Below are 113,500 nucleotides of genomic sequence, written 5' to 3'. Positions count from 1 at the left end.
CAGCGATCCGGTATGTTCATAGATGCTGCCATCGGCCAGGCGCAGCGTGACGGTGCGGTCCACCTCGGGCGGCAGCGCGGCCTCGGGGCCCAGGCGCCGCCAGCGCACGATCTCGGCCGCCGACTGGGTCACGTCCACATGCACCGGATCGATGCTGCGGATCACCGCCAGCGGATTGGCCTGGCTGGCCGTGACCAGCGTCCCCGCAGAGCTTTGCGCCAGGCCGATCATGCCGCCGATCGGGGCGCGGATGGTGGTCCGGTCCAGGTCGATGCGCGCCGTCAGCAATTGCGCCTCGGCCGCCTTCACCGCCGCCTCGGCGGCATCGCGCGCCGCGACGGCCGTGTCCTGCGTCTGCTCGGACGCGACCCGGCGGTCGCGCAGCGCCCCCACGCGGTCGGCCTCGCGCCGGGCGGCATCGGCCTGGGCCTCGGCCTGGGCCAGCGCCGCCTCGGCCTGCGCGACGGCGGCCTCGTAGCTGCGCGGGTCGATGTGATAGAGCGGGTCGTCCGCCGCGACCAGGCTGCCTTCCTCGAACAGCCGCTCGATCACGATGCCATTGACCTGCGGGCGCAGCTCGGCCTCGGCCGAGGCCAGGACCCGGCCCGGCAGGCTGGTCGTCAGGGTCACGTCCTCGGCCGCCAGCGTGACCACCGTCACGGCGGGCGGCGGCATCTCGGCGCCCGCGGGGTCCTGCGCCCCTGCCGAAAGCGGAAAGGCGACGGCGGTCACGGTTCCGACGAACAACAAAAATCGAGTCAGCATCGATATGCCCTCGGCCAGCAAGTCATTGATTTATATAAGCGCAGTGCCGCGCACTGCGATCGCTGCGCGTTTTCCGCCTGAACGCTAGACCGGGCTTGCAGCGGACACAACCACCGACAGCAAAAAAATGGCGGGTTCCCGCAACAGGACCGCCGGGAATGCTGCCTGTCTAGAAAGGCGGATGCAAGCCCAGGATGACCGCGCTGAGGATCAGCCCCGCCCCGCCGACCAGCAGATCGTGCAACCCGTCCCAGACGCGATGGCGCAGCGCCAGCGAAACGATGCCCAGATGCATGACCCAGCTCGCCGCGGCCTGGCCGATGATCGCCCCCGGCAGTCCGGCCAGTTCCACCCCGGCCAGGAAGCCCGCGATCTGCACCACCGCGCGCAGCACGGTCAGGATCGAGGGGCCGCGCGAATCCCCGGCGGCCAGCGCGGCCGCGGGATAGGTCATCCCCAAGACCATCGGGATCTGCGCGCAGGCGATCAGGCTGATGATCTGCCCGGCCTCGGCATAGCGCGCGTCGTAAAGCAGCGCCACCAGCATCGGCCCGGCAAGCCCCATCAGCCCGATCATCCCCATGACCAGCACCGAAAGCCCCAGCCGCATCCGCCGCACGGTGGCGAAATTCGCGGCCGAGACATGAGGCGGCGTGTCGCGATAGACCGGGATCATGGTCGAGCCGCAGATCTGCTGCGCCAGCGCCATCGGGAAACTGGCCAGGAAGAAGGCGATGTTGTAGATGCCCAGCATCTCCAGGCTGAGATACTTGCCGAGGACCACCTTGTCGCCCTGGGCCAGCACGAAGCCGCTGGCCGAGGACAGCAGGATCCACTTGCCGAAGCCGACCAGCTCATGCACCGCCGAGGGGTCCCAGCGCGGCCGCATCGCCGGGCCGGGCAGGATCGCGCGGCTGATCGCCACCTTGACGATCGCGGCCACCACCTGCCCCCAGGCCAGCGCCCAGATCGAGGGCGAGATCCACGCATAGGCGATCATGAAGACCAGCGCCACGAACTGGCTGCCGATCTCGATCGCGACGCTGGGGCCGACGCGGATATGGCGCATCGCATGTTCGACATTGGGCGCGACCAGCCCGGCGACCAGCACGCCCAACGCCACCACCGGGATCAGCTGCGCCAGTTCCGGCGCCTGGTAGAAACGCGCGACCGGCACGGCCAGCAGGCAGAGCATCGCGAAATAGATCGCGTGCAGGATCAGCTTCACCGACCAGGCGGTTTCCAGGAATTTCGGGTCGTCGCCGCGCTTGCTCTGCATGATCGAGGGGACCAGGCCCAAGTCGCTCATCATGAAGACGGCGATCACCACCATCGTCACCAGCGCCATCACCCCGAAGGCGTCGGGATAGAGCAGCCGCGTCAGGATCAGGTTGCTGGCCAGGCGCAGGCCCTGCCCGCCGACATAGCCGATGCCCGAGACGGCCGAGCCGCGCAGCACGCGGGCGGTGATGGTCGAGCCCGACAGATAGTCCTTCCAGCGTCTCATCCGTCGATCGCCCCCTGGAACAGCGCCGCCAGCTTCGCGGCCTCGCGGTCGATGTCATGACGCGCCAGCACTCGCGCCCGGCCCGCCGCGCCCATCGCCTGCAACCGGTCCGCCGGGGTCGCCGCGGCCGCGGCCATCGCCCCGGCAAGCGCCGCGGCATCGCCCGCCGGCACCAGCCAGCCGGTTTCGCCGGGCAGGACCAGTTCGGGATTGCCCGCGATCCAGGTCGCGATCACCGCCCGGCCCGCGGCCATCGCCTCCATCACCACCATCGGCAGCCCCTCGGCGAAGCTGGGCAGGACCAGCGCATGGGCATCGGCCAGCACCGCGCGCACCCCGGCCTCGTCCAGCCAGCCGGTCAGCGTGACCAGGTCGCCCACGCCATGCGCGCGGATCGCGGCCTCGATCGCCGGGCGCATCGGGCCGTCGCCGACCAGCGTCAGCCGCAGATCGGCGCCCTGCGCGCGGGCCAGCGCCACCGCCTCGGGCAGCAGGAGCTGGCCCTTCTGTTCGGCGAAACGGCCGATATTGACCAGGTGCAGCGGCCCCGGCGGCATCGGCGCGGGATCCGGGAAGCGCGCCGGCTCGATGCCGCAATGGACCACCTCGATCCGCGGCCAGTCGCCATGACCGGCCCAACGCGACAGCTGGCTGCGCCCATGCGAGGAGATCGCGACCGTGAAGGCCGCGCCGGCGATCTTCTCGCCCAGGCTCAGCGCCTCAGGCTGGTCGAATTCCTCGGGGCCATGGACGGTGAAGCTGTAGCCCGGCCCGCCAAGCGCGCGGACCAGCGCGGCCACGGCGGCGGAATTGGTGCCGAAATGGGCGTGGAGATGCTGCAGCCCAAGCGCCCTGGCCCGCCGGGCGACATGGGCCGCCTCGACCAGGTAGATCAGGTGGCGCAGCCGCCCCTGGCGCGACCGCCCGCCCATCCGCAGCGCCATCCGCAGGGCCTTGCCGAAAGCCGCGGGCCGCGACAGCGCCATGCGCGCCAGATCGCCCAGCAGCCGCCCCGCCCCGGCCTTCAGCACCAGTTCGGTCCGGTCGTATTCCGCCAGGTCCCCGGCATCGACCAGCACCGCCCGGTCGCTGCGCATGGCGAAGCGATGGACCGGCAGGCCCAGCCGCTCCAGCGCGTGGATCTCGCGCCGGATGAAGGTCACGCTGGGTTGCGGATAGGTGTTCAGAAGATAGCCGATACGCACGGGAATTCCTCAGTTTGCGGCAGGGCGCAGGGTGCGGGTGGAAGGGTCGGATGCCGCGCTCATCTGCCGCGAGTCCAGCCCGCGTCGCGTCCCCGGCCCAGCCGCACCGCGACCGAGACCGCCGCATAGACCGCAAAGCCCACCGGATCGCGCAGCGCCAGCCGCGCCGTGCCGCCGGCGCCCAGCGGCGCCTTGCCCTCATTCGCGATCAGCGCGGGCCAGCGCGCGGCGATCTCGGCCACGCCCGCATCCTGCCGCCGCCGCACCCGGACCAGCCGCGACCAGCCCTCGACCATCGGCCAGTCGTAATCGGCATCGACCCCGATCCGCTCATGGGGGGCGAATTGCAGCCGCACATAGGTATCGTCGGAAATGATCCGCGGAAACGCGCCCCAGCGCGCCCGGCCTGCCGCATTCACCGCGAAAAGCCCATAGCCGGGCGCCGCGCTGCGGGCGAAGGGAAGGCGCTGCCACAGCCGGGCATAGGCCCGCGTGACGGCACTGCGCGGGCGCGGGATGCGGGCATTGCCGCTGGCATAGGCGGGCCCCGGCGCGCCGGACAGCGCGCGCGCCAGCTGCGCCATCAGGGGCGGGCTGACCGTCACATCCGCATCCAGATAGGCGCGGATTGTGCCCGAGGCCGCCGCGTCGCCCGCGTTCAGCGCGCCGATCTTGTCGCCCTCGTCAAGCTCGATCACCTGCCAGCCCCAGCCGGCCGCCGCCGCGCGATCCGCGAAGCCGCGCGCGATCCGGGCCGTCCGGTCGCGGCAGCCATTGGCGACGACGATCGCCTCGGCCCCGCCCGGCACCGGCTCTGATCCCAGCAGCGCGGCCAGGCAATCGCCCAGCCAGGCCTCTTCATTGCTGGCCGGAATGATGACACTCAGCATGGCTTTCCCCTAGTCCCGGCCCTGCGCGACGGCCCGCCAGCGCGGATTGTCGTCATCCAGCCAGCGCAGCGTGCCCCAGCTGCCATAGCGGCTGGGCCGTTCGATGGCGTTGAAATCGTTGAAGGGATTGTCGCTGACCCGGCGCCATCCCGCGATCAGCTCGTCATAGAGCGCCTCGATCCCCGGCGCATAGTTCAGCGCCATCAGGAATTCGGTCAGTTCCTCGTCCTGCATCGAGGCGCCCAGCCCGACGACATGGGTGCCGCCCTCATACATGACCAGCTCCAGCCCGTAGCGGTCGGCAACGGCCTTGTGATAGGGGAAAAGCTCCTCGACCACCGCCCGGACCGAGCCCTCGGGCCTGCCGCTGACCGAACCGTCATGCAATTCGGCCAGCGCCGGGGCGAAGGCGCGATCAAAACGGTGGTCGCGGATATGCTGCGCGGCGGCCGGACCGCTGAGCCCCCGCGCGGCGGCCTCCTCGCTGGCGGCGATCAGGCTTTCCGCCATCCAGCCCTTGTACATCGCCACGCGTTCCGGATCGTCCATGCCGGGGCCGAAATAGCCGGTGATCGCATAGGCATCGAAGGATTCATGCGGCGCGCGCCAGCCCTGGGGATCGGCCCGGCGCCAGGCGGGGGCGTTCAGGATGTCCTCCTCCAGCCCCTGCCAGCCGGGATGGGTGCCGATCACGCGGACCAGGCGATCCCTGGCCTCGGTGCCGAACTCCTCGGTCCAGATATCGGCGATGCGGGCAGCGCGATGGGCGCCGTATTGCACCCAGGCATCGCGCGCGCCCCAGACCGCACGCGCCTGTTCGTCGGCCCAGGCGGATTGCGGGAACGAGAAATTCCACACCTCGTTGGAAAATTCGACGATGGCGCGGCGCTCGGCGGCCAGCCCGTTGCGCACGATCCGCGCATAGTCGCGCGCCAGTTCGTCGCTGGCCAGATGCGGAATGGTGAACCAGGGATCGGCGCTGGTCTGATTGGCCAGCGCCACCATCACCTCGACCGGCACGCCATGGGGGCCGGCCCAGGTCGCGTCGGTGACAAGCGGGCGGTCACGGGGATCGGAAAGCGTGGTGGTGTTCGCGTTCATCCAGGGCATGAAGCGCAATTCCTGGGCGCCCCGCAGCCGGGCCAGGAAATCCGGGTTGAAGATTTCCCCCTGCCGGGCCAGGGCCACGCGATCCTCGCGGATGACCGAGATGTCGCGGATCGGATCCTCGGGATCGGTCTGCAGGATGTTGATCTGCACCGCGCCCTCGCCGGGGGTGAAGCTGAACCAGATCACGCCGGGTTCGTGATGGACCCGCCGCGCCCGCCCCTCCAGCTCGATCCGGCCGCTGCCTTGGTAGCGCAGCTCGTAGCGCCCGGCGGCCGAGGCGGCCTGCGGCGGCAGGTCGGTCAGGATCAGCGTGGACAGGGCGGTGACGCTCTGGGGGACGGCCCTGGGCCAGCCATGGTCGTCCAGCCAGCCCTCGCCCCGCAGCTGGTCGGCCTCGAAACCGCCCCATTGGCCGGGCAGATGGCCGATCCAGGGGCGCGCGGTCTTGAACAGGTCCAGGAAGGGAAGCTCGGTCGACCAGTCGCTGATGGCGGTCAGGTTGAAGGCGATGCCCTGGCGGGTGACGCCGGCCAGCTCCGAGACCGCCTGCACCGGCGCCGCTTCGGCATCAACGGCATCAGCGGCGGGCGCCGCCTCCGGCACCACCGGCTGGGGATCGGGCGCGCGCAGGCCGCGCCAGGCCAGCCGCTGCAGCGCCACGGCCATGTCCGGCGTGAAGCCCTCCGCCTGCCCGGCGCCGCCCTGCTGCGGCCCCAGCCAGGCCGGCAGCCCGGTCGGATCGGTCCCGTTCAGGACGCCGTGCAGGACCATCGCCGCGAAGAACCGCCCGCGCCCGTTCAGCCCGCCCTCGCCGTCCAGCAGATCCGCCAGCGCCGGGATCCCCGGCACCGCGCCCGTGCCGATTTCCCGCGACAGCAGCGCGAAGGCCTGCGCCATCGGGACGGGTTCCATCCCGGCGGCCTCCGCCTCGGGCCCGCCCGCGGCGGCCTCTTGCAGCGCCGCCTGCCAGCCCTCGGGATCGCCGGCATCCGGCGCGGGCAAGGGATCGATCACATAGAGCCGGAACGCCGGATCCGCCTCCAGCGCCACCGCGCCGATCCGCGCGATCTCATCGGCCGCGCCCTCCCCTGGCGGCAGTTCCAGGACGGCGCGGTCGAAGCGCCCGCTGGCCAGCAGCCGGTCAAGCGCCGCCGGATCGCCATCCGCCGCGACCAGCTGCACCCGGATGTTCTCGCCGCTCATGACGCTGGCGGTTTCCAGCCATTTCGGCATGTCGTCCGCGAACAGCCCCGAGCCGATCAGCAGGATGTCGGCGATCAGCGCGAAGGGATTCATGCCCCGACCCCCCTCATGCACCGACCCCGGTGAAGGGATCGTGGCGCACCACCTCCCAGACGATGCGCTGGATGGTGCGGGCGGCCTCGTCCGAAAAGGCCTCGGCCGGCGAGCCGTCGGCGCGCTGCAGCCGGTGCGGCAGTCCTTCGGGGCTTCGGTGATAGAGGACCGCGTAATGGGTCAGGGCGATCACATAGCTGCCCAGGTCGTTGACATGGATCATGTCCTGGCTGCCATCCTCGGCTCGCGCGAACAGCGCCTCGCGTGTCTCCAGCCCGGCGATCTCGCCGGCCTCGGCGGCGCGCACCACCGCGGCCAGGGCCGGGCCGCCGGGAATGCGATAGATGGTGCCGACCGCCGGGTCGCTCATGGCGCGGCGCAGCAGCTCGTCGCGCCACAGCGCCCCGGCGTCACTGTCGATCCGCTCCAGCCAGCCGGCGGGATCGTCCAGCCGATGCCAGGTCTCGTAGAGATAGAGCCGCTGGTCGGGCCGCCCCTGCCGGGCAAGCCGCGCCCATTCGGCCAGGTAATGGCTGCTGGAATGCCACTTGATCGCATCTTTCAGCTCGACCATCTCGGTCAGCACCACCGCATCGTGATCGCCCCCGCCGATCGCCTGTTTCGCATCGGCGAAGGCGGGATGGGCGTTCTCGGTGTCATAGCCGGGGATCTCGTCCCGGCCCAGCCAGTGCTGGCGCAGCGAGGCCCCCCAGCCCAGTTGGCTGGCATGGCGATGCCCGGCGACCAGCTGCGCCAGCATGGCGGGCATCTCCCGCCCGACCAGGCTGTGGCCCAGGTGATAGACGTTCAGCGGCCCCTCGGGCGGCGACAGGGGCGGGAAGGCGGCGGCGAAATCGGCCTCGGCCATCTGCGGCAGGGGCGGCGGGCCGCCGCCCGACCGGCGCCGCCGGATCAGCAGCCCGGCCCCGACCCCCGCCAGCCCCAGCGCGGCGATCCCGGAAAACATGGTCAGCCTGCGGTTCACCTCGGGTCCTCCCTGCCTCGACACAAACAAATGCGGCACATGAAATATACTGTCTTTTCAAATTCCCGGCGCAAGAGGCGGCGGGCGGTTCAGCCCGTCGGCGCGGCGGGCAGCATGAAACCGGCGATCATCTGACCCTCGGCGAAGGCGAAGCGGCCCGGCAATTCGGCCCCGTTCTCGAAAGGGGGGACGGCGCGGCGAAAGCGGGCGGTCAGGGTGCCGCTGCCGGGATCGACGCGGACGGTCATCGCCTCGAAGCCGAACAGCGTCCTGCTGGCGGGATACTGGCATTTATAGGCCGCCTCCTTCGCGACGAAGATCAGCCGCGCCCAACGCAGCGGCTGGACCTGACCGGCGATCCAGGCGCATTCGTCGCTGTCGCAGATCTCGTCCAGCACGTCATGGGGCAGCGGCTGGTCGGGTTCGACATCCAGCCCCAGGCCGCGGAAGCGCGCGGCCGGGGCGGCCACGGCCAGCGCATAGTCGCGGCTATGGGTGATGCTGCCGGTGGCGCCTTCGGGCCAGATCGGCGCGCGATCCTGGCCCATCGGGATGGCGGCGCGGGGCAGGCCCGCCGCCGCAAGGGCGGCACGCGCGGCCGCGCGCCCGGCCGCGAATTCCGCCACGCGGCGCGGAATGGCGCGGGCGACGGCCGGCGCTTCGGCCGGCAGGGGCGCGGGGGCGGTGCCGATGGCCACCGCCGCATGGCCCACCTCGCCGGGAAACAGGCCCGAGATCACCCGCCCCAATCCGCTCATCCGCTCAGCCCTGGCCGCGACCGGCCCGCAGGGCGCGGCGGCGCGACATGGCGTCCGAGCGCGCGGCGGCCCGCTCGGCGGCGCCGGCCGCCTCGGCCTCGGCCGATTGCGGCTCGGCGGCCGAATTCGCCGCATCCGCCCCGTCCAGATGGCCGGCCAGCGCCTCCAGCGTGGGGAACTGGAAGATGTCGGTGATCGACAGCTTCACGCCCCCGCCAAGCGCCTGCCGGATCTCGCGATGCGCCTGCACCGCCAGCAGCGAATGGCCGCCGAGGGCGAAGAAATTGTCGCGCGCGCCGATCTGCTCGCGGTTGAGGATGCGCGACCAGACCTGCGCGATGGTCGCCTGCACGCCAATCTTCGGCGCCACGAATACATCGCTGCGCGCGGCACTCGCCTCGACCGGGGCGGGCAGCGCCTTGCGGTTCACCTTGCGGTTCGGCGTCAGCGGGAATTCCGGCAGCTTGACCACATGCGCGGGCACCATATGCGGCGGCAGCACCGTCGCCAGATGATCGGTCAGCGCGCCCGTCGCCAGCCAGCTGTCGCCGGTGACATAGGCCACCAGCCGCATGTCGCCGGGCCGGTCCTCGCGCGCCACGACCACGGCCTGGCGCACCCCGGCGAAACCCTCGGCCACGGCCTCGATCTCGCCCAGCTCGATCCGGTAGCCGCGCATCTTCACCTGATGGTCGGCGCGGCCCAGGAATTCCAGCCGCCCATCCGCCTTCCAGCGGACCAGGTCGCCGGTCCGGTACATCCGGCCCGGATGGAACGGGTTCGGCTTGAAACGCTCCTCGGTCAGGTCGTCGCGCTGCCAATAGCCGCGCGCGACGCCCGCCCCGCCGATCCACAATTCGCCCGGCGCGCCGACCGGCAGCGGCCGCATCTGCTCATCCAGCACATAGACCTGGGTATTGGCGATGGGCGTGCCGATGCTGGCCACGGGTTCCGAGGCATCCGCCGTCGCGGTGGTGGACCAGATGGTCGTCTCGGTCGGGCCATACATGTTCTCGATCCCGGCCGGGCTGGCCCTGTTCAGGTCGGCCACCAGCGAACCCGACAGCGCCTCGCCGCCGATCATCAGGTGCCGGACCTTGGCCAGGGCCGCCCGCGCGTCGTCGTTCATCGCGATCATCCGCGCCATCGAGGGCGTGCATTGCAGATGCGTCACGTCATGGCGGCGGATCTGCGCCGCGATCGAGAAATCGTCATGCGCCGGGGCCGTGCCGGCATTGGCGCGGGCCAGGAGTTCGGCCAGGGGACGCAGCCCCTCCAGAACCTGCTCGCGCGGGATGCCGTAATCGATCAGCGCGGCGATTTCGGTCACGCCGATTTCCTTCAGATGCTCGACCCTTGGCAGCATTTCCTCGACGGTGCCGAAGAGGCCGGAATCCTCGAAATAGCGGTGGAAGGCGAATTCCAGGATCGCCTCGTTCTCCTCCTCGGACAGGCTGCCCAGGTCGATCTCCATCGGGTTGGAGACGCCCTGCGGCTTCTTGAAGGCCGGGAAGGCCCAGGCATATTGCTTCACCAGCGCCGCGGCCGAGGCCAGGTAGGACTTCATCGGCCCGCGCGCCACCTCCCGCGCGGTTTCCCGGTCATCGGCCAGATAGCTGTGCAGCATCAGCGTGACGCGGTATTTCGCCGGGTCGCGGCCGCTGTCGCGCAGCGCCTGGTGATAGATGCGGATCTTCTCGCCGACCTCGTCGATGGACTGGCCCAGAAGATGGGTCAGCACATGGGCGCCCATCTCGCCGGCCTCGCGCCAGGTCGCCGGGTTGCCGGCGGTCGTCACCCAGATGTTCAGCTCCTCCGAGACCGGGCGCGGCTGGGTCAGCACATCGACCATCTTGCCGCCGGCCATCGGGAAGGCCACCTTCTCGCCCCGCCACAAGCGGCGCAGGATGTCGATGTCCTTGTACATCGCCGGCTTGTTCGCGGGGGGCGAGTTCTCGGGGCGCAGCACGAAATCCTCGGGATGCCAGCCCGAGGCGATGGCAAGCCCGGTGCGGCCGTTGGTCAGGTTGTCGATCACCGCCCATTCCTCGGCGATGCGGATCGGGTGGTGCAGCGGCGCGACGCAGGACCCTGCCCGCACCTCCAGGTTCTTCGTGACCGCCGCCACCGCCGCGCCGGTGACCGAGGGGTTCGGGTAAGGACCGCCGAAGGCGTGGAAATGCCGCTCGGGCGTCCAGACGGCGCAGAAGCCGTGTTCGTCGGCGAATTTCGCCCCCTCCAGCAGCAGCTGGTATTTCTCGCGCCCGACGCCGTCGTCATTGCCCCAGTAGAACAGGCTGAAATCCATCGGCTTGTCGCTGACCGCCGCCCCGCCCGAGACCAGCGCCCGTTCCGCATCGCCCATCAGCACCAGCCGGAAGCCGCGCGCGAGCGTCCAGAACAGCTCCAGCACCGAGATGTCGAAGGAAAGCGAGGTCACCGCCAGCCAGACCCCGGCCGGATCGTGCTGGATGCGGTCGTCCATGCCGGTGAAGAAATTGGCGACGTTGCGGTGTTCCAGCATCACGCCCTTGGGCCGCCCGGTCGAGCCCGAAGTATAGATCAGGTAAGCCAGGTCCGCGGTGGTCACGCCGCTGTCGGGATTGCCCTCGGGCGCGTCCGCCAGCCGCGCGTCCTGGTCCAGCACCAGCAGCTGCGCGCCATGCGTGGGCAGGCCCTGCGACAGCGCGCTTTCGGTGACGATCACCGGGCAGGCGCTGTCCTCGATATAGAGCGCGATGCGGTCGGCCGGATAGGCCGGGTCCAGCGGCACATAGGCGCCGCCCGCCTTCATGATCGCCAGGGTGCCGATCAGCAGATGCTCGCTGCGGCCGGTATGGATGCCGACCAGCGTGCCCGGCCCCACCCCCATCGCGCGCAGCACATGGGCGGCGCGGTTCGCCCGCGCGTTCAGGTCAGTATAGGTCAGGTGGCGATCCTCGACCGTCAGGGCGACGGCGCCGGGGGTGCGGGCGACCTGGGCTTCGAAGGCCTGATGGATGCAGATGTCGGGGAAATCGGTCTCGCTGCGGTTCCAGCCGTTGACCACCAGGTCGCGCTCGGCCTCCGGCATCGGCGGGATGTCGGCGATCGGCCCGCCCTTGGCGATGGCCGCCGCCAGATGCGCCAGCCGCGCCGCCAGCAGCCCGGCCGAGCCCGCATCCAGCCGCGAGGCGTCGTAATGCAGCCGTCCGCTTTCCGGGGCCAGGGTGACGATGCTGCCCGCGACCGGGGCGTCGCCCGCCGCCGCGACGGCGATCTGCGGCAGCGCGGGGCGGTCGATGGCCGGGTCGCGCAGGGGCAGGTCCAGCGCGAAGGCGGGATGCTTGCGGGCGCGCTCCAGCCGTTCGGCCATCTGGCGGCGCAGGTCCGCGGCATCGGCCTGCGGGTCGATCCGGGCGTCAAGTGGCACCCAGTCGGACAGATAGCCCGGCGCACGCGGCGCGGCGGGATCATGCAGCGCCAGATCGACGGCCTCGCCGCCCGCCAGCGTGCTGGCCAGCAGGGCGGTCGCGGCCAGAAGATCGCCGGCCTCGCCCGGCACCGGCAGGGCTTGCCAGTCGCCCTTGCCCTCGGCATGGTTGGCCAGGGGTAGGCTGGCGGCTGCAAATGATTTCAGCGCCTTGCGCCAGTAACCTTCACCGGGCGCCACGGATGCGACGGCCTGGGTCAGCGCCTGCGCCGCCGCCGCATCGGGCGAGGCGAGCAGCTTGCCCTGAAGCGCGGCCGGGTCGAATTCGCCGCCGTCCAGCGGCTCCAGCCCGGTCAGGCGCAGCGCGCCGTCGGCGAACATCACGGTCGCGCCCTGGCGGCAAGCGGCCAGCACCGTGCCCGGCGCGCCGTAGCCCTCGGCCGGCTCGACGCCGCGCAGGGCGATCACCCGGCCCTCGACCTCGAATTTCGCCAGGGCCAGCGGGTTCGGATAGCTGCCGTGATCCAGCCCGCGGATCAGCCGCGAAGCAACCTCGCGCGAGCCGGTGAAGTCCAGCCGCGCCGCTGCGGCGGGACGGTCGGCGCGGGCATGATAGCCGCGCAGCGACAGGTCCTGCGGCTTGCGCTGCAAGCCCGTCTCGACCTGCCCGATCACCGCGGCAAAGCTGTCGATGGCGGCCTCGAAACAGCGGGTGTTCAGGGTCAGCGTCGTCTCGTCCGTGGCCAGGTCGAACAGGCGCTGTTCCAGGATGTCGCCCTCGTCCACCCCGCCTTCCATCAGGTGCCAGGTGATCCCGTGCCGCCCGTCGCCCTGAAGGATCGCCCAGGCCGGGGTGTTCAGCCCTGCCCGGCGCGGCAGCGGGCCGTCATGGAAGTTGATCGCGCCCTTCGCGGCGCGGCTCAGCAGCGCCTCGGGGACCAGCGACAGGTTGGCGACGCTGAACAGCCAGTCATAGGCCAGATCGCCCGGATCGCGGGTCTGGGGCTGCGGCAGGACGGCGATGCCCTGCCCTTCGGCCCAGGCCGTGATGTCGGGATCGCGGGTCAGGATCGCGGCGATGGCGTGGCCTCGGTCGCGCCATTGCCCCGCACATTGGATCAGCAGGGATTCATTGCCGATGAACAGGGCGGAAAGGGTCATGTCGTCCTCTCGGTGACGGGTTTTGCAAGGCGCGCCGGCGCCGGGTCGATGCCCCGGACCAGCGCGCGGATGTCATGGGCCAGCAGGTCACGCATGTGCCTGCGCGGCCCGTTGCGGGGCGCGTTCCCGATGGCGGCACGAAGCCGGTTGATCGACAGCCCGATGGTCTGCGCCACCGTTGCCGCGATCGCGGAGGCCAATCCGTGATTCTTGCGGAAATACCGCCAGCGGCTGTCGAACCAGTAAGAGGGCGTCCGCCCCCATCCCTTCATCCCCGTCGAGACCGAGCCGATATGGGCCACGCGGCTTTCGGGGACGTAAAGCACCTGCCAGCCCGCGCGCGCGGCGCGCAGGCAGAGATCGGTTTCCTCGAAATAGAGGAAATAACCCTCGTCGAACAAGCCGATGCGGTCCAGCATGTCCTGCCGCATCATCAGGCTGGCGCCGGCGACCCAGTCCATGCGCGCAGGCGCGGCCGGGATCGGCTGCGGGACGACATGGCCGCGCAAGGCCCGCGTGATCGGTCCCAGCTGGGCGCTGCCCTCCAGTTCCGAGGCGACCGAGGGGAAGCGGAAGCAGGTCACATGCGGATCGCCCGCCTCGCCATGGATGAAGCTGCCGGCCATGCCCAGGCGCGGATCGGCCTGCAGATGGCCCAGCAGGATGCGGATCGCATCGGGGGCGGGAAAGGCGTCCGAATTCAGCAGATAGACGAAATCCGGCCGGGCGCCGCCGGGCAGGCCGGCGCGGATGCCGGCATTGTTGCCCGCCCCGAAGCCGCCATTATGGCCCGACTGGATCACCCGCACCCGGTCCCAGCCTCGATCGGCCACCGCCGCACGCAGCTTCTCCTCGGAGCCGTCGCCGCTGTCATTGTCGACGATGGTGATCGCGCCCTCGATGCCCTCCATCGCCGCGACCGCCGCCTCGGCCGAGCGCAGCGTCATGTCGGGCGTGCGCCAGTTGAGGATGACCGTCAGAACCGTCGCCATCGCCCTACTCCGCCGCCTGCGCCAGGGGCCTGTCCAGCCCGGTTTCGGCCTCGGTGATCACCTCGCGCATCCGGGCGGCCATCACCCGGACATTGGGCTCCAGCACCATGCTGTCGTGATCCCCCGGCACCTCGATCACCTGCAGCGCGGGGGCGAAGCGGGTCAGGTCGTTGTCGGGATAGACATATTCCTTCGCCGCGCTGACCCAGCGCCCGCCCGAGACCTTCCAGTGCAGGTCCAGCGGCGGCCGGAACAGCACCACGCGGCCGTCGCGTTTCTGCATGTCATAGCCCGGCAGGGCGGCGCGGAAGGCGGCCTCGATGGCGGTGTTGTGGAACTGGCCGGCGGATTCCGGCGCGGCGCCGGCGCGTTCGCGCTGCTGGCGCTTCCAGTCGGCCCGCGCCTGCATCCATTCGCGCAGATAGCCGGGACCCTTGCGGCGCAGTTCGGCCAGCTTGATCAGCGCCTTGTCCTGTCTGGTCAGCGCCGGACGCATCGGCAGCGGCGTGTCCAGCAGCACGGTCAGCGCCACCTCCTCGCCCTCGGCCTCCAGCTGGCGGGCCATTTCCCAGGCGATCAGCCCGCCGCCCGAGAAACCACCCAGCAGATAGGGACCATGCGGCTGAACCTGCTTCAACTCGGCGATGTAATCCTTTGCCGCATCGACGAAATTGTCATGCGGCTGGTCCTCGCCGAACAGCCCGCGCGCCTGCATCCCGTAAAAGGGCCTGTCGCCACCCAGAAGCTGCGCCAGGTGGCGCAGGTTCAGCACGTTGCCGAACATGCCGGCGACCAGGAAGAAGGGCCGGCGCGGCCCGCCCTCGCCCTGGTGCATCGGCACCAGATGGGTGAAGCGGCGCGCCGGGGCCCTGGGCTTCGGCGCCTCGGCGCCCTCGCCCTCCTGCGGGCCGATGCGGTCCTCGATCAGCGCGGCGCAGGCGGCGATGGTCGGCGCCTCGAACAGGACCGAGATCGGGAAATCCACCGAATAGGTCTTGCGGATCATCGCGAACAGCCGCACGGCGATCAGCGAATGGCCGCCCAGGTCGAAGAAGCTGTCCTCGACCCCGACCTGCCCGACGCCCAGCAATTCCTGCCAGAATCCGACCAGCGTGCGCTCGATCCCGTTCCGCGGCTCGACATAGTCGCTGTCCAGCTGCGGGCGCTCGAAGCCCTGGCGTTCCTCGACCTCCTCGCTGCCCTGCCCGGCCTGCTCGATCAGCTTCGGCAGCGGCATGGAACTGACCGCGACCTGCGAACTGCCCGTGGCCAGCGCGCGCAGGAAACCCTCGGCGCCCTCCTCGGGGCGGATGCCCTGCGACAGGTTGTGCTGCAGCCGCTCCTCGGCCGGGGACAGCTTGCGGTTCTCGGGCTTCGCATCGGGGAAGATCACATCGCGCCTGCCCGAGGCGGCGGCAAAATCCAAAGCGCCATCAAGGCGATGGATGGTAAAGCCGGAAATCTCGATCAGCACGCGGCCGTCGGGATCACTCAGCGTCACGTCGAAGCGCGCGAAGGGATTGTCGGCGCGGTTGTCGCCCGCATTGCGCACCCAGCTGCGGATCTCGCCCGCCAGCGGCGCATGGACCCGGACCGAGCCATAGCTGACCGGCACCCAGAGATGATCGGGCGCATAGCCCTCGATCAGCCCCATCGCCCAGCCCGTCGCCAGGTCCATCAGCGCCGGATGGATCGGCCAGCCCTGCGCCGGTTCCGCGCGGAAGGCGTCGGGCAGCGCCAGTTCCGCCAGCCCCTCGCCCCTGCCATAGGCGCGGCGGCGCAGCACCCGCCAGCGGGGGCCGAAATTCAGATGCTGTTCCTGCGGGCTCCGCAGCCCACCCGGATCGGTTTCGACATTATCACCGCAACGGTCTGAAATAGCTGCAAGGTCGATCGCATCCGCCGCGGGAACGTCGAAGCCGATCTGGGCCTGCGCGTTCAGCTCGTATCCCTTGCGGCCATCCGCGACCGCGTCGCTGCGGATCTGGACGCCGTAACCCTCGTCATTGCGGGCCAGCGACAGGCGCATCTCGCGCGCGGCATCGTCATCGACGGCCAGCGGGCGGAAGAAGAACAGGTCGCGGATCTCGAAGGGGCCGGTCTCGCCATGGGCGCGCAGGGCCTGCGCGATCACGTCCAGATAGCCGGTGCCGGGGATCAGCGCCTGCCCGTCCTTGGTGCGGTGCCCGTCCAGGATCCAGCGCCGCGTGGTCAGGCCGGTGGTGAAGACCCGGTTGCCCTCGGCATCGAATGTCGCCTTGTCCAGCAGGGGAGCGTCGACATCGGTGACGGGGGCGGGGGCGGGCGTGGCGAAGGCCTCGGCGGCCATGCCGACCTCGGCCCAGATGCCCCAGTTCACCGCCGTGACCTGCGTCTTGCCGCCCGCGCGCGACCGGGCCCAGGCGTTCAGGAATTCATTGGCCGCGACATAGTCGATCTGCCCGGCGGGCGCGATCGCGGTCGAGGTCGAGCTGAACACCACGATCCGCCCGACCGAGCCGTCGGGGAAGACCTCGTCCAGCACTTCGGTGCCGTGGACCTTGGGGGCGAAGACGTTTTCCACGCTGGCCGGGGTCTTGGCCAGGATCGGCGCGTCATCGACCACGCCGGCCGCATGGATCACCGCGTCGATGCGGCCGAAACGCGCGATCGCCCGGTCGCGGGCGGCGCTCATGTCCTGCAGGTTGCAGACATCGGCGGTCAGGCACAGCACCTCGGCCCCCGCCGCCTCCAGCCGCCGCACGCCGCGGATCCGCGCGGCAGTCGCGTCATTCGGGGCGGCATTGCGCAGCAGGGCGTCCCATTGCGACGGATCCGGCAAGGCGCGACGGCCGACCAGTACCAGCTTCGCGCCCAGATCGCGGGCCAGGCGTTCGCCCACGGTCAACCCGATGCCGCCGAAACCGCCGGTCAGCAGGCAGACCGCCCCCTGCGGCAGCGCCGGTTCCGCGGTTTCCAGCGGCAATTGCCGCCAGCCCAGCTCATAGCGGCGATCCCCGCGCAGCGCGGCCGAGAGATTGGCGGGATGGGCCAGCATTTCCTCGATCACGCGGTCGGCCAGCGCCTCCCAGGCGGCATCAACGCGGCGGCCTTCGGGCAGGGTCAGGTCCAGGCTGGCGCAGGTCACGCCGGGCAATTCGCGCGGCATCACCCGCAGCGGGCCGGCCACGGTGGCCTTCTCGGGATAGGGCAGCGCCTCGTCGCGGGTCTGCGCGGCGCCGTTGGTCAGGGCCAGCAGATGGATCGGGCGCGGCAGGTTTTCCTCGGCCATGGCCTGGGCCAGGAACATCAGGCTGTAGAAGCCCTGCTCCTGGTTGCGGTGGAAGAAGCTGGAGCCGGGGCGGAAGGTCTCGCCCGCCGTGACCAGCCAGAAATGCGCGATCCGCTGCGGGGCCAGCCCGCTTGCCACCAGCTCATGAATCAGCCGGTCGTAATCCTCGCGCCCGCGCTCGGGCGAGATGGTGAAGCTGTCCTCGCCGGTCTTCGCGAAGATGTCGCCCGCCCGCACCTCGATCACGCGATGGCCGGCGCCGCGCAGCCGGGCGATGGCGCGGGCGGCCAGCCCGGCCTCGTCGGCGAAGACCAGCCATGTGCGCGGCTCGGCCCGGTCCAGTTCGTCGGCCTCGACCTCAGCATCCGCGGCGCGGGGGCGCCAATGCGGCTGCCAGCCCCAGTTCTCGACGCCCTCGACGCGCTCGATCAGCTGTTCCTCGGGCTGCGCGACGGCACGGCCCGGCTCGATGAAATAGCTCTGGCGCTGGAAGGGATAGGTCGGCAGCGGCACGCGGTTGCGCCGCGCCTCGCCCCAGATCGGGGTCCAGTCCACGTCGGCGCCAAGCGCCCAGAGCCGCCCCAGCGTGGCGATGAACCATTCGTCGTCGGGCACGTCATGGTCGGGATGGCGCAAACTTGCCAGCACCTGGTTGGCCGGAACCCCGTTCGCCTGCGCCAGCGAGGCCAGCGCCCGGCCCGGCCCGACTTCCAGATAGACCCGGCATTTATGCTGCGCCAGATGGGCGATGCCGTCGGCGAACATGACCGAATTGCGCAGATGCGCGACCCAGTAATCGGGGCTGGTCGCCTGATCGGTGGTCAGCGGCTGGCCGGTCCGGTTCGAGATCACCGGCAGGCGCGGCGCATTCAGCGTGATGCCGCGCAGATAGTCGCCGAAACGCGACAGGATCGGCTCCAGCATCCGGCTATGGGCGGCGATGTCGATCTGGATGCGCTGCGCCTCGATCTCATCGGCAGCCAGCCGGGCCTGCAGCGCGTCCAGCGCCGATTGCGGACCGGACACCACGCAGAGATCGGGCGCATTGACCGAGGCCATGTCCAGGTCGTCGGCCCAATAGGCCTGCAGCGCCTCCGCCGAGAGCGGCACCGACAGCATCCCCCCCGGCGCGATGGTGTCCATCAACTGGCCGCGCAGATGCACCAGCCCGATGCAATCCTCGAAGCCGATCACCCCGGCCAGGCAGGCGGCGGTATTCTCGCCCATCGAATGGCCGATCAGCGCGGCGGGCTGCGCGCCCCAGCTGATCCACAGCTGCGCCAGCGCATATTCGGTGATCATGATCAGCGGCAATTGCACCGAGGGGCGCTTCAACCGCTCGGCCGCCTCGCCCTCGGCCCCCGCTTCGGGCAGCCACAGCGCGCGCAGGTCATAGTCCAGCCTGGGCGCCAGGTGGTCCAGCCCCTTGTCCATCCATTCGCGGAAGACCGGCTCGGTCTCGTAGAGATCGCGGGCCATGCCGGCATATTGCGCGCCGCCACCGGGGAACATGAAGACCAGTTCCGGGCGCTCGGGCAGGGCCTGATGGGTGAAGATGCTGAAACGGTCGCCCGCCTCCAGCTTGGCGGCGGCGTCCTCGTGGCTGGTCGCGACCAGCACGCGGCGATGCTCGAAGGCGCGGCGGCCCTGTTTCAGCGTCCAGGCCACGTCGGCCAGCGGCTGTTCGGGATGGGCGCGCAGATGGGCGGCCAGGTTGCGGCTGGCCTCGTCCAGCGCCGGTTTGTTGCGCGCCGACAGGACCAGAAGCTGGAACGGCCAGTCGCTTTCCTGCGACGCGGCGCGCTCGGGCGCTTCCTCGACCACGGCATGGGCATTGGTGCCGCCGACGCCCAGGCTGTTGACCCCGGCCCGGCGCGGCGCGCCCTTCAGGCGGGGGAAATCGCTCAGCCGGTCGTTGACGCGGAAGGGCGAGCCGTCGAAATCGATGGCCGGGTTCGGCGCCTCATATCCCAGCGAGGGCGGGATCTGGCCGTGATGCAGCGCCATGCTGACCTTGATCAGGCTGGCCACGCCCGCCGCCGTGTCGGTATGGCCGATATTGGTCTTGACGCTGCCGATGCCGCAGAAGCCGGTCTCTTGCGTGGTCTCGTTGAAGGCCTGGGTCAGCGCCGCGACCTCGATCGGGTCGCCCAGATAGGTGCCGGTGCCGTGGCATTCGACATAGCCGATGGTGTCGGCGGAAACGCCCGCGACGCCATGCGCCTCGGCCACCGCCTTCGCCTGCCCCTCGACGGAAGGCGCCAGATAGCCCGCCTTGGCCGCGCCGTCATTGTTGACCGCCGTGCCGCGCAGCACCGCCCAGACATGATCGCCGTCCGCGATCGCATCCTCCAGCCGGCGCAGCACCACGCAGCCCGCGCCCGAGCCGAAGACCGTGCCCTGCGCGCGGTGATCGAAGGCGTGGCAATGACCGTCGGGCGACAGGATCTCGCCCTCCTCGAACAGATAGCCGCGGGCATGGGGCAGCTCGATGGTCACGCCCCCGGCCAGCGCCATGTCGCATTCGCCGTTCAGAAGCGACTGGCTGGCCTGATGCACGGCGACCAGCGAGGTCGAACAGGCCGTCTGGATCGACAGGCTGGGGCCTTTCAGATCGAAGATATGGCTGACGCGGGTGGACAGGAAATCCTTGTCGTTGCCGGTATGGCGCAGCAGGAACATGCCGGTATTGCGCACCAGGTCGGGATTCGAGCAGATGTTGAAATAGAAATAGCTGCCCATGCCGCAGCCGGCGAAAACCCCGATGGGGCCGCCGAAGTTTTCCGGCACATGACCGGCATCCTCCAGCGCCTCCCAGGCGCATTCCAGGAATTGCCGGTGCTGGGGGTCCATGATCGCGGCCTCTTTCAGCGAGAGGCCGAAGAATTCGGGATCGAAACGCTCGAACCCCTCCAGCACCGAGGCGGCGGGGACGTAGTTCGGCTGGCGGATCCGCGCCGGGCTTTCGCCATTGGCCAGCAATTCCTCGACCGACAGCTTGCGGATCGATTCGATCCCGTCGCGCAGGTTGGTCCAGTAGGTGGCCACGTCCGGCGCGCCGGGCAAATGGGCCGCCATGCCGGTGATCGCAATCGCGCCTTCGGGGATCGCCACGGAATTCTTGTCGACAGTCATTAACCTACCAGCCCCTCGATGCGATTTTCGGTGCGAATTTCGGTCTTCACGGAATGCGCGGATCGAATCGGTATCATCGTTCCGGGATGATCCGGCAACGCGGCGCGAAACGCACCCCGCTGATTAGGCAGAATTTTCTCGAAATACTGCAGATTCTCGTTAACCGGCCGGTTCATATTGGCTACTGCACACATCAAAACAAATCGCAGACATAACGGGTAATTCGCATCCCGCGACAATGGAACCTGACGCTTTGGACAGGTCGGTCCCGAAAAGCCATGTCCCTGCCGCGATCATAACGGTTAACGACGGGCAAGAGAAGCCGAAGCCGGGGCTGCGGCGGGGGCTGTGACAAGCCGTCGCCGCATTGCCCGCATCAGCGGCAATCCCTGGTGGAAAGGGGCAGAACGGGGGCGCCTGATCGCCCCCGCGGAACGGCATCCTGCCCGGTTCGGACCGGCGGACTCGGTCACGCCACGAGGGAGGCGCCCCTCGTGTTGCCGCGGCGATCTGCCGCGCGGGCCGGATGCGAAAGCAGCAGGCGGCGCGCGGCAAGAGCCTGGGCTCAGTTCATTCCCAGGGCTTCCTTGTAGACCTCGAGGATGGCCTCCTGCTCGGCCACCTCGTCCTTGTCCTTCTTGCGAAGGCCGATGATGGTCTTCAGCGCCTTCTGGTCATAGCCGCGCGCCTTGCTTTCGGCATAGACTTCGCGGATCTGCTCGGCGATGTCCTTCTTCTCGGCCTCCAGCTGCTCGATCTGTTCGATGAACTGGCGAAGCTCTGCGGCGGTGACGTTGTACCTGTCTTGTTCGGCAGCCTGATCCATGATGCACCTTACCTCGGGTTTGTTTCTTTCATTCGGCGGCAGCTTGGGCCGTGTCAATCCCGCCGCCTTCACATCGGCGGGCAGCGACGGGCCGGGCATAGGCGCTCTTGTCCCAAGGATCAATCGCCGCTAGGGCAAGGCGCCACCCGCACCAACCACAGGAGCCAGCCATGAGTGTTTTCGAGATCCTGATCTGGGCCGGGGCGGCGATCACCCTGGCGGGGCTGGCGGCGCTGGTCTGGTGCATCGTCACCGTCGCGCGCGCCCGCCGGGCGGGGCTGGACGACGAGGCGCTGCGCCTGAAGATGCGCGGCGTGCTGGCGGTGAACATGGGCGCGCTGGCGGCCTCGATGCTGGGGCTGATGGCGGTGGTCGTGGGGATCCTGCTGGGCCGCTGACATATTCCGCCACTTGAATGTTGACGCATTCATCATTTCGAATATAACTCCTGCCGAACGGACAGGAGGTCACAGATGCAGCCCGAATGGATCGCCAGATTTGCCGGCGGGGTGATGATCGGCGGCGCGGCGGCGCTGTTTCTGCTGCTGAACGGCCGGGTCATGGGCGCCAGCGGCATCCTGGGCGGGCTGATCGACGGCAGCGGGCGCGCGAATGCGGCCGAGCGGCTGGCCTTCCTGGCCGGGCTGGCGGGCCTGCCGGCGCTGCTGGTCTGGACCGGGCTGGGCCGGGCCGCGGCGCCGGTCGCGGGGCCCTGGGTGCTGGTGCTGGCGGGGCTGCTGGTCGGCTTCGGCACGCGGCTGGGCAGCGGCTGCACCTCGGGGCACGGGGTCTGCGGCATCTCGCGCCTGTCGGTGCGCGGGATCGTGGCGACGCTGGTCTATCTGCTGACCGGCGGGCTGGCCGTAATGGCCGCGCGAATGCTGGGCTGGTCCGCATGAGGGGGCTGATCTTCGCCGCGCTGGCAGGCGCCCTGTTCGGGGTCGGGCTGCTGGTCTCGGGGATGACCGACCCGGCGCGGGTGCGCGGCTGGCTGGATGTCTTCGGCGCCTGGGACCCGACACTCGGCTTCGTGCTGACCGGCGCGATCCTCCCCATGGCCGCCGCCTGGCGCATCGCCGCCCGCCGGACGCGCGCCCACACCGGCAGGCCGATGCCAGCGCCCCCCGCCGCGATCATCGACGCAAGGCTTCTGGGCGGCGCGGCGATCTTCGGGCTGGGCTGGGGCCTGTCGGGCCTGTGCCCCGGCCCGGCCATGGCCTCGATCGGCTTCGGGGGCGTGCCGGTGCTGATCTTCCTGGCGGCCATGGTTGCGGGGATGGGGCTGTTCGGGCTAATCCCCCGCAGATGAGAGCATTGATCCAGCGCGTGTCCGAGGCCTCGGTCCTCGTGGAAGGCGAAACCGTCGGCAGCTGCGGGCCGGGGCTGCTGATCCTGGTCTGCGCCATGCGCGGCGACGACGAGGCGGCGGCGGAAAGACTGGCCGCCCGAACCGCCAGGCTGCGGATCTTCCGCGACGACCAGGGGCGGATGAACCGCTCGCTTCTGGATATCGGCGGGGCGGCGCTGGTGGTCAGCCAGTTCACCCTGGCCGCCGATACGCGCAGCGGCAACCGGCCCGGCTTCTCGGCCGCCGCGGCGCCCGAGGAGGGCGAGCGCCTGTATCGGCACTTCGCCGAGGCCCTGCGCGGGCAGGGCGTCACGGTGGGCCTGGGGCGCTTCGGCGCCGAGATGAAGGTGTCGCTGATCAATGACGGTCCGGTGACGATCTGGCTGGACACGGCCGAGCGCGCTTGACTTTGCGCGCCGGATGCCCCATCTGGCGCAGGTCGACGCCCGCTGCCGCGTGAGCAGCCGCGATTTTTCGCCAGAGGCCCGGCACCCTATTTCCAGTTTCCCAATCACGCGGGGAGGCAGCGGGCATCCTGTATCGCACGCCCGCACCCCTGCCACATGCCGCGCTGGCCGCGGCCCCTGCCCTGCTTTCCGATACGGGGAAGGCGGGGGATGAAAGACGCAATGGACAATAACAAACGCCCCCGCCACGCCCGTGGTGGAAAAGCCCGCCCCGCCCCCGCCGCCCTGGCCCCGAATGCCGGCCGCCGGGCGCCCGCGCGCGAACCCCTAGCCACCGGCCCCTTCGCGGATATGGGGATCGACCACCGCATCAACGCCAATATCGCCGCGATGGGCCTGACCCGGCCGACGCCGATCCAGGAACAGGGCATCCCCGCCGTGGTCCAGGGCCGCGACGTGCTGGGCCTGGCGCAGACCGGGACCGGCAAGACCGCCGCCTTCGGCCTGCCGATGCTGACCCGGCTGATCAGATACGGCAAGAAGCCCGAGCCCAGGACCTGCCGCGCGCTGATCCTGGCACCGACGCGGGAACTGGCCACCCAGATCGCCGCCAATATCGACGCCTATGCCGAGGGCACGCCGATCCGCAGCTTCCGCGTCGTCGGCGGCGCCTCGATCAACGTCCAGACCGAGCGGCTGTCGCGCGGCGTCGACGTGCTGATCGCCACGCCCGGCCGGCTGATCGACCTGATCGAGCGCCGCGCCGTGGACCTGCGCGAGACCACCTATCTGGTGCTGGACGAGGCCGACCAGATGCTGGACATCGGCTTCATCCACGCGCTACGCCGCATCGCGAAGATGCTGCCCAGGGAACGCCAGACGCTGCTCTTCTCGGCCACCATGCCGAAGCTGATGTCGGAACTGGCCGATACCTACCTGACCGATCCGGTCCGCGTCGCCGTCAACCCTCCGGGCCAGGCCGCGAAGAAGATCGAGCAGGGCGTGCATTTCGTCACCCAGGGCGACAAGGCGACGCTACTGGCGGAATACCTGGCCAGGCATCCGGGCGAACTGGCGATGGTCTTCGGCCGCACCAAGCACGGCTCGGACAAGCTGGCGCGGCTGCTGGAGAAATGGGGCTTCGCCGTCGCCGCGATCCACGGCAACAAGAGCCAGGGCCAGCGCGAGCGCGCGCTGGAGGCCTTCCGCCGGGGCGACACGCAGGTTCTGGTCGCCACCGACGTGGCGGCGCGCGGGCTGGACATCCCCGAGGTGGCGCATGTCTATAACTACGACCTGCCGAACGTGCCGGAAAACTATGTCCACCGCATCGGCCGCACCGCCCGCGCCGGCCGCGACGGCCGCGCCGTGGCCTTCTGCGCCCCGGCCGAGCTGGGCGAGCTGCGCGCCATCGAGAAGGCGATGAAGGCGCCGATCCCGGTCATCGGCGGCGAGGTGCCCGTAGCGCCGGTCGCGCCGGGCCGGGGGCAGTCCGGGCGCGGCTCGATGGGCGGCAAGCCGATGGACGGCATGGCGAACAAGCGCCCGGCGCGGCGCGCCTCTCGCCGGCCCAAGAGCCAGCGGGGCTGATCCGGGGGGCCGCGTCGGCTTTCTTGGGTATTTGGGCAACGAAGAAGCCGCAGGGATTTTCCTTGCGGCTTCTTTTGTCTTTCAGGCCGCGCGCAGGCGCAGGCGGGGCAGCGACAGGGCGGCGGCCAGCCAGGCCAGCGCGGCGCAGAGCGCGATGGCGGGGACCATGGTGGCGGCGCTGTTGTCGATGAACGGGCTGGTCACGCCGATCATCGCCGCGCCGGTCAGCATCTGGATCGTGCCCCCCAGCGAGGAGGCGAGCCCGGCGATGTCGGGATGCGGGTCCAGCGACATCACCATCGCCGTGGGCATGACCAGCCCGAGGCAGGCATTGGCCAGCAACAGCCCGACGACCACCACCGGCAGCGCGTCGATCCCCAGCGCCACCAGCCCCGACAGCAGCAGCGTCATGGCCAGGAAGCCGGTGATCGCCAGCGAGATCACCCGCTCCATCCCCAGGCGCAGCCCCAGCCTGCCGGCGAATTGCGAGGCCGAGAAGAAGCCCACCGCGTTGATCGCGAAGGCCAGCGAGAAGCCCGTCGGGCTGAGCCCGTATTGCCGCGTATAGACGAAGCTGGCCGTCGCCAGGAACACCAAGAAGCTGGACATGCCGAAGCCGCCGATCATGGTCAGCCCCATGAAGCGCCGGTCGCCCAGCAGCCGGCGCGCGCCGGCCAGCATCGGCGCCAGCCGCACCGGCTGGCGGCGGTCGGGCGGCAGCGTCTCGGGCAGCACGAACAGGATCAGCCCGAGGCTGACCAGCGAGGCCGCGCCCAAGACCGCGAAGATCTCGCGCCAGCCGCCCCAGGCCATGACCAGCGAGCCGGTCAGCGGCGCCAGCATCGGCGAGACCGAGATGACGATCATGATCGCCGCCATCATCCTGGCCGCCGCCGGGCCGGTCGCCATGTCGCGGATCACCGCGCGCGGCACCACCATCAGCGTGGCCGCGCCGAAGCCCTGCACCGCGCGGGCCGCGATCAGCGCGCCGATATTGGGCGCCAGGCTGGCCGCGACGGTCGCCGCCAGGAAGATCGACACGCCCAGCAGCAGCGGCCATTTGCGGCCGATGGCATCCGACATCGGCCCGTAGATCATCTGCGCCAGCCCGAAGGCGATGAAATAGGAGGTCAGGGTCAGCGCCGCATTGGCCTCGGTCGTGGCCAGATCGGCCGCCACTTCGGGCAGCGCGGGAAGATACATGTCGATCGCGAAGGGACCGACGGCGGAAAGAAGGCCCAGAATCAGGGCCATGCGGAACAATGGATCTCGCATCGGAATGCCTGTCAGAAGATGTGGGAAATGGCCGCGCGGAATCGCGCAGAAGGGGATGTCGCCGCCGCCAGGGCCGCGCTTCTGCCACGAAAGCATTCCTGCGGCAAGCCGTCGCAGCGGGGCACGGGCGGAAATCCGCCCTTCGCGCGATCTTGCGACGGACGCGGGGCGCGGCTATCCCGCGCGCATGGCCAAGCTCTACTTCCATTACTCGACGATGAACGCGGGCAAGAGCACCTTGCTGCTGCAGGCGTCCTACAACTATCGCGAACGCGGGATGCGCACGCTGCTGCTGACCGCCGCGCTGGACGACCGCGCGGGCATGGGCCGCATCGCCAGCCGCATCGGCATCGCCGACGAGGCGCTGACCTTCGGGGAGGGCGACGACCTTCTGGCGCTGGTCGGCGCGCAGGGCGCGGGCTGCGCCTGCATCTTCGTCGACGAGGCGCAGTTCCTGACCCGCGACCAGGTCTGGCAGCTGGCCCGCGTGGCCGACGACCTGGCCATCCCGGTCATGTGCTACGGGCTGCGCGTCGATTTCCGCGGCGAGCTGTTTCCCGGTTCGGCGGCGCTTCTGGCGCTGGCCGACGACCTGCGCGAGGTGCGCACCATCTGCCATTGCGGGCGCAAGGCGACGATGGTCATCCGCCGGGACCAGGACGGAGCGGCGATCACCGAGGGCGCGCAGGTGCAGGTGGGCGGCAACGAGACCTATGTCTCGCTCTGCCGCCGCCACTGGCGCGAGGCGGTGGGGCGACAAGCCCGCGCGTCAACCTTTCGTTGACAAATTCGCGTTAGCCTTGTGCGGCGGCCGGGCTATGCGTTGCGGCAGGACGGGCCATGCTGTAACCATCGGTGGCAAACGGGCAAGGGAACAGAAATGCGCGCCATCCTGCTTCGGCTTCTTGCGGTCCTCTGTCTGGCCGCGCCGGCACAAGCCTTCGAAACCACTGCCACCTCGGCCTGGGTCTATGATGTCGAGACCGGGACGGTGCTGATGGAAAAGAACGCCGACCAGCCGATTCCGCCCGCCTCGATGTCGAAGCTGATGACGCTCTACATGCTGTTCGAGGCGCTGGAGAACGGGCGGCTGTCGCTGGACGACACGCTGCCGGTCTCGACCAAGGCCTGGCGGATGGGCGGCTCGAAGATGTTCCTGGAGCCGCGCGACACGCCGACCGTGGACGAGCTGATCAAGGGCATCATCGTGCTGTCGGGCAACGATGCCTGCGTCGTGGTGGCCGAGCATCTGGCCGGGACCGAAGAAGCCTTCGCCCGCCAGATGACCGAGCGCGGCCGCCAGATCGGGCTGACCCATTCGGTCTTCAAGAACTCGACCGGCTGGCCCGACCCCGAACACCGCATGTCGGCCGAGGACATGGGCCTGGTCGCGCTGCGCCTGATCGAGGATTTCCCCCAGTATTACGGCGATTTCGCGTTGACCGAATTCCGTTACGGCGACCGCGTGCCCTCGAACCGCTTCAACCGCAACCCGATCCTGCGGCAGGGAATCGGCGCCGACGGGCTGAAGACCGGCCATACGCAGGAAGCCGGCTACGGGCTGGTGGGGTCCGCCGTCCAGGACGGGCGGCGGGTGATCTTCGTCATCACCGGCCTGGCCACCGAGACCGCGCGGGCCGAGGAATCCGAGCGGATCGTGAACTGGGCCTTTCGCCAGTTCACCATGAAGACGCTGGTGCCCGCCGGCGAGACCGTGGTCGAGGCGCCGGTCTGGCTGGGCACGCAGTCGCGCGTCGGGCTGACCACGGAAAACGGCGTGCGCGTGCTGGTCCCGGCGGGGGCCGAGGACCAGGTCACGGTCGAGGCGGTCTATGACAGCCCCCTGCCCGCCCCCATCGCCCAGGGCGAGGCGCTTGGCCGGCTGGTCGTCACCATCCCCGGCACGCGCGAGGCGGTCACGCCGCTGGTCGCCAATGCCTCGGTGGCGGAATCGAACTTCCTGGGCCGGATCAAGGGCGCGGTGATGCGGCTTGGCCAGAAGGCCATGCTGGCCTCCGGCATCTGATGTTCATCAGCTTCGAGGGCATCGACGGCTGCGGCAAGTCCACCCAGGCCCGACTGCTGGCCGAGAGCCTGCGCACTGACGGCCGCGACGTGCTGCTGACGCGCGAGCCCGGCGGCAGCCCCGGCGCCGAGGAGATCCGCCGCCTGCTGGTCGAGGGCGCGGGCGAGCGCTGGTCGCCCGAGACCGAATGCCTGCTGTTCACCGCCGCGCGGCGCGACCACCTGGAACGCGCGATCCGCCCGGCGCTGGCCGAGGGCCGGGTGGTCGTCACCGACCGCTTCGCCGATTCGACCCGCGTCTATCAGGGCGCGGCGCGCGGCGATCTGCGCGGGCTGGTGGACGATCTGCACCGGCTGATGATCGCGGTCGAGCCCGACCGCACCTTCGTCATCGACATCGACCCCGCCACCGCTTTGGCCCGTGGCGCCGCGCGCGGCGGCTCCGAGGATCGTTTCGAAAGCCTGGGCCTGGGCTTCCAGCAGCGGCTGGCCGACGGCTTCCGGGCGCTGGCCGGCGAATATCCCGGCCGGGTGCGGCTGATCGACGGCAGCGGCACGCCCGATGAGGTCGCGCTGCGGGTGCGCGCCGCGCTATGACCGATCCCGAGGATATTCCCGAACCCGACCGCGTGCCCGGCGCGCCCCATCCGCGCCACAGCCCGCGCGTCATCGGCCAGGACGGCGCCATCGCCGAATTCGTGGATGCCGCGCGCGGCGGGCGGCTGCATCACGGCTGGCTGCTGACCGGCCCGCGCGGCACCGGCAAGGCGACGCTGGCCTGGGCCATCGCGCGCTGGCTGCTGTCGGGCATGGCGGGCGACGACCTCTCGGTCCCCGAGGACGCGCCCGAAGCCCGCCGCGTCAGCGCGCTGTCCGAGCCGCGCCTGCAGCTGATCCGCCGCCCCTGGGACGACAAGGCCGGCCGCCTGCGCGCCGAGATCACCGTGGACGAGATCCGCAGGCTGCTGTCCTTCTTCCACCTGTCGTCGGCCGAGGGCGGCCACCGCATCGCCATCATCGACGCCGCCGACGAGTTGAACACCGCCGCCGCCAATGCCCTGCTGAAGGTGCTGGAGGAACCGCCGAAGGACGCGCTGATCCTGCTGGTCGCGCATCAGCCCGCCCGGCTGCTGCCGACGATCCGCTCGCGCTGCCGGACGCTGCGGCTGGCGCCCCTGGCCCCCGCGCAGATGACCCGGGTGCTGGCCGGCATGGGCATCGACGAGGATGCCGAGGCGCTGGCGGCGCTGTCCGACGGCTCGGTCGGCGAGGCGCTGCGGCTGGCCGGGCAGGACGGGCTGGCGCGCTATCAGCAGATCGTGGACGTCTTCGCCACCCTGCCCCGGCTGGACCGGCTGGCGGCGGCGAAACTGGCCGAGGGCGCGGCGGGCCGGGCGGGCGCCGACGGCGATCCCTTCGACCTGACCATCACGCTGCTGGACCGCTTCCTGACCCGCACCGCGCGGGCCGGGCTGATGGGCGCGCCGCTGCCCCAGGCGGCGCGCGGCGAGGGCGCGCTGATGGCGCGGATCTCGCCCGACGACCTGGCGGCGCGGGAATGGGCCGGCGCGCAGGCCCGGCTGTCGGCGCGGGCGCGCGCGGGCCGGGCGGTCAACCTTGACCCTTCCGCGCTGGTGATGGATATGCTGGTCGAGCTGGCGCATCTGCCGCCCGCCCGATCCGCCCCACCTGCCAGAAACTGATCCCCAGAAGAGCCAATCCATGACCGAAGCGGCCGCCCTTCCGCCGATTGTCGACAGCCATTGCCATCTGGATTTCCCGGATTTCGACGGCGAACATGCCGATCTGATCGCCCGCGCCCGCACCGCCGGGGTGACGCGCATGGTCACGATCTGCACCCGGCTGCGGCAGGAACCGCAGGTCCGCGCCCTGGCCGAACGCTTCGAGGGCCTGTTCTACGCCGCCGGCACCCATCCGATGAGCGTCGCCGAGGAACCCATGGCCGGCGTCGAGGAACTTGTGGCCCTCTCCGCCCATCCGAAATTCGTCGGCATCGGCGAGACCGGGCTGGACTATCACTACACCGCCGACAGCGCGGCGGCGCAGCAGGAAAGCCTGCGCATCCATATCGAGGCCGCGCGCCGCACCCGCCTGCCGCTGATCATCCATGCCCGCGACGCCGACCGCGACATGGCGCGCATCCTCTCTGATGAACATCGCGCCGGCGCCTATCCCTGCGTGCTGCATTGCTTCACCTCGGGCGCGGAACTGGCGCGGGTGGCGCTGGAGCTGGGCTTCTACCTGTCGATGTCGGGGATCGCCGCCTTCCCGCGCTCGACCGAGCTGCGCGATATCTTCGCCGCCGCCCCCGCCGACCGCATCCTAGTCGAGACCGACAGCCCCTATCTGGCCCCGCCCCCCCATCGCGGCCGCCGCAACGAGCCCGCCTATGTCGCGAAGACCGCCGAGGTCGGCGCCGGGCTGTTCGGCATGGATTACGCCGCCTTCGCACGCCAGACCTCCGAGAATTTCGACCGCCTGTTCTGGAAGGCCGCCGCGCCGCAGGGGGGGCCGGCATGATCCGCGCCACCATCCTCGGCTGCGGGTCCTCGGGGGGCGTGCCGAGGCTGGGCAACCGCTGGGGCGCCTGCGACCCGTCCAATCCGAAGAACCGCCGCCGCCGCTGCTCGCTTCTGGTCGAGCGCGCGGGTCCGCAGGGCGTCACCCAGGTGCTGATCGACAGCGGCCCCGACCTGGTGCCGCAACTGCTGGACGCCAATGTCGCGACGCTGGACGCAGTGGTCTATACCCATCCCCATGCCGATCATGTCCATGGCATCGACGACCTGCGACAGCTGGTCTTCAACGCCAGTCGCAAGATGCCGCTCTGGGCCGACCGGCAGACCGCCGACGCCCTGCTCCAGCGCTTCCGCTATGTCTTCGAGGCGCCCGAGGGCTCTCCCTATCCACCGATCTGCGATTTGCAGCTGATCGAGGGGCCGGTCACCGTGGACGGGCCCGGCGGCGCCATCACCTTCCAGCCGTTCCGCGTCCAGCATGGCGACATCACCGCGCTCGGCTTCCGCATCGGCGGGCTGGTCTACCTGCCCGACGTCTCGCAGATCCCCGAGGAGGCCTGGCCGCTGATCGAGGGCGCGCACAGCTTCATCTGCGACGCGCTGCGACCCGAACCCCATCCCAGCCATGCCCATCTGGCGCTGGCGCTGGACTGGATCGCGCGCTCGGGCTGCCAGCGGGCGATCATCACGAACATGCATATCGACATGGATTACGACCAGGTCATGGCCGCGACGCCGCCCCATGTCATCCCCGCCCATGACGGCCTGGTGCTCACGGTGCCCCTGCCGGTTTCCGCCCCCGACCCCGCCCGGACATGAGCGCGCTTTTCGACATCATCCTGCCGGTCTTCCTGGTCGTCGGCTTCGGCTATCTGGTCAGCTGGCGCGGCTGGCTGTCGGACTCCGCGGTGGACGGGCTGATGCGCTTCGCCCAGAACTTCGCGGTGCCGACGCTGCTCTTCGCCTCGATGGCCCGGCTGGACCTGGGCAGCGAGTTCCGCGCGGCGCTGCTGATCCCCTTCTATACCGGCGCCTTCGCCGCCTTCGCCGCCGGCTGGGCGGGCGCGCGCTGGCTGTTCCGGCGCAGCCTGACCGACAGCGTGGCGATCGGCTTCGCCTGCCTGTTCTCGAACTCGCTGCTGCTGGGCATCCCGATCACCGAACGCGCCTTCGGGACCGAGGCGCTGGCCGGCAACTGGGCGATCATCGCCATCCATTCGCCGCTGCTCTACACCTTCGGCATCACCGCGATGGAATTCGCGCGTGCGCATGGCAACGGCCAGGCCATCGGCCATGTCGCGCTGCGGGCGCTGACCGGGGTGCTGCGCACGCCGCTGGTGATCGGCATCCTGGCCGGGCTGGCCATGAACCTGCTGACCCATGCCGGGCTGGTCATGCCCGCGGCCTTCTGGGACGCCGCCGACATGATCGCGCGATCCGCCCTGCCCGCGGCGCTCTTTGGCCTGGGCGGCGTGCTGCTCCGCTATCGCCCGGAAGGCGACATGGCCACCATCGCCATGTGCTGCGCCATCTCGCTGGTGCTGCACCCGGCCATCGCCTTCGGGCTGGGCCACCTGTTCGGACTGGACGCCGCCGGGCTGCGCTCGGCGGTCATCACGGCGGCGATGGCGCCGGGGGTCAATGCCTATCTCTTCGCCAATATCTACGGCGCCGCCCGCCGCGTCGCCGCCTCGACGGTGCTGATCGGCACCGCCGCCTCGGTCGTCTCGATCTGGATCTGGCTGGCCATCCTGCCCTGACGAGCACCCCCAGGATCCCGCCCCCCTCCCTCGCACTCCTTCCAAATACCTTCGGGGGGTCCGGGGGGCGAAGCGCCCCCGGCGCTCGCGGGACGCAAGATCGCCGCCGCCCACAAGAAAAAGGCCCGCATCGCTGCGGGCCCTTCATAACGGATCAGGCAATCGCCCTAATGCGGCGTGATCCCCCGCAGCCTTTCCGAGCGGCGGCGCAGCAGTTCCACCGTGGTCAGCAGCGCGATCGAGAACAGCACCAGGATCGTCGCCACCGCCAGGATGGCGGGCGAGATCTGCTCGCGGATGCCGTTCCACATCTGCCGCGGGATGGTCTGCTGCTCGGGGCCGGCGATGAACAGCACCGCCACCACCTCGTCGAAGCTGGTGACGAAGGCAAACAGCGCGCCCGAGATCACGCCGGGCAGGATCAGCGGCATGGTCACCCGGAAGAAGGTCCTGCGCGGGCTGGCCCCCAGGCTTGCCGCCGCCCGGTTCAGCGACTGGTCGAAGCCGACCAGCGTGGCGGTCACGGTGATGATCACGAAAGGGATCCCCAGCGTCGCATGGGCCAGGATCACCCCCGCATAGGTGCCCGCCAGCCGCCCGCAATTCGTCGGCAGCCCGAAGATGCCCAAAAGCTCGCAGGGGTTCGAGTAGAAGAAGAACATCCCCGTCGCGGTGATGATCAGCGGCACGATCATGGGCGAGATCAGCACCGCCATGATCGCCCGGCGGAACGGCATCTCGGGGCGCGACAGGCCAAGCGCCGCCAGGGTCCCCAGCACCGTCGCCAGGATCGTCGAGAACACGCCGATGATGATCGAGTTCTTCGCCGCCTTCACCCAGTTGGCGTTGTTCCAGGCGTCCAGCCACCAGGCCATGCCATCGGCACCGGGGTTCTGCATGCCGAAGGTCAGCAGGCTGCGATACCAGCGCAGGCTGTAGCCGTCGGGATCGAAGCTGCGCATCCGCTGGGTGAAGGTGAAATAGGGCTCGGCGTTGAAGGAAAGCGGGATGATCACCACGATCGGCGCGATCAGGAAGAAGAAGATCAGCCCGCAGATCACCAGATAGGCATAGTGCCAGATCTTCTCCAGCGGGCTGGCATAGGTCGGAAGCGCCATGGCGGTTACCCCAGTTTCAGATTGTCGATGCCGACCATGCGGTCATAGACCCAGTAGAGGATCAGCACCGCCGCCAGCAGCAGCGCGGCCAGCGCCGCGGCCATCGACCAGTTCAGCGTGTCGGTCATGTGCATCGCGATCATGTTGGAAATCAGCTGCCCCGAGGACCCGCCGACCAGCGCCGGCGTGATGTAATAGCCGACGGCCAGGATGAAGACCAGCAGCGCGCCGGCCCCCAGCCCCGGCAGGGTCTGCGGGAAATAGACCCGCCGGAACGCCGTCCAGCTGGTCGCGCCCAGGCTGCGCGCGGCGCGCACATAGGACGGGTTGATGGTGCGCATCACCGAATAGAGCGGCAGGATCATGAAGGGCAGCAGGATATGGGTCATGGCGATGATCGTGCCGGTCTGGTTGTAGATCATCTGCAGCCGCTGGCTGCCACCGATCACGCCCATCCAGACCAGGATGTCGTTGATGACGCCCTGCTGCTGCAGCAGCACCATCCAGCTTGTGGTCCTGACCAGCAGCGATGTCCAGAAGGGCAAGAGCACCAGGATCATCAGAAGGTTCGACTTGCGCATCGGCAGCGTGGCCAGCAGATGCGCGATCGGAAAGCCCAGCAGGAAGGTCAGCCCGGTGATCAGCAGCGACAGCCAGAAGGTGCGCATGAACAGCATGCCATAGACCTGCTGCTGCGGCGGCACCTTCTGGATGCTGCCATCCTCGGCCCGCGTGCGGTCCATCGAGGCAAGGTAGAAATTCACCGTATAGGGGCTGGAGGCGACGCGCATGGCGTTCCACAGCCGCGGGCTGGACCAGGCCTCGTTGATCTCCAGCAGCGCCTCGCGGAAGGGCGGCTCGATCCCGCCGCGGACCTGGCGGCCGGTGGCGGTGAACAGCGACCGGGTGCCCGGCACGTCGTAATTGATCCGCGTGCCGACCACGCCGATGGTGCGCGCCTCGGCCGCGGCGGTCAGGTCCGCGGCCAGCGCCGCCCAGGCGGCCTCGTCGGGATCGGTGCCGCGCGGGTTCTCGGCGAACCAGGCCGAGATCTGCGGCATGTTCCGGGAAAACCCGTCATTGTGGAAGGACCGCTGCAACATCTGCCCGATCGGCACCACGAAGGTGATCAGGATGAAGGCCAGAAGCGGCAGCACCAGAAGGAAGGCGCGCCGCCGCGCCCGCATCTGGCTGCGCGCCAGCGCCCGCGACAGCGGCCGGCCATCGGCGGTGGTCAGCCGTCCGGTCGCCACCCCCCCGGCGGTGGTGGCAACGGCAGCGTGCGGATCGAGTGCGTCAGACATCAAGCCCCCCGGAAAGTCAGTCCCGCCGCCCGAAACCGGAACGGGCGGCGGAAGCGGTTCAGTTCGCCGCCAGCCAGCTGTTGAAGCGCTCGGTCAGCTCGGCATCGTGATCGGCCCAGAATTCCGGATCGTCCATGACCGCGGTGGTCAGGTAATCGGGATTGGTGGGCATGTGCGGCGCCATCTCGGTCTCGCCGTCCTGGTACAGCCCGACCAGCGCGGCCGAGGACTTGCGCGCCGGGCCATAGGCGATGTAGCGCGCCTGGTCGGCCAGCCGCTGCGTGTCGGTGGCGAATTTCAGATATTCGATCGCCGCCTCGGGATTGGGCGAATCCTTCGGGATGACGAACATGTCCAGGTCCATGTATTGCCCGTCCCAGATGATCTCGAAGGGCTTGCCCTCGCCCACGATCGCATCGAAGAAGCGGCCGTTATAGCCGGTGGCCATCACCACCTCGCCATCGGCCAGCAGCTGCACCGGCTGGGCGCCGGCTTCCCACCAGACGACGTCGCGCTTGATGGTGTCCAGCTTGGCGAAGGCCTGCGCCACCCCTTCCTCGGAGCCCAGCTTGTCATAGATCTCGTCGGCGGGCACCCCGTCGGCGATCAGCGCCAGATAGAGCGTGCGCTTGGGGTTCTTGGGCAGGCCGCGCTTGCCGGGGAATTTCTCCAGGTCGAAGAAATCCGCCGCCGTCGAGGGCGCCTCGCCCTCGAACTTGGTGGTGTCATAGGCGATGACGGTGCCCCAGAAGATGTTGGCCACCGCGCAATCCATCAGCGCGCCGTCGATGAAATCCTCGACCGCCGGGGTGCCGTCGGGGGCCGGCGGCAGGATCGCCGGGTCGATCTCGACCAGCGCGCCCTCGTCGCAGAGCCGGATGGCGTCGGAGACCTCGACGTCGAAGACGTCGCCGGTGACATTGCGCGCCTCGACCTGCGCCTTCAGCGGCGTGGCCGGGTTGTCGGCGGCGATCATGTTCACGCGGATGCCGGTCGCCTCGGTGAAGGGCTTGTTATAGGCCTCGACCTGGCTGATCTCGTAGGCGCCGCCCCACGACACGACATTCACCTCCTGCGCGGCGGCGGCGGTTCCCAGAACCCCCAGCGCCGTGGACAGGACCATTGTCTGCTTCACGAATTTCACGTCGATTCTCCCGTTGTCATGTTCGGCGCGATGGCCGTTCTTGTTGCTTGGTCCCGCCTGCTGCGGGACGGTGGCGGGCGGGGTCGCCCCCGCCCGCCGGCCGGCTCAGTTGGCAAGCCAGCTGTTGAAACGCTCGTTCAGCTCGGCATCGTGATCGACCCAGAAGTCGAGGTTCGAGGCCAGGGCGTTGGTCATGTTCTCTTCATAGGTCGGCAGGCTGGGACCCATGGGCACGTCGCTGCCCTCGATATTGCCCACCATCGCCGCGGCCGAGCGGCGCGGCGGGCCGTAGCTGATGAATTCGGCCGCGCGCGCCTGCGGCGCGGCCGAGGTGGTGTAGGTGATGAATTGCAGCGCATCGTCGACATTCGGCGCGCCCTTCGGGATCACCCAGCCTTCCATCTCGTAGATCTGGCCGTCCCAGACGATGTTGAACGGCTTGTTCTCGCCATGGGCGGCGTTGAAGATCCGGCCGTTGAAGGCATAGGCCATGGTCACTTCGCCATCGGCCAGAAGCTGCGGCGGCTGCGCGCCGGCCTCCCACCAGATCACGTTGTTCTTGATGGTGTCCAGCTTGGCGAAGGCGCGGTCGACGCCCTCGGGGGTGGACAGCGCGTCATAGACCTCTTCGGCGGGCACGCCATCGGCCATCAGCGCGAATTCCAGGTTGAACTTGGCGCCCTTGCGCATCGTGCGCTTGCCGGGGAAGCCTTCGGTGTCGAAGAAATCCGCGGGGGTCGAGGGCTTGGCATCGTCGGGGAACTTGCTGTCGTCATAGGCCAGGATCATCGAATAGACGTCGGTGCCGACGAAACATTCGGTGATGGCGCCGTCGATGAAATCCTCCTCGGCGGGGGTGCCGTCGGGGGCGTCGGCCAGGATCGAGGCGTCGATCTCCTCCAGCAGCCCTTCGTCGCAAAGCCGCACGGCATCGGCATATTCGACCGAGGCCACGTCGACCGAGACGTTGCCCGCCTCGACCATCGCCTTGATCGGCGTGGCCGGGTTGTCCGCATCGGCCATCGTCACCTTGATGCCGGTCTCGGCCTCGAAGGGTTTGGCATAGGCTTCCAGATGGCTGTTGCCATAGGCGCCACCCCAGGACAGCAGGTTCACATCGGCAAGCACCGGCGAGGCCAGAAGGCCGAGCGCGGTCGAGAGGGCGAGTGTCTTCTTCATTGAATGCTCCAACTGCAAGATCACGCGGCGTTTCGCCGTCATTCTTGGCCCGGCCGGTTCCGGCGCGGGCGCGGCCGGGACGGCGTCACCGCCCGGCCGGACGACCACCATGCCGCCCGGACGGCGCGACGGTGGCCGGGCGCGCGGACAGGGCCGGCGCGAAGATCATCATGAACGCAAGGCGGCGCGATTTCCATGCCCGTCCGCAAGGCCGGCACCCCGGCGCCGCGCCCCGCGCGCGATCCCGCGACGGGGCCGCCGGAATGGCACAGGGAACGGTCCTGGGTCTCAACGCGCCTTGCCTCCCTCTCGCTCAGATCGGCTCCAGCGCCCTGGCATCGGCGGGATGCCATCCGACCTTGATCTGCTGGCCGGGCTCCAGCGGGGTCTGCCCCAGCGTGTTGCGCATCTTCATCACGAAATCGTCCGAGCCCGCAACATGCAGCCGGGCCCGCAGGATGTCGCCCATATAGATGATCTCGACCACCGTCGCGTCGATCATATGCGCATTCTCGGGCATCATCGCGGGCTTGAACTCGACCCGCTCGGGGCGGATCGAGACCAGCGTCCGCTGGCCCTTCTCGGTCACGTTCACGGGCGTCGCGTCGATCAGCTCACCCGTCTCCAGCCGCACCAGCGCGCGGTCGCCCGAAAGCTCCTCCAGCGTGCCGGGCAGCTTGTTGTTCTCGCCGATGAACTGCGCCACGAAGCTGTTCTCGGGGCGCTCGTAAAGGTCGGCGGGCGGGGCAAGCTGCTGGATCCGGCCGTCGTTGAAGACCGCGACCCGGTCCGACATGGTCAGCGCCTCGCCCTGGTCATGGGTCACATAGACCACGGTGATCCCCAGCCGTTCGTGCAGGTGCTTGATCTCGAACTGCATGTGCTCGCGCAGCTGCTTGTCCAAGGCGCCCAGGGGCTCGTCCATCAGGACCAGCTTCGGGTCGAAGACCAGCGCGCGGGCCAGCGCGATCCGCTGCTGCTGGCCGCCCGAGAGCTGCGCCGGGCGGCGGTTGGCGAAGGCGCCCATCTGCACCATGTCCAGCGCCCGCTTGATGCGCTCCTCGCGCTCGGCCTTGCCCATGCCGCGCACTTCCAGCGGGAAGGACAGATTCTCGCCCACGGTCATGTGCGGAAACAGCGCGTAGTTCTGGAACACCATGCCGATGCCGCGCTTGTGCGGCGGCACCTGGTTGATCGGCCGGCGGTCCAGCAGGATCTCGCCATGGGTGGCGGTCTCGAATCCCGCCAGCATCATCAGGCAGGTGGTCTTGCCGGAACCGGAGGGTCCGAGCATCGTCAGAAACTCGCCCTTGCCGATGGAAAGATTCAGGTCTTTGACGACAAGTGTCTGGCCGTCATAACTTTTCTGTACTCGGTCAAACACCACGAAGGCATCGCCGTGAGGATCGTCCAGCAAGCAGCGCTCTCCCTGTTTTGTCTGTTCGTTGTTCAGCGCAAGGCCGAGCTTATGCGTCGTGCGAAGCCGAATGCAACACCGATTGCGACCTTTCATGTCGGGGATACGGCAAGGCCCCGAAAGCGCCGCGAAAATGGCCATGTTCCGCGGGGCGGCGCACAGAAATCACGCGGGCGCGAAAGCCCCGCCCGCCGGCCGTCGGCGCGACCGCAGGCGGAGGATATGCCGGCGCTTTCGCCGCGCGCCGCCCCCGCAAAACGCAGCGCCCCGCGCATTGCCTGCGCGGGGTGGTTGCCTTCCCGTCCGGGGGCGCCCTCAGTGGCCGGTCGCCTTCAGCACGACGCCGACGGTGCGGATCAGAATGGCGGCGTCGTTGACGAAGCTCAGATCGCGCTCGTAACGCTCGTCATACCAGGCGCGGTCGGCGAAGGACGTGTCGTTGCGCCCCGCCGTCTGCCAGAAGCCGGTGATGCCGGGGCGAACGCGATAATAGGCCTCGCATTCATACATGCCTTCCTGGCAGGGCATCATCGGACGCGGGCCGATCAGGCTCATCTCGCCTTTCAAAACGTTCCACAGCTGCGGCAGTTCGTCCAGCGAGCTGCGGCGGATGAAACGGCCCACGCGGGTGATGCGGGGATCGGCGCGCAGTTTCTGCGTGGTTTCCCATTCCTGCCGCGCCTCCTCGTTCGAGGCGAGATAGGAAGAAAGGCGCGCATCGGCATCCACGACCATGCTGCGCAATTTCCACATGCGATATTGCCTGCCATTCCGGCCGACACGCATCTGCGAATAGAACGGGCGCCCACCATCGCTCCAAACAATCAAAGCGAGAATCAATACAACCGGAGCGACAATGGGCATACCGAACAGAACAAGAAGCACATCCAGAGGGCGCTTGAACAATCGACGATAGACACTAGGCCTGCGCGGTCCGACCGAGGGGCCGGTTTGCGCCGAAGGAGTGGGAACCGTTGTAACAACTTGATTTTCGGCACTCATCATAACCCACCCGATCAACAAACCTACAATACCGTCGGCTCCTCCCCATGCCTCCGGGCCATAACCGACCCGAAGACTCCCCTGCCAGAAGCAGTCGCCATGACCATTGTTCGACGAAGGACGGAGAGTCGTCTTTACGAGATGGAAACTAGCATTTCGGCACGTTTCCGCCCATCGTTAAAACTTTAAACAAGCTTTAAAGGACCTAACTTTTCGGATAGGTAAGTGGCCCTACAGCACCCAGCGATTTACGGAATGATTTGGAATACAATCCTGGGGTGTATTTGAACCGGAAGGTTTTCCGCCGATCGCCATCAACGATTCGCGACGGCGAGAATCAGCCGGGCGGATACCGTTGCAGCAGCAATCAAAACCCTGCAGAGCGTGCAATCCGCGCCCGGCCCGATCACCGCGGCGCGCCCGGATCGGCGCCGGGCAAACCCGTGGGCGCGATCCAATCCGATCCATGGCCGCCCGAAGGACAGGCGCGGCGCCCCTGTGGCAGGATTCCGCCCGCCCCTCAGATCTGCCGTTCGGGCATCTGCACGACCAGCCCGTCCAGCGCCTCGGTCACCTTGATCTGGCAGGTCAGGCGCGAGCGTTCGGGATCGGGCTCATAGGCGAAGTCCAGCATGTCCTCCTCCATCGGGTCGCGCGGCGGCAGCTGGTCCACCCAGGCGGGATCGACATAGACATGGCAGGTCGAGCAGGCGCAGGCCCCGCCGCAATCGGCGTCGATGCCCGGAATGCCGTTGTCGCGGGCGCCCTCCATCACGGTCATGCCGGGCCTGACCTCGACCTCGTGGCGGGTGCCGTTATGCTCGATATAGGTGATTTTGGCCATGTCGCTTGCTTCCCTTTGCTTCCCTGCGAAATAGGCCATCGGCCGCGTATTGAAAAGGGGCGGCCCCGGCGGGCCGCCCCCCTCTCTGCCTGCCCTGTGGGGCTATTCCTCCTCGGCGACCGGCAGGGCGACGAAGCGCGGCTCTCCGGCGCGGCGGATCAGCACCAGCATCGACTTGCGCCCGGCCTCGCGTGCCTCGTCGATGCGGGCGTTCAGTTCCGCGACCGTGGTGACCGGCTGCTGGCCCGCCTCGGTGATGATGTCGCCGGCGGCCAGGCCCTTCTCGGCGGCCGCGCTGGCGGGATCGACCTCGTTGACGACCAGGCCCCGCATGTCGCGCGACACGCCAAGCTCCATCGCAAGCTCGGGCGTCAGCGGCGCCAGCGTCATGCCCAGGACGTCGGACGAGCCGCCGCCTTCCGCGGGCGCGCCGCCTTCGCCGCCGGTGCCCTCGGCCAGTTCGCGCCGTCCCAGCGTCACGCTCAGCACCTCGGGATTGCCGTCGCGCATCACCACGACCTCGACCGCCTCGCCCGAGGGCGCCTCGGCCACCCGGCGCACCAAGCTGCGGGTGTCCTGGACCTCGCCGCCGTCGAAGCTGGTGATGACGTCGCCGGCCCGCATTCCGGCATCCTTGGCCGGCCCGTCGGGCACGTCGGTGACCATCGCGCCCTTCTCGCTGGCCAGTCCCAGCGCCTCGGCCATGTCGGGGGTCACGTCCTGGATCTTGACGCCCAGCCAGCCGCGCCGCGTCTCGCCGAATTCGCGCAGCTGATGCACGACGGTCGAGACCACGTTCGAGGCCATCGAGAAGCCGATCCCGATCGAGCCGCCATTGGGCGACAGGATCGCGGTGTTCACGCCGATCACCTCGCCCTGGAGGTTGAACAGCGGGCCGCCGGAATTGCCGCGGTTGATCGCCGCGTCGGTCTGCAGGTAGTCGTCATAGGTGCCCGACAGTTCCCGGTTGCGGGCCGAGACGATGCCGGAACTGGCCGAGAAGCCCTGCCCCAGCGGGTTCCCCAGCGCCAGCACCCAGTCGCCCACGCGGGCGCTGTCGGAATCGCCGAACTTGACGAAGGGCAGCGCATCCTCGCTGTCGACCTTCAGCAGCGCGACATCGGTGTTCGGATCGCGGCCGACCACGGTCGCGGGCAGGCGCTTGCCGGAATAGAACTCGATCTCGATCTCGTCGGCGCCGTCGATCACGTGGTTGTTCGTCACGATGAAGCCATCGGCCGAGATCACGAAGCCCGATCCCAGCGCGTTCGAGCGTTGCGGCGGGATCCCGCGCCCGCCCGGTCCGGGTCCGGGCATCCCCGGAAAGCCGAAATCGCGGAACAGGTCGGAAAACGGGCTGCCCTCGGGGAAGGACGGCCCGCCGGTGGGCTGCGAGATGACCGAGGTGGTGGTGATGTTCACGACAGCGGGGGCGACCTGCTCGACCAGGTCGGCGAAGCTGCCGGGCATGACCTGACCGGCCGTGGCATCCGGGTTGGCGGACAGCGGCTCGTTGTTGTTCGCCGCCTCCTGTGCCTGCTGGCTGGCCTCGGGCGAGATGTCCTGGCCGGCCTGCTGCGCGCCCGCCTGACCAAGGCCCAGGGTCAAGGCGATGGCCGAAACGGTCAGAAGATGCCGGGGAAGTAGCGCTTTCATTCTTTTGTCCTCATCTGTCGGATGATCCTTTGCGACGCCTCCGCGCCGCCGGGACGCTGTGATCAGAAACGGATATGGGCATGCGTTGCAAATAAACCACGCTCTCGCTCGATGAAGTGATCGTGACTTTCGTTGCAGAACCAGCATTGCAGCCAGCATTGCAGAACGGGCGGAGCCTGTCACCTCCGCCCGCCCGGCCGATGTCAGTTGTTCTGCTCGGCCTCATCGGCCGGAGCCTCAGCCCCGCCACCACCATCACCGCCGGCGCCATCCTCGGCGCCTTCTTCCGCAGGCGGCGGCGTTTCCTCGGCAGGCGCCGGTTCCGCCGCGCCCTCGCCTTCGGCCGGCGCGGCGGCGTCGTCCTCGGTTTCGGCGGGCGGCGGCACCACGGCCGAGGGGGTTTCGGGCGGCGTCACCAGGCTCTCGGGCACCGGGGTCAGCTTCACCCCGGCCGATTCGCCAAGCGGCTTGCCTTCGCGGTCGGTGACGGTGGGCGTCACCAGGTCCTCGTCCTCGGTCCCTTCCACCTCGGCCGAGGGTTCCGGCCGGGTCGCGCGGGTGCCCGCCGGGACGGGTTCCGAGGCCGGGCTGGCACGGCTGGCGCCGTCATCGCGCAGATAGGTGAAGAACTCGCCATCCGGGCTGATGACCATCTGGCTGTTCTCGCCCCGCAGCGCCCGCTCGTAAGAGGTCATCGAGCGGGTGAAGGCGAAGAATTCCGGGTCGCGGCCGAAGGCGTCGGCATAGATCGCGTTGCGCTGCGCATCGGCCTCGCCGCGGATCACCTCGGATCGCTTGGTGGCCTCCGAGGTCAGCTCGACCACGGTCCGGTCGGCGGCGGCGCGGACGCGCTGCGCGGCCTCGCCGCCACGGGCGATCTCGTCGGCGGCCTCGCGCTGGCGCTCGGCCCGCATCCTTGCATAGGTCGCGTTCAGGTTCTGCTCGGGCAGGTCGGTGCGGGTCAGGCGCACGTCGATGATCTCGACCCCCAGCCCGGCCGAGTTCTTGCGCGCCTCGTCGCGGATCTGGTTCATCAGCGCGGTCCGGTCGTCCGACAGAACCTGGGTCGAGGGCACGGTGCCCAGCACCTCGCGGATGGCGTTCCGGACGATCGGCTCCAGCCGGCCCTGCGCGCCCTGGATGCCGCCCGCGCCCACCGCCTGGCGGAAGCGGACCACATCGGTGATGCGCCAGCGGGCGAAGGCATCGACGACCAGGCGGCGGTCGTCCAGCGGCGTGACCTCCAGCGGCGTGGTCGGCAGGCCCAGGATGCGGCCGTCGAACTTCTCGACATTGTCCAGGAAGGGCACCTTGACGCCCAGGCCGGGTTCCTCCTTGACGTCGACGACCCGGCCGATCCGCAGCACCAGCGCCTTCTCGCGCTCGTCCACGATATAGAGCGACGAGGCCGCCACCACGCCCACCACGATCAGCGCCGGGATGGCAAGGGCCGACAGGGCCATTCTTCTGCGCGCGGCCATCAGTTCGACCCTCCGTCGGTATTGCCCTGCGGCGGCGGCGTGCGGCGCAGTTGGTCAAGCGGCAGGTAGGGCACGATATTGCTGCCCTCGCCCTGCTCGGTCAGGATGATCTTGTCGACGTCGCCCAGAACCTTCTCCATCGTCTCCAGATACATGCGGCGGCGGGTCACGTCCGGCGCCTTGACATATTCCTCGTAGACCGAGTTGAAGCGCGCGGCCTCACCCTCGGCGGTGTTCACGGCCTGGGCGCGATAGGCCTCGGCCTGTTCCAGCATCGCGGCGGCTTCACCGCGGGCGCTGGCAAGGACGCGGTTGGCATAGGCGTCGGCCTCCTTCTCCAGCCGGTCGCGTTCCTGCTGGGCCGCCTGGACCTCGCGGAAGCTGTCGATCACCTCGCCCGGCGGGTCGGCGCGGTCCAGGTTGACCCGGATCACGCTGATCCCCGACTGATAGGCGTCCAGCGTGCGCTGCACGGCCTCCTGCAGGTCGTTGGCGATGGCGCCGCGGTCGCGGTTCAGGATCGGCGCCAGCTCGCTGCGCGCGATGATGTCGCGCATGGCGGATTCGGCCACGGCGCGGATCGTGTCGCCGGGATCGGCCAGGTTGAACAGGTATTTCTCGGGGTCCGAGATGTTCCAGACCACCTGGTATTCCATGTCCACGATGTTCTGGTCGCGGGTCAGCATCAGCCCGCTGTCCATCGGCCCGGCGCGGCCGGTGCCGATCTCGGTCACGCGTTCGTTGGTGACCTGCACCACCTCGGCGGTCACGACCGGCCAGGGGGCGAAGTTCAGACCCTCGGTGCCCACCGCCACGGCGCGGCCGAACAGGAACTCGACGCTCTTTTCGTTGGTCTGCACGCGATAGAAGCTGCTGAAGGCCCACAGCCCGACGGCGACCAGGCCGGCGATGGCCAGGGTCCTGCGGTTGAAGCCGAAGCCCGGCCCCAGCGGGTCGCGGCCACCGCCGCCGCCGCCGTTCGAGCCGCCGCCGCCGCGGCCGCCCATCAGGACGCGCAGCCGCTCCTGCCCCTTCTTCATCAACTCCTCGATCTCGGGCATCTGCTGATCGCCCGGACCCGGCCTGCGAGAGCCCTTGGGGGGCTGCTGATCGCCCCAGGGCCGGTTCGTCGGGCGTTTGCCGCGGTCGTCGTCATCGCCACCGCCATTGCCTCCGCCGCCCCAAGGGCCTTGATTCGCCATATGCTCGACCTTCTTTCGCGTGTGATTTCCGTTGCCTGCAAACTGGGGTCGGGGGACGAAATGTCAACCCTGCCCTGCCCGCAATGCATGGCTGAAGACTGCGACGCAGGGACGCGCCGCAGCCGCTTTGCTATTCCGCCGCCTGCCCGGCCTCCATTTCGCCCGCCTCGCGGTCGGGGCGGTGGCGGCGGGCCGGGCTGCGCATCGTGACCAGTTCCTCGGCGATGGTGGGATGGACCGCCATGGCCGCGTCGAAATCGGCCTTGGTGCAGCCCATGGTGATCGGGATCGCCGCCAGCTGGATCATCTCGCCGGCCGAGGGGCCGAAGATGTGGCAGCCCAGCACCCGGTCGTCGTTGGGGTCCACCAGCAGCTTCATCAGCACCTTCGCGTCCGAGCCCGCGAACATCGACTGCATCGGCCGGAAGGTGGCCGCATAGACATCGACCGACCCGCGCGCCGCGGCCTCTTCCTCGGTCAGCCCGATCGTGCCCAGCTCGTGCGGGCGCAGATAGACGGCGCTGGCGACCGGATCGTGGCGAACCTTGCGGGGCTTGGCGCCGAAGACGGTATCGGCGAAGCTGTGGCCCTCGCGGATGGCGACCGGGGTCAGGTTCACGCGATCCGTCACGTCGCCCACCGCGAAGATCGAGGGCACCGGGCTCTGCGACCATTCGTCGACCTCGATGGCGCCGCTGGATGTCAGCCGCAGGCCGGTATTCTCCAGCCCCAGCCCCTGCGTATAGGGCGTGCGGCCGGTGGCGAAGAAGACCGCGTCGAATTCGTCGCGGCTGCCATCGTCGAAATCGACGGCGATGCCGGTGGCGGTCCTGTCCAGCCGCGTGGGGTTCACCCTCAGCCGCAGGTCGATGCCGCAGGCGCTCAGCTGCAGGGTGGCCATGTCGCGCGCCTCGCGGTCGAAGCCGCGCAGCACCGCGTCGCCGCGATAGACCTGCACCGTGCCCACGCCCAGCCCGTTCAGGATGGTGGCGAATTCGCAGGCGACGAAGCCGCCGCCGACCAGCAGCGCCCGGCGCGGCAGTTCCTCCATCAGGAACAGGTCGTCCGAGATCAGCCCCAGCTCCTCGCCCGGAATGCCCGGTTTCGCGGGGCGTCCGCCGACGGCGATCAGGATGTGGCGGGCGGTCAGCCGGGTGCCGTCGGCCAGCTCGACCGTGTGGTGATCGGCCAGCCGGGCGCGGCTTTTATGGATGGTGACGCCCGCCTTTTCCAGGCCGGCGGTATAGATCGTCTCCAGCCGGACCAGTTCCGCGTCCAGCTTCTGGCGGAAGGCTTCCCAGCTGAAGGTCCCGGTCGCGGCGCCCTGCCAGCCATAGCCGCGCATCTCCTCGGCCATGCCGGGGCCCGATGCGGCGAAGATCATCAGCTTCTTGGGCACGCAGCCGCGGATCACGCAGGTGCCGCCCATGCGGCTTTCCTCGGCCAGGCCGACGCGGGCGCCGTATTCGCCGGCCGCGATCCGCGCCGCGCGCACCCCGCCCGAGCCGCCGCCGATCACGAAAAGGTCATAGTCGAAGCTCACAGCAGCGCCCCTTCCTCGTCCGCCAGCGCGTCGCCCTCGTCCTCGCGCGTCAGCTCGACCACGCTGCCGTCGGGGCGCCCGATGATCGCCAGGTCGCAGATGCCCAGGAACAGCCCGTGTTCGACCACGCCGGGAATGGCCGACAGCGCGCGGGCCAGCGCCGGGGCGTCGGGGATCGCCTCCAGCGCGAGATCGAGGATATGATTGCCCTCGTCGGTCACGAAAGGCCGGCCGTCGCGCTGGCGCAGCAGGATCGGCCGGCCGGAAAGCTCCAGCCGCTCCAGCGCGCGCCCGACCAGGACCTTCGTCGCCTCGAGGCCGAAGGGGATCACCTCGACCGGCAGGTGGAAGGCGCCCAGCCGGTCCACCACCTTGCCGGGATCGGCGATCACCACCATGCGGTCGCTGGCCTGGGCCACGACCTTCTCGCGCAGATGCGCGCCGCCGCCGCCCTTGATCAGGTTCAGGTCCGGGTCCACCTCGTCGGCGCCGTCGATGGTCAGGTCCAGCCAGCCGATCTCGTCCAGGCTCTCGACCCGCAGGCCCAGTCGCCCGGCCAGTTCCGCCGTCGCCTTCGAGGTCGCCGCGCAGCGCAGCGCCAGCCCCTCGGCCTTCACGCGCTCGGCCAGGACCTCGACCATGATGCTGGCGGTCGAGCCGGTGCCAAGCCCCAGCCGCATGCCGTCCCGGACCAGAGCCACCGCCGCGCGCGAGGCGGCCAGCTTGGCGGGATCGGGCTGTGATGACATGGACATGGGGGCCTCCGTTCTGCTGGGTTGACGACTTATAGGCCAAGGCGCGGCCAAGGGCGAGGGGTTGCGCGCCCCATCCGCCGCCGAACCGCCCCTCTCCGGTCAGCCCCGCGACAGGGTTTCGGGCAGGATCACGGTGAAGCGGCTGCCCTGCCCCTTGCGGCTTTCGATCTTCAGCCGGCCGCGATGGCGGTTCACGATATGCTTGACGATGGCCAGCCCCAGCCCGGTGCCGCCCTGGGCGCGCGAGCGATGCGTGTCGACGCGGTAGAAGCGTTCGGTCAGGCGCGGCAGGTGCATCTCGTCGATGCCCTCGCCGCGATCCTCGACATGGACCGCCCAGCCGGGACCGCGCAGCAGGGGTTCGTGGTCGATGCGGCGCATCCCCACCCGGACCAGCCCGCCCGAGGCGCCATATTTGATCGCGTTCTCGATCAGGTTCTGGAAGACCTGCACCAGCTGGTCGGGATCGCCCGGCAGGCGCTGGCGCTCCTCCAGCCCCTCGGTCTCGATCCGCAGGCCCGCCGCCTCGGCCTGCGGGGCCATGGTGGCGACGACCCCGCGCAACAGCAGCGGCAGATCCAAGAGCGTCGAGGGGCGGCGGCGTTCCTCGGACTGCACCCGGCTCAGCGACAGCAGGTCCTGGATCAGCCGGTTCATGCGCCCGGCCTCGCGCTCCATGATGTCCAGGAAGCGGTCGCGGGCGGCGGCGTCGTCGCGGGCCGGGCCGCGCAGGGTCTCGATGAAGCCGGTCATCGCGGTCAGCGGCGTGCGCAGTTCGTGGCTGACATTGGCGACGAAATCGCGGCGCATCTGCTCGGCCTGCTCGTCGGCGGTGCGGTCCTGCAGCACGATCATCGCGCCGCCGTCCAGCATCGCCGGCAGGGGCGAGACGGTGATTTCCGCCGCCACGTCGCGGCCGTCGGCGCCGATCACCGCGCGCAGGCGCACGGCGCCCTCGGCCGGGATCGGCAGGCCGGGATCGGGCACCGGCTCGGGATGGCGGTCGGGGGCCAGCACCCATTCCACCGCCTCCACGACAGCGGGATGGCGCACCACGGTGACGAAGGGGCGGTTCAGAAGGTCGTCGCCGAACAGCGCCTCGGCGGCAGGATTGGCGGCGATCATCCGCGCGCCGGCATCCACCACCAGCACCGGCACCGGCACGCCGTCCAGCAGGCCCGCGATGCGGCGCAGCCCCTCGCGCGTCATCCGACCGGCCGCAGCCCGGCGCGGAAGCGCGCGGCATTCGCCCGATAGCGCGCGGCCGCGGCCAGCAGGTCCTGCCGCGCCGCCTCGTCCAGCATCCGCACGACCTTGCCGGGCGCGCCCATGACCAGCGCGCCGGGCGGGATCTCCTTGCCCTCGGCGATCAGCGCGCCCGCCCCGATCAGCGCGCCCGCCCCGATATGGGCGCCGTTCAGGATCGTCGCCCCCATGCCGACCAGCGCGCCCGCGCCGATGGTGCAGCCATGCAGGATCGCGCGGTGGCCGATGGTGCAATCGGCGCCGATGGTCAGCGGCCAGCCCGGATCGGTATGGAGGACGCAGAGGTCCTGCACGTTGCTGCCGCGGCCCACCCGGATCTCCTCGTTGTCGCCGCGCAGCACCGCGCCCCACCAGACCGAGGCGCCGGCTTCCAGCACCACCCGCCCCATCAGCTGCGCATCCGGCGCGGCCCAGGCGTCATCGGCGATCTGCGGCGCGATGCCGTCCAGTTCCCAGATCATGCGCCCTGCTCCTCCATCAGGCCGCGCACGAAGGGCCCCAGCCCCGGCTGCCGTTCCCGCCGCAACCGTTCCGCGGTCAGGATGGCGCGCAGCTTCGCCTCGGTCTCGTCCAGGTCGTCGTTGACCAGCACATAGTCGTATTCCGCCCAGTGGCTGATCTCGGCGCGCGACTTCTCCATCCGCCCGGCGATGACCTGCTCGCTGTCCTGGCCGCGCGCGCGCAGCCGCCGCTCCAGTTCCGGCAGCGAGGGCGGCAGCACGAAGATCGACACCGCATGGGCGCCAAGCGCCGAGCCGCGGATCTGCTGGCCGCCCTGCCAGTCGACGTCGAACAGCGTGTCGCGGCCCTCGTTCATCGCCGCCTCGACCGGGGCGCGCGGGCTGCCATACAGGTTTCCGAACACCTCGGCATGTTCCAGCATCTGGCCCTGATCGACCAGCGCGCGGAAGGCCTCGGGCGTGGTGAAATGGTAATGCTGGCCGTCCACCTCGCCCGGACGCGGCGCCCGCGTCGTGGCCGAGACCGAGAAGCGCAGCACCGGGTCCCATTCCATCAGCCGCCGCGCCAGGGTCGATTTTCCGGCACCCGAGGGCGAGGACAGGATGATCAGAAGCCCGGTGCGCGTTTCCCGGCGCTCTGTCGGTATGCGATCCATCGGCGTATCCTCTGCGGCCTGCGTCCCGCAGCGGGATGGACCAGCCGCGCCAGCCGGTCAAGCCCCGCAAGATCCCCTGCGTCCTTAACCCTCTATTAACATACGACTCGGCATCGGCGGTCGTCGGGGTTATGGTCGGAACGGACAGGCGGCCGCGTGTATCGGCCGGCCGGTCGCGTGAACATGTGCGGGGGGTTGCGGAAACGTGTCCGAAGACGGCGGCGACGACAGGTGTCAGGCCTTGCATCACGGGGCCGAGGAAGCGCAGCTTCTGCGGATGGCGGATTACGGGCGGAACCAGCCGGCCCGGATCGTCCAGGATCTGCGCTGCTACTGGCAAAGCCTGCGGCGCGGCCACGCCGTCCCCGCCCGCGCCGATGTCGAGCCGCATGGCATCGGCCGGGCGCTGGACCATGCCTTCATCCTGGAACGGATCGCGCCGGGGGCCGCGCGCTTTCGCCTGGCCGGGCGCCACCTGATCGACCTGATGGGGATGGAGGTGCGCGGCATGCCGATCTGCGCGGTGCTGAGCCCGTCCTCGCGCGGACGATTCTCGGATGTGCTGGAAACCGTGTTCCGCGCCCCGCAGCTGGCGGAATTCCGGCTGCTGGCGCGCGCCGATTACGCGCGGCCCGAACTGACCGGCCGGATGCTGATCATGCCGCTGCGCTCGGATCTGGGCGACGTGACGCGCGCGCTCGGCTGCCTGGTCTCGGAGGGCGAGCCCGGCGCCGCGCCGCGCCGCTTCGATGTCGAGGCGGACGAGGTCCTGCCGCTGTTCGAGGGCGGCACGGTCATGACGCCCTCGCCGTCATTGTCTGTGCCGCGGCTGCGGCAGGGCTTTGGCGAAAGGCCCGCGCGGTTCGAGCGCGACCCCTGCCGCGAGGCCGCGCCGGGCAAGCCCTTCACGCCGGTGCCGACGCCGGCCGACATTCCCCAGACCCCGGCCGAACGGCGGGCGGCCTTCCGCGTCATCACCGACAACGGCGCGGCCTGAGATCGCGACCGCTCAGGCGGCCGGGACGACCCGCACCGCGCCGCCGCGCGCCGACAGCGCGATCTCGCCCGCCGCCAGCCGCAGCGCGTCCTTGCCGAAAACCTCGGCCCGCCAGCCCTTCAGCGCCGGCAGGTCGCGCTCGCCCGTGGCGATGGCGTCCAGCTCGGAGGTCGAGGCGATCAGCTTGGGCGCCACGCCCGCCGCATCGGCCTTGGCCTTCAGCAGCACGCGCAACAGGTCCGACAGCGCGGCATTGCCGGGCCGGCCCGGTTCCTCGCTTTTCGGCTGCGGCAGGTCCTTCGCCTCCAGCCCGGCCTTGACCGCCGCCAGGATGCCCGCCGCGATCTCGCCCTTGCGGGCCTCGCGCAGCAGCAGGCGCGAGCGGCCCAGATCGGCCTCGGTCGCGGGCTTGGTCGAGGCCAGCTCGATCATCGCGTCATCCTTGAACACGCGCGATCGCGGAATGTCGCGATCCTGCGCATAGGTCTCGCGGAAACGCGCCAGTTCGCGCAGGATGGCCAGGAAACGCGGCGAATTGGTGCGGGTGCGGACCTTCTGCCAGGCATCCTCGGGCCGGGTGATATAGGTCTCGGAGCTTTCCAGCACCGCGATCTCCTCGGCCAGCCAGCTTTCGCGGTCGTTGCGCTTCAGCTCGGCCGACAGGAATTCGTAGATCGCGCGCAGATGCGTCACATCGGCCAGCGCATAGGATTTTTGCGCATCCGACAGCGGCCGGCGCGACCAGTCGGTGAAGCGCGAGGACTTGTCCAGATTGGCCCGCGCGATCTTGCGCACCAGCGTCTCGTAGCCGACCTGCTCGCCGAAGCCGCAGACCATGGCCGCGACCTGGGTGTCGAACAGCGGCTGCGGGAACAGGCCCGCATCGTGGAAGAAGATCTCCAGGTCCTGCCGCGCGGCGTGAAAGACCTTGACCGTGCCTTCGTGGCGGAACAGGTCGTAAAGCGGCTCCAGCGACAGCCCGCCGGCCAGCGGATCGACCAGCACCGCCTCTCCTCCGGGCAGCGTGGGGGTCGAGGCGGGCGGCAGCGCCAGCTGGATCAGGCACAGCTTCGACCAATAGGTCCGCTCGCGCAGGAATTCCGTGTCGACGGTGACATAGGGGGCGGATTTCGCGGCCTCGCAGAACAGGGCGAGGTCTTCGGTCTTCGTGATGGTGATGATATCGGCGCTCATGCAGCTCTTTCGGATTGCGGCGGGTCATCCGCCAATCCGACCGCCATAATAGCATGATCGCGCTTTGGGAAGGGCAGTGTTGCTGCCGTAACCTTACGGAAAGCAGGAAAAGCACATGCGACCGCGCATCCCCTACAGTGGCGGGATGTCGCCCCCGGCCCGCTGCGCGTGGAAATCGGCGACGAAATCGTCCAGCCGGCCCTGGGCGATGGCGCCGCGCAACCCGGCCATCAGTTCCTGATAGTAATGCAGGTTGTGCCAGGTCAGCAGCATCCCGGAAATCATCTCCTGCGCGCGGAACACATGGTGCAGATAGGCGCGCGAATAGCCCCGGCAGGCCGGGCAGGTGCAATGCTCGTCCAGCGGGCGCGGATCGTCGGCATGGCGGGCGTTCTTGATGTTGAGCTGCCCGCGCCGGGTCCAGGCTTGCCCGGTCCGCCCCGATCGCGAGGGCAGCACGCAATCCATCATGTCCACGCCGCGCACGACGGCGCCGACGATGTCGTCGGGCTTGCCCACGCCCATCAGATAGCGCGGCTTGTCGGCCGGCAGGAAGCCGGGGGCATAGTCGAGGACGCCGAACATCGCCTCCTGCCCCTCGCCCACGGCCAGCCCGCCGATGGCATAGCCGTCGAAGCCGATCGAGGTCAGCGCCTGGGCGCTTTCCTCGCGCAATTCGCGGGTGACGCCGCCCTGCATGATGCCGAACAGCGCATGTCCCGGCCGGTCGCCGAAGGCGTCGCGCGACCGCTGCGCCCACCGCATCGACAGGCGCATGGATTGCGCCACGGTTGCCTCGTCTGCGGGCAGGGCCGGGCATTCGTCGAAGCACATCACGATGTCGGATCCCAGCAGGCGCTGGATCTCCATGCTGGTTTCAGGCGAAAGCAGGTGGCGCGAGCCGTCGATATGGCTGGCGAAGGTGACGCCTTCCTCGGTCAGCTTGCGCAGGCCCGCCAGGCTCATGACCTGGAAGCCGCCGGAATCGGTCAGGATCGGCCGGTCCCAGTTCATGAAGCGGTGCAAGCCCCCCAGCCGGGCGATGCGTTCGGCGCCGGGCCGCAGCATCAGGTGATAGGTATTGCCCAGCAGGATGTCCGCCCCGGTCTGGCGCACCGATTCCGGCAGCATCGCCTTGACCGTGGCGGCGGTGCCGACCGGCATGAAGGCGGGGGTGCGGATCTCGCCGCGCGGCGTGTGGATGGTGCCGGTGCGGGCGGCGCCGTCGGTGGCGGAAAGCGTGAAGGCGAAGCGGTCGGTCATGGCGCGTCCTGGGGGTTGGGCCGCGCGTGCTTAGCGGCTTTGGCGGGCTTGCGCAACGCGGCGCTCTGGACCCATGGGCGAGGGTGCCCTATATAACCGACGAATTGACAGGATGACGCCATGACCGAGCCCCTGATGGAAGGCGCGCCGCTGATCCGGCCGTCGAGCACCGAACACCCGCTGTACGAGCAGGTGGTCGAGGCCTGCAAGACCGTCTACGACCCCGAAATCCCGGTGAACATCTACGATCTGGGACTGATCTACACGATCGAGATCAGCGACGACAGCGAGGTGCGGGTGATCATGACGCTGACCGCGCCGGGCTGCCCGGTCGCCGGCGAGATGCCGGGCTGGGTCGCCGATGCGATCGAGCCGCTGCCGGGCGTCAGGCAGGTCGATGTCGAGATGACCTTCGAGCCGCAATGGGGCATGGACATGATGTCCGACGAGGCGCGGCTGGAACTGGGCTTCATGTAGGCTTGCCGCCGCGCGTGTGGTGAAAGCCGGGGGCTGTCTGCCCCGTCGCCGGCTGGTTCTTGAACCAGTGGCGCACCAGCCGGCGACCCCCGAGGATATTTGGGCCAAGATGAACGGGCGCCGGATCGGGTCCGGTCAGAGTGCCATGTCGTCGCGGTGGACCAGCGCGGCGCGGCCGGGATAGCCGAGGATCTCCTCGATCCGGGCCGAGCGGTGGCCGGCGATGCGCCGGGCCTCGTCGGCGGTGTAGCGGGTCAGGCCGAGGGCGAGGGTTTCGCCCGCCGGGCCGGTGATCGAGACGGGATCGCCGCGGCCGAAATGGCCGCCGACCCCGCGCACCCCCGCCGGCAAGAGCGATTTCCCGCCGCGCAGCGCCTTCATGGCGCCTTCGTCGATAACCAGGGTGCCCTTCGGCTTCATTGCCGCGATCCAGCGCTTGCGTGCCGCCTGCGGGTCGCTTTCGGGCAAAAACCAGCTGGCCCGCGCGCCCTCGGCGACGGCGGAAAGCGGGCGCATCACCGAGCCCTCGGCGATGGCCATCGCGCAGCCGCCGGCGATGGCGGTGCGCGCCGCCATCAGCTTGGTCTTCATGCCGCCCTTCGAAAGCCCCGAGACCGGATCGCCGCCCATCGCCTCGATCTCGGGCGTCAGCGCCGCGATCACCGGCAGGTGGCGCGCGGCGGGGTCGGTCTTGGGATTGGCGGTATAGAGCCCGTCCACGTCCGACAAGAGCAGCAGCTGGTCGGCGCCGCAGGTCACCGCGATCTGGGCGGCGAGGCGGTCATTGTCACCGAAGCGGATCTCGTCCGTGGCGACGGTGTCGTTCTCGTTCACGATCGGCACCACGCCGAGACCCAGCAGCGTCTGCAGCGTCGCGCGGCTGTTGAGATAGCGGCGGCGGTCGGCGCTGTCCTCCAGCGTCATCAGCACCTGCGCCGTGGTCACGCCATGCGGCGCCAGGGCTTCCTCGTAGGCGCGGGCAAGGCGGATCTGGCCGACCGCCGCCGCCGCCTGCGCCTGTTCCAGCGACAGCGTGCCCTCGGGCAGGCCCAGCACCCGGCGCCCCAGCGCGATCGAGCCCGAGGAGACCAGCGCCACGTCCGCGCCGCGACGGCGCCATTCGGCAACATCGTCGCAGAGCGCCCGCAGCCAGCCGCCGCGCAGCCCGTCCGGGCCGACCAGCAGGGCCGAGCCGATCTTGATGACCAGCCGGCGGGCATTCCTGAGCGACGGGGCCTGCTGGGAAGGGGTCAGGGCTGCCATGGCTGGTCGGGCCGTTCTTCCGCATCGGGCTTGCGCGTGGGTTCGATCCGCGACCAGAGCGCGCGCAGCACCTCGGTCACGCCGGTCTTCGCCACGCCCGACATGGTCATGACCGGCCCGCCGATCTCGGCCTCCAGCGCGGCGCGGCGTTCGGCGATGGTCTCATCATCCAGCGCGTCGATCTTGTTCAGTACCGTGACGCGCGGCTTCTCCATCAGCACCGGGGAATAGGCCGCAAGCTCGGTCAGGATGGTGCGGGCATCAGACGCGACATCCTCGGAGGTGCCGTCGACCAGGTGCAGCAGCACGTTGCTGCGCTCGACATGGCCCAGGAACTGGTCGCCGAGGCCCCTGCCCTCGCTGGCGCCCTCGATCAGGCCAGGAATGTCGGCCATGACGAATTCGCGCCCGTCCACGCCGACCACGCCCAGGTTCGGGTGCAGCGTGGTGAAGGGATAGTCGGCGATCTTGGGCCGGGCGTTCGACACGGCGGCCAGGAAGGTCGATTTCCCGGCATTGGGCAGGCCCACCAGCCCCGCATCGGCGATCAGCTTCAGCCGCAGCCAGATCGTGCGCTCGACCCCCGGCTGGCCGGGATTGGCGTTCCGGGGCGCGCGGTTGGTCGAGGTCTTGAAATGCAGGTTGCCCCAGCCGCCATTGCCGCCCCTGGCCAGCAGCACGCGCTGGCCGACCTCGGTCATGTCGGCGATGACGGTGTCCTCGTCCTCTTCCAAGATCTCGGTGCCGACCGGGACCTTCAGCACGATGTCATCGCCCGACTTGCCGGTCATCTGGCTGCCCATGCCGTGCTGGCCGGACTTGGCGAAGAAATGCTGCTGATAGCGAAAGTCGATCAGCGTGTTCAGCCCCTCCACGGCCTCGGCCCAGACATCGCCGCCGCGCCCGCCGTCGCCGCCGTCGGGGCCGCCATATTCGATGAACTTCTCGCGCCGGAAGGACACGCAGCCGGCCCCGCCCCCGCCCGAGCGGATATAGACTTTGGCCAGATCCAGAAATTTCATCGCATGGGCTCCTTTGCGCCACGCGATACGCGGATGCGGGGCGGCGCGCAAGAGCCGGGCGGGGGCCGGACGGGGATGGCAATCCGGGCCGCCCTGCCTATCTAGGAGGAAAGGAGACCGCGATGATCCATTTCGACAACAGCTATGCGCGCCTGCCCGAGGGCTTCTTCGCGCGGGTGAAGCCCACACCGGTGGCCGAGCCGCGCCTGCTGGCACTGAACGAGCCGCTGGCGGCGCGGCTGGGGCTGGACGCGGAATGGCTGCGCGGGCCCGAGGGGCTGGCGATGCTGGCCGGGAACGGCCTGCCCGAGGGGGCCGAGCCGATCGCGCAGGCCTATGCCGGGCACCAGTTCGGCGGGTTCGTGCCGCAGCTGGGCGACGGGCGCGCGGTGCTGCTGGGCGAGGTCGTGGCGCCGGACGGCGCGCGCTTCGACATCCAGCTGAAGGGCAGCGGGCCGACGCCGTTCTCGCGCCGGGGCGACGGGCGGGCCTGGCTGGGGCCGGTGCTGCGGGAATACCTGGTCAGCGAATTCATGGCGGCGATGGGGGTGCCCACGACCCGCGCGCTGGCCGCGGTGGCGACGGGCGAGACGGTCTGGCGCGAGGATGGCCTGCCCGGCGCGGTGCTGACCCGCGTGGCGGCCAGCCATATCCGCGTCGGCACCTTCCAGTATTTCGCCGTGCGCGGCCAGCAGGACGCGCTGGCGGCGCTGACCGATCACGTGATCGCACGGCATTACCCGCAGGCGAACGGCCCGCTGTCTTTCCTGGACGGCGTCGTCGCCCGCCAGGCCGAGACCATCGCGCATTGGATGGCGCTCGGCTTCATCCACGGGGTGATGAATACCGACAACATGGCCGTGTCGGGCGAGACCATCGACTATGGCCCCTGCGCCTTCATGGACGGCTATCATCCCGATACGGTGTTTTCCTCGATCGACCATGCCGGGCGCTATGCCTGGGCGCAGCAGCCGCAGATCGCGGTCTGGAACCTGGCGCAGCTGGCCACCTGCCTGATCCCGCTGATGGGCGAGCGCGAGGCGGCGATCGAGGCCGCGACGCGCGCGGTCCACGGCTTCGCGCCGCTCTACCAGGCGGCGTGGCTGCGCCGCTTCGGCGAGAAGTTGGGGCTGGCCGGAGCGGGTGCCGAGATGCAGCAGATGATCGAGGAGCTCTTGACCATCATGGCCCGGCAGCGGGCGGATTTCACCCGCGTCTTCGCCGGGCTGGCCGATGGCAGCGCCGCGGCGGAATTCGACGACCCCGCCCCCTTCGCGGCATGGGAGAAGACCTGGCGGACGCGCGATCCCGATCCGGCGCTGATGGCCCATGCCAATCCGCGGCGAATCCCCCGCAACCACCGGATCGAGGAGGCGATCGCCGCCGGCGTGGCGGGCGACATGGCGCCCTTCCAGCGGCTGTTCGCGGCCGTGACCCATCCGCGCGAGCTGCACGAAGATTGGGCAGATCTGGCGCTGGCGCCGCGCGAGGAGCAGATCGTGCGGCGGACTTTCTGCGGGACCTGAGAAAAACCGCCCCGAAGAGGGGGGCTTTGCCCCCCGCCCTCTTGCAGAGGGCGCCCCCCAAGGTATTTTCGCAGGAGTGCGAGGGGAACGACGCGACTTGCTGAGACTGGCCAGCTATAATCTGCACAAATGCCGTGGACTGACCGGCCCGCATGCCCCCGAGCGCAATCTGGCGGTCATCCGGGACCTGAAGCCCGACATCATCGCCCTGCAGGAGGTCGATTTCCGCTTCGGCGCGCGGCCCGAGGCCTTGCCGCGCGGGCTGATCCGCGAGGAGACCGGGCTGGTGCCGGCCGACCTGGCCCGGCGGACGGGCGAGAACTCGCTTGGCTGGCACGGGCAGACCATCCTGATGCGGCCCGACCTGGCCGAGCAGGCGGTGCTGCGCCGGCTGCCGCTGCCGGGGCTGGAGCCGCGCGGCGCGGTGGCGCTGCGCCTGCCGGGGCTGACGGTGATCGGGCTGCATCTGGGGCTGGCGCGCGCCTCGCGCCGCCAGCAACTGGCGCGGATCACCGCCCAGGCCTCGCGCATCGCCGAGGACCATATCGTGCTGATGGGCGATTTCAACGAATGGCGCGACGATCGCGGGCTGGAATCGCTGGCCGGTTTCCAGGTGATCGCGCCGGGCCCGTCCTATCCGGCGCCCCTGCCCCGGCTGCGCCTGGACCGGATCGCCATGAGCCGCAACCTGGAGCTGCTGGACTCCGGGGTCTTCAAGGGGGCCGGGGCGCGGGATGCGTCCGACCACCTGCCGATCTGGGCAGAGATCCGTCTGCCCTGAAATTGCGGCTTCCCGATCAGCCCCCGCCCGGCTATGCAGGCCGCGACTGAAGTTCGAAGGAGAGGCCCATGACAGCCATCATCGACATATTCGCCCGCGAGATCCTGGACAGCCGCGGCAACCCGACCGTCGAGGTCGACGTGACGCTGGAAGACGGCACGATGGGCCGGGCGGCGGTGCCCTCGGGCGCGTCCACGGGCGCCCATGAGGCGGTCGAGAAGCGCGACGGCGACAAGGCGCGCTACCTGGGCAAGGGCGTGCTGGAGGCGGTGGCCGCCGTCAATGGCGAGCTGGCCGAGAACCTGATCGGCGAGGACGCGACCGAGCAGCGCGCCATCGACGCGCTGATGATCGAGCTGGACGGCACCCCCAACAAGGCCCGGCTGGGCGCCAATGCGATCCTGGGCGTGTCGCTGGCCGTGGCCAAGGCCGCCGCGGATGCCTGCCAGCAGCCGCTTTTCCGCTATGTCGGCGGCACCTCGGCGCGGATCCTGCCGGTGCCGATGATGAACATCATCAATGGCGGCGAACATGCCGACAACCCGATCGACATCCAGGAATTCATGATCATGCCGGTCAGCGCCGGCAATATCCGCGAGGCCGTGCGGATGGGCTCCGAGGTGTTCCACACGCTGAAGAAGGAACTGTCCGCGGCGGGCCTGTCGACCGGCATCGGCGACGAGGGCGGCTTTGCGCCGAACCTGTCCAGCACCCGCGACGCGCTGGACTTCATCCTAAAGGCGGTCGAGAAGGCCGGCTACAAGCCCGGCGACGACATCATGCTGGCGCTGGACTGCGCCTCGACCGAATATTTCAAGGGCGGCAAATACGAGATGGCCGGCGAGGGCAAGTCGCTGAGCCCGGCCGAGAATGTCGACTACCTGGCCGCGCTTTGCGCCGACTATCCGATCCTGTCGATCGAGGACGGCTGTTCCGAGGACGACTGGGAGGGCTGGAAGCTGTTGACCGAGCGCCTGGGCGGATCGGTGCAGCTGGTCGGCGACGACCTGTTCGTGACCAACCCGGCGCGGCTGGCCGAGGGGATCGCCAAGGGCTGCGGCAATTCGCTGCTGGTCAAGGTCAACCAGATCGGCACGCTGTCCGAGACGCTGGACGCGGTGCGCATGGCCGACCGTGCGGGCTTCACATCGGTGATGTCGCACCGCTCGGGCGAGACCGAGGACGCCACCATCGCCGACCTGGCGGTGGCCACCAATTGCGGCCAGATCAAGACCGGCTCGCTGGCGCGGTCCGACCGGCTGGCGAAATACAACCAGCTGATCCGCATCGAGGAAATGCTGGGCGCAACCGCCGAATATGCGGGACGCAGCATCCTGCGCTGAGAGGCGCTGCCGATCACCCCGATCGCGACGCCCGCGGGTTTCCGGCCCGCGGGCGTTCTGCTGCCCGGCGGTCATTCTGCGACGCAGCGTAGCCCCTTGTCCGGCCAGCGGAATTTTCCGCCTGCCGATGCGAAACTGGCCTCGACAGACGCGGTGCCGCCGCTAAACTGTCCAGCGTCAATCAGGGCAGATGTCCCCTGGGCCCGATGGGTCGGAATGCTTCAGCGGAGGAAATAGATGACAGACAGCAAGAAGTTCGACCGCCGGTCGTTCATGGCGCGCGCGACCGTCGGCGGTGCCGCCGCGGCTGCCGGGACGGCATTGGCCGCGCCCGCCATCGCGCAGGACATGCCCAATATCAACTGGCGCCTCGCCTCATCCTTCCCGATCTCGCTCGACACGATCTATGGCGGCGCCACGGAACTGTCGCAGCGCCTGCAGGAGGCCACCGACGGCCGCTTCAGGATCCAGGTCTTCTCGGCGGGCGAGATCGTGCCCGGCCTCGACGCGATCAACGCGGCGACCGACGGCACCGTCGAATGCGCGCATTCTGTGGGCTATTACAACTGGGGCAAGGACCCGGCCTTCGCCTGCGGGGCCGACCTGCCCTTCACCTTCTCGGCCCGGTCGAAGAACGCCTACAACTACCAGGGCGGCGGGATCGAGAATTACAACGAATTCCTGGAAAAATACAACCTGATCAGCTTCCCCGGCGGCAATACCGGCACCCAGATGGGCGGCTGGTATCGCAAGGAAATCAACAGCCTGTCCGACATCCAGGGCCTGAAGATCCGCATCGCCGGCCTGGCCGGGCGGGTGCTGGAGAAGATGGGCGCGGTGCCCCAGCAGCTGGCCGGCGGCGACATCTATCCCTCGCTGGAACGCGGCACGATCGACGCGGCGGAATGGGTCGGCCCCTATGACGACGCCAAGCTGGGCTTCCACAAGGTCGCGCCCTATTACTATTATCCCGGCTTCTGGGAAGGCGGCCCGACGGTCAGCTTCTTCTTCAACAAGGGCAAGTGGGACGAGCTTCCCGATGTCTACAAGTCGCTGCTGAAGACCTGCTGCCAGGCGGTCGATTCCAACATGCTGGCGAAATACGACATGAAGAACCCGACCGCGCTGAAGGAACTGGTCGGCGAGGGGGCGCAGCTGCGTTCCTTCAACGAGGAGATCCTGACCGCCGCCTACCAGGCCTCGAACGAGGTCTATGCCGAGCTGTCGGCCCAGAACGAGTCGTTCAAGACGCAATACGAGGCGATGCTGGCCTTCCGCGACGACTGGTACCTGTATCAGCAGACGGCGGAATATACCTTCGACACCTTCATGATGATCCAGCAGCGCAACGGCGTGCTGGCGCAAAGCGAAGGCTGATCGCCCCTCGCGCCGACGGTCCCGGCCGCCGGCGCATCCCGAACCCCGAAGGCCGCCGTCGCCGCATGGCGGCCTTTTCGATTCCCCCCGCCCGGCCGGCATGGAAAAAGGCGCCGGGGATCCCTGGCGCCTTTCGCTGTGTTCGGGGCTCAGTTGCTGCCGCCCAGCCCCGGCGGCGGGCCGCCAAGGCCAAGCCCGCCGCCCAGGCCGTTGTTGCCCTGCGGCTCCTCGGTCTGGGGCGCGGCGGGGGTGCCGCCCGGCGCGGGCGTCGTCGTCGTGCCGCCCGGCGCCGCGGGACCGCCCAGGCCACCGAAGCCGCCAAGCCCGCCCAGACCGCCATTGCCGCTGGACGGGATCTGGATGCGGATATTCGAGGTATCCGCCACCGGGCCCTTGTAATGCATCACGATTTGCGGGAAGGCGATGACCACGCCGACCATGACGATCTGCAGCGCCACGAAGGGCACCGTGCCGCGATAGATGTCGGCGGTCGAGACCGCGCCGATCCGGCCGCCGGTGATCTTGTCGATATAGGATTTCCGCGGCGCCACGGATCGCAGGTAGAACAGCGCGAAGCCGACCGGCGGGGTCAGGAACGAGGTCTGCATGACCACCGCCAGGATGATCCCGAACCAGACCAGGTCGATCCCCAGCGCATTCGCCGCCGGGATCAGCAGCGGCACGATGACGAAGGACAGCTCGAAGAAATCGAGGAAGAAGGCCAGAAAGAAGATGATCGTCGCCACCGCCAGCAGGAAGCCGTATTCGCCCCCCGGCAGCGCCGTCAGCAGGTCCTTCACCCAGATATGGCCGTTGATCGAGTAATAGGTCAGCGAGAAGACCGTCGCCCCGATCAGGATGAACATCACGAAGGAGGACAGCCGCACCGTCGCCAGCAGCGCCTGGTTGACCACGTTGAAGGTCAGCCGCCGCTTGATCCCGGCCAGGATCAGCGCGCCCATCGCGCCCATCGCGCCGCCCTCGGTGGGCGTGGCGATGCCCAAAAAGATCGTGCCCAGCACCACGAAGATCAGCGCCAGCGGCGGGATCATCACGATGATGACCTGCCGCGCCAGGTTGGACAGCAGGTTCAGCCCCAGCCAGCCGTCGGCCAGCGCCATCATCAGCAGCACCAGCACCGCGATCCCCGCCGACCAGATGCCGGCATTGGCGCCCAGATCCTCGGCCAGATACCAGCGGGCGACGAAGAAGACCCCGATGGCGATGGCGAAGGCGACCAGCAGCGACACGACGCCGGATCCCAGCGTGCGCACCTCGGGCGGCAGGGCCGGCATGGATTTCGGCCGCAGGACCGACAGCACCAGCACATAGACCAGGTAAAGGCCGGTCAGCGCCAGGCCGGGCAGCAGCGCCGCGCGATACATGTCGCCGACCGAGCGGCCCAGCTGGTCGGCCAGCACGATCAGCACCAGCGAGGGCGGCAGGATCTGCGTCAGCGTCCCCGCTGCCGCGATCACGCCGGTGGCCAGCCGCCGGTCATAGCCGTAGCGCAGCATGATCGGCAGCGAGATCAGCCCCATCGAGATGACCGAGGCCGCGACCACGCCGATCGTCGCCGCCAGCAGCGCGCCGACCAGCACCACCGCCAGCGCCAGACCGCCGCGCATCGGGCCGAACAGCTGGCCCACGGTTTCCAGCAGGTCCTCGGCCATGCGCGATCGTTCCAGGACGATGCCCATGAAGGTGAAGAAGGGAATGGCCAGCAGCGTGTCGTTGCGCATGATGCCGAAGACCCTGTCCCCCAGCGCCTGCAGCAGGTTCCAGCCCAGGTTCACCTCGGTGCTGTGCGGGGTCAGGAAGACGCCGATGAAGAAGAACAGAAGGCCGTTCGCGGCCAGGGCGAAAGAGATCGGATAGCCGAACAGAAGAAAGACGGCCATCGAGACGAACATGATGGGCGCCAGGTTGTGCGCAATAAGGTCGATCACTGCTTCGCCTCGCGATTGGGGTCGGTTTTCCGGTCGTTCTCGATGATCTTGCCCGGATCCTCGACATCCAGCTGCGCGGCCAGCAATTCCGCCTCGCGCTGCGCGATTTCCTCCAGCGATTCATGGGCATGTTCGTCGGGGATCAGCCCGCGCATGACGGCGATCTTCTTGATCAGCTCGGACAGGCCCTGGACGAACAGCAGGATGAAGCCCGCCAGCAGCGCCGCCTTGGCCGGCCAGACGATCAGCCCGCCGGCATTGCTGGAGATCTCGCCCGTGCGCCAGGAACTCATCAGCGAGGGATAGATCAGCCAGATCATCAGCCCGGTGAAGGGCAGCAGGAACAGGACCGTGCCCAGAAGGTCGATCCAGTGCTGCGTCCGGCGCGACTTGCTGCCATAGATGATGTCGATGCGGACATGCTCGTTTTCCAGCAGCGTGTAGGCCGCCGCCAGCATGAAGGCCGCGCCGTAGAGATACCATTGCAGCTCCAGCCAGGCATTCGAGGAGATGCTGAAGATCTTGCGCACGATGGCATTGATCGCGCTGACGAAGACCGCCACCAGGATCAGCCAGGCCACGCTGCGCCCGATGAACGAGTTGATGCGGTCGATGCCGCTCGATAGGGCCAATAGCCCGCCCATAGGAGTTCCTCCCGTGTCATTCCTGCCGGCTTTCCACCGGTTCCCTGCGCAGCGGTATGCGGGAAGGCCCGATAGCGGTCAAGATTTTCCGTTTCGTCATGTGGAAAGGGCAAAAGCGGCCAGCATCGCGGTTTCGCAGGCCAGCCCGCAGGCGCCCAGCACGTCGCCGCTCTGCCCGCCGATCCAGCGCATCGCCTGGCGCATGACCAGCCCGGCGGCCAGCGCGCCGGCCAGCGCGGCCCAGGCCGCGCCGCCGCCCGAGGGCAGCAGCGCCAGGACCCCGAGCGCCAGCGCCACGGCAAGGGCGCCCGCCCCGGCACGGCCGGCTGTGCGGCCCAGCCCGTCGGGGCGGGCGGGGGGCAGCAGCGCCGCCGCCGCGACGATGGCCGCGCGCCCGCCCGCCGCCGCGGCGATCAGCTGCCACGGCCCCAGCACGCCGATCGCGGCGATGCGGACCCCTGTGGACAGCAGCAGCGCCATCATCCCATAGCTGCCGATATGGGAATCGCGCATGATGCGCAGCTTCTCGGCCCGGTCGCGCCCGCCCGCCGCATCGGCGAAATCGGCCAGCGCGTCCTCGTGCAGCGCGCCGGTGAACCAGACCGCCAGCGCCACCGACAGCACCGCCAGCAGCATCGGCGGGCCGGGCAGCATCAGCGGCAGCGCCGCCACCGCGCCGATCAGCGCCCCGACCAGCGGAAAGGCCCAGAGACTGTCCGACAGCGGCAGGACGCGCGGCGGCAGGGCGCGTCCAAGCGGCAGGCGGGTCAGGAAGACCAGCGCCAGCAGCAGCTGGTGCCACCTAGTCAACGCCCGCCCCGATACCGGCCTCGGCGAAGGTCGCCATGCCGTCATGGCAGGCCAGCGCGCCGCGCAGCACCATCAGCGCCACCGCCGCGCCCGAGCCCTCGCCCAGCCGCATGTCCAGCGACAGGACCGGCCGCATCCCCAGCGCGGCGATCAGGCGGCGGTGGCCGGGCTCGGCGCTTTCATGGCCGATCAGGCAATGGGCCAGCGCGCCCGCGTCGTCGCGCAGCAGCACCGAGGCCGCCGCCGTGCAGATGAAGCCGTCCAGGATCACCGGCAGGCCCAGCTGGCGCGCCCGCATCACCGCGCCGCAGATCGCCGCCTGCTCGCGCCCGCCGAAGGCGGCCAGCGTGGCCGCCGCGCTGTCCGGCCGGTGGCGCGCCAGCCCTTCGGCGACCGCGCGCAGCTTGTTTCGCAGGATCGCACCCTCGGCGCCGGTGCCGGGGCCCACCCAGTCCGCCGGCTGGCCGCCGAAGCCCGATGCTGCCTGGACCGCCGCCACGGTCGAATTGCCGATCCCCATCTCGCCCAGCAGCAGCACATCGGCGCCCGGATCGACCGCCGTGGCGCCCGCCTGCATGGCCGCCTGGACCTCGGCCGCCTCCATCGCGGCGCCAAGGGTGAAATCGCGGGTCGGGCGCTCCAGCTCCAGCGGCAGGACCGACAGCTCAGCCCCGGCCACGCGGCACAGCTGGTTGATCGCCGCCCCGCCGGCGCGGAAGTTCCGCACCATCTGCGCCGTCACCTCGGCCGGGAACGGGTTCACCCCCTGCGCGACGATGCCGTGATTGCCCGCGAAGACCAGCGCCTGCGCGCGCTCCAGCCGCGGGCGGGCGCGTCCCTGCCAGCCGGCCATGAACAGGGCCAGCTCCTCCAGCCGCCCCAGCGATCCGGGCGGCTTGGTCAGCTGGTCCTGCCGCGCCCGCGCCGCCTCGGCCGCCGCATGGTCAAATTCCCGCATCCGATCCCTCCTGCGGCGGCTTCACGCGCAGGGGCTGGCCGCAGACCGCGAACCAGACCTCGTGCGCGGCCTCGGCCACCGCCTGGTTCATCCAGCCATGTTCGTCGCGGAACCGCCGCGCCAGGGCGTTGTCGGGCACGATCCCCAGCCCCAGCTCGTTCGTCACCAGCACCACCGGATCGCGCTGCCCGCGCAGCGCCGCGACCAGTTCCGGCACATCCGCCGAACCGAGGCAGTTGGACAGCCACAGCGTCAGGCAATCGACCAGCCGCACCCCCTGCCCGTCCGTCGCCCGCAGCGCCCCCGCCAGGTCGCGCGGCGCCTCGAGGGTCGTCCAGCCCTTGCCGCGCCGCTCGCGATGCAGCCGGATCCGCGCCGACATTTCCTCGTCGAAGGCCTCGGCCGTGGCGATATAGATGCGCGGCCGGCCATGGCGCAGCGCCAGCCGCTCGGCCAGCGCCGACTTGCCCGAACGGGCGCCGCCCGTCACCACAGAGATATGTCCGCCCCCGTTCATGGCCCGCATCTGTTCCACAAGAGCGCCGCCTTGGGAAGCGGCTTCATCGCTTTACGGCGCGCCCGGAATGCGCCATTCCCACGCCATCGCCCGCCCTGCCGACAGGAGGAACCGACATGACCAAGCTGTTCGCCACGACCGCGCTGGTCGCCTCGCTTGCCCTGCCCGCCCTGGCCGTCCAGCCCGCCGAGGGCGAGCTGCTGGCGGAAAGCCAGAGCTTCGCCTTCTGGCTGCCGGATGCGGTCGGCACGCTGGACCCGGCCAGGCATGCCGGCACCGAGACCGCCGACCTGCTGCGCCAGCTGTTCGAGGGGCTGATGAACGAGGACGCAACCGGCGCCATGGTGCCGGGCGTCGCCGAAAGCCATCAGGCCAGCGAAGACGGGCTGAGCTGGACCTTCCATCTGCGCGAGGCCCGCTGGTCGAATGGCGATCCGGTGACGGCAGGCGATTTCGTCCATGCCTGGCGCCGGGTGGTGGCGCCCGCGACGCAATCGGAACATGCGCGGGTCTTCCAGCTGATGAACGTGGCGAACGCGGCCCGGATCGCGGCGGGCGACATCCCCCCCGAGGAGCTGGGCGTGTCGGCGCCGGACGACCGCACCCTGCGGGTAAGCCTGGCCGCGCCCACGCCGCATTTCCCGAAGATGCTGTCCCATCCGGCCACCTTCCCGGTGCCGCGCACCGTGATCGAGGCCGAGGGCGAGGACTGGACCCAGCCCGGCAAGCTGGTCGGCAACGGCGCCTTCACGCTGCAGGACCACGATCCGGGGGCAGAGATCACGCTGGCCAGGAACCCCGAATACTGGGACGCGGGCGGCGTGGTGATGGACAGCGTCCGCGCCGTCACCGTGAACGACATCACCGCCGCCCTGGCCCGCTATCGCGAGGGCGAGCTGGACCGCGTGCCGATCCCCGCCGGGCAATTTCCGCATCTGCGGCAGCAGTTCCCCGATCACGCGGTCGCGCTGCCGGTCGCCTGCACCTATGCCTATGTCTACAACCTCTCGGACAAGGGACCCGAGGCGCTGAAGGATGTCCGCCTGCGCCGCGCCCTGTCGCTGGCGCTGGACCGCGACCGGCTGGTCAATGACGTGCTGCAGGGCGGCCAGCGGCCCGCCGCCAGCTGGACCCATTGGGCCATCGAGGGCTTCGCGCCGCCCGAAACCGGGCCCGGCCAGGCCGAACGGACCGCCCGCGCCCGCCAGCTGCTGGCCCAGGCGGGCCGTGGCCCCGACAATCCGCTGGGGCTGGTGCTGCAATACAATACCGACGAGAACCACAAGCTGCTGGCCGTCGCCGTGCGGCAGGCCTGGAAGGAGCTGGGCGTGGACCTGGCGCTGAACAATCTCGACTGGAGGACCCATGCCGAGCGGATGGAAAGCCAGGATTTCGACATCGCCCGCTATGCCTGGTGCGCCGATTACAACGCGCCCGCGGCCTTCCTCGACTGGTTCCGCAGCGATGGCCCGAATATCGGCAAGTGGTCGAATGCCGAATACGACCGGCTGCTGGCCGAGGCGCGGACCGCCGCCGATCCCGCCCCGCTCTACGCCCGCGCCGAAGCAATCCTGGCCGAGGAGGCGCCCGCCGCCTTCCTCTATCACTATGCCCGCGCCGAGATGATCCGCCCCGCGATCCGCGGCCTGCCCACCGAAAGCGCGACCGGAAACTGGTATGCCAAGGACCTCTATCGCCTGGCGGACTGACCGGCCGATCCGGCGCGGGGCCTTTCCAAGCCGCGCCCGGACTGGTAACGGACGGGCTTCTTCGGCAGGAATGCAGGCGAGGTGCGCATGGAGCCCGTGAACATCATCGGCGCCGGTCTGGCAGGGTCCGAGGCCGCCTGGCAGGTCGCCCGCGCGGGCGTGCCCGTGATCCTGCACGAGATGCGCCCCCTCGTCGGAACCTTCGCCCACAAGACCGGCGACTGCGCCGAGATGGTCTGCTCGAACAGCTTCCGCTCGGATGACGACGTGATGAACGCGGTGGGCCAGCTGCATTGGGAGATGCGGGCGGCGGGCGGGCTGATCATGGCCATGGCCGACCGCCACCGCCTGCCCGCCGGCGGCGCGCTGGCCGTGGATCGCGAGGCCTTTTCCCAGGCCGTGACCGAGACGCTACGGGCCGAGCCGCTGATCCAGATCCGGCCGGGCGAGATCACCGACCTGCCGGCGGATGGCAACTGGATCGTGGCGACCGGGCCGCTGACCTCGGACGCGCTGGCCGGCGCGATCCGCCGGGTGACGGGGACCGAGGCGCTGGCCTTCTTCGACGCCATCGCGCCCATCGTCCATGCCGAGACCATCGACATGTCGGTGGCCTGGGAACAGAGCCGCTACGACAAGGGCGAATCTGATGCCGAGCGCCGCGCCTATATCAACTGCCCGATGACGCGCGCGCAATACGAGGCCTTCATCGACGCGCTTCTGGCCGCCGAGAAGACCGAGTTCCGCGAGGGCGAGACCGCCGGCTATTTCGACGGCTGCCTGCCCATCGAGGTCATGGCCGAACGCGGCCGCGAGACCCTGCGCCACGGCCCAATGAAGCCCGTGGGCCTGACCAATGCCCACAAGCCGCAGGAAAAGCCCCATGCGGTGGTCCAGCTGCGCCGGGACAACGCCCTGGGGACGCTGTATAATATCGTCGGCTTCCAGACCAAGATGAAATACGGCGCGCAGGCGCAGGTCTTCCGCATGATACCGGGGCTGGAAAATGCCGGCTTCGCGCGGCTGGGCGGGATCCATCGCAACAGCTTCCTGAATTCGCCGACGCTGCTGGACGACCGGATGCGGCTGCGGACACGCCCGAACCTGCGCTTTGCCGGCCAGGTCACGGGGGTCGAGGGCTATGTCGAAAGCGCCGCGATGGGCCTTCTGGCCGGGCGGATGGCGGCGGCCGAGGCCCGCGGCACGGACCTGGCGCCCCCGCCCTTCACCACGGCGATGGGCGCGCTGGTCAACCACATCACCGGCGGGGCCGAGGCGAAGACCTTCCAGCCGATGAACGTGAATTTCGGCCTGTTTCCGCCGCTGGACGATGCGCGCGGCGGCCGTCGCGGCCGCAAGGACCGCTATCCGGCCTATACGCAGCGCGCCAAGGACGATTTCACCGCATGGCTGGCGGCCCGATAAGACGCACGCGCTTCGCGCCCTCGCCCACCGGGCTGTTGCACCTGGGCCACGCCTATGCCGCGCTGGTCGCCGCGCGCGAGGCCAGCCCCGGCCAGTTCCTGCTGCGCATCGAGGATATCGACCGCGACCGCTGCAAGCCGGAATACGAGGCCGCGATCCTTCAGGACCTGGCCTGGCTGGCCCTCGACTGGCAGCAGCCCGTCCTGCGTCAGTCTGATCGGATGGCGGCCTATCGCGCCGCGCTCGACCAGCTCGCGCCGCTCTGCTATCCCTGCCGCTGCCGCCGCGGCGACATTCGCGCGGCGCTGTCGGCCCCGCAGGAAGGCGCGCTGCCCGCCGGCCCCGACGGGCTGGTCTATCCCGGCACTTGCCGCGGCCGCGCGCTGGCCGATGCCGGCCCCGAGGACGTGATCCGGCTGGACGTGGCCCGCGCCTTCGCGGCGCTGGGGCTGGACCGGATCGGCTTTCGCGACGAGGCGATCCTGCCCGGCCAGGACCATGTCCTGACCCGCGACCAGTTCCTGGAAGGCATCGGCGACGTGATCCTGTCGCGGCGCGGCATGGGCACCTCCTACCATCTGGCGGTGGTCGTCGATGACGCGGCGCAGGAAATCAGCGTGGTGACGCGCGGCAAGGACCTGTTCGATTCCACATGGATACACGTCCTTCTTCAGAAATTGCTGAACCTGCCGACGCCGCTCTGGCACCATCACCGGCTGATCCGCGACGATGCCGGAAGGCGGCTGGCCAAGCGCGACGACGCCCGCGCCATCCGCCACTACCGCGAGGCCGGCGCCGGCCCGCAGGACATCCGCCGCATGGTCGGCCTCTGATCCCTGCTTTGGTCCTCAAATATCCCGGGGGAGTCGCCGGCACGGCGACGGGGGCAGCGCCCCCTCAACCCGCCATCGGCTCCGCGATGACGACCTCGGCCCCCTCACGGATCGCGGTATAGAAACAGCTTCGCCGGTTGGTGTGGCAGGCCGGCCCGGTCTGGCGCACCAGCACCAGCAGGCAGTCGCGGTCGCAATCGACCCGCAGTTCCACCAGCTCCTGCACATGGCCCGAGCTTTCGCCCTTGACCCAGAACGCGGCCCGCGACCGCGACCAATAGGTCACCCGCCCGCTCTCCAGGCTCCGCGCGACGGCCTCGGCATTCATCCAGGCCATCATCAGCACCTCGCCGCTGGCCACGTCCTGCGCGATGGCGGGGATCAGGCCGTTGGCGTCATATTTAAGGCTTGCGGGATCGAACATCGGGTTTCCTTTCGCCAAAGCCGCCCCTATCTAGGATGGATCGCAGGCGCGGGAAAGGACCGATGGCCGATACCGATCTGATGCAGCTCTACTCGCGCCGGATCCTGGCGCTGACCACGGCCATTCCGCACCAGGGACGGCTTGCCTCACCCCAGGGCAGCGCCATGCGCCGGTCGCCGCAATGCGGCTCGTCGGTCACGGTGGATGTCGCGCTGGACGGCGGCCGGATCGCCGAATTCGCGCAAGAGGTGCGGGCCTGCGCCCTGGGCCAGGCCTCGGCCGCGGTGCTGGGCGCGGCGGTCATCGGCCGCACGCGGGACGAGATCGCCGCCGCCCGCGACCAGCTTCTGGCCATGCTGAAGCAGGACGGCCCGCCGCCCCTGGCGCCGTTCCAGGATCTGGAGACCCTGCTGCCCGCCCGCGGCTATCCCAACCGCCATGCCTCGATCCTGCTGGCATGGGAGGCCACGCTGGCCGCGATGGACGAGGCCCTGGCCGCCGCCGCCTGACCTTGCGCCCCGAAAGCCCGCCAAGAAAAAACCGGCCCTGGAAGGGGCCGGTCAAGTTGCGCGTGCAGGGGACAAGCGGGCGCACAGGCGGTGGCGCCGCATTCGCAACGCGGGGCAGAAACCGGAACAAGGCAGGGGTCAGGCCTGCAGGATCGCAGGCAGCCAGAGCGTGACAAGCGTCGTCACCGAGATGGCGGCAACACCCATGAGATCGAAGAAAAGGTCGCGGGACATGGCGGTTCTCCTGTTTGTTGCTGGTTTGTTCTCACATCGCGGCGATTCGGTAAAGAACTTTTTAAGAACATTTAACGGATTCCTGCGATGCGCGTCCGGGCCAGCCAGCAGCCCCCTCGTCTATCCCGCCGCCGCCAGCGTCCAGCCCGGCAGGGGATCGCCGTCGCGGGCAGGATCGAAGACGCGCTCGGCGCCCTCGGTCCCGCCCATGCCGACCGGCTCGTAGCTGCGGCAGATCTGCCATGCCAGCTGCCAGAAATAGGCGGCCTGCTCGCGGCTGACGCCCTTCTCGACATGCAGCCGCGGCCGCGCGGCCAGATCGACCTGGTAGAGCCCGGTCGCGACCAGCGCGGCCAGGCCATAGCCGGCGATGCCGTTGGGGTGGATGTCGTCCGTGAAAAGCCCTGCCATGTCGCGGATCCCCGGCACCGCGCCCTTCCGCAGGTCGTCATGGACCCGCGCCATCCACAGATGGCCGGGAAACAGCCAGACCCGCCAGTCCCCCGGCAGCGCGGGATAGAGCTGGCGCATCTTCCAGGACGCATAATCCGCCATGAACTTGAAGCTGCGCCCGTATTCCGGCAGGCAGGCGCGGAAATCGCCGACCGGCCCCCAGGAGGGACTGTCGGGCCAGCCATGCAGCGAGGGCCAGATCGACCACAGGATGACGTCCAGCGCGCCCTGCCCGCCATTGCCGTTCTCGATCGCATTGGCGGTGAAGCGGCACAGATAGTCCAGCGTCTCGGCCATCCATTCCGCGTCGGGGGCGTGATGGGCGCGCGGCGGCGGGCCGCCCTCGGTGATCATCAGCGTATCGAAGCGGCCGATGTCGCTGCGCGCATCGTCGCCGCCCGACAGGTCGCGGTGATGGTTCCAGCGCCAATGCAGCGGCGCGCCCGGAATGGTGGACTTGACCACATGGGTCTCGCCCCAGTCCTCGGGCCGCATCAGGGTGTTGCGGATGCTGCGCAACGCGCCGGGCCATTCGCCGGAATGCACATAGGCATCGGTCAGGCTGTGGCCGCTGTGGATGCTGCGCGAGAGCCCGGTCGAGGCGGGGCGCGGAAAGGCCGGGGCCTGCGCGCGCAATGTCCCGGCCGTCAGGGGAAGCGCCGCCAGACCGCCCAGCAGGACCGCCCTGCGCGACATCCGCGATCCTGCAATCCCGACCATCCGGCACCCCCACGCTCGTTACAACGGGGCCGAGGATGGGGCAATCCGGCGGCGGACTCAATATGCCGCCGGGGCGGGATCGCGTCATTGTCAGCCGAAACCGGCATTTGCATCGCCCCGCTTTCGGGATAGGTTCGCGGCCATGCATTCCGACCCGCTGACCGGCTTTCCCCTGCGCCCTGCCCGCATGCACGAGGCCTGCGGCCCCGCCGCCCCGGCCTTTGCCGCCATCTACGCCGCGCAGGCCGGGGGCGATCTGTTGTGGGTGCATGACACAAGGCGGCCCGGCGGGCTGAACCCGCTGGGGCTGGGCGCGTTTTTCGACCCCTCGCGCCTCCTGGTCGCGCAGGTGGACGACCAGACCGAGGCCCTGGCCGTGGCCGAGGAAGCCCTGCGCGACGGATCGCTGCCGCTGGTCGTGGTCGAGCTGGGCCAGCCGCTTGGCCTGACGCCGGGACGGCGGCTGCAGCTGGCCGCCAAGGCCGGGCAGGCCACCGGCATCTGCCTGATCGCCGCGGAACGGATGGGCAGCAATGCCGCCGAGACCCGCTGGCGCTGCGACCCGGTCTTCGACCCCGGCTTCGATCCGGGCGCGGCGGCGGGCGACTCGACTTTGCAGCGATGGGAGCTTATCAAGAACAAATCAGGAACATTGGGTGCCTGGCATGTTCGATGGGATGGAACGGCGCATCGTCTCTCTGTGGTTTCCCCGGCTGGCAAGCGACCGGGCCCTGCGGGCGCGCCCGGCTGACGGGCCCTTCGCGCTGACGCTTGCCCAGGACAATGCCGACCGCCTGCATTGCCTGAACCCGCAGGCCGAGGCGGCGGGGCTTTACCGCGGCATGACCCTTGCCGATGCCCGCGCCTTCTGTCCCGGCCTGCAAAGCCGCCCGGCCGATCCGGTGGGCGACCGGCGCTTCCTGCAGATGCTGCGCCGTTGGGCCACGCGCTATTGCCCCTGGGTCGGGCTGGAGGGCGAGGACGGGCTGGTCCTGGACATCACCGGCGCGGCGCATCTGTTCGGCGGCGAGGCGATGATGCTGGCCGACATGCGCCACAGGCTGGGCCGGGCGGGCATCGCGCTGCGGATCGGGCTGGCCGATACGCGCGGGGCGGCCTGGGCGCTGGCCCATTACCATGAGGGCCAGGCGGCGCCGGGACAGACGCTGGCGGCGCTGGCCAGGCTGCCCGTCGCCGCGCTGCGGCTGGAGGAGCGGACCGTCATCCCCCTGCAGCGGCTGGGGCTGCGCACGGTGGGCGATCTGGCCGGGGCTGCCCGCGCGCCGCTGGCCCGCCGCTTCGGGCCGGGGCTGCTGCTGCGGCTGGATCAGGCGCTTGGCCGCCAGCCGGAAGAGGTCTCGCCGCTGGCCGATCCGCCCCATTACGGCGTGCGGCTGACCCTGCCCGAGCCGGTCGGGCTGACGGCGGATGTGATGGCCGGCACGGCGCGGCTGCTGGACCGGCTCTGCGCGACGCTGGCCGCGCAGCAGGCGGGGGCGCGGGTGCTGCAGCTGACGCTGCGCCGGGTCGACCGCGACAGCCGCCAGGTCGAGCTGCGCCTGGCCCGCCCCCTGCGCGATCCCGCCCGCATCCTGCCGCTGTTCCAGCGCGCCGTCGCCGAGGTGGATGCCGGCTTCGGCATCGACCAGATGCGGCTGGCGGCCATGGTGGTCGAATCGCTGCCGGCGCGGCAGCTCAGCCATGTCGGCTCGAGGCGCGGCGACCGGCTGGCGGACCTGATCACCCGGATCGGCACGCGGATCGGGCTTGAGAACATCCGCCGCTTCCTGCCCGCCGACAGCCACATCCCCGAACGCGCCTTCCTGGTCGCGCCGGCGGCCTTTTCCGAACCCGGCACCGGCTGGGCCAGCCCGCGCCCGCGGCCCCTGCTGCTGTTTCCGCCCGAGCCCGTCACCGGCCGCGAAAGCCGCCCGCCCCGGCAGTTCCGCTGGCGCGGCGAAACCCTGGCCACCGCCCGCGCCACCGGCCCCGAACGCATCGCCCCGGAATGGTGGCTGGAGGACGAGGGCTGGCGTTCGGGCCTGCGCGACTACTGGCTGGTGGAGACCCGGCAGGGGCGCAGGCTGTGGCTGTTCTTTACGCCGCAACGGCCCGGCTGGTTCGTGCAGGGGGAATTCGCATGACCGCCCCGACAGATCCGCTGCCCGATCCGCAGCCCGATCCGCAGCCTTGCCCCCTGCCCGGCTATGCCGAGCTTTGCGTGACCAGCAATTTCACCTTCCTGACCGGCGCCTCGCATCCCCACGAACTGGTCCAGCGCGCCACCGAGCTGGGGCTGGAGGCCATCGCCATCACCGACCGCAACTCGGTGGCGGGCGTGGTCCGCGCCTGGCGGGCGCTGAAGGAGCTGGGGCGGGCGGCCAAGGAAGCCCGGCCGGTCGAGACAATCCCGCGCCTCGATCCCTCCAGCCGCCAGCCGGTGGAGCCTGCCCGGAAGGTCGCCGCCCCGCCCGGCCGCCTGCCCCGGCTGATCCCCGGCAGCCGCCTGGTGCTGCGCGACTGCCCGGTGGAATGGCTGGCCCTGCCGACCGACCGCGCCGCCTGGCACCGCCTGTCGCGGCTGCTGACGCGGGGCAAGCGGCGCGCGGGCAAGGGCGAATGCCATCTGCGCCTGGACGATCTGCAAAGGGGATGCGCGGGGATGATCCTGATCGCCCTGCCCCCCGCCGACGCCCCCCACCGGGCCGAGGACCCGGTCGCGACGCTGAGCGCGCGCTATCCGGGCCAGGTCTTCCTGGGCGCCGCGCCGCGCTATGACGGCAGCGACCAGGCGTGGTTCGATCTCTGCGCGGGGCTGGCGCGGCGGGCGGGGGCGCCGATGGTGGCGGTGGGCGACGTGCTGATGCACCGCGCCCATCGCCGCCCGCTGGCCGATGTGCTGACCTGCCTGCGCGAGGGCTGCACCATCGACCGGATCGGCACCCGCGCCCTGCCGAATGCCGAGCGCCGCCTGAAATCCCCGGCCGAGATGGCGCGGCTGTTTCATGCCCATCCCGCCGCCCTCTGCCGCACGATCCAGATCGCCGCCCGCTGCGATTTCTGCCTGTCGCAGCTGGCGCATGACTATCCCGAGGAAATCGCCGCGGGCGAGGCCCCGCAGGCGCGGCTTGAGCGGCTGGTACACAAGGGGCTGGCGCGGCGCTGCTCTCCCGAGAGCGTTCCCGAGCGCCATCGCCAGCTGGCCGAGAAGGAGCTGGCCCTGGTGGCCGAGATGGATTTTCCCGCCTATTTCCTGACCGTCCACGACATCGTGCACTATGCCCGCAGCATCGGCATCCTGTGCCAGGGGCGCGGCTCGGCGGCCAATTCGATCATCTGCTGGGCGCTTGGCATCACCGATGTCTCGCCCGACCAGATCAGCATGGTGTTCGAGCGTTTCGTGTCCCGCCACCGGGGCGAGCCGCCCGATATCGACGTCGATTTCGAACATGAACGACGCGAGGAGGTGATCCAGTGGATCTACAGGAAATACGGCCGCCACCGCGCCGGGCTTTGCGCCACGGTGATCCATTTCCGGTCCCGTGCCGCGATCCGCGAGGTGGGCAAGGTCATGGGCCTGTCGCAGGACGTGACGGCCAGCCTGTCGGGCCAGATCTGGGGCCTGTCGAATGGCGGCGCCGATCCCGGCCATATCCGCGAGCTGGGGCTGGACCCCTCGGACCGCCGCCTTGCCCGGACCATCGAGCTGATCCGCGAGATCATCGGCTTTCCCCGCCACCTGTCCCAGCATGTCGGCGGGCTGGTCATCACCCGCGGCCGGCTGGACCAGCTGTGCCCCATCGAGAATGCCGCGATGGAGGATCGCACCGTCATCGAATGGGACAAGGACGACATCGACGAGCTGAGGATCCTCAAGGTCGACGTGCTGGGGCTGGGAATGCTGTCCTGCCTGCGCCGGGCCTTCGATTTGATGCGCGAACATGAAGGGCAGGACCTGACCCTGAAGAATATCAAATGCGACGACAAGGCGACCTATGACATGCTGTGCCGCGCCGATGCGGTCGGGGTGTTCCAGGTCGAGAGCCGGGCGCAGATGAATTTCCTGCCCCGGATGCAGCCCAGGAAATTCTACGACCTGGTGATCGAGGTCGCCATCGTCCGCCCCGGCCCGATCCAGGGCGGCATGGTCCAGCCCTATCTGCGCCGCCGCCAGGGGCTGGAAGACGTCGTTTATCCCTCGGACGCGCTGGAAGGGGTGCTGTCCAAGACCCTGGGCGTGCCGCTGTTCCAGGAACAGGCGATGCGCATCGCCGTGGTGGCGGCGGGCTTCTCCGACGAAGAGGCCGACAAGCTGCGCCGCAGCCTCGCCTCGTTCCGCAACATGGGCACGGTGGACCATTTCGAGCAGAAATTCGTCGATGGCATGATCGCCAACGGCTATGAACGCGACTTCGCCGAGCGTTGCTTCGCGCAGATCAGGGGCTTTTCCGATTACGGCTTTCCCGAAAGCCATGCGGCGGCCTTCGCGCTGCTGACCTATGTGTCCTCGTGGCTGAAATGCCATCACCCGGCGGTCTTTGCCTGCGCATTGCTGAATTCGCAGCCGATGGGCTTCTACGCCCCCGCCCAGATCGTCCGCGACGCCCGCGACCACGGGGTCGAGGTCCGGCCGATCTGCGTGAATGCCAGCGGTTGGGACAACCTGCTGGAGCGGCGCGGCGACGGGCAGCTGGCCCTGCGGCTGGGCTTCCGGCAGATCAGGGGCTTCCGGCAGCAGGATGCCGAACGGATCACCGAGGCGCGCGGCAACGGCTATCCCGACCCGCAGGCGCTGTGGCTGCGCGCCAGCGCCGCCCCCGAGGTGCTGGAGCGGCTGGCCGAGGCGGATGCCTTCGCCGGGCTGGGCCTGTCGCGGCGGCAGGCGCTGTGGCAGGTCCGGGCGATCCGCGGCCAGATGCCGCTGCCGCTGTTCGGCGACCCGATCGACGGCGAAAGCATCGCCGAGCCGCAGGTCCGGCTGCCCGCCATGCAGCCGGGCGAGGAGGTGGTCGAGGATTACGTCGCCACCCGCCTGACGCTGCGCGCCCATCCGATGGAACTGCTGCGCCCCTCGATCCCCGGCCTGATGCCGCATGACCGCCTGGCCGAGGCGCCCGTCGGAGAGGTCAGCGTCTGCGGCCTGGTCATCACCCGCCAGCGCCCCGGCACCGCCTCGGGCGTGATCTTCCTGACGCTGGAGGATGAGACCGGCACCTCGAACATCGTCGTCTGGCGCGGCGTCTATCGGCGCTTTCGCCGCATGGTCATGGGCGGGCGGCTGCTGCGGGTCACCGGCCATCTGCAGCGCGAGGGGATCGTCGTGCATCTGATCGCGCGGCGGATCGAGGACCTGTCCCACCGCCTGACCGAGCTGGGCCACCCGCTGGATCAGGCCGTCTGCCTCCCCCATCCGCAGGCCGACAACGCCCCCCGCCGGCCCGCGCGCGCCCGCCATCCGCGGGAACAGGCCAAGCACCTCTTCCCCAGCCGGGATTTCCATTAGGCGAAATTATCCGGGTGGCCTGATGGCGGCCGTTCAGTCCGGTTTCGGCCGGTCGTCCCAGGCATCGCTGAGGATGCGTTCGGCATCGCCCTTGGGATCCTCGAACTGGCGGGCGCGCAGGGCCCAGACGAAGGCCACCAGCCCCGCCGCGCCGAGGCCGAGGGAGACCGGGATCAGGATCGCCAGGATTTCCATGTCGCGTCCTTACTTGCGCAGCCGCAGGGCGTTCAGCGTCACCGTGATCGAGCTGACCGACATGGCCAGCGCCGCCAGAAGCGGGGTCGCGAATCCGGCGATCGCCACGGGCACGGCGATGATATTATAGGCGATCGAGATCGCAAAGTTTTCCCGGATGCGGCGCGTCGCCGCGCGGGCGGTCAGCAGGGCATCGGCCACCGGGGCCAGGTCCTTGCCGGTCAGCACCATGTCGCTGGCCACCCGCGCCGCGTCCAGCGCCGAGGCGGGCGAGATCGAGGCATGGGCCGAGGCCAGCGCCGCGGTGTCGTTCAGCCCGTCGCCGACCATCAGCACATGCGTGCCCTGCCCGCCCAGCTCCGCCACCATCGCGGCCTTTTCCTGCGGCGCGACGCCCGCATGCCATTCGCCGATCCCCAGCCGGGCGGCGATATCGGCCACCGCCGCCGGGCGGTCGCCCGACAGCAGGATGACCCGCGCGCCGTCTTCGCGCAGCCGCGCCACGCATTCGGCGGCGCCGGGACGCAGGCTGTCGGTGAAATCCAGCCGGATCGGCGCCTGGTCGCCGATGCCCAGCCAGGTGGCGCTGGCCGCGCTGTCGCTGCTGTCCGAGGCCCCCAGCCAGTCAGCGCGTCCCAGCCGCACCGGCCGGCCCTGCCAGCGCGCCGCGACGCCGAAGCCCGGCTGTTCGCGCAGGTCGTCAAGCGCGGCGGGCGCGGTTCCGGCCAGGGCCTCGGCCAGGGCCTGCGACAGCGGATGGGCCGAGGCCAGCGCCAGGGCCAGCGCCACCGGGCGCAGGTCATGCGGCAGGACATCGCAGGACAGCAGCTTCGGCTGGCCCAGGGTCAGCGTGCCGGTCTTGTCGAAGACCACGGTATCGACATCGGCCAGCCGTTCCAGCGCCGTGCCGTCCTTGATCAGCAGCCCGCGCCGGAACAGCCGCCCCGAGGCAGTGGTGACGACCGCGGGAACGGCAAGCCCCAGCGCGCAGGGACAGGTGATGATCAGCACCGCGGCCGCGATATTGACCGCCAGCCGCAGATCGCCCGTGGCCCAGAACCAGCCCGCGAAACTGGCCGCGGCCAAGAGATGCACGGCCGGCGAATAGCCGCGCGAGGCGCGCTCGGCCAGCGAGGTATAGCGGCCGCGCGCGGATTCGGCGGCCTCGACCAGCGCGGTCAGCCGCGAAAGCGAGCTGTCGCGCCCCGCCGCCGTCACCCGCATCACCAGCGGGCCGGTCAGGTTCACCTCTCCGGCCGAGAGGGCGAGGCCCGGCGCGGCGGGAACCGGCAGCGTCTCGCCGGTCAGCAGCGCGCGGTCGATCTCGGAATGGCCCTCGATGATCTCGCCATCGGCGGGGATGCGCCCGCCGGGGCGGATGCGGATCAGGTCGCCCGGACGCAGGGTCGCGACGGGCACGATCTCCTCGGCCATGTCATGGGTGGCGAGGCCGGGGGACCTTGCGTCCCCCGGACCCCCTGCAAGGTATTTGGAAGGAGTGCGAAGCAGGGTGGCGCGCGGGACTTCCAGAGCCGACAGCTCGGCCGCGGCGGAACGGGCGATGGCGCGGGTGCGATGGTCCAGGTAGCGGCCGATCAGCAGGAAGAAGCACAGCATCACCGCCGCGTCGAAATAGGCGTGGTGGCCGGAATGGAGGGTCTCGAAGAACGAGATCGCGGTGGCCAGGATCAGTGCCAGCGAGATCGGCACGTCCATGCCCAGCCGCCGCGCCTTCAGCGCGCGCCAGGCGCTGGCGAAGAAGGGCTGGCCCGCGAAGACCACCGTCGGCAGCGCGATCGCGCCCGAGATCCAGTGGAACAGGTCGCGGGTGGCGGCCTCGGCCCCCGACCAGACCGCGACCGAGAGGATCATGATGTTCATCATCGCGAAGCCCGACACGCCGATGCGCATCAGGAGGTCGCGGCCCTGGCGGTCGGCGGCGGTGGCCGAGAGCGCGTCGGGGTCGAGCTCATGCGCCTCGTAGCCGATGGCCGCCAGGACCGCGATTAGGTCCTCGGCGGTCAGGCCCGGCGCGTCGACGGTGACGCGGCGCAGGGTCAGGTTGACGCGGGCGGCGCGCACGCCGGGCCGGGCCAGCAGCGCCCGTTCGACATCGGTGATGCAGGTGGCGCAATGCGCGGTCGGCAGCGACAGGATCAGCGTGCCGTCCGCCTGCGCCTGGCGGGTCTCGGCCAGCCTTTCGGCCAGGGGGGCGGCGTCGCAGGCCGGGCAGGCGCTGATCCGGGCGGCGGAAAGCTCGGCCATGGCGCTACCTCGCGCCGCGGACGAAATGGTCCAGCCGCTGGCGGAATTCGGTCCCGTCGGCGGCCGTCGCATTCAGGTGGATGATCCAGGCGCCGGGCTGCAGCTGCAAGGGCGTGCGGAAGGCGCCGCCCTCATGGGTCAGCGCCAGTTCCCGGTCGTCGCGCACATGGGTGGGCCGGCCGATGCTGGCCGAGAGGCTGCGGATCATCGGATGCAGGCCCTGGGCGTCGGTGATCTCCAGCGACAGGACCTGGCCGTCATGGCTTGCCCTGGCAGTCCAGCCGAGCGCCTGCTGCGCGGCGCGTTCGCGGTCGAATTTCTGCGAGGCGACATAGGAATTGGCGACCTCCAGCCCCGGAAAGGTGCCGACGGCCTTGAAGGCCATGAACAGGTTCACCGCGATGATGATTCCGAAGGCGGTCAGCGTGATCGCAAGGACATGGCGGCCGGTCAGTTCGCGTTTCATGCATCTCACTCCTTGCCGTGGAAGACCGTGGCGACCGAGGCGCGGGCCGGCTGGTCCAGGTTCTCGACGATCAGTTCGATGGGTTGGGTGGCCCTGCCCGCCAGCGCCGCGCCTGCCGGGGCGGTCAGGTAGAGCCGCCGTTCCAGCGTCTGGTCGGCGGGCACCTCGACCCGGTCGCCCTGCGCGCCCTCGATCGCCAGCAGCAGCGGTTCGGTATCCGCGCCCCTCACCGAGATCCGGTAGACGGTCGCCTCGTGTTCCTTGTTGCGCAGCCGGACCTCGTAGGTATTGCGGATCGAGCCGTCCGACAGCGTGACGAAAAGCGGGTTGCGCACCGGCGTCACGTTCAGGTCCACCGCCGAGCGCAGGAACAGCGCCACCACCAACGCCGCGCCGATCCCGGACCAGAGCGTGAAATAGAGCAGCGTGCGCGGCCGCAGCACATGTTTCAGCACCGGGCGCGGATGGGCGCCCGCCCGTTCCGCGGTCTCGTCGCTCAGCGCCAGATAGCCGACCAGGCCGCGCGGCTTGCCGATCCGGTCCATGATCTCGTCGCAGGCATCGATGCACAGCGCGCAGGTGATGCATTCCATCTGCTGGCCGTCGCGGATGTCGATGCCCATCGGGCAGACATTCACGCAGGCCATGCAGTCGATGCAGTCGCCGCGCGGATCGGGCGCGGCGCTGGCGCGGGCCGCCTTGCCGCGCGGCTCTCCGCGCCAGTCGCGATAGCCGACGGTCAGCGTGTCCTCGTCCATCATCGCGGCCTGGATGCGCGGCCAGGGGCAGGCATAGATGCAGATCTGTTCGCGCGCGAAGCCGCCGAACAGGAAGGTCGTGCCGGTCAGGATGGCGATGGTGATATAGGCGACGGGATGGGCCTGTCCCGCCAGCAGGTTGTGCAGCAGCGTCGGCGCATCGGTGAAATAGAACACCCACGCCCCGCCGGTCAGCAGCGCGATCAGCAGCCAGGCGGTCCATTTCACCGCAGTCAGGCGGATCTTCTGGGCGTTCCATCGCTGCCGGTGCAGGCGGATGCGGTTGTTGCGGTCGCCCTCGATCCAGCGTTCGACCAGGATGAACAGGTCGGTCCAGACGGTCTGCGGGCAGGCATAGCCGCACCAGACCCGCCCCAGCGCCGAGGTGAACAGGAACAGCCCCAGCCCGGCCATGACCAGCAGGCCCGCGACGAAATAGAATTCATGCGGCCAGATCTCGATCCAGAAGAAGAAGAAGCGCCGGTTGGCCAGGTCGACCAGCACCGCCTGGTCGGGCATGTTCGGCCCCCGGTCCCAGCGCAGCCAGGGCGTGACGTAATAGATCGCCAGCGTGACCGCCATGACGACCCATTTCAGCCGGCGGAACCTGCCCTGCACCCGCTTGGGAAAGATCGGCTCGCGCTTGGCATATAGGCTGGGCGGGTCCAGTTCGGGGACGGACATCGGGGAATCGCTCCTGTTTCGCGCCCCCGTTCTAGGCGCGGCCGGATCCGCCCGCCTTGACATGTGTCAAACCGGCGCCAGCGGCGATGGCGGGCGGGTCAGGCCCCGGCCGGGGCCTCCTGCCGCGGCGTCTTGCGGCTGTCGGGATGCTGGGCCGCGCCCAGGATATGGGCCGCGCCGTGGACGACATGGCTGGCCTGGCCGACGATCAGCGGATCGGGCGGCGTGACCAGCTCGGGGTCCTTGTCGGGATAGTCCAGCGTCGACAGGAAATGCCGCATGCAGTTCAGCCGGGCGCGCTTCTTGTCGTTCGACTTGACGATCACCCAGGGCGCGTCGGCGGTGTCGGTATAGAAGAACATCGCCTCCTTCGCCTCGGTATAGTCCTCCCACTTGTCGAGGCTGGCCTTGTCGATGGGCGACAGCTTCCAGCGCTTCAGCGGATCGGTCTCGCGCGACAGGAAGCGGCGGCGCTGCTCGGCCTGGGTGACGGAAAACCAGTATTTGTAGAGCCGGATGCCCGACCGGACCAGCATCCGCTCGAATTCCGGGGCCTGGCGCATGAATTCCAGGTAGTCGTTGGGCGAACAGAAGCCCATCACCCGCTCGACCCCGGCGCGGTTGTACCAGCTGCGGTCGTAGAAGACCATTTCACCGGCGGTGGGCAGATGCTGGACATAGCGCTGGAAATACCACTGGCCGCGCTCTTCCTCGGTGGGCTTGTTCAGCGCCACGACGCGGGCGAAGCGCGGGTTCAGATGTTCGTTGAAGCGCTTGATCGTGCCGCCCTTGCCGGCGGCGTCGCGCCCCTCGAACAGGATCACGAATTTCTGCCCGGTCTCCTGCGACCAGATCTGCACCTTCAGCAGTTCCGCCTGCAGGCGCGCCTTCTCGGCCTCGTAGGCGCGCCGGCCCATGCGGTTGGCATAGGGATAGCGGCCGGATTCGAAGGCCAGGCGGACGGAATCGGGCGAGGCGGTCGGGAAGGCGGCCGGTTTGCGGGCGGCGCGGGACGGGGCCGGAGCGGGATCCGCGACCGGCTGGGCCACGGGTTCGGCCACGGGTTCAGCCATGGTGGGCAGGTCCTGCAGGGCGGGGGCTTGCGTTTCGGTCATCTTCCCTCCTTAACCAATCACTCGTTCAATCCTGCCGATTCTAGCCGCGCTTTCGCCGCATGGCCTTGAGCAGGATCAAATGATGCGGCTTTTCGTCGCCTTGCGTGGCATCTAACCTGCCGCTGACAGAAGGAGACCGCCCATGCTGACCATCCACGGCGTCACCCGCTCGCGCGCCTCGCGCCTGATCTGGCTGTGCCACGAACTGGACCTGCCCTTCACCCAGAACCCGGTGATCCAGGCCTATCGCCTGCCCGATCCGCAGGCGCCGGATGCGCCCCCGAACACCCGCTCGGCCGATTTCCTGGCGCTGTCGCCGGCCGGCGCGATCCCGGTGATCGAGGATGACGGGCTGGTGCTGAGCGAATCGATGGCCTGCACGCTGTATCTGGCGCGCAGGCATGGCGCCCCGGTCGGGCCGCAGGACGCCGCCGAGGACGCGCTGATGATGCAATGGAGCTTCTACGCCACGGCCAGCATCGAGCCCGACGCGCTGACCATCCTGTTCCTGCACGCCCGCGGCGGCAGCGGCGACCCGCAGGAGGCCGCCGCCATCGACACCGCCGCCGAACGGCTGCGCCGCCCCTTCGCGGTCCTGGAGGATCACCTGGCCCGCCATGGCCACCTGGTCGGCAGCCGCTTCACCGTCGCCGACCTGAACATGGCCGAGGTGCTGCGCTATGCGCAGTCCTGGACCCCCCTGATGCAGGATTTCCCGGCGATCTGCCGCTGGCTGGAAGCCTGCCAGTCCCGCCCGGCCTTCCACAAGATGTGGCAGGCCCGCGCGGCGGAACCGGAATAGACGCCCGCGCCGGCGTCAATCTGCCGCCGAAATCCGCAAGGGGTTGCGGATCGGCCACAGCCGCGCCACAAGCCCTGCCCCACAAACCCTTGCCGCGCCCGCCCCGGACGTGAGATAGTCGCGCGCATCAGAACAAGAACGAGCAGACCCGAATGGCCGACGATCTTCTTTCCGCCGCCGACCCGAATGCCGACAGCTACTCGGCCGCCTCGATCGAGGTGCTGGAGGGGCTGGAGCCCGTCCGCAAGCGCCCCGGCATGTATATCGGCGGCACCGACGAGCGCGCGCTGCACCACCTGGTCGCGGAAATCCTCGACAACTCGATGGACGAGGCGGTGGCGGGCCATGCCAGCCGGATCGAGGTCGAGCTGCTGGCCGATTTCAGCGTGGTGATCCGCGACAACGGCCGCGGCATCCCCATCGACCCGCATCCCAAGTTCCCCGGCAAGTCGGCGCTGGAGGTGATCCTGTGCACGCTGCACGCGGGCGGCAAGTTCTCGGGCGATGCCTACCAGACCTCGGGCGGGCTGCACGGGGTCGGCGCCTCGGTCGTGAACGCGCTTTCCGACAGCATGGTCGTGCAGGTGGCCCGCAACAAGGAACTGTTCCAGCAGAGCTTTTCGCGCGGGATCCCGCTGGGGCCGGTGGAGCGCATCGGCGCCGCCCCCAACCGGCGCGGCACCACCGTCACCTTCCATGCCGACGAGGAGATCTTCGGCCATCACCGCTTCAAGCCGGCGCGGCTGTTGAAGATGGTGAAATCCAAGGCCTACCTGTTCTCGGGCGTGGAAATCCGCTGGAAATCCGAGATCGACGACGGCGAGACCCCGCGCGAGGCGACCTTCCACTTTCCCGGCGGGCTGGCCGACTATCTGGCCGAGACGCTGAGCGGCACCACCACCTATGCCGACCGGCCCTTCGCCGGCAGCGTCGATTTCCGCCGCTTCAACGCGCCGGGCAAGGTCGACTGGGCGATCAACTGGACGCCTTCGCGCGACGGCTTCATCCAGTCCTATTGCAACACCGTGCCGACGCCCGAGGGCGGCACCCACGAGGCCGGCTTCTGGTCCGCGATCCTCAAGGGCATCCGCGCCTATGGCGAGCGTGTCAGCAACAAGAAGGCCGCGCAGATCACCCGCGAGGACCTGCTGACCGGCGGCTGCGCGCTGGTCAGCTGCTTCATCCGCGAACCCGAATTCGTCGGCCAGACCAAGGACCGGCTGGCCACGACCGAGGCCGCGCGGCTGGTCGAGGGCGCGGTGCGCGACCATTTCGACAACTGGCTGGCCTCGGACACGAAATCGGCCGGTGCGATCCTGGATTTCCTGGTGCTGCGGGCCGAGGAACGGCTGCGCCGGCGGCAGGAAAAGGAAACCGCCCGCAAGACGGCCACCAAGAAGCTGCGCCTGCCGGGCAAGCTGGTCGATTGTAGCGCCACGAATCGCGACGGCACGGAACTGTTCATCGTCGAGGGCGACAGCGCGGGCGGCAGCGCCAAGATGGCGCGCGACCGCACCAACCAGGCGCTGCTGCCCCTGCGCGGCAAGATCCTGAACGTGCTGGGCGCGGCGTCCTCGAAGATGGGCGCCAACCAGGAGATCAACGATCTCTGCCAGGCGCTTGGCGTGGGCATGGGCTCTCGCTTCAATGTCGACGATCTGCGCTATGACAAGGTCATCATCATGACCGATGCCGATGTCGACGGCGCCCATATCGCCAGCCTGCTGATGACCTTCTTCTTCACCCAGATGCGGCCGCTGATCGACAAGGGGCACCTCTATCTGGCCTGCCCGCCGCTCTACCGGCTGACGCAGGGCGCGCATCGCATCTATGTCGCCGACGACGCGGAAAAGGAGCGGATGCTGGCCAAGGGTCTGGGCGGCAAGGGCAAGATCGACGTGCAGCGCTTCAAGGGCCTGGGCGAGATGGACGCCAAGGACCTGAAGGACACGACGATGAACCCCAAGACGCGCAAGCTGATCCGGGTCAGCATCGACGACGAGGATGGCGGCGAGACCGGCGACCTGGTCGAGCGCCTGATGGGCAAGAAGCCCGAGCTGCGCTTCGAATATATCCAGGAAAACGCCCGCTTCGTCGAGGAACTGGACGTCTGAACCCGCGCCTCCGCCACGGGCGGGCGGAGGCGGCTTCGCCACCGGATGATCCGCGCCGGGAACGCCTGGCGAAGGGATAGTCCGTGGCGGCAGGGCGAATCGGGAAATGCGCTGCCGGCAGCGCAAGGTCAGGCCGAACGCGAAGACGGATCGGGACATCCCGCCGCGCCGGGATAGCCCCGTCACGCGGTTGCCGCCAATCCATTGATCTTGCGGTGGTACCCGAGGCCGGACTCGAACCGGCATGCCTTGCGGCGGCGGATTTTGAATCCGCTGCGTCTACCATTCCGCCACTCGGGCCTGCCTTTCGCCTAAGGTGCGGCGAAGGGATTTGCAAGGGCCGTCATGCGCCCGAAAGCCGCGTCAGGCGCGGCCCAGCTTCTCCAGCCGGGCGGCGCGCAGCCGGGCGAAATCGTCGCCGGCGTGATAGGAGGACCGGGTCAGCGGCGTGGCCGAAACCATCAGGAAGCCCTTGCCGTAGGCCGCCTTCTCGTAGCTGGCGAATTCCTCGGGCGTGACGAAGCGGTCGACGCGGTGATGCTTGGGCGTCGGCTGCAGATACTGGCCGATGGTCATGAAGTCGATATCGGCGGCGCGCATGTCGTCCATGACCTGCAAGACGCCCTGGCGATCCTCGCCCAGCCCGACCATGATGCCGGACTTGGTGAACATGGCCGGATCCAGCTCCTTGACCTTCTGGAGCAGTCGCAGGCTGTGGAAATAGCGCGCGCCGGGCCGCACCGTCGGATAGAGGCCCGGCACGGTTTCCAGGTTGTGGTTGAAGACATCGGGCCGCGCCTCGACCACCGCCTCCAGCGAGCCGGGCTTCGACTTCAGGAAGTCGGGGGTCAGCACCTCGATGGTCGAGGCGGGCGAGCGGTGGCGGATCGCGCGGATCGTCTGGGCGAAATGTTCCGCGCCGCCGTCGTCCAGGTCGTCGCGGTCCACGCTGGTGATGACGACGTGGTTCAGGCCCAGCTTCTGGACCGCATGGGCGACGCGGCCGGGCTCGAACAGGTCCAGCGCATTGGGCTTGCCGGTGGCGACGTTGCAGAAGGTGCAGCCGCGGGTGCAGATCTCGCCCATGATCATCATGGTGGCGTGGCCCTGGCTCCAGCATTCGCCCACATTGGGGCAGCCGGCTTCCTCGCAGACGGTGGACAGGCGATGCTCGCGCAAGAGATCGCGGGTCTGCTTGTAACCTTCCGAGGTCGGCGCCTTGACGCGGATCCAGTCGGGTTTCTTTGGCTGGGCCTGATCGGGCCGGTGGGCCTTCTCGGGATGGCGCTGATCCGGAATCCTGAGGTCGCGCAAGGTCCTGTCCTTTCGGTCGCGGTTCCCTGACAGATAGACGCTTCGCGCGCTTTTGGCAACGCGGCCCGGCCATGCGGGACGCCGCATGACCGGACCCGTGGCGCGGATGCCCCCGGCCCTGGCGGAAGGCCCTAGCGGACGGCCTTGCCCGCCTTGCGCAGGCGGGCGTTGCGGGCCAGCATGTTCAGCATCTCGACCAGCGCCGAGAAGGCCATCGCCGCATAGACATAGCCCTTGGGCACATGCACGCCGAAGCCCTCGGCGATCAGCGTCGTGCCGATCAGCAGCAGGAAGGACAGCGCCAGCATGACGATGGTCGGGTTCTTCTCGATGAAATTCGCCAGCGGATCGGCGGCCAGCAGCATCACCGTCACCGCGACGACGACCGCCACCACCATGATCTCGATATGCGGGGTCATGCCGACGGCGGTGATGATGCTGTCGATGGAGAACACCAGGTCCAGGACCAGGATCTGCGCCACCACGCCGCCGAAGGTCGCGGCGACATGGCCGCCGATCGGGCTTTCCCCCTTGTCCGAGGGATCGACGTGATGGTGGATCTCCTTCGTCGCCTTCCAGACCAGGAACAGCCCGCCCGCGATCAGGATCATGTCCTTCCAGGACAGTTCGTTGCCCAGGATGGTGACCACCGGCGTGGTCAGCTGCACGATCCAGGCGACGGTCGCCAGCAGGCCCAGGCGCATGATCAGCGCCAGGCTGATGCCGATGCGGCGCGCGCGGTGACGCTGCGCGGGCGGCAGCTTGTTCGACAGAATCGAGATGAAGATCAGGTTGTCGATCCCCAGGACCACCTCCATCACCATCAGCGTGACCAGTGCGACCCAGGCGGCGGGGTCCTGAAGAAGGGCAAGGATATCCTGCATATGTCTTTCCTGTTAATGGCATTCGCGGCAGCCGGACGGCCCCGCGATCATCAGAAAGGCGCGACGCCGCCATTCGGTTCCCCCGCGCGGCGGAAGGAGCGCCGCAAGACGGCGGCCCTGCCGCCGGCAGCACCCATCCGGGGCATCGCGGGCGCGCATGGCCGGGGTGCGCGGCAGTTCAATCGCCGTCCCGCGCACCGTCCTGCGGCTGGGTCGGCGGGCCGAAGCGGTCGATCATGCGGGTGATGATCTGGTCGCGGCTCTGGCGATAGGCGGCCAGCTTGGCCTCGCGGCCCTCGGCCAGCCCGGTCGGGTCCATGATCGGCCAGTATTCGACCTCCAGGTGGTAGACGCGGGTCATCTCCAGCGCCAGCCGCTGGCTGGCCGGCGACAGCGCCACGATCAGGTCGAAGCCGCCCAGGTCGTCGCCCCAGGCCTGCATCTCCTCGAAGGAACGCGAGCGGTGGTTCGAGATGGTGACCCCGATCTCCTCGCAGACGGCGATGGCGAAGCCGTCCACCTCCATGTCGTTCTTGACCCCGGCCGACTGCACATAGGCGGCGCGGCCGTAGAACTTCTTCATGATGCCTTCCGCCATCGGGGAACGGATGGCGTTGTGATCGCAGCAGAACAGAACCGAGGAAGGAATGTCCCGCGCCATCTGTCAGCTTTGCGGGATCAGGGCGCAGATCAGGGTGAACAGGCGACGGGCGGTGTCGATGTCCAGCTCGGCCTTGCCCTCCAGCCGCTCCTGCAGGGTGCGGGCGCCCTCGTTGTGGATGCCGCGCCGGGCCATGTCGATCGCCTCGATCTGCGCGGGCGGCAGGCGCTTGACGGCCTCGAAATAGCTCTGGCAGATCTGGAAATAGTCCTTGACCACCTGCCGGAACGGCCCCAGCGACAGGTGGAACTCGACCACCTTGCCGTCGCCTTCCGTGGTCACGTCGAAGACCAGCCGCCCCTCGCGGATGGCCAGGTCCAGCACATAGGGGCCCTCGGGGGCGGGCTGGCCGTCGCGGCCGGGGATGAGGAAGCTGTTGTCCTCGATCAGGTCGAAGATGGCGACCTTGCGCTCCTGCTCCATCTCGGGGGTGGCGGGCGGGATCGCGCTGTCGTCGATCTCGATGCGTGTCAGGCGGCTCATTCAGCCCCCCTTTCGTTCAGCAGCGCCAGCCGGGCCTCGACCGAGGCGCCATGGGCCTGCAACCCCTCGGAGGCGGCCAGCCGCATGGCGGCGGGACCGATCGCGGCCAGCGCGCCCGGCGACAGTCGCGCCAGCGTGGTCCGCTTGAGGAAGTCCAGCACCGACAGCCCCGAGGAGAACCGCGCCGAGCGCGCCGTCGGCAGCACGTGGTTCGGGCCGCTGACATAGTCGCCCACGGCCTCGGGCGTATGGGCGCCCAGGAAGATCGCGCCGGCATGGAGGCATTTCGCCGCCAGCGCCTCGGGGTCGTCGACGCAAAGCTCCAGATGCTCGGGCGCGATCCGGTTCGACAGCGCGGCGGCCTCGTCCAGGTCGCGGGCGATGATGATCGTGCCATAGTCGCGCCAGCTGGCCCCGGCGATTTCCGCGCGCGGCAGGGTCGGCAGGATCCGGTCGACGGCCCCCGCGACGGCATGGGCCAGGGCCGGATCGGTGGTGATCAGGATCGACTGCGCATCGGCGTCATGCTCGGCCTGCGCCAACAGGTCCAGCGCCAGCCAGTCGGGATCCTGCGCGCCTTCGGCGATGACCAGCACCTCGGACGGGCCGGCGATCATGTCGATGCCGACGCGGCCGAAGACCTGGCGCTTGGCGGCGGCGACATAGGCGTTGCCCGGCCCGGTGATCTTGTCCACGGGCGCGATGCTGGCCGTGCCATAGGCCATCGCCGCGATCGCCTGCGCGCCGCCGACGCGATAGATCTCGTCCACGCCGGCCAGCTCGGCGGCCAGCAGCACCAGCGGATTGACCACGCCACCGGGCGTCGGCACGCAGACCACCAGCCGCCCGACCCCGGCCACCCGCGCGGGAATCGCATTCATCAGCACCGAGGACGGATAGGCCGCCTGCCCGCCCGGCACATAGAGCCCCGCCGCCGAGACCGGCGTCCAGCGCCAGCCAAGCGTGGCCCCGTCGGGATCGGTCCAGCTGGCATCCTCGGGCATCTGCCGGGCGTGATAGGCGCGGATCCGCTCGGCCGCCAGCGCCAGGGCGGCGCGATCCTCGGGGGATACGCGCGCCACCTCGGCGGCGATCTCCTCGGGCGAGAACCGCAGCCGCTCGGGCGTCAGCTCCAGCCGGTCGAACCGCGCGGTCAGTTCGCACAGCACCCTGTCGCCGCCCGCCCGCAGATCGGCGATGATCCCCGCCACGACATCGTTGACATCGGCGGAATCCTCGCGCTTGGCCGACAGCATGTCGGCGAAACGGGCCTCGAAATCGGCATCGGATGTGTTCAGCGTGACCGGCATCGTCGCTCCCCTGCAATCCCGCCTTGTTATCGCCAAGCCCGGCCCGCCTCAAGCGCCCGCAGGTCGCAGCCCTGGCCGCGCCCCCCGCCTGCCCCCTCGCACTCCTTGCAAATACCTGCGGGGGTGAATTGGCCGCAGGCCAAGAGGGGGCGGCGAGCCCCCTTCTGCCGATCCCGGCCCCCGCGCCGCCCCGCTCAATCCGGGTGACGCGGCGCCTTGCCCGAGGGCGCGACATAGGGCCGGGTCACGTCGCGCAGCTCCAGGTTGATGCATTCGACATCCGCCGCCAGCGTGCCGTCCCCCGCGAATTCCAGCAGCAGCCGCCCGGTGCCGTCCTCGCCCGGCTGCCAGGACAGCGCCAGCAGTTCCAGCACCGTCTCGCCGTCGCGGTCGATCCCGTCGCTTTGCAGCCGCAGCACGTCATGGACGATCAGCAGCGCGCGCACCCGCTCGAAGGGGCGGCCCTCCAGCCCGGCCTGGTCGGCATCCTCCCAGCGGAACCGGTTGATCAGCAGCGCCAGCCGCCGCGCCTTGACGTCATAGCCGATCTCGGTGGCGGGAAGGACCGCGTCCTGCACCAATGCGGAAAAGATGCGCAGGTCGGTCTCGTCCTCGGCCATCAGCACCAGCGGACGCGGGTCGGCATCGGCGAAACGGGCATCCTCGGCCATTCTCATTCCTCCTTGATACGTTCGATCCTGGCTCCTACGCCGCGCAGCTTGCGCACGACATGTTCATAGCCGCGATCCAGGTGATAGACGCGGCTGACGGTGGTCCTGCCCTCGGCGGCCAGCCCGGCCAGGATCAGGCTGACCGAGGCGCGCAGGTCGGTCGCCATCACCGGCGCGCCGCGCAGCTTCTCGACGCCGGTCACGGTGGCATGGCCGCCATGGACCTCGATCCGCGCGCCCATCCGGGTCAGTTCCGGGGCGTGCATGAAGCGGTTCTCGAAGATCGTCTCCTCCAAGACGCAGCTGCCCTCGGCCACGCACATCAGCGCCATGAACTGCGCCTGCAGGTCGGTCGGAAAGCCGGGAAAGGGCTCGGTCGTGACGTCGACGGCGCGGACCCGGCCGTTCCTGCGGCCGACCTTGATCCCGCGGGCGGTCTGCTCGACGCTGATCCCGGCCTCGTCCAGCTTCTCGCAGAAGGCCGAGAGCAGCTCGATCCGGCCGCCCAGGCATTCGACCTCGCCGCCGCAGATCGCCGGCGCCAGCATGTAGGTGCCCAGTTCGATCCGGTCGGTGACGACGGGATGGGTCGCGCCATGCAGCGCATCGACGCCCTGGATGGTGATGGTGCCGGTGCCCTCGCCCTCGATCTGCGCGCCCATGCGGCGCAGGCATTCGGCCAGGTCCACGATCTCGGGCTCGCGCGCGGCATTCTTCAGCACCGTGGTCCCGCGCGCCAGAGTCGCCGCCATCAGCGCGTTCTCCGTCGCGCCGACCGAGACGATGGGGAAATCGACCACAGCCCCGCGCAGCCCGCCATGAGGGGCCTTGGCATGGACATAGCCGTCGCGCAGGTCCAGCTCGGCCCCCATCGCCTCGAGGGCCTTCAGATGCAGGTCCACCGGCCGCGCGCCGATGGCGCAGCCGCCGGGCAGCGACACCTCGGCCCGCCCGTCCCGCGCCAGCATCGGCCCCAGCACCAGGATCGAGGCCCGCATCTTGCGCACGATGTCGTAATCCGCGCGATGGCTGGTCAGGTCGTGGCTGGACAGCGCCAGGACCTGGCCCTCCTGCAGGGGCGCGACCTCGGCGCCCAGGCTCTGCAGCAGCGCGGTCATGGTGCGGATATCCGACAGGCGCGGCGCATTGGTCAGCGTCAGCGGCTGGTCGGTCAGAAGCGTGGCGGGCATCAGCGCCAGGCAGGCATTCTTCGCCCCGGCGATCGGGATCTCGCCCCGAAGCGGGCCGTTTCCGTGAACGATGATCTGGTCCATCTAGCTGTCGTCCTTGCCTGTATCGCTGCCATTGTCCTCGCCGCCCGCCCGTTCGGCCCTTGCCCTGGCCTGCTGCTTGCGGCGCTGCAGATTGGCGCGCAGGGCGGCCCGCAGCCTGTCCTCGCGCCCCGCCGCCGCCTTGCCGCCAGCCGCCTTGCGGTCAGTCCCCCTGTCGCCGGGGCGGTCCCTGTCTTTCGAGCGATCCGTCATCCGAACCTGTTAGCCGCGTCGCGCGATACAGTCCAGCAGCGCGATCCCCTGCGCACCGCTTCCCGCGCGGCAGAGGCGATCGGCGCCCCGGATCCGCAGAAATTCTCGCCCCCCCTCTTGCGCAGCGTCCCGGCATTGTCTAAACGCCCCTCCACGGCGCTGTGGTAGCTCAGTGGTAGAGCACTCCCTTGGTAAGGGAGAGGTCGAGAGTTCAATCCTCTCTCACAGCACCATCCCCCCGCATTCACCCACGACCTCCTGCCGCATCTCCGCCTGGGCCTTCCCGGCGACGCATCGCAAGATCGCGGCCCTGCTAGGTTGCATTTCCGATCCCGTCTGGGCGAGGCTGCCGATGCGTCGTATAGCGGCATGGCGGCGGCAAGGCAGGCGGTCATTCCGCAGGCGCGCCGGCGGAACGAAGCGATGCAGAACGGGGCGAGGGGAATGGCACGGCAGACGGACGGCACCGACAAGGCGACACTGGATGGCGAGGGCGCGGAAGCCGCCCCGGCGCCGATGCGCGATGTGCCGGTGGACCAGCTGAACGAACAGCAGGCCGGCGACGAGATCGCCGAGCTTGCCGCCCGGATCGCCCAGGCCAACGAGGAGTATCACGGCAAGGACGCGCCCACCCTCTCGGACGCCGCCTATGACGCGATGAAGCAGCGGCTGGAGGCGCTGGAGCAGGCCTTCCCGGAACTGGCCATGCCCGACAGCCCGACCGGCAACGTCGGCACCGCGCCTTCGGAGGGATTCGGCAAGATCGCCCATGCGCAGCGGATGATGTCGCTGGGAAACGCCTTCTCGGCCGAGGAGGTGCGCGATTTCGTCGCCCGGATCCGCGGCTTCCTGAACCTTCCGCCCGAGGCGCCGCTGCGCTTCACCGCCGAGCCGAAGATCGACGGGCTGTCGCTGTCGCTGCGCTACGAGGATGGCGCGCTGGTCCAGGCGGCGACCCGCGGCGACGGCACCGTGGGCGAGAACGTCACCGCCAATGCCCGCACCATCGACGACATTCCGCAGGTCCTGGCGGGCAGGCCGCAAGGCGTGATCGAGGTACGGGGCGAGGTCTACATGAGCCACGAGGATTTCGCCCGGCTGAACGAATCGGCGAACGGCACGGGCCAGGGCCGGATCTTCGCCAATCCGCGCAATGCCGCCGCCGGATCGCTGCGCCAGCTGGACCCGACGGTGACCGCCAGCCGGCCGCTGCGCTTCTTCGCCTATGGCTGGGGCCAGCTGTCGGCGCCGCTGGCCGCGACCCAGTTCGAGGCCGTGCGGCGGCTGGCCGAGCTGGGCTTCCGGACCAATCCGCTGACGCAGCTCTGCGAGGATGCCGAGGCGATGATCGCCACCTGGGCCGCGATCGAGCAGCAGCGCGCCACGCTTGGCTATGACATCGACGGGGTGGTCTACAAGGTCGACGACCTGGGCTATCAGGCGCGGCTGGGCTTCCGCTCGACCACGCCGCGTTGGGCCTTGGCGCACAAGTTCCCGGCCGAAACCGCCTGGACCCGGCTGGAGCGGATCGAGATCCAGGTCGGCCGCACCGGCGCGCTATCGCCGGTGGCACGGCTGGAGCCGGTGACGGTGGGCGGCGTCGTGGTCTCGAACGCGACGCTGCACAACGAGGATTACATCGCCGGGCGCGACAGCAGCGGCGCGCCGATCCGCGAAGGGCGCGACATCCGCCAGGGCGACTGGGTCAAGGTCTATCGCGCCGGCGACGTGATCCCGAAGATCGCCGACGTGGACATCTCGCGCCGCGTGAACAACGCGCCCTACGACTTCCCCGCGACCTGCCCCGAATGCGGCTCTCCCGCGATCCGCGAGGAGGGCGATTCGGTCCGGCGCTGCACCGGCGGGCTGATCTGCCCGGCCCAAGCGGTCGAGAAGCTGCGCCATTTCGTCAGCCGCGCCGCCTTCGACATCGAGGGGCTGGGCGCGAAGCTGGTCGAGGAACTGTTCCGCGACGGCTGGATCAGGGAACCCGCCGACATCTTCACCCTTCAGGACCGCTACGGCCCCGGCCAGCTGACCCAGCTGAAGAACCGCGACGGCTGGGGCGAGAAAAGCGCCGCCAGCCTGTTCGCCGCCATCGAGAAGCGCCGCAGCATCCCCCTGGCCCGGCTGCTCTTCGCGCTTGGCATCCGCCATGTCGGCGAGGTCGCGGCGCAGGAACTGGCCCGCCACTACGGCTCTTGGCAGGCGCTGGCCGCGGCGCTGGACCTGGCCCGCCCCGCCGCCCTGGCCCATCGCGCCGCCGAAGCTGCCGCCCAGGCCGAACGCGAGGCCGCGGCGCGCGAAACCCGCCGCGCCCGCCTGGCCGAGGCCCGCGCGGCGGCGCTGGCCGAGACGGATCCCGGCCCCGATTCCGCCGCGGCCTGGGCCGACCTGATCGCGGCCGACGGGATCGGCCCGGTGCTGGCCATGTCGCTCTCGGACGCCTTCGCCAACGAGGCCGAGCGCGCGGCCATCGACCGGCTGGTGGCCTTCCTCGACATCCAGCCGCCCGAGGCCCGCGCCGCCGACAGCGAGATCAGCGGCAAGACGCTGGTCTTCACCGGCACGCTGGAACGGATGACCCGCGCCGAGGCCAAGGCGCGGGCCGAGGCGATGGGCGCCAAGGTCGCCGGCTCGGTCAGCGCCAAGACGGACCTGGTCATCGCGGGTCCCGGCGCGGGCTCGAAGGCGAAGAAGGCCGCCGACCTGGGCGTCGCGGTCATCGACGAGGACGAATGGATGCGGATCGCGGGCAGATGAGCGCGCCGAAGGGCAGGCCCCCGGCGCTGTTTCCGCTGTTCGCGGCGGTCGACACCCTGCCGGGCATCGGTCCCAAGGCCGCCGCCGCGCTGGCCCAGATGGGGATCGAGAAGCCGCGCGACCTGATCCTGACCCTGCCCGCCAGCGGCGTCACCCGCCGCCGGATCGAGCGCATCGCCGAGGCCCGCCCGCCCGAGACCGTCACCATCGCGCTGCAGGTGATCCGCCACCACCCGCCCACCGCGCGCGGCCGCCCCTGGCGCACCCATCTCAGCGACGGGGCGGGCGATTTGACGCTGGTCTTCTTCCATCCCCGCCCCGACTGGATCGAGAAGCAGCTGCCGGTCGGGACGCGCCGCATCGTCTCGGGCAAGGTCGAGCTGTTCGACGGCATGGCGCAGATGGTCCATCCCGACCATATCCTGCCCGAGACCGATCCCCTGCCCGAGGATTTCGAGCCGGTCTATCCGCTCAGCGCCGGGCTGACCCAGAAGGTCATGGCCAGGGCCGTGGCCGCGGCGATGGAGCGGCTGCCCGAGACCGGCGAATGGATCGACCCGCAGCTGATCGCCGATCGCGGCTGGCCGGGCTGGGCCGAGGCGCTGGCGGCGGCCCATGCGCCATCGGGGATGCGCGACCTGTCGCCCGACAGCCCGGCGCGGCAGCGGCTGGCCTATGACGAATTCCTGGCCCATCAGATGACGCTGGCGCTGGTCCGGCGCGAGAAGCGGCGGCTGAAGGGCCGGCCGAGCGCGGGCGACGGCCGGCTGCGGCGCGCGGTGCTGGACAGCCTGCCCTGGCCGCCGACCGGGGCGCAGACCCGCGCGATCGCCGAGATCGCCGAGGACATGGCCAGCGACCGGCGCATGAACCGGCTGCTGCAGGGCGATGTCGGCGCCGGCAAGACGCTGGTCGCCATGCTGGCCGCGCTGGTCGCGGTCGAGGCGGGCGGTCAGGCGGTGCTGATGGCCCCGACCGAGATCCTGGCCCGCCAGCACGCCCGCGGGCTGGAGCCCCTGGCGCGGGCGGCCGGCGTGCGGCTGGCGGCGCTGACCGGGCGCGACAAGGGCGAATTGCGCGCGCAGCTGCTGGAGGACCTGGCCGAGGGGCGGATCGACATCCTGGTCGGCACCCATGCCGTCTTCCAGAAGGACGTGCATTTTCATGACCTTCGACTGGCGATCATCGACGAACAGCATCGTTTCGGCGTCGCGCAGCGGCTGGAGCTTTCGGCCAAGGGCGAGGTGCCGCCCGACATGCTGATCATGACCGCGACGCCGATCCCGCGCTCGCTGGCGCTGACGCAATATGGCGATCTGGACCTGTCGGTGCTGGACGAAAAGCCGCCCGGACGGCAACCGGTCACGACCGTGATGATCTCGGACCAGCGGCTGGCCGAGGTCACGGCGCGGCTTCACGCGGCGCTGGCGCAGGGCGCGCGGGCCTATTGGGTCTGCCCGCTGGTCGAGGAGAGCGAAGTCAGCGACCTGACCGCCGCCGAGGCGCGGTTCGAGGCGCTGCGGGCGCAGTTCGGCGATCAGGTGCGGCTGATCCACGGCCAGATGCCGGCAGACCAACGCGACGCGACCATGGCCGATTTCGCCAGCGGCCGGGCCGCGATCCTGGTCGCCACCACGGTGATCGAGGTCGGCGTCGATGTCCCCGAAGCCACGATCATGGTGATCGAGCGCGCCGAAAGCTTCGGGCTGGCGCAGCTGCACCAGCTGCGCGGCCGGGTCGGGCGCGGCAGCGGCGCCTCGACCTGCCTGCTGATGTATCATGCGCCGCTGAACGAGACCGGCGCCCGCCGCCTGACCACGCTGCGCGACACCGAGGACGGCTTCCGCATCGCCGAGGTCGACCTGGAGATGCGCGGCGCGGGCGACGTCATCGGCACCGCGCAATCCGGCCTGCCGCGCTTCCGCATCGGCGACCTGGAACACCAGGCGGGGCTGATGGCCGTGGCCCGGCAGGACGCCCGCAACCTGCTGGAACGCGACCCGGCGCTGGACAGCCCGCGCGGCCGGGCGGTGCGCTTCCTGATGTGGCTGATGCAACAGGACCAGGCGATCCGGCTGATCTCGGTCGGCTAGGCCCGGATCGCGCCGCCCGAGGGGCGCTAGAACGTCAACCCCACGCTGAAGGATGCGCCCTCCGTGCCGATCCCGAAGCTGGCCGCGCCGAAGCTGAAGCCGATCAGCGCCCCGGCCATCGCCTGCGCGGGCGTGTGCTGGCCCGCATGGACGCGGCTATAGGCGGTCAGCCCCGCCGCGCCATAGGCGGCCGCGCCCGCCGCCGCCTCGTCCTCGAAACACTTGCCGGCCAGGTCGGCGGCGCCGAAGGCCGCGGCGGCGGAATGGCCCGAGGGGAAGCCGCGCCCCTCGCCCGAGGGCCGGCGTGCGACGGGCGCATCCTCCAGGCCCGATTTCAGCGCCAGCACCAGCGCCGCCTGCAGCAGGCCCCGGACCGCGAAATCCTCCAGCCGCGACTGGTCGGCGGCGCAGACCGCCGCCGCCAGCGGCAAACCGTATTTCATCGCCGTGCCGAAATCCTCCAGCGGATCGGCCGTGGCAACGCCTCCCGCCAGCAGCGGCAGCGCCGCCAGTCCCGCCCATCGCCGCATCGCGTTCCCTTTGCCCGGCCCGCACTATTCCTGGATGCCTTCCAGATATTCGCTCAGCGCGACAAGACGCCTCGGCGTCGGCGTCTGCAAGCCGTCGCCGGCATCGTAGAGCACGGTCGGCCCGTCCAGCAGGTCGCCGAAGGACGGCATCGGATCCTCGCCCCGGCCCATGGTATAGCCGTAGATCCGGCTCATGACCTGCGCCCTGGGGAAGCTGCCGCCATTGCGGGCCGCGATCCGGGTCAGGTCGGCAGGCGTCGCTCCGGCATCCGCGGCCGCGGGCCCGTCGCCCTTGCCCGCCGGTCCGTGGCAATCGGCGCACAGCGCCATATAGTCGTCCTGCGCGCTGGCCGCCCGCTGTTCCGGGGCGCAGGCGGCGATCAGCCCCGCCAGGCCAAGCCCGCCTGCCGCCGCCATCACTACTGCTCTCATCGCTGCCTCATCTGGTTGCTTCGGCCCATTGCCGCTTCGGGCCATGTTGCCCCGGATCGCCCCGGTCAGGCAACCGCCTGGTTCAGATGGACGATGCGGTCCATCCGGCCGGCCAGCTCATGGTTGTGGGTGGCGATCAGCGCCGCAAGGCCGGTTTCCCGCACCAGCGCCATCAGCACCTCGAAGACCCGGTCCGAGGTCTCGGGGTCCAGGTTGCCGGTCGGCTCGTCGGCCAGCAGCAGCGCCGGCTGATTGGCCAGCGCGCGGCAGAAGGCGACGCGCTGCTGCTCGCCCCCCGACAGTTCCGCCGGGCGGTGGCTGGCGCGATGGGACAGGCCGACGCGCTCCAGCAGCTCCGCCGCGCGCCGCCCCGCCGCCGGCGCGGCCACGCCATTGGCCAGCTGCGGCAGGACGATGTTCTCGGCGGCGCTGAATTCCGGCAGCAGGTGGTGGAACTGGTAGACGAAGCCCAGCTCGGCCCGGCGCGCCTCGGTGCGGGCATGGTCGGGCAGGCCGGTCATGTCGCGCCCGCCCAGGATCACCCGCCCGCCGCTGGGTTCGTCCAGCAGCCCCGCGATATGCAGCAGCGTCGACTTGCCCGCCCCCGAGGGCGCGACCAGCGCCACGACCTCGCCCCGCGCCACGGACAGCTCGATCCCGCGCAGCGCCTCGACCGGGGCCGGGCCGCCCGCGCCATAGGTCTTCGACACCCCCTCCAGCCGCAGGATCTCACTCATAGCGCAGGGCCTCCACCGGGTTCATGCGCGCGGCGCGGCGCGCGGGGAAGATGGTGACGATGAAGGACAGCGTCAGCGACAGGGCGACCGCGCGCAATATGTCCCAGGCCCGCAACTCGGCCGGCAGGCGATAGATGCCGCGCACCTCGGGCTGCCAGGCGCCGCCGCCGGTCAGCGCGTTCAGCGCCGCCATGATATTGTCGACGTTCAGCGCCAGGGCCACGCCCAGGATCACCCCGGCGATGGTCCCGATCACCCCGGTGAAGGCGCCGCACAGGAAGAACACCCGCAGCACCGCGCCCTCGGTCAGGCCCATGGTGCGCAGGATGCCGATGTCGCGGCCCTTGTTCTTGACCAGCATGATCAGCCCCGAGGTGATGTTCATCGAGGCGATCAGCACCAGCACCGACAGGATCACGAACATCACGTCATCCTCCATGTCCAGCGCCGCCAGGAACGACCCCGAGGCGTCGCGCCAGTTCCAGACCTGCGCCCCCTCGCCCGCCGCCTGCAGCAGCGGCCCGCTCCAGTCGTCGACCCGCTCGGGATCGGCCACGAAGACCTCGATCTCGTCGGCGACGCCCTCGCGGTTGAAATAGCTCTGCGCCTCCTCCATCGGCATGTAGATGCGGGTGCGGTCGATGTCATAGCGCCCGGCGCTGAAGATATAGGCGACCTCGTAGGCCTTGACCCGCAGCGACTTGCCGACCGGCGTGTTCGGCCCGTCGGGCGACACCAGCCGCAGCTTGTCGCCCAGGCCCAGGTTCAGCTCGCGCGCGATCCCGGATCCGATGGCGACGCCCTGCCCGAAATCCTCGATGCTGCCGGCCGAGGTCTGGGGATCGGCGATCCGCGGCATGGCCTTCAGCGCCTCGCCCGTGACGCCGAACACCTCGGCCACGTTCGAGCGGTCGTTGGCCGTCGCCATGACCTGCCCCTTGACCACCGGCGCGGTGCGGGTGACGCCCGGCAACTCGGCCAGCTGGGCCGCCATGGCGTCGTAATCCTGGATCTTGCCCGGCACGACATAGACATCGCCGGTCAGGTCGTTCTCGATCCGCTGCGGCGCCATGTAGACCGTCACATGGGCATTGGCGCCCAGGATCGTGTCCACGAATTCCGCCCGGAAGCCCGACCGCACCGCCAGCGTCGCGATCAGCGCCATGACCCCCAGCGCGATGCCGATCAGGCTGATCCAGGTCATCACGCTGACCCCGCCCTCGGCCCGGCGCGCGCGCAGATAGCGCCAGGCGATCATGAACTCGTATCGCGAAAACGGTCTGGGGCTGGCCATATGAAATCCCTGAACGAAACCGCGCCGAAACTGGCCGTGGCATGGCCAAAGATCAAGCCGACAATGGCGTGATCGCTTCTTCGTTGTCCAAATACCCGGAAAACCCATATTGCGGCCGGGTCCCGCGGATGCCACAAGATATGCCATGGCCCGATCCGTCACCGCCTTCACCTGCACCGCCTGCGGCGCCGCCCACAAGAAATGGGCCGGGCGCTGCGACGCCTGCGGCGCCTGGAACACCGTCATCGAGGAGGCGCCGCTGTCGCAGGGTCCCGGCCGCGGCCTGGGCGCCGCCAAGGGCCGCGCGGTGCCGCTCAGCGGGCTCTCGGCCCAGGAACCGCCGCCGCCCCGCGCCTGCTCGGGCATGGCCGAGCTGGACCGGGTCCTGGGCGGCGGGCTGGTGCCGGGCTCGGCGGTGCTGGTCGGCGGCGATCCCGGCATCGGCAAGTCGACGCTGCTGCTGCAGGGCGCGGCGGCCTTCGCGCGGGCCGGGCTGAACGCCGTCTATATCAGCGGCGAGGAAGCCAGCGCCCAGGTCCGCATGCGGGCGCAGCGGCTGGGGCTGGCGGATGCGCCGGTGCGGCTGGGCTCGGAAACCAATCTGCGCGACATCCTGACCACGCTGGACGCCGAGCGGCCCGACCTGGCGGTGATCGACTCGATCCAGACGCTGTGGTCCGACCAGGTCGATGCCGCGCCCGGCTCGGTCGGCCAGGTCCGAGCCTCGGCCCATGAACTCGTGACCTTCGCCAAGCGGCGCGGCACGGCGATCGTCCTGGTCGGCCATGTCACCAAGGACGGCCAGATCGCCGGCCCGCGGGTGGTGGAACACATGGTCGATACCGTCCTCTATTTCGAGGGCGAGCGCGGCCACCAGTTCCGCATCCTGCGCAGCGTCAAGAACCGCTTCGGCCCGGCCGACGAGATCGGCGTGTTCGAGATGACCGGGGCGGGTCTTTCCGAGGTCGCCAACCCCTCGGCGCTGTTTCTGTCCGAACGCGGCCAGCCCACCCCCGGCAGCGCGGTCTTCGCGGGGATCGAGGGCACGCGGCCGGTGCTGACCGAGGTGCAGGCGCTGGTCGCGCCCTCGACGCTGGCCAGCCCGCGCCGCACCGTCGTGGGGCTGGATTCGGGCCGCGTCTCGACCATCCTCGCGGTGCTGGAGGCGCGCTGCGGCATCCCCTTCGCGGGGCTCGACGTGTTCCTGAACGTCGCCGGCGGCATGAAGGTCGCCGAACCCGCCGCCGACCTGGCCATCGCCGGGGCGCTTCTCTCCGCGCGAGAGGACAATCCGCTGCCGCCCGAGGCGGTTCTGTTCGGCGAAATCAGCCTCTCGGGGGCGCTGCGTCCGGTGGCGCAGGCCGAAAACAGGTTGAAAGAGGCACGAAAACTTGGTTTTTCACAGGCGATTTTGCCCGAGGCCCAGAAGGCCGAGGGACTGGACGGCATGGCGCCGATGCGCGTCGCCGACCTGACGGGATTTGTGGGCGAGGTCTTCGGCGCCGGCTGAACCGCCTGAAACGAAACGATATCCGGCGCAGGGGCAACGAGCTATGGACGGATTCACGGTTATCGACGCGGTGGTGGCGGGGGTCATCATCCTTTCGGCGATTCTGGCCTGGTCGCGGGGCTTCGTGCGCGAATCGCTGGCCATCCTGGGCTGGATCGCGGCGGCGGTGCTGGCCTTCATCTTCGCGGGCGCCATGCGGCCGCTGATCGCGCAGATCCCGGTCCTGGACCGTTTTCTGGGCGACAGTTGCGAACTGGCAACGATCGCGGGCTTCGCGGTGGTCTTCGCGCTGGCGCTGGTCGTGTTCTCGATCATCACGCCGCTGTTTTCCTCGGTGGTGCAGCGCTCGGCGCTGGGGGGCATCGACCAGGGCATGGGGTTCCTCTTCGGCGTGGCGCGCGGCATCCTGCTGGTCGCCATCGCCTTCATCGTCTACGACCGGGTCATGACCAGCCAGCAGGTCGCCATGGTCGAGAATTCCCGCTCGGCCCAGGTGTTCGAGCGGATGCGCGGCCAGCTGGACGAACAGGTCCCCGACGACGCGCCGGGCTGGATCGTCAGCCGCTACGAGCAGATGGTGCGCGGCTGCGCGGCCAGCGGCGCGGCGGTCGATCCGGCGCAGGCGCCCAGCCCCCAGCCCGCCACCGAGTGAGCTATCCGGCGATCATGTCGCTTTCGTGACGAAAAACCGCCCCCGCCCGCCCGCGGGGGCGTGACTTTGCCAGCGCGGCGCACTACATAGCGGGCGATAGCCCAAAGCCATTCAGGATGCCGCAGATGCAACCGTTCCTGGCCCATCCGTTCGATTCGGACCGTCTGCACGAGGAATGCGGGGTGTTCGGAGCGATCGGCGTCGCCGATGCCGCCAGTTTCGTCGCCCTTGGCCTGCACGCGCTGCAGCATCGCGGCCAGGAAGCGGGGGGAATCATCAGCCACGATGCCGAGCAGGGCTTCAACAGCGCCCATCGCTTCGGCTACGTGCGCGACAATTTCACCAAGCCCGACGTGATGGCCACCCTGCCCGGCCCGCTGGCCATCGGCCATGTGCGCTATTCCACCGCCGGCACCAAGGCCGCCACCGCGATCCGCGACGTGCAGCCCTTCTTCGGCGAGTTCCACATGGGCGGCTGCGCCATCGCCCATAACGGCAACATCACCAATGCCGCCGCCCTGCGCCGCGAACTGATCGAGCGCGGCTCGATCTTCTCGTCCAGTTCCGACAGCGAATGCATCATCCACCTGATGGCGCGGTCGATCCAGCGCAACATCCCCGAACGGATGAAGGACGCGCTGCGCCGCATCGAGGGCGCCTTCAGCGTCATCGCCATGACCCGCACCAAGCTGATCGGCGTGCGCGACCCGCTTGGCGTGCGCCCGCTGGTGCTGGGCCGGGTGGGCGACGAGGGCTTCGTGCTGGCATCCGAGACCTGCGCGCTGGACATCATCGGCGCCGAGTTCATCCGCGAGATCGATCCGGGCGAGATGGTGGTGATCTCGAAGGGCCATATCGAAAGCTCGCGCCCCTTCGGCCCCTCGACCGGGCGGTTCTGCATCTTCGAGCATGTCTATTTCTCGCGCCCCGATTCGATCATCGGCGGCCGGTCGGTCTATGAGACCCGCCGCCAGATCGGCGTCGAGCTGGCCCGCGAGGCGCCGATCGAGGCCGACCTGGTCTGCCCGGTCCCCGACAGCGGCACGCCCGCGGCCATCGGATTTGCCCAGGAATCGGGCATTCCCTATGGGATGGGGATCATCCGCAACCAGTATATGGGCCGCACCTTCATCGAGCCGACCGAGCAGATCCGCAACATGGGCGTCAGGCTGAAGCTGAACGTGAACCGCTCGCTGATCGCCGGCAAGCGTGTGGTGCTGGTCGACGATTCGGTGGTGCGCGGCACCACCTCGCGCAAGATCAAGGACATGATCCTGGATGCCGGCGCCGCCGAGGTGCATTTCCGCATCGCCTCGCCCCCCACCGCATGGCCCTGCTTCTACGGCGTGGACACGCCCGACCGCGAGAAGCTGCTGGCCGCGCAGATGACGACCGAACAGATGCGCGACTGGATCGGCGTCGATTCGCTGGCCTTCGTGTCGCTGGACGGGCTTTACCGCGCCGTGGGCGAGGCCGGGGGCCGCAACACCAAATGCCCGCAATATTGCGATGCCTGCTTCTCGGGCGACTATCCGGTGGCGCCCTTCGACCAGCTGGAGCGCGGCTTCCGCATGAAGCCCGGTTCCGAGACGGCGGTGAACGAGGCGGCCGAATAGGCTTGCGTCCCGCGATGGCCGGGGGCGCTTCGCCCCCGTCGCCGGCTGGTTCTTGAACCAGTGGCGCACCAACCGGCGACCCCCGAGGGTATTTCGGCAACAGAGAAATCCGCTGTTCAGGGGACGATGCGTTCCAGGGGGTCGTAGAGGGCGGCGGCATGGCCCCAGACGGCTTCGGCGAGGCTGTCCGGCTTGTGGCGCAGCGTGGCCAGTTCGTGGCGCGTCACCCAGCGGAAGCGGTTCACGACGCCGTGCGGATCGGCCAGTGTGATGTCCCTGCCGGGGGCCAGCGTGGCGCGGAAATGCAGCTCGACCTGGTGGAAGCCGCTTGCGGGGTCGTGGAATTCGTTGACCAGGATCGGGGCGCCGACGGTGATGGAAAGCCCGGTCTCCTCGGCCAGTTCGCGGGCCAGGTTTTCGGGCAGGGACTGGCCCGGCTCGACCCCGCCGCCGGGCAGGCACCACAGGTCCGAGCCCTTGCCCGGCCAGGCATTCACCATCAGCAGCCGGTCGTCATGCAGGATCGCCGCGCGGACCGCCAGCCTCGGCCGCGCCAGCCTCATCGGCCGATCCGGTTCACATGGCCCATCTTGCGGCCCGGACGCGCCTCGCCCTTGCCGTAAAGGTGCATCTGCACGCCGGGCGTCGCCATCAGTTCGGGGACGCGGGCGACGTCATCGCCGATCAGGTTCTCCATCACCACATCGGCATGGCGCCGGCCATCGCCCAAGGGCAGGCCGGCCACCGCGCGGATATGCTGCTCGAACTGGTCCACCACGCAGCCCGCCTGCGTCCAGTGGCCGGAGTTGTGCACGCGGGGCGCGATCTCGTTCACGACCAGGCCCTGCGGGGTCACGAACAGCTCGACCCCCATCACGCCGACATAGTCCAGCGCATTGGCGATGCGGGCCGCGATCAGCACCGCATCGGTCGCGACCCGCGCCGGCAGGCCGCAGGGCACGGTGGTCGTCCGCAGGATGCCGCCCCGGTGGACGTTCAGCCCCGGATCATAGGCCGCGACCTGCCCGTCAGCGCCGCGCGCGATGATCACGCTGATCTCGGCCGAGAACTCCACGAAGCCTTCCAGCACCGAGGGCGCGCCGGTCCATTCCACACCGGCCGGATCCTCGATGCGGAGCTGGCCCTTGCCGTCATAGCCCAGGCGGCGGGTCTTGAGGATCGCGGGCGCGCCGATGCGGGCCAGCGCCCCGGCCAGATCCGTCTGGGCCGGCACGTCGGCGAAGGGCGCGGTGGCCAGCCCGATCTGGTTCAGGAAGGTCTTCTCGGACAGCCGGTCCTGGGACACCGCCAGCGCGCGGCGGTTCGGGCGGATCGGGCGGATCGATTCCAGCAGGTCCAGCGCCGAGGTCGGCACGTTCTCGAATTCATAGGTGATCACATCGACCGATTCGGCGAAGGCGCGCAGCGCGGCCGGGTCCTCGTAGGGGGCGGTGGTCAGCGCATGGGCCACGTCGCCCGCCGGCGCCGCGCCGGGCTCGTAGACATGGCAGCGCAGGCCCAGGCGGCTGGCCGCGACCGACAGCATCCGGCCCAGCTGGCCGCCGCCCAGGATGCCGATGGTGCGGATCTCACTCATCGCGGGGCTCCTCGGGGATCGAGGCCGACAGCGCCGCGCGCCAGCCGTCCAGCCGTTCGGCCAGCGCCGGGTCGGAGACCGCCAGGATCCCCGCCGCCATCAGCCCGGCATTGGCCGCCCCCGCCGCGCCGATGGCCATGGTCGCGACCGGATAGCCCCTGGGCATCTGCAGGATGGAATAGAGCGAATCGACCCCCGACAGGGCGCGGGTCTGCACCGGCACGCCGATCACCGGCAGCCGCGTCTTCGAGGCCATCATGCCCGGCAGATGCGCCGCCCCGCCGGCCCCGGCGATGATCACCTTCAGTCCGCGCGACACGGCCGTCCTGCCATAGTCCCACAGCCGGTCCGGGGTGCGATGGGCGCTGACGATCTTCGCCTCGTAGCCGATGCCAAGCTCGTCCAGGATGGCCGCCGCCTCGCGCATGGTCGGCCAGTCCGACTGGCTGCCCATGATGATTCCGACCGGCTTTTCCATGCTGGGGTCCCCCTCGTCTGGCTGTGCGGTGTCTTGCTGCGATCCGGCTGGATCCCGGATGGCGCCCGCAATAGCGCGCGCCGGGCCGGGCCGCAATCAGGCGATGATGTCGGGGGTCAACTCGTCCTCCAGCCGGGCGATGCGGTCCTTCAGCGCCAGCTTCTGCTTCTTCAGCCGCTGCAATGTCAGCGAAGAGGTCAGCTGCTGCGCCGAGAGCGCCGCGATGGCCTCGTCGAGGTCGCGATGCTCGCAACGCAGGGCCGTCAGCTTGGCGCGGACGATCTCTTCATGGGACATTTCGTGATGCACGTTCATCTGGCGGACCATTGCTTGACGCTTGGGCGTTGTTTTTCCTGCTTATAGCCTGTTGCGCCTGCGCTGTTAACAAAATCCTTGGGATCTTGCGCATAAGTTCGGGCGTTCACATATTGATCCTGCACGGGTCGCCGTCACGGGGCCCGGCAGGCAAGCAGTCGCTTCATGCGGAAAGGGCTGGGAATGACGAAGATATCGCTGGGGGCACATCCCTATCTGTTGGGTTTCGACCAGCTGGAACGGCTGGCCGAACGTGCCGCCAAGGGGGCCGAGGGCTATCCGCCCTACAATATCGAACATGTCGGCCCCGACGGATTCCGCATCACGCTGGCCGTGGCGGGGTTCTCGGACAGCGATCTGTCCGTCACGACCGAGGACAGGCAGCTGGTGATCCGCGGCCGCATGGCCGAAGAGGATGGCGATCGCGTCTTCCTGCATCGCGGCATCGCCGCGCGGGCCTTCCAGCGCAGCTTCGTGCTGGCCGATGGTGTCGAAGTCACCGCGGCGCAGATGGAAAACGGGCTGCTGCATGTCGACCTGACCCGCGTTCAGCCGCAGCAGGTCGTCCAGACGATACCGATCAGCCGCAAGTAAAGGGGATCACCATGAACATGAAACATGATTTCGGCGATATCCAGGACGGCAACACCGTCTATATCCGCCGCGTCGCCACCGACACCCTGCCCGAGGAGATTCGCGAGCAGGTGCCGGGGATCGACACGCTTTACGCCGTCCATGGCATCGATGGCGAACGCCTGGCGCTGGTGCGCGAGCGCAGCCTGGCCTTCATGCTGGCGCGCCAGAACGACCTGGCGCCGGTCAGCGTCCACTGAGGGCGCGCGGCGCCTTCAGCGATAGCGCATGAAGGCGAAGGCCCCTCCGTCGGGCGCCCAGCAGGGCACGTTGATCGTGCCCTGCCCGCCGAACAGATGCACGACGGGGCGGCGGTTCTCGCCCTGCGTGTCCATCAGCCACAGCGCCACGTCCATGTCGCGCGGATGGCCCTGGGTGCCGGGCGGATAGGCCAGATACAGCACATGCCGCCCGCAGGGCGAGGGATGCGGGAACCAGTTGACCGAATCGTCGCGGAAGACCGGGGCGGGATCGTCGCCCTCGGCCCCCATGCGCCAGATCTGCGCGTGGCCGGTCGCATCCGAATTGAACCAGATGAACCTGCCGCAGGCCGAGAAATCCGGCCCGTCGTGATGGGCCCTGCCCGGCGTCAGGATCCGCTCGACCTGCCGGTCCAGCCCCATGATCGCGATCCGCACCACCCGGTCGCCCCGCGCCGCCGCATAGCAGATCCGCCGCCCATGCGCGCCATGCCACCAGCTGGGGCGCGGCAGGCGCAACTCGCGCGGGCCGTCGCGGTCCAGTACATGGATGCCCGCGCCGCGGTCGTCATGGCAGGAAAAGACGATCCGCCCGTCCGGCAGGAAGCCGTGATCGTTGTTGCAGCGCTGCAATTCGCCGGTGGCGATGGGTCGCAGCGCGGGCGCGCGCGGATCGACCCGCCACAGCCTCCCCTCGCCATTGACCAGGAACCAGCCCTCGGGATGCCAGTTCGGCGCCTCGATCAGCCTTTCCGTGCGAAAGACGACCTGAACGCTGCCCGAGGCCAGGTCGAAGACCTCCAGCGAGGACCGCCACATCAGCCGCAGATGCCGCCGCCCGGCATCGCTGCGCGCAACCCTCCGGGTTCCGTGACGATCGCGATGCCGGCCCTGTCGCCATATCGGGCGACAAGCGCATCGCCGGCCAGGTCCTCGGCGACGACCAGCTCGGTCGCGCCGAAATTGCGGGCCAGCACCGCCTGCATCAGGGCCAGGCGGCCGGCACAGCCCGGCAAGGGCGGCGGATCCATCGGCAGATGCGCGATGCCCGCGGCCTCCAGCCGTCGCCGCAGCGCCTCGCGGCGCGGATCGTCCGCAGAGAGCGCGACGACATGCGCCGCCGCCTGCGCGCGCCGCGCATTGGGAGAGGTGCCCGCCAGCGGCGACGGCGCCAGGCCCTTGACCGGGCCGCCCAGATCCACCGGCCCCGCGCCCCGTGGGTCGGCGGGCCATTTGTCGGTCACCGACATGACCGCCAGCAGCGCCCCGTCCGGCCCCGCAAGGGCGATGTCGCTGCCCGGTTCGACCTGCGCGGCGAATTCCGCACCGACCTCCAGCGAGACCGGCAGCGGCCAGAACATGCCCGAGGACAGCTGCAGCCCCTCCTGCACCGCCTGGTGATCGGCCTGGGTCAGATAGCCCTTCAGCGGGAAGAAGCCGCCATTCATCAGCAGGTCCAGCCGGCGCATCTGCGGCGGATCCAGGATCCAGCGGGGCAGCCGCGCGGCATCCCGCAGCAACGCGCCCGCCATCGCTTCCGAGACGAACAGCTCGCGGATCGGCGCCTGATTCGGGCTGGGCATCGGGCTCCTCCTCCTCAAAGCGCGACCACCTGACGTGACTTCCGGCCATAGCGGTCCCGCCCCGGCCGATCAACCTGCCCTTTGGACAGGCCGATCCCGCGCGCCGCGAAAAATATCCTGCCGCGTCGGAACTTTCGCGCAGGGCGGGCGTTTGCGCCCGACACGGTCACGCTCACGGAACGTGTGCGGGCGCCGCCGCGCGCCCGAAGCCGGATTTCTGGCGGGTCGGGATGCGGCCGATCCGCCGGAAATCGGTAAGTCCCAGGCCCCCCGTCCCAGGTCCCGCGAAAGTCAGATCGCGGCCATCTGCGGCCGGGTTTCGGCAGGGGCGTCGGTTTCGTGCGCGGCCAGCCAATGCTCGGCGTCCAGCGCCGCCATGCAGCCCATCCCGGCGCTGGTCACCGCCTGGCGATAGATGTGGTCGGTCAGGTCGCCCGCCGCGAAGACGCCGGGAACCGAGGTGCGGGTGCTGCCCGGCTCGACCTTCACATAGCCGCCGTGATGCAGCTCCAGCTGGCCCTGCACCAGCTCGCTGGAGGGCGCATGGCCGATGGCGATGAACACCCCGTCGGCCGGGATCTCGCGCAGCCCTCCCTGCTTCACGTCGCGGACCACGACGCCGGTCACGCCAAGCGGGCTTTCGCTGCCCTTCACCTCGGCCAGTTCGTGATCCCAGACGACCTGCACCTTGGGATTGGCGAACAGCCGTTCCTGCAGGATCTTTTCCGCCCGCAGGCTGTCGCGGCGATGGACCAGCGTCACCTTGCTGGCGAAGCGGGTCAGAAACAGCGCCTCCTCGACGGCGGTATTGCCGCCGCCGACCACGACCACCTCGCGGCCGCGATAGAAGAAGCCGTCGCAGGTGGCGCAGGCACTGACGCCGAAGCCCTTGAACTTCTCCTCGCTGTCCAGCCCAAGCCAGCGGGCCTGCGCGCCGGTCGCCAGGATCACCGCATCCGCCGTCACCACGCGGCCGCTGTCGCATTCGGCGACGAAGGGCCGGACCTGCAGGTCAAGCCGGGTGACGTAATCGGTGACGATCTCGGCGCCCATCGCGCGGGCATGTTCCTCCATCTTCACCATCAGCTCGGGGCCCTGGATCTCGGTCTCGCCCGGCCAGTTCTCGACCTCGGTGGTGATGGTCAGCTGCCCGCCCGGCTGCAGCCCCTGGATCAGCATCGGCTTCAGCATCGCCCGCGCGCCATAGACGGCCGCCGTATAGCCCGCCGGCCCCGAGCCGACGATCAGCAGTTTCACATGGGTTCTATCGGTCATCCTGCGCCTCGATCGCTTGTCCGGGGTCTAGGTAATGATCCGGGCGCCATAGTGCAATCGGGGCAATTTCAAGAAAGAATGTTGCGCCTGCCGGGGCCGCATTGTAGTTTCCGGCAACGAAAAAGACAGGGGTCACAGGGCAGAATGGCCGGCGCAAAACTGGACGAGATCGACCGCAAGATTCTTGCCGAGCTTCAGGCCGACGGCCGAATGACCAATGTCGAGCTTGCCCGGCGGGTCGGGATCTCGGCCCCGCCCTGCCTGCGCCGGGTCCGCGCGCTGGAGGAACTGGGCTATATCCGCGGCTATCACGCCGACATCAACGCGCGCGAGCTGGGCTTCGAGGTGCAGGTCTTCGCCATGGTGCGCCTGGCCAGCCAGTCCGAGCGCGACCTGTCGGCCTTCGAGACGCTGGTCCAGGGCTGGCCGCTGGTGCGCGAATGCCACATGCTGAACGGCGAGATCGACTTCATCCTGAAATGCGTCGCGCCCGACCTGTCCAGCTTCCAACGCTTCCTGACCGACCAGCTGACCGCCGCGCCGAACGTGGCCAGCGTCAAGACCAGCCTGGTCATCCGCGGCGCCAAGGACGAGCCCGCCGTGCCCTTCGAGATCGTCGAGGACCGGGTCAACCAGCCGGGTTGACCCCGCAGCCCCCAGCTTGACAGTTCGGCGCGCCGGGTCCAATGGATCCGCATCATAACCCGCAACCGGGCGTTCCGTGGGCGCCAGACCGACGAGGAGGACGCAATGTCCCAGATTTCCCTGACCTTTCCCGATGGCAATTCGCGCGACTATCCCGCCGGCATCACCGCCGCCGAGGTCGCCGAGAGCATCGCCCCCAGCCTTGCCAAGCGCGCGATTTCCGCCAGCCTCGACGGCCGGCATGTCGACCTGGCCTGGCCCATCGAGGCCTCGGGCGCCATCGCCATCCACACCATGAAGGACGAGGCCCAGGCGCTGGAGCTGATCCGCCACGACTTCGCCCATGTCATGGCCCGCGCCGTCCAGGAGATCTGGCCCGAGGTGAAGGTCACCATCGGCCCGGTGCGCGATCACGGCTGGTTCTACGATTTCGACCGCGAGGAACCCTTCACCCCCGAGGATCTGGGCCGGATCGAGGCGAAGATGAAGCAGATCGTCGCCGCCCGCGATCCCGTCCGCACCGAGGTCTGGGACCGCGCCCGCGCCCGCGCCCACTATGAGCAGCAGAACGAGCCCTTCAAGCTGGAGCTTCTGGACCGCATCCCCGAGGGGCAGGACATCCGCATGTACTGGCACGGCGACTGGCAGGACCTGTGCCGCGGCCCGCATCTGCAGAATACCGGGCAATTGCCCGCCGACGCCTTCCGCCTGACCCATGTGGCCGGCGCCTATTGGCTGGGCGACAATACCCGGCCGATGCTGCAGCGCATCTATGGCGTGGCCTTCCGCAACCGCGACGACCTGAAGGCGCATATGACCATGCTGGAGGAGGCCGCGAAGCGCGACCACCGCAAGCTGGGCCGCGAGATGGACCTGTTCCACATGCAGGAAGAGGCGCCGGGCCAGGTCTTCTGGCATCCGAACGGCTGGAACGTCTATGTCACGCTGCAGGACTACATGCGCCGCCGCCAGCGCGCCGACGGCTATGTCGAGGTCAATACGCCGCAGGTGGTCAGCCGGAAACTGTGGGAAGAATCAGGGCATTGGGAGAACTATCAGGAAAACATGTTCATCGTCGAGGTCGATGAGGAACATGCCAAGACCAAGACCATCAACGCCCTGAAGCCGATGAACTGCCCCTGCCATGTGCAGATCTTCAACCACGGGCTGAAATCCTATCGCGACCTGCCGCTGCGCATGGCCGAATTCGGATCCTGCAACCGCTACGAGCCCTCGGGCGCGCTGCACGGGATCATGCGGGTGCGCGGCTTCACCCAGGACGACGCGCATATCTTCTGCACCGAGGAGCAGATCGAGGCCGAGACGAAGAAATTCATCGAGTTCCTGGCCGCGATCTATGCCGACCTGGGCTTCGACGACTGGAAGATCAAGCTGTCCACCCGCCCCGAAAAGCGCATCGGTTCCGACGAAAGCTGGGACCGGGCCGAGGCCGCGCTGGGGAATGCCTGTCGCGCGGCGGGGCATGACTATGAAATTTTCCCCGGCGAGGGCGCCTTTTACGGGCCGAAGCTGGAATTCGTGCTGACCGACGCCATCGGGCGCGACTGGCAATGCGGCACGCTTCAGGTGGACCCCAACCTGCCCGAACGGCTGGATGCCGAATATGTCGGCGCGGACGGCGCCAAGCACCGCCCGATCATGCTGCACCGCGCCGTGCTGGGCAGTTTCGAGCGCTTCATCGGCATCCTGATCGAAAGCCACGCCGGCAAGCTGCCCTTCTGGCTGGCGCCGCGCCAGGTGGTGGTCGCCTCGATCGTCTCGGATGCGGACGGCTATGTCGCCGAGGTGGTCGAGGCGCTGCGCGCCGCGGGCATCCGCGCCGAGGCCGACACCCGCAACGAGAAGATCAACTACAAGGTCCGCGAACATTCCGTCGCGAAAGTGCCGGCGATTCTTGCCATCGGCATGAAAGAGGTGGATGATCGCACTGTCTCACTGCGCCGGCTGGACAGCCAGGGCAGCCGGACCATGCCGCTTGCCGAAGCGGTCGAACTGCTGAAACTCGAAGCGACCCCGCCCGATCTGCGCTGAAAAGCGCCGATGTCACCGTCCCGTTACGCGTGCAGCACAGGCTGTGCGCGTTTCCCGCTTGCGTTTTCCAGCGATTCGGTCATCCTCTCATATGCGTGAGCGAAGACTTTCTACCGCCTCCCTTCCTGGGCAGCCGGACTACCGAAAGCGGGCTGCACGGCTTGGCGCAATCCTGCGCCGGGATGACTTGAAGGAGAGAACGGTTATGGCGACCGGAACGGTTAAGTGGTTCAACGCCACCAAAGGCTTTGGCTTCATCGCCCCCGACGAAGGCGGCAAGGACGTGTTCGTGCATATCTCGGCGGTGGAACGCGCCGGGCTGACGGGCCTGAAGGACAACCAGAAGATCGAATACGAGCTGCAGTCGGGCCGCGACGGCCGCGCCTCGGCCAGCGATCTGAAACTGCTCTGACCGGCGCGGGGCCCTGTGCCCCTTGCGATCGAGCGTGAAAGCGACGGCCCGTTTGCGCGGGCCGTTTTTCTTTGCCACGGGACCGTGAGTCGTTTCCCCGATCCGGGGCGCGTTGCCGGCCGGCCGCGTCATCGGGTATTTGTGCAACATGTATAACCGCCCCTTGCGCAAGAGGAATCTTCAAAGCTGATTTTGGCGCGTCACCGGGTGCTGACATGTATCCGGCCTCTGGTGCGGCCGTCGTCGTGCCGCGGGCCCGC

General features: G+C 69.5%; 99 protein-coding genes and 2 tRNA genes (1 of these 101 cut by a window edge). 38 read left to right on the top strand and 63 right to left on the bottom strand.

Translation table 11 applies throughout. The features are described from left to right. The 11 genes from C9E82_RS09570 to C9E82_RS09520 form a co-directional block, all read right to left on the bottom strand. On the bottom strand, positions 1–765 hold the 5' portion of the coding sequence (locus tag C9E82_RS09570; protein WP_119897474.1) for an efflux RND transporter periplasmic adaptor subunit. The gene continues 513 nt to the left of window position 1, outside the view; only the first 765 of its 1,278 coding nucleotides appear in the window; it begins with the start codon at positions 763–765; the stop codon falls past the left edge of the window. Positions 766–934: 169 nt separating this feature from the next. Further along, a complete protein-coding gene (locus tag C9E82_RS09565; protein WP_119897461.1) occupies positions 935–2,272 on the bottom strand; it encodes an oligosaccharide flippase family protein in 1,338 nt (445 codons plus the stop codon). Next, positions 2,269–3,477: a glycosyltransferase family 4 protein gene (locus C9E82_RS09560; RefSeq protein ID WP_119897462.1), complete on the bottom strand. Its 1,209-nt coding sequence runs from the start codon at positions 3,475–3,477 to the stop codon at positions 2,269–2,271. The genes C9E82_RS09565 and C9E82_RS09560 overlap by 4 nt, the downstream gene beginning before the upstream one ends. 59 nt (positions 3,478–3,536) lie before the next feature. After that, entirely contained in the window at positions 3,537–4,367 is an 831-nt protein-coding gene (locus tag C9E82_RS09555) for a glycosyltransferase family 2 protein (RefSeq protein WP_119897463.1), read from the bottom strand. A gap of 9 nt (positions 4,368–4,376) precedes the next feature. After that, positions 4,377–6,773: a hypothetical protein gene (locus tag C9E82_RS24465; protein ID WP_170162032.1), complete on the bottom strand. Its 2,397-nt coding sequence runs from the start codon at positions 6,771–6,773 to the stop codon at positions 4,377–4,379. Positions 6,774–6,786: 13 nt separating this feature from the next. After that, on the bottom strand, positions 6,787–7,758 hold the full coding sequence (locus C9E82_RS09545; RefSeq protein WP_240643482.1) for a hypothetical protein: 972 nt from the start codon (positions 7,756–7,758) through the stop codon (positions 6,787–6,789). Between the two features lie 89 nt (positions 7,759–7,847). Next, positions 7,848–8,516, bottom strand: coding sequence for a 4'-phosphopantetheinyl transferase superfamily protein (locus C9E82_RS09540; RefSeq protein WP_119897464.1), 669 nt, complete (start codon positions 8,514–8,516; stop codon positions 7,848–7,850). A 4-nt stretch (positions 8,517–8,520) separates the two neighbouring features. Then, complete coding sequence (locus tag C9E82_RS09535) at positions 8,521–13,089, bottom strand: MupA/Atu3671 family FMN-dependent luciferase-like monooxygenase (RefSeq protein WP_119897465.1); 4,569 nt, start codon at positions 13,087–13,089, stop codon at positions 8,521–8,523. Next, the gene (locus C9E82_RS09530; RefSeq protein ID WP_119897466.1) at positions 13,086–14,081 is read right to left on the bottom strand and encodes a glycosyltransferase; all 996 of its coding nucleotides are present in this window, start codon (positions 14,079–14,081) and stop codon (positions 13,086–13,088) included. Before C9E82_RS09530 ends, C9E82_RS09535 begins: the two co-directional genes overlap by 4 nt. A gap of 4 nt (positions 14,082–14,085) precedes the next feature. Next, positions 14,086–20,487 carry a type I polyketide synthase gene (locus tag C9E82_RS09525; RefSeq protein ID WP_119897467.1) on the bottom strand — a complete coding sequence of 2,134 codons (6,402 nt, stop codon included), beginning with the start codon at positions 20,485–20,487 and terminating at the stop codon, positions 14,086–14,088. A gap of 565 nt (positions 20,488–21,052) precedes the next feature. Then, positions 21,053–21,313: a DUF2312 domain-containing protein gene (locus C9E82_RS09520; RefSeq protein WP_119897476.1), complete on the bottom strand. Its 261-nt coding sequence runs from the start codon at positions 21,311–21,313 to the stop codon at positions 21,053–21,055. 170 nt (positions 21,314–21,483) lie between these two features. Between C9E82_RS09520 and C9E82_RS09515 the strand changes: the two genes are divergently transcribed. The 5 genes from C9E82_RS09515 (at position 21,484) to C9E82_RS09495 (ending at position 24,658) form a co-directional block, all read left to right on the top strand. Beyond that, positions 21,484–21,711 carry a hypothetical protein gene (locus tag C9E82_RS09515; protein ID WP_119897468.1) on the top strand — a complete coding sequence of 76 codons (228 nt, stop codon included), beginning with the start codon at positions 21,484–21,486 and terminating at the stop codon, positions 21,709–21,711. Positions 21,712–21,786: 75 nt separating this feature from the next. Continuing rightward, positions 21,787–22,212, top strand: coding sequence for a YeeE/YedE family protein (locus C9E82_RS09510; protein ID WP_119897469.1), 426 nt, complete (start codon positions 21,787–21,789; stop codon positions 22,210–22,212). Then, positions 22,209–22,622 (top strand): DUF6691 family protein, encoded by a 414-nt coding sequence (locus C9E82_RS09505; protein ID WP_119897470.1) that lies wholly within the window; start codon positions 22,209–22,211, stop codon positions 22,620–22,622. Before C9E82_RS09510 ends, C9E82_RS09505 begins: the two co-directional genes overlap by 4 nt. Next, on the top strand, positions 22,619–23,068 hold the full coding sequence (gene dtd / locus C9E82_RS09500) for a D-aminoacyl-tRNA deacylase (RefSeq protein ID WP_119897471.1): 450 nt from the start codon (positions 22,619–22,621) through the stop codon (positions 23,066–23,068). Before C9E82_RS09505 ends, dtd begins: the two co-directional genes overlap by 4 nt. Before the next feature lie 222 nt (positions 23,069–23,290). After that, positions 23,291–24,658 (top strand): DEAD/DEAH box helicase, encoded by a 1,368-nt coding sequence (locus C9E82_RS09495; protein WP_425325175.1) that lies wholly within the window; start codon positions 23,291–23,293, stop codon positions 24,656–24,658. Between the two features lie 81 nt (positions 24,659–24,739). Here the strand turns inward: C9E82_RS09495 and C9E82_RS09490 are convergent, their stop codons facing one another. Then, entirely contained in the window at positions 24,740–25,933 is a 1,194-nt protein-coding gene (locus C9E82_RS09490) for a multidrug effflux MFS transporter (RefSeq protein WP_119901029.1), read from the bottom strand. Between the two features lie 187 nt (positions 25,934–26,120). On the opposite strand from C9E82_RS09490, the gene C9E82_RS09485 reads away from it, so the two are divergent. From C9E82_RS09485 to C9E82_RS09455, 7 genes are all read left to right on the top strand, one after another. Then, positions 26,121–26,717: a thymidine kinase gene (locus tag C9E82_RS09485; protein ID WP_119901027.1), complete on the top strand. Its 597-nt coding sequence runs from the start codon at positions 26,121–26,123 to the stop codon at positions 26,715–26,717. Positions 26,718–26,813: 96 nt separating this feature from the next. Next, complete coding sequence (locus C9E82_RS09480; RefSeq protein ID WP_119901026.1) at positions 26,814–27,959, top strand: D-alanyl-D-alanine carboxypeptidase family protein; 1,146 nt, start codon at positions 26,814–26,816, stop codon at positions 27,957–27,959. Beyond that, entirely contained in the window at positions 27,959–28,555 is a 597-nt protein-coding gene (gene tmk, locus C9E82_RS09475) for a dTMP kinase (RefSeq protein WP_119901025.1), read from the top strand. Before C9E82_RS09480 ends, tmk begins: the two co-directional genes overlap by 1 nt. Then, positions 28,552–29,661, top strand: a complete 1,110-nt coding sequence (locus tag C9E82_RS09470; RefSeq protein ID WP_122449252.1) for a DNA polymerase III subunit delta' — start codon at positions 28,552–28,554, stop codon at positions 29,659–29,661. Before tmk ends, C9E82_RS09470 begins: the two co-directional genes overlap by 4 nt. A gap of 19 nt (positions 29,662–29,680) precedes the next feature. Beyond that, positions 29,681–30,499, top strand: coding sequence for a TatD family hydrolase (locus C9E82_RS09465; protein ID WP_122449251.1), 819 nt, complete (start codon positions 29,681–29,683; stop codon positions 30,497–30,499). Next, a complete protein-coding gene (locus C9E82_RS09460; RefSeq protein WP_122449250.1) occupies positions 30,496–31,317 on the top strand; it encodes an MBL fold metallo-hydrolase in 822 nt (273 codons plus the stop codon). Before C9E82_RS09465 ends, C9E82_RS09460 begins: the two co-directional genes overlap by 4 nt. Then, a complete protein-coding gene (locus tag C9E82_RS09455) occupies positions 31,314–32,258 on the top strand; it encodes an AEC family transporter (RefSeq protein ID WP_119901258.1) in 945 nt (314 codons plus the stop codon). Before C9E82_RS09460 ends, C9E82_RS09455 begins: the two co-directional genes overlap by 4 nt. Positions 32,259–32,425: 167 nt before the next feature. On the opposite strand, the gene C9E82_RS09450 is transcribed toward C9E82_RS09455, so the two are convergent. The 15 genes from C9E82_RS09450 to gmk form a co-directional block, all read right to left on the bottom strand. Beyond that, positions 32,426–33,376, bottom strand: coding sequence for an ABC transporter permease (locus C9E82_RS09450; protein ID WP_119899363.1), 951 nt, complete (start codon positions 33,374–33,376; stop codon positions 32,426–32,428). Positions 33,377–33,381: 5 nt separating this feature from the next. Continuing rightward, complete coding sequence (locus C9E82_RS09445) at positions 33,382–34,680, bottom strand: ABC transporter permease (protein WP_119899361.1); 1,299 nt, start codon at positions 34,678–34,680, stop codon at positions 33,382–33,384. A 58-nt stretch (positions 34,681–34,738) separates the two neighbouring features. Continuing rightward, positions 34,739–35,803 (bottom strand): ABC transporter substrate-binding protein, encoded by a 1,065-nt coding sequence (locus C9E82_RS09440; RefSeq protein WP_170162124.1) that lies wholly within the window; start codon positions 35,801–35,803, stop codon positions 34,739–34,741. A 126-nt stretch (positions 35,804–35,929) separates the two neighbouring features. Further along, a complete protein-coding gene (locus C9E82_RS09435; RefSeq protein ID WP_119899373.1) occupies positions 35,930–37,003 on the bottom strand; it encodes an ABC transporter substrate-binding protein in 1,074 nt (357 codons plus the stop codon). 313 nt (positions 37,004–37,316) lie between these two features. After that, on the bottom strand, positions 37,317–38,420 hold the full coding sequence (locus tag C9E82_RS09430) for an ABC transporter ATP-binding protein (protein ID WP_170162123.1): 1,104 nt from the start codon (positions 38,418–38,420) through the stop codon (positions 37,317–37,319). A gap of 315 nt (positions 38,421–38,735) precedes the next feature. After that, positions 38,736–39,422 (bottom strand): sugar transferase, encoded by a 687-nt coding sequence (locus C9E82_RS09425; RefSeq protein WP_240643607.1) that lies wholly within the window; start codon positions 39,420–39,422, stop codon positions 38,736–38,738. A 520-nt stretch (positions 39,423–39,942) separates the two neighbouring features. Then, positions 39,943–40,266 carry a 2Fe-2S iron-sulfur cluster-binding protein gene (locus C9E82_RS09420; protein WP_119899359.1) on the bottom strand — a complete coding sequence of 108 codons (324 nt, stop codon included), beginning with the start codon at positions 40,264–40,266 and terminating at the stop codon, positions 39,943–39,945. Positions 40,267–40,368: 102 nt separating this feature from the next. Continuing rightward, positions 40,369–41,922 carry a Do family serine endopeptidase gene (locus C9E82_RS09415; protein WP_119899358.1) on the bottom strand — a complete coding sequence of 518 codons (1,554 nt, stop codon included), beginning with the start codon at positions 41,920–41,922 and terminating at the stop codon, positions 40,369–40,371. A gap of 203 nt (positions 41,923–42,125) precedes the next feature. After that, positions 42,126–43,385 carry a protease modulator HflC gene (gene hflC, locus C9E82_RS09410; protein ID WP_119899355.1) on the bottom strand — a complete coding sequence of 420 codons (1,260 nt, stop codon included), beginning with the start codon at positions 43,383–43,385 and terminating at the stop codon, positions 42,126–42,128. Positions 43,386–43,402: 17 nt separating this feature from the next. Continuing rightward, positions 43,403–44,605, bottom strand: coding sequence for an FtsH protease activity modulator HflK (gene hflK, locus C9E82_RS09405; protein WP_119899352.1), 1,203 nt, complete (start codon positions 44,603–44,605; stop codon positions 43,403–43,405). A gap of 130 nt (positions 44,606–44,735) precedes the next feature. Next, a complete protein-coding gene (gene gorA / locus C9E82_RS09400; protein ID WP_119899350.1) occupies positions 44,736–46,148 on the bottom strand; it encodes a glutathione-disulfide reductase in 1,413 nt (470 codons plus the stop codon). Further along, entirely contained in the window at positions 46,145–46,903 is a 759-nt protein-coding gene (rpiA, locus tag C9E82_RS09395) for a ribose-5-phosphate isomerase RpiA (RefSeq protein ID WP_119899347.1), read from the bottom strand. The genes gorA and rpiA overlap by 4 nt, the downstream gene beginning before the upstream one ends. Positions 46,904–47,002: 99 nt before the next feature. Next, positions 47,003–48,112, bottom strand: coding sequence for a sensor histidine kinase (locus C9E82_RS09390; RefSeq protein WP_119899345.1), 1,110 nt, complete (start codon positions 48,110–48,112; stop codon positions 47,003–47,005). Further along, a complete protein-coding gene (locus C9E82_RS09385; RefSeq protein WP_119899343.1) occupies positions 48,109–48,630 on the bottom strand; it encodes a gamma carbonic anhydrase family protein in 522 nt (173 codons plus the stop codon). Before C9E82_RS09385 ends, C9E82_RS09390 begins: the two co-directional genes overlap by 4 nt. Next, positions 48,627–49,286 (bottom strand): guanylate kinase, encoded by a 660-nt coding sequence (gene gmk / locus C9E82_RS09380; protein ID WP_119899340.1) that lies wholly within the window; start codon positions 49,284–49,286, stop codon positions 48,627–48,629. Before gmk ends, C9E82_RS09385 begins: the two co-directional genes overlap by 4 nt. 205 nt (positions 49,287–49,491) lie before the next feature. Here gmk and C9E82_RS09375 point away from each other — a divergent pair, with 205 nt between their 5' ends. Continuing rightward, positions 49,492–50,283 (top strand): PAS domain-containing protein, encoded by a 792-nt coding sequence (locus tag C9E82_RS09375; RefSeq protein ID WP_244936010.1) that lies wholly within the window; start codon positions 49,492–49,494, stop codon positions 50,281–50,283. 12 nt (positions 50,284–50,295) lie between these two features. On the opposite strand, the gene rnd is transcribed toward C9E82_RS09375, so the two are convergent. Both rnd and tgt read right to left on the bottom strand, forming a co-directional pair. Next, positions 50,296–51,477, bottom strand: coding sequence for a ribonuclease D (gene rnd / locus C9E82_RS09370; protein WP_420849840.1), 1,182 nt, complete (start codon positions 51,475–51,477; stop codon positions 50,296–50,298). A 132-nt stretch (positions 51,478–51,609) separates the two neighbouring features. Next, positions 51,610–52,740, bottom strand: coding sequence for a tRNA guanosine(34) transglycosylase Tgt (gene tgt / locus C9E82_RS09365; protein ID WP_119899338.1), 1,131 nt, complete (start codon positions 52,738–52,740; stop codon positions 51,610–51,612). A gap of 120 nt (positions 52,741–52,860) precedes the next feature. Here tgt and C9E82_RS09360 point away from each other — a divergent pair, with 120 nt between their 5' ends. Further along, complete coding sequence (locus tag C9E82_RS09360) at positions 52,861–53,217, top strand: SUF system Fe-S cluster assembly protein (protein WP_119899336.1); 357 nt, start codon at positions 52,861–52,863, stop codon at positions 53,215–53,217. Between the two features lie 135 nt (positions 53,218–53,352). On the opposite strand, the gene proB is transcribed toward C9E82_RS09360, so the two are convergent. Beyond that, entirely contained in the window at positions 53,353–54,480 is a 1,128-nt protein-coding gene (gene proB, locus C9E82_RS09355; RefSeq protein WP_119899334.1) for a glutamate 5-kinase, read from the bottom strand. Next, entirely contained in the window at positions 54,468–55,502 is a 1,035-nt protein-coding gene (obgE, locus tag C9E82_RS09350; protein ID WP_119899332.1) for a GTPase ObgE, read from the bottom strand. The genes proB and obgE overlap by 13 nt, the downstream gene beginning before the upstream one ends. Before the next feature lie 122 nt (positions 55,503–55,624). Between obgE and C9E82_RS09345 the strand changes: the two genes are divergently transcribed. From C9E82_RS09345 to C9E82_RS09330, 4 genes are all read left to right on the top strand, one after another. Continuing rightward, entirely contained in the window at positions 55,625–57,028 is a 1,404-nt protein-coding gene (locus tag C9E82_RS09345; protein ID WP_119899329.1) for a protein adenylyltransferase SelO, read from the top strand. 76 nt (positions 57,029–57,104) lie between these two features. Further along, positions 57,105–57,809 (top strand): endonuclease/exonuclease/phosphatase family protein, encoded by a 705-nt coding sequence (locus tag C9E82_RS09340; protein WP_244936009.1) that lies wholly within the window; start codon positions 57,105–57,107, stop codon positions 57,807–57,809. A gap of 68 nt (positions 57,810–57,877) precedes the next feature. Continuing rightward, entirely contained in the window at positions 57,878–59,152 is a 1,275-nt protein-coding gene (eno, locus tag C9E82_RS09335; protein WP_122449249.1) for a phosphopyruvate hydratase, read from the top strand. A 237-nt stretch (positions 59,153–59,389) separates the two neighbouring features. Next, positions 59,390–60,529 (top strand): TRAP transporter substrate-binding protein, encoded by a 1,140-nt coding sequence (locus C9E82_RS09330; protein ID WP_119898635.1) that lies wholly within the window; start codon positions 59,390–59,392, stop codon positions 60,527–60,529. A gap of 149 nt (positions 60,530–60,678) precedes the next feature. On the opposite strand, the gene C9E82_RS09325 is transcribed toward C9E82_RS09330, so the two are convergent. The 5 genes from C9E82_RS09325 to cobU form a co-directional block, all read right to left on the bottom strand. After that, positions 60,679–62,478, bottom strand: coding sequence for a TRAP transporter large permease (locus tag C9E82_RS09325; RefSeq protein WP_119898636.1), 1,800 nt, complete (start codon positions 62,476–62,478; stop codon positions 60,679–60,681). Then, complete coding sequence (locus C9E82_RS09320) at positions 62,475–63,122, bottom strand: TRAP transporter small permease subunit (RefSeq protein ID WP_119898637.1); 648 nt, start codon at positions 63,120–63,122, stop codon at positions 62,475–62,477. Before C9E82_RS09320 ends, C9E82_RS09325 begins: the two co-directional genes overlap by 4 nt. Before the next feature lie 96 nt (positions 63,123–63,218). Beyond that, entirely contained in the window at positions 63,219–63,932 is a 714-nt protein-coding gene (locus C9E82_RS09315; protein ID WP_240643576.1) for an adenosylcobinamide-GDP ribazoletransferase, read from the bottom strand. Next, on the bottom strand, positions 63,925–64,890 hold the full coding sequence (gene cobT, locus C9E82_RS09310) for a nicotinate-nucleotide--dimethylbenzimidazole phosphoribosyltransferase (RefSeq protein WP_119898639.1): 966 nt from the start codon (positions 64,888–64,890) through the stop codon (positions 63,925–63,927). Before cobT ends, C9E82_RS09315 begins: the two co-directional genes overlap by 8 nt. Then, positions 64,877–65,407, bottom strand: coding sequence for a bifunctional adenosylcobinamide kinase/adenosylcobinamide-phosphate guanylyltransferase (gene cobU, locus C9E82_RS09305; RefSeq protein WP_119898640.1), 531 nt, complete (start codon positions 65,405–65,407; stop codon positions 64,877–64,879). Before cobU ends, cobT begins: the two co-directional genes overlap by 14 nt. Before the next feature lie 116 nt (positions 65,408–65,523). Between cobU and C9E82_RS09300 the strand changes: the two genes are divergently transcribed. The 3 genes from C9E82_RS09300 (at position 65,524) to gluQRS (ending at position 69,374) form a co-directional block, all read left to right on the top strand. Further along, the gene (locus C9E82_RS09300) at positions 65,524–67,116 is read left to right on the top strand and encodes a peptide ABC transporter substrate-binding protein (protein ID WP_119898641.1); all 1,593 of its coding nucleotides are present in this window, start codon (positions 65,524–65,526) and stop codon (positions 67,114–67,116) included. A gap of 87 nt (positions 67,117–67,203) precedes the next feature. Beyond that, positions 67,204–68,541, top strand: a complete 1,338-nt coding sequence (gene trmFO, locus C9E82_RS09295; RefSeq protein WP_119898642.1) for a methylenetetrahydrofolate--tRNA-(uracil(54)-C(5))-methyltransferase (FADH(2)-oxidizing) TrmFO — start codon at positions 67,204–67,206, stop codon at positions 68,539–68,541. Then, positions 68,523–69,374 (top strand): tRNA glutamyl-Q(34) synthetase GluQRS, encoded by an 852-nt coding sequence (gene gluQRS / locus C9E82_RS09290; RefSeq protein ID WP_119898643.1) that lies wholly within the window; start codon positions 68,523–68,525, stop codon positions 69,372–69,374. Before trmFO ends, gluQRS begins: the two co-directional genes overlap by 19 nt. A 64-nt stretch (positions 69,375–69,438) precedes the next feature. Here gluQRS and hisI read toward each other — a convergent pair whose 3' ends face one another. Then, positions 69,439–69,798, bottom strand: coding sequence for a phosphoribosyl-AMP cyclohydrolase (gene hisI, locus C9E82_RS09285; protein ID WP_119898644.1), 360 nt, complete (start codon positions 69,796–69,798; stop codon positions 69,439–69,441). A gap of 62 nt (positions 69,799–69,860) precedes the next feature. Between hisI and C9E82_RS09280 the strand changes: the two genes are divergently transcribed. Next, positions 69,861–70,307, top strand: a complete 447-nt coding sequence (locus C9E82_RS09280; protein WP_119898645.1) for an iron-sulfur cluster assembly scaffold protein — start codon at positions 69,861–69,863, stop codon at positions 70,305–70,307. Positions 70,308–70,661: 354 nt separating this feature from the next. Here C9E82_RS09280 and C9E82_RS09275 read toward each other — a convergent pair whose 3' ends face one another. Then, the gene (locus tag C9E82_RS09275; protein ID WP_119898646.1) at positions 70,662–71,690 is read right to left on the bottom strand and encodes a hypothetical protein; all 1,029 of its coding nucleotides are present in this window, start codon (positions 71,688–71,690) and stop codon (positions 70,662–70,664) included. A 166-nt stretch (positions 71,691–71,856) separates the two neighbouring features. Here C9E82_RS09275 and C9E82_RS09270 point away from each other — a divergent pair, with 166 nt between their 5' ends. From C9E82_RS09270 to C9E82_RS09260, 3 genes are read left to right on the top strand one after another with little or no spacing between them, the layout of a single operon-like run. Then, entirely contained in the window at positions 71,857–72,465 is a 609-nt protein-coding gene (locus C9E82_RS09270) for an ImuA family protein (protein WP_119898647.1), read from the top strand. Beyond that, the gene (locus tag C9E82_RS09265; RefSeq protein ID WP_119898648.1) at positions 72,380–73,858 is read left to right on the top strand and encodes a Y-family DNA polymerase; all 1,479 of its coding nucleotides are present in this window, start codon (positions 72,380–72,382) and stop codon (positions 73,856–73,858) included. The genes C9E82_RS09270 and C9E82_RS09265 overlap by 86 nt, the downstream gene beginning before the upstream one ends. Further along, a complete protein-coding gene (locus C9E82_RS09260) occupies positions 73,855–77,217 on the top strand; it encodes an error-prone DNA polymerase (RefSeq protein ID WP_119898649.1) in 3,363 nt (1,120 codons plus the stop codon). Before C9E82_RS09265 ends, C9E82_RS09260 begins: the two co-directional genes overlap by 4 nt. A gap of 33 nt (positions 77,218–77,250) precedes the next feature. On the opposite strand, the gene ccoS is transcribed toward C9E82_RS09260, so the two are convergent. The 5 genes from ccoS to ppk2 all read right to left on the bottom strand — a co-directional run bounded on the left by ccoS (position 77,251) and on the right by ppk2 (position 82,700). Next, complete coding sequence (gene ccoS, locus C9E82_RS09255) at positions 77,251–77,412, bottom strand: cbb3-type cytochrome oxidase assembly protein CcoS (protein ID WP_119898650.1); 162 nt, start codon at positions 77,410–77,412, stop codon at positions 77,251–77,253. A gap of 9 nt (positions 77,413–77,421) precedes the next feature. Next, positions 77,422–79,677 (bottom strand): heavy metal translocating P-type ATPase, encoded by a 2,256-nt coding sequence (locus tag C9E82_RS09250; RefSeq protein ID WP_119898651.1) that lies wholly within the window; start codon positions 79,675–79,677, stop codon positions 77,422–77,424. A gap of 4 nt (positions 79,678–79,681) precedes the next feature. Then, positions 79,682–80,143, bottom strand: a complete 462-nt coding sequence (locus C9E82_RS09245) for a FixH family protein (protein WP_119898652.1) — start codon at positions 80,141–80,143, stop codon at positions 79,682–79,684. 5 nt (positions 80,144–80,148) lie between these two features. Then, entirely contained in the window at positions 80,149–81,585 is a 1,437-nt protein-coding gene (gene ccoG, locus C9E82_RS09240) for a cytochrome c oxidase accessory protein CcoG (RefSeq protein ID WP_119898653.1), read from the bottom strand. Positions 81,586–81,683: 98 nt separating this feature from the next. Then, positions 81,684–82,700, bottom strand: a complete 1,017-nt coding sequence (gene ppk2, locus C9E82_RS09235; RefSeq protein WP_119898654.1) for a polyphosphate kinase 2 — start codon at positions 82,698–82,700, stop codon at positions 81,684–81,686. 142 nt (positions 82,701–82,842) lie between these two features. Here ppk2 and C9E82_RS09230 point away from each other — a divergent pair, with 142 nt between their 5' ends. Both C9E82_RS09230 and parE read left to right on the top strand, forming a co-directional pair. Further along, a complete protein-coding gene (locus tag C9E82_RS09230) occupies positions 82,843–83,502 on the top strand; it encodes a glutathione S-transferase family protein (RefSeq protein ID WP_119898655.1) in 660 nt (219 codons plus the stop codon). A 152-nt stretch (positions 83,503–83,654) separates the two neighbouring features. Continuing rightward, positions 83,655–85,616: a DNA topoisomerase IV subunit B gene (gene parE, locus C9E82_RS09225; RefSeq protein WP_119898656.1), complete on the top strand. Its 1,962-nt coding sequence runs from the start codon at positions 83,655–83,657 to the stop codon at positions 85,614–85,616. A 216-nt stretch (positions 85,617–85,832) separates the two neighbouring features. Here parE and C9E82_RS09220 read toward each other — a convergent pair. The 9 genes from C9E82_RS09220 to C9E82_RS09180 all read right to left on the bottom strand — a co-directional run bounded on the left by C9E82_RS09220 (position 85,833) and on the right by C9E82_RS09180 (position 92,423). Then, positions 85,833–85,916, bottom strand: a tRNA-Leu gene (locus C9E82_RS09220). 63 nt (positions 85,917–85,979) lie between these two features. Then, a complete protein-coding gene (gene lipA, locus C9E82_RS09215) occupies positions 85,980–86,963 on the bottom strand; it encodes a lipoyl synthase (protein ID WP_420849835.1) in 984 nt (327 codons plus the stop codon). A 98-nt stretch (positions 86,964–87,061) separates the two neighbouring features. Continuing rightward, entirely contained in the window at positions 87,062–87,814 is a 753-nt protein-coding gene (locus C9E82_RS09210) for a TerC family protein (RefSeq protein WP_119898658.1), read from the bottom strand. Between the two features lie 178 nt (positions 87,815–87,992). Then, positions 87,993–88,475, bottom strand: a complete 483-nt coding sequence (locus C9E82_RS09205) for an arsenate-mycothiol transferase ArsC (protein ID WP_119898660.1) — start codon at positions 88,473–88,475, stop codon at positions 87,993–87,995. Positions 88,476–88,478: 3 nt separating this feature from the next. Further along, on the bottom strand, positions 88,479–88,958 hold the full coding sequence (locus tag C9E82_RS09200) for a UPF0262 family protein (RefSeq protein WP_119898661.1): 480 nt from the start codon (positions 88,956–88,958) through the stop codon (positions 88,479–88,481). After that, positions 88,955–90,268 (bottom strand): histidinol dehydrogenase, encoded by a 1,314-nt coding sequence (hisD, locus tag C9E82_RS09195; protein ID WP_119898662.1) that lies wholly within the window; start codon positions 90,266–90,268, stop codon positions 88,955–88,957. Before hisD ends, C9E82_RS09200 begins: the two co-directional genes overlap by 4 nt. 194 nt (positions 90,269–90,462) lie before the next feature. Beyond that, positions 90,463–90,939, bottom strand: coding sequence for a DUF2948 family protein (locus tag C9E82_RS09190; protein WP_119900918.1), 477 nt, complete (start codon positions 90,937–90,939; stop codon positions 90,463–90,465). Positions 90,940–90,941: 2 nt separating this feature from the next. Then, the gene (gene murA, locus C9E82_RS09185) at positions 90,942–92,213 is read right to left on the bottom strand and encodes a UDP-N-acetylglucosamine 1-carboxyvinyltransferase (protein ID WP_119900917.1); all 1,272 of its coding nucleotides are present in this window, start codon (positions 92,211–92,213) and stop codon (positions 90,942–90,944) included. Next, complete coding sequence (locus tag C9E82_RS09180) at positions 92,214–92,423, bottom strand: hypothetical protein (RefSeq protein ID WP_119900916.1); 210 nt, start codon at positions 92,421–92,423, stop codon at positions 92,214–92,216. A 158-nt stretch (positions 92,424–92,581) separates the two neighbouring features. Between C9E82_RS09180 and C9E82_RS09175 the strand changes: the two genes are divergently transcribed. The 3 genes from C9E82_RS09175 to recG all read left to right on the top strand — a co-directional run bounded on the left by C9E82_RS09175 (position 92,582) and on the right by recG (position 97,279). After that, positions 92,582–92,656, top strand: a tRNA-Thr gene (locus tag C9E82_RS09175). Between the two features lie 283 nt (positions 92,657–92,939). Next, positions 92,940–95,186 carry an NAD-dependent DNA ligase LigA gene (ligA, locus tag C9E82_RS09170; RefSeq protein WP_119900921.1) on the top strand — a complete coding sequence of 749 codons (2,247 nt, stop codon included), beginning with the start codon at positions 92,940–92,942 and terminating at the stop codon, positions 95,184–95,186. Next, a complete protein-coding gene (gene recG / locus C9E82_RS09165; RefSeq protein WP_119900920.1) occupies positions 95,183–97,279 on the top strand; it encodes an ATP-dependent DNA helicase RecG in 2,097 nt (698 codons plus the stop codon). The genes ligA and recG overlap by 4 nt, the downstream gene beginning before the upstream one ends. Before the next feature lie 26 nt (positions 97,280–97,305). Here recG and C9E82_RS09160 read toward each other — a convergent pair whose 3' ends face one another. The 4 genes from C9E82_RS09160 to C9E82_RS09145 all read right to left on the bottom strand — a co-directional run bounded on the left by C9E82_RS09160 (position 97,306) and on the right by C9E82_RS09145 (position 100,272). After that, positions 97,306–97,809 carry a phosphatase PAP2 family protein gene (locus C9E82_RS09160; RefSeq protein WP_240643697.1) on the bottom strand — a complete coding sequence of 168 codons (504 nt, stop codon included), beginning with the start codon at positions 97,807–97,809 and terminating at the stop codon, positions 97,306–97,308. A gap of 24 nt (positions 97,810–97,833) precedes the next feature. Beyond that, positions 97,834–98,241 carry a c-type cytochrome gene (locus C9E82_RS09155; RefSeq protein WP_119900915.1) on the bottom strand — a complete coding sequence of 136 codons (408 nt, stop codon included), beginning with the start codon at positions 98,239–98,241 and terminating at the stop codon, positions 97,834–97,836. 65 nt (positions 98,242–98,306) lie between these two features. Next, a complete protein-coding gene (locus C9E82_RS09150) occupies positions 98,307–98,978 on the bottom strand; it encodes an ABC transporter ATP-binding protein (RefSeq protein WP_122449248.1) in 672 nt (223 codons plus the stop codon). Next, the gene (locus C9E82_RS09145; protein ID WP_119900520.1) at positions 98,971–100,272 is read right to left on the bottom strand and encodes a lipoprotein-releasing ABC transporter permease subunit; all 1,302 of its coding nucleotides are present in this window, start codon (positions 100,270–100,272) and stop codon (positions 98,971–98,973) included. The genes C9E82_RS09150 and C9E82_RS09145 overlap by 8 nt, the downstream gene beginning before the upstream one ends. A gap of 145 nt (positions 100,273–100,417) precedes the next feature. On the opposite strand from C9E82_RS09145, the gene radA reads away from it, so the two are divergent. The 3 genes from radA (at position 100,418) to purF (ending at position 104,050) form a co-directional block, all read left to right on the top strand. Next, positions 100,418–101,782, top strand: a complete 1,365-nt coding sequence (gene radA, locus C9E82_RS09140) for a DNA repair protein RadA (RefSeq protein ID WP_119900519.1) — start codon at positions 100,418–100,420, stop codon at positions 101,780–101,782. 43 nt (positions 101,783–101,825) lie between these two features. Beyond that, positions 101,826–102,434: a CvpA family protein gene (locus C9E82_RS09135; RefSeq protein ID WP_119900518.1), complete on the top strand. Its 609-nt coding sequence runs from the start codon at positions 101,826–101,828 to the stop codon at positions 102,432–102,434. A 125-nt stretch (positions 102,435–102,559) separates the two neighbouring features. Then, positions 102,560–104,050 (top strand): amidophosphoribosyltransferase, encoded by a 1,491-nt coding sequence (purF, locus tag C9E82_RS09130; RefSeq protein WP_119900523.1) that lies wholly within the window; start codon positions 102,560–102,562, stop codon positions 104,048–104,050. 116 nt (positions 104,051–104,166) lie between these two features. Here the strand turns inward: purF and C9E82_RS09125 are convergent, their stop codons facing one another. The 4 genes from C9E82_RS09125 to C9E82_RS09110 form a co-directional block, all read right to left on the bottom strand. Continuing rightward, positions 104,167–104,613, bottom strand: coding sequence for an NUDIX domain-containing protein (locus tag C9E82_RS09125; protein WP_119900517.1), 447 nt, complete (start codon positions 104,611–104,613; stop codon positions 104,167–104,169). Then, entirely contained in the window at positions 104,610–105,647 is a 1,038-nt protein-coding gene (locus tag C9E82_RS09120) for a 5-(carboxyamino)imidazole ribonucleotide synthase (protein WP_119900516.1), read from the bottom strand. Before C9E82_RS09120 ends, C9E82_RS09125 begins: the two co-directional genes overlap by 4 nt. Then, the gene (gene purE / locus C9E82_RS09115; RefSeq protein WP_119900515.1) at positions 105,640–106,125 is read right to left on the bottom strand and encodes a 5-(carboxyamino)imidazole ribonucleotide mutase; all 486 of its coding nucleotides are present in this window, start codon (positions 106,123–106,125) and stop codon (positions 105,640–105,642) included. The genes C9E82_RS09120 and purE overlap by 8 nt, the downstream gene beginning before the upstream one ends. Positions 106,126–106,221: 96 nt before the next feature. Continuing rightward, positions 106,222–106,440 (bottom strand): YdcH family protein, encoded by a 219-nt coding sequence (locus tag C9E82_RS09110; protein ID WP_119900522.1) that lies wholly within the window; start codon positions 106,438–106,440, stop codon positions 106,222–106,224. A 183-nt stretch (positions 106,441–106,623) separates the two neighbouring features. On the opposite strand from C9E82_RS09110, the gene C9E82_RS09105 reads away from it, so the two are divergent. Beyond that, on the top strand, positions 106,624–107,034 hold the full coding sequence (locus tag C9E82_RS09105; protein ID WP_119900514.1) for an Hsp20 family protein: 411 nt from the start codon (positions 106,624–106,626) through the stop codon (positions 107,032–107,034). An 11-nt stretch (positions 107,035–107,045) separates the two neighbouring features. Beyond that, positions 107,046–107,273 (top strand): DUF1150 family protein, encoded by a 228-nt coding sequence (locus C9E82_RS09100; protein ID WP_119900513.1) that lies wholly within the window; start codon positions 107,046–107,048, stop codon positions 107,271–107,273. A 15-nt stretch (positions 107,274–107,288) separates the two neighbouring features. On the opposite strand, the gene C9E82_RS09095 is transcribed toward C9E82_RS09100, so the two are convergent. The 3 genes from C9E82_RS09095 to trxB all read right to left on the bottom strand — a co-directional run bounded on the left by C9E82_RS09095 (position 107,289) and on the right by trxB (position 110,131). Then, positions 107,289–108,092 carry a TolB family protein gene (locus C9E82_RS09095; RefSeq protein WP_119900512.1) on the bottom strand — a complete coding sequence of 268 codons (804 nt, stop codon included), beginning with the start codon at positions 108,090–108,092 and terminating at the stop codon, positions 107,289–107,291. Further along, a complete protein-coding gene (locus tag C9E82_RS09090; RefSeq protein ID WP_119900511.1) occupies positions 108,092–108,856 on the bottom strand; it encodes a bifunctional sulfate adenylyltransferase/adenylylsulfate kinase in 765 nt (254 codons plus the stop codon). Before C9E82_RS09090 ends, C9E82_RS09095 begins: the two co-directional genes overlap by 1 nt. A gap of 291 nt (positions 108,857–109,147) precedes the next feature. Beyond that, entirely contained in the window at positions 109,148–110,131 is a 984-nt protein-coding gene (trxB, locus tag C9E82_RS09085) for a thioredoxin-disulfide reductase (RefSeq protein WP_119900510.1), read from the bottom strand. Between the two features lie 144 nt (positions 110,132–110,275). Here trxB and C9E82_RS09080 point away from each other — a divergent pair, with 144 nt between their 5' ends. The 3 genes from C9E82_RS09080 (at position 110,276) to C9E82_RS09070 (ending at position 113,240) form a co-directional block, all read left to right on the top strand. Next, positions 110,276–110,776, top strand: a complete 501-nt coding sequence (locus tag C9E82_RS09080) for an Lrp/AsnC family transcriptional regulator (protein ID WP_119900509.1) — start codon at positions 110,276–110,278, stop codon at positions 110,774–110,776. 105 nt (positions 110,777–110,881) lie between these two features. Beyond that, a complete protein-coding gene (gene thrS / locus C9E82_RS09075) occupies positions 110,882–112,828 on the top strand; it encodes a threonine--tRNA ligase (protein WP_119900508.1) in 1,947 nt (648 codons plus the stop codon). A gap of 205 nt (positions 112,829–113,033) precedes the next feature. After that, on the top strand, positions 113,034–113,240 hold the full coding sequence (locus C9E82_RS09070; protein WP_119900507.1) for a cold-shock protein: 207 nt from the start codon (positions 113,034–113,036) through the stop codon (positions 113,238–113,240). Positions 113,241–113,500 lie beyond the last annotated feature (260 nt).

This window comes from Paracoccus sigandri, from assembly GCF_003709565.1.
Lineage (GTDB): Bacteria > Pseudomonadota > Alphaproteobacteria > Rhodobacterales > Rhodobacteraceae > Paracoccus > Paracoccus siganidrum.
Note: the sequence above shows the minus strand (reverse complement) of the source record. Positions and strands in the feature narration are given on the sequence as shown.

What these genes read in the sequence shown, in the direction of transcription:
- C9E82_RS09565 (WP_119897461.1), bottom strand. Translation starts at nt 2,272, where the DNA reads ATGAGACGCTGGAAGGACTATCTGTCGGGCTCGACCATCACCGCCCGC.
- C9E82_RS09555 (WP_119897463.1), bottom strand. Translation starts at nt 4,367, where the DNA reads ATGCTGAGTGTCATCATTCCGGCCAGCAATGAAGAGGCCTGGCTGGGC.
- C9E82_RS24465 (WP_170162032.1), bottom strand. Translation starts at nt 6,773, where the DNA reads ATGAATCCCTTCGCGCTGATCGCCGACATCCTGCTGATCGGCTCGGGG.
- C9E82_RS09540 (WP_119897464.1), bottom strand. Translation starts at nt 8,516, where the DNA reads ATGAGCGGATTGGGGCGGGTGATCTCGGGCCTGTTTCCCGGCGAGGTG.
- C9E82_RS09535 (WP_119897465.1), bottom strand. Translation starts at nt 13,089, where the DNA reads ATGACCCTTTCCGCCCTGTTCATCGGCAATGAATCCCTGCTGATCCAA.
- C9E82_RS09530 (WP_119897466.1), bottom strand. Translation starts at nt 14,081, where the DNA reads ATGGCGACGGTTCTGACGGTCATCCTCAACTGGCGCACGCCCGACATG.
- C9E82_RS09525 (WP_119897467.1), bottom strand. Translation starts at nt 20,487, where the DNA reads ATGACTGTCGACAAGAATTCCGTGGCGATCCCCGAAGGCGCGATTGCG.
- C9E82_RS09520 (WP_119897476.1), bottom strand. Translation starts at nt 21,313, where the DNA reads ATGGATCAGGCTGCCGAACAAGACAGGTACAACGTCACCGCCGCAGAG.
- C9E82_RS09515 (WP_119897468.1), top strand. Translation starts at nt 21,484, where the DNA reads ATGAGTGTTTTCGAGATCCTGATCTGGGCCGGGGCGGCGATCACCCTG.
- C9E82_RS09510 (WP_119897469.1), top strand. Translation starts at nt 21,787, where the DNA reads ATGCAGCCCGAATGGATCGCCAGATTTGCCGGCGGGGTGATGATCGGC.
- C9E82_RS09505 (WP_119897470.1), top strand. Translation starts at nt 22,209, where the DNA reads ATGAGGGGGCTGATCTTCGCCGCGCTGGCAGGCGCCCTGTTCGGGGTC.
- dtd (WP_119897471.1), top strand. Translation starts at nt 22,619, where the DNA reads ATGAGAGCATTGATCCAGCGCGTGTCCGAGGCCTCGGTCCTCGTGGAA.
- C9E82_RS09495 (WP_425325175.1), top strand. Translation starts at nt 23,291, where the DNA reads ATGGACAATAACAAACGCCCCCGCCACGCCCGTGGTGGAAAAGCCCGC.
- C9E82_RS09490 (WP_119901029.1), bottom strand. Translation starts at nt 25,933, where the DNA reads ATGCGAGATCCATTGTTCCGCATGGCCCTGATTCTGGGCCTTCTTTCC.
- C9E82_RS09485 (WP_119901027.1), top strand. Translation starts at nt 26,121, where the DNA reads ATGGCCAAGCTCTACTTCCATTACTCGACGATGAACGCGGGCAAGAGC.
- C9E82_RS09480 (WP_119901026.1), top strand. Translation starts at nt 26,814, where the DNA reads ATGCGCGCCATCCTGCTTCGGCTTCTTGCGGTCCTCTGTCTGGCCGCG.
- tmk (WP_119901025.1), top strand. Translation starts at nt 27,959, where the DNA reads ATGTTCATCAGCTTCGAGGGCATCGACGGCTGCGGCAAGTCCACCCAG.
- C9E82_RS09470 (WP_122449252.1), top strand. Translation starts at nt 28,552, where the DNA reads ATGACCGATCCCGAGGATATTCCCGAACCCGACCGCGTGCCCGGCGCG.
- C9E82_RS09465 (WP_122449251.1), top strand. Translation starts at nt 29,681, where the DNA reads ATGACCGAAGCGGCCGCCCTTCCGCCGATTGTCGACAGCCATTGCCAT.
- C9E82_RS09460 (WP_122449250.1), top strand. Translation starts at nt 30,496, where the DNA reads ATGATCCGCGCCACCATCCTCGGCTGCGGGTCCTCGGGGGGCGTGCCG.
- C9E82_RS09455 (WP_119901258.1), top strand. Translation starts at nt 31,314, where the DNA reads ATGAGCGCGCTTTTCGACATCATCCTGCCGGTCTTCCTGGTCGTCGGC.
- C9E82_RS09450 (WP_119899363.1), bottom strand. Translation starts at nt 33,376, where the DNA reads ATGGCGCTTCCGACCTATGCCAGCCCGCTGGAGAAGATCTGGCACTAT.
- C9E82_RS09445 (WP_119899361.1), bottom strand. Translation starts at nt 34,680, where the DNA reads ATGTCTGACGCACTCGATCCGCACGCTGCCGTTGCCACCACCGCCGGG.
- C9E82_RS09440 (WP_170162124.1), bottom strand. Translation starts at nt 35,803, where the DNA reads ATGGTCCTGTCCACGGCGCTGGGGGTTCTGGGAACCGCCGCCGCCGCG.
- C9E82_RS09435 (WP_119899373.1), bottom strand. Translation starts at nt 37,003, where the DNA reads ATGAAGAAGACACTCGCCCTCTCGACCGCGCTCGGCCTTCTGGCCTCG.
- C9E82_RS09425 (WP_240643607.1), bottom strand. Translation starts at nt 39,422, where the DNA reads ATGAGTGCCGAAAATCAAGTTGTTACAACGGTTCCCACTCCTTCGGCG.
- C9E82_RS09420 (WP_119899359.1), bottom strand. Translation starts at nt 40,266, where the DNA reads ATGGCCAAAATCACCTATATCGAGCATAACGGCACCCGCCACGAGGTC.
- C9E82_RS09415 (WP_119899358.1), bottom strand. Translation starts at nt 41,922, where the DNA reads ATGAAAGCGCTACTTCCCCGGCATCTTCTGACCGTTTCGGCCATCGCC.
- hflC (WP_119899355.1), bottom strand. Translation starts at nt 43,385, where the DNA reads ATGGCCCTGTCGGCCCTTGCCATCCCGGCGCTGATCGTGGTGGGCGTG.
- hflK (WP_119899352.1), bottom strand. Translation starts at nt 44,605, where the DNA reads ATGGCGAATCAAGGCCCTTGGGGCGGCGGAGGCAATGGCGGTGGCGAT.
- rpiA (WP_119899347.1), bottom strand. Translation starts at nt 46,903, where the DNA reads ATGTCCATGTCATCACAGCCCGATCCCGCCAAGCTGGCCGCCTCGCGC.
- C9E82_RS09390 (WP_119899345.1), bottom strand. Translation starts at nt 48,112, where the DNA reads ATGACGCGCGAGGGGCTGCGCCGCATCGCGGGCCTGCTGGACGGCGTG.
- C9E82_RS09385 (WP_119899343.1), bottom strand. Translation starts at nt 48,630, where the DNA reads ATGATCTGGGAACTGGACGGCATCGCGCCGCAGATCGCCGATGACGCC.
- gmk (WP_119899340.1), bottom strand. Translation starts at nt 49,286, where the DNA reads ATGGATCGCATACCGACAGAGCGCCGGGAAACGCGCACCGGGCTTCTG.
- rnd (WP_420849840.1), bottom strand. Translation starts at nt 51,477, where the DNA reads ATGAGCGCCGATATCATCACCATCACGAAGACCGAAGACCTCGCCCTG.
- tgt (WP_119899338.1), bottom strand. Translation starts at nt 52,740, where the DNA reads ATGACCGACCGCTTCGCCTTCACGCTTTCCGCCACCGACGGCGCCGCC.
- C9E82_RS09360 (WP_119899336.1), top strand. Translation starts at nt 52,861, where the DNA reads ATGACCGAGCCCCTGATGGAAGGCGCGCCGCTGATCCGGCCGTCGAGC.
- proB (WP_119899334.1), bottom strand. Translation starts at nt 54,480, where the DNA reads ATGGCAGCCCTGACCCCTTCCCAGCAGGCCCCGTCGCTCAGGAATGCC.
- obgE (WP_119899332.1), bottom strand. Translation starts at nt 55,502, where the DNA reads ATGAAATTTCTGGATCTGGCCAAAGTCTATATCCGCTCGGGCGGGGGC.
- C9E82_RS09345 (WP_119899329.1), top strand. Translation starts at nt 55,625, where the DNA reads ATGATCCATTTCGACAACAGCTATGCGCGCCTGCCCGAGGGCTTCTTC.
- eno (WP_122449249.1), top strand. Translation starts at nt 57,878, where the DNA reads ATGACAGCCATCATCGACATATTCGCCCGCGAGATCCTGGACAGCCGC.
- C9E82_RS09330 (WP_119898635.1), top strand. Translation starts at nt 59,390, where the DNA reads ATGACAGACAGCAAGAAGTTCGACCGCCGGTCGTTCATGGCGCGCGCG.
- C9E82_RS09320 (WP_119898637.1), bottom strand. Translation starts at nt 63,122, where the DNA reads ATGGGCGGGCTATTGGCCCTATCGAGCGGCATCGACCGCATCAACTCG.
- cobT (WP_119898639.1), bottom strand. Translation starts at nt 64,890, where the DNA reads ATGCGGGAATTTGACCATGCGGCGGCCGAGGCGGCGCGGGCGCGGCAG.
- cobU (WP_119898640.1), bottom strand. Translation starts at nt 65,407, where the DNA reads ATGAACGGGGGCGGACATATCTCTGTGGTGACGGGCGGCGCCCGTTCG.
- C9E82_RS09300 (WP_119898641.1), top strand. Translation starts at nt 65,524, where the DNA reads ATGACCAAGCTGTTCGCCACGACCGCGCTGGTCGCCTCGCTTGCCCTG.
- trmFO (WP_119898642.1), top strand. Translation starts at nt 67,204, where the DNA reads ATGGAGCCCGTGAACATCATCGGCGCCGGTCTGGCAGGGTCCGAGGCC.
- gluQRS (WP_119898643.1), top strand. Translation starts at nt 68,523, where the DNA reads ATGGCTGGCGGCCCGATAAGACGCACGCGCTTCGCGCCCTCGCCCACC.
- hisI (WP_119898644.1), bottom strand. Translation starts at nt 69,798, where the DNA reads ATGTTCGATCCCGCAAGCCTTAAATATGACGCCAACGGCCTGATCCCC.
- C9E82_RS09280 (WP_119898645.1), top strand. Translation starts at nt 69,861, where the DNA reads ATGGCCGATACCGATCTGATGCAGCTCTACTCGCGCCGGATCCTGGCG.
- C9E82_RS09275 (WP_119898646.1), bottom strand. Translation starts at nt 71,690, where the DNA reads ATGTCGCGCAGGGCGGTCCTGCTGGGCGGTCTGGCGGCGCTTCCCCTG.
- C9E82_RS09270 (WP_119898647.1), top strand. Translation starts at nt 71,857, where the DNA reads ATGCATTCCGACCCGCTGACCGGCTTTCCCCTGCGCCCTGCCCGCATG.
- C9E82_RS09265 (WP_119898648.1), top strand. Translation starts at nt 72,380, where the DNA reads ATGTTCGATGGGATGGAACGGCGCATCGTCTCTCTGTGGTTTCCCCGG.
- C9E82_RS09260 (WP_119898649.1), top strand. Translation starts at nt 73,855, where the DNA reads ATGACCGCCCCGACAGATCCGCTGCCCGATCCGCAGCCCGATCCGCAG.
- ccoS (WP_119898650.1), bottom strand. Translation starts at nt 77,412, where the DNA reads ATGGAAATCCTGGCGATCCTGATCCCGGTCTCCCTCGGCCTCGGCGCG.
- C9E82_RS09250 (WP_119898651.1), bottom strand. Translation starts at nt 79,677, where the DNA reads ATGGCCGAGCTTTCCGCCGCCCGGATCAGCGCCTGCCCGGCCTGCGAC.
- C9E82_RS09245 (WP_119898652.1), bottom strand. Translation starts at nt 80,143, where the DNA reads ATGAAACGCGAACTGACCGGCCGCCATGTCCTTGCGATCACGCTGACC.
- ccoG (WP_119898653.1), bottom strand. Translation starts at nt 81,585, where the DNA reads ATGTCCGTCCCCGAACTGGACCCGCCCAGCCTATATGCCAAGCGCGAG.
- ppk2 (WP_119898654.1), bottom strand. Translation starts at nt 82,700, where the DNA reads ATGACCGAAACGCAAGCCCCCGCCCTGCAGGACCTGCCCACCATGGCT.
- C9E82_RS09230 (WP_119898655.1), top strand. Translation starts at nt 82,843, where the DNA reads ATGCTGACCATCCACGGCGTCACCCGCTCGCGCGCCTCGCGCCTGATC.
- parE (WP_119898656.1), top strand. Translation starts at nt 83,655, where the DNA reads ATGGCCGACGATCTTCTTTCCGCCGCCGACCCGAATGCCGACAGCTAC.
- C9E82_RS09210 (WP_119898658.1), bottom strand. Translation starts at nt 87,814, where the DNA reads ATGCAGGATATCCTTGCCCTTCTTCAGGACCCCGCCGCCTGGGTCGCA.
- C9E82_RS09205 (WP_119898660.1), bottom strand. Translation starts at nt 88,475, where the DNA reads ATGGCGCGGGACATTCCTTCCTCGGTTCTGTTCTGCTGCGATCACAAC.
- C9E82_RS09200 (WP_119898661.1), bottom strand. Translation starts at nt 88,958, where the DNA reads ATGAGCCGCCTGACACGCATCGAGATCGACGACAGCGCGATCCCGCCC.
- hisD (WP_119898662.1), bottom strand. Translation starts at nt 90,268, where the DNA reads ATGCCGGTCACGCTGAACACATCCGATGCCGATTTCGAGGCCCGTTTC.
- C9E82_RS09190 (WP_119900918.1), bottom strand. Translation starts at nt 90,939, where the DNA reads ATGGCCGAGGATGCCCGTTTCGCCGATGCCGACCCGCGTCCGCTGGTG.
- murA (WP_119900917.1), bottom strand. Translation starts at nt 92,213, where the DNA reads ATGGACCAGATCATCGTTCACGGAAACGGCCCGCTTCGGGGCGAGATC.
- C9E82_RS09180 (WP_119900916.1), bottom strand. Translation starts at nt 92,423, where the DNA reads ATGACGGATCGCTCGAAAGACAGGGACCGCCCCGGCGACAGGGGGACT.
- ligA (WP_119900921.1), top strand. Translation starts at nt 92,940, where the DNA reads ATGCGCGATGTGCCGGTGGACCAGCTGAACGAACAGCAGGCCGGCGAC.
- recG (WP_119900920.1), top strand. Translation starts at nt 95,183, where the DNA reads ATGAGCGCGCCGAAGGGCAGGCCCCCGGCGCTGTTTCCGCTGTTCGCG.
- C9E82_RS09160 (WP_240643697.1), bottom strand. Translation starts at nt 97,809, where the DNA reads ATGCGGCGATGGGCGGGACTGGCGGCGCTGCCGCTGCTGGCGGGAGGC.
- C9E82_RS09155 (WP_119900915.1), bottom strand. Translation starts at nt 98,241, where the DNA reads ATGAGAGCAGTAGTGATGGCGGCGGCAGGCGGGCTTGGCCTGGCGGGG.
- C9E82_RS09150 (WP_122449248.1), bottom strand. Translation starts at nt 98,978, where the DNA reads ATGAGTGAGATCCTGCGGCTGGAGGGGGTGTCGAAGACCTATGGCGCG.
- C9E82_RS09145 (WP_119900520.1), bottom strand. Translation starts at nt 100,272, where the DNA reads ATGGCCAGCCCCAGACCGTTTTCGCGATACGAGTTCATGATCGCCTGG.
- radA (WP_119900519.1), top strand. Translation starts at nt 100,418, where the DNA reads ATGGCCCGATCCGTCACCGCCTTCACCTGCACCGCCTGCGGCGCCGCC.
- C9E82_RS09135 (WP_119900518.1), top strand. Translation starts at nt 101,826, where the DNA reads ATGGACGGATTCACGGTTATCGACGCGGTGGTGGCGGGGGTCATCATC.
- purF (WP_119900523.1), top strand. Translation starts at nt 102,560, where the DNA reads ATGCAACCGTTCCTGGCCCATCCGTTCGATTCGGACCGTCTGCACGAG.
- C9E82_RS09125 (WP_119900517.1), bottom strand. Translation starts at nt 104,613, where the DNA reads ATGAGGCTGGCGCGGCCGAGGCTGGCGGTCCGCGCGGCGATCCTGCAT.
- C9E82_RS09120 (WP_119900516.1), bottom strand. Translation starts at nt 105,647, where the DNA reads ATGAGTGAGATCCGCACCATCGGCATCCTGGGCGGCGGCCAGCTGGGC.
- purE (WP_119900515.1), bottom strand. Translation starts at nt 106,125, where the DNA reads ATGGAAAAGCCGGTCGGAATCATCATGGGCAGCCAGTCGGACTGGCCG.
- C9E82_RS09110 (WP_119900522.1), bottom strand. Translation starts at nt 106,440, where the DNA reads ATGAACGTGCATCACGAAATGTCCCATGAAGAGATCGTCCGCGCCAAG.
- C9E82_RS09105 (WP_119900514.1), top strand. Translation starts at nt 106,624, where the DNA reads ATGACGAAGATATCGCTGGGGGCACATCCCTATCTGTTGGGTTTCGAC.
- C9E82_RS09100 (WP_119900513.1), top strand. Translation starts at nt 107,046, where the DNA reads ATGAACATGAAACATGATTTCGGCGATATCCAGGACGGCAACACCGTC.
- C9E82_RS09095 (WP_119900512.1), bottom strand. Translation starts at nt 108,092, where the DNA reads ATGTGGCGGTCCTCGCTGGAGGTCTTCGACCTGGCCTCGGGCAGCGTT.
- C9E82_RS09090 (WP_119900511.1), bottom strand. Translation starts at nt 108,856, where the DNA reads ATGCCCAGCCCGAATCAGGCGCCGATCCGCGAGCTGTTCGTCTCGGAA.
- trxB (WP_119900510.1), bottom strand. Translation starts at nt 110,131, where the DNA reads ATGACCGATAGAACCCATGTGAAACTGCTGATCGTCGGCTCGGGGCCG.
- C9E82_RS09080 (WP_119900509.1), top strand. Translation starts at nt 110,276, where the DNA reads ATGGCCGGCGCAAAACTGGACGAGATCGACCGCAAGATTCTTGCCGAG.
- thrS (WP_119900508.1), top strand. Translation starts at nt 110,882, where the DNA reads ATGTCCCAGATTTCCCTGACCTTTCCCGATGGCAATTCGCGCGACTAT.
- C9E82_RS09070 (WP_119900507.1), top strand. Translation starts at nt 113,034, where the DNA reads ATGGCGACCGGAACGGTTAAGTGGTTCAACGCCACCAAAGGCTTTGGC.